Raw genomic sequence first — 97422 nt, 5'->3', positions numbered from 1 at the left:
GCAGCGAAAGCGACCTGATTGACACCCTGAATCCTGGCGATCAGGGGTTGCTTAACAAATAGACGAAGACAGATGTGTGGGCACTTGTTGAGGTGATAGCTACGACTATTATCAGACACAAGTGACTCATTGATTCATTACGAATTCTTGATTTTCGAGTGTCTGAGCCGAGATTTGGTGGTTGTCGTGGGGTTATCCACGCAAACCGCCCCTCTTGCTCCTGATCTTTTTGAGGGAGGGGGTAGAGGTAAAAGATTAAACTGAAGAGTTTGATCATGGCTCAGATTGAACGCTGGCGGCAGGCCTAACACATGCAAGTCGAGCGCGAAAGCCCTTCGGGGTGAGTAGAGCGGCGGACGGGTGAGTAACGCGTAGGAATCTACCTGGTAGTGGGGGACAACATGGGGAAACTCATGCTAATACCGCATACGCCCTACGGGGGAAAGCGGGGGACCTTCGGGCCTCGCGCTATCAGATGAGCCTGCGTTGGATTAGCTAGTTGGTGAGGTAAGGGCTCACCAAGGCGACGATCCATAGCTGGTCTGAGAGGATGATCAGCCACACCGGGACTGAGACACGGCCCGGACTCCTACGGGAGGCAGCAGTGGGGAATATTGCGCAATGGGCGAAAGCCTGACGCAGCCATGCCGCGTGTGTGAAGAAGGCCTTCGGGTTGTAAAGCACTTTCACTTGGGAAGAAAGGTTGCGTGTTAATAGCGCGTAACTGTGACATTACCTTGAGAAGAAGCACCGGCTAACTCCGTGCCAGCAGCCGCGGTAATACGGAGGGTGCGAGCGTTAATCGGAATTACTGGGCGTAAAGCGCGCGTAGGCGGTTTGTTAAGTCGGATGTGAAAGCCCCGGGCTCAACCTGGGAACTGCACCCGATACTGGCCGACTAGAGTACGAGAGAGGGAGGTAGAATTCCACGTGTAGCGGTGAAATGCGTAGATATGTGGAGGAATACCGGTGGCGAAGGCGGCCTCCTGGCTCGATACTGACGCTGAGGTGCGAAAGCGTGGGGAGCAAACAGGATTAGATACCCTGGTAGTCCACGCCGTAAACGATGTCTACTAGCCGTTGGGGAACTTGAGTCCTTGGTGGCGCAGCTAACGCACTAAGTAGACCGCCTGGGGAGTACGGCCGCAAGGTTAAAACTCAAATGAATTGACGGGGGCCCGCACAAGCGGTGGAGCATGTGGTTTAATTCGATGCAACGCGAAGAACCTTACCAGGCCTTGACATCCTTGGAAGTTGGCGGAGACGCCTTCGTGCCTTCGGGAGCCAAGTGACAGGTGCTGCATGGCTGTCGTCAGCTCGTGTCGTGAGATGTTGGGTTAAGTCCCGTAACGAGCGCAACCCCTGTCCCTAGTTGCTAGCAGGTTAAGCTGAGAACTCTAGGGAGACTGACGGTGACAAACCGTAGGAAGGTGGGGACGACGTCAAGTCATCATGGCCCTTACGGCCTGGGCTACACACGTGCTACAATGGAACGCACAGAGGGCAGCAAACCCGCGAGGGGGAGCGAATCCCACAAAACGTTTCGTAGTCCGGATTGGAGTCTGCAACTCGACTCCATGAAGTCGGAATCGCTAGTAATCGTGAATCAGAATGTCACGGTGAATACGTTCCCGGGCCTTGTACACACCGCCCGTCACACCATGGGAGTGGGTTGCTCCAGAAGTGGTTAGCCTAACCTTCGGGAGGGCGATCACCACGGAGTGATTCATGACTGGGGTGAAGTCGTAACAAGGTAGCCCTAGGGGAACCTGGGGCTGGATCACCTCCTTAAACGATAGTGGCGTTACTTCTTCAAGTGTTCACACATTTGTCTTCGTCTTTTCTGGATTCTGCAAAAGATTCACGGTGCTGGTTTGCACTTCATGTTGCAGGCAGTTGCCGCGAACCCTGATCGGGGTACGCATCATAGGCCTGTAGCTCAGTTGGTTAGAGCGCACCCCTGATAAGGGTGAGGTCGGCAGTTCAAATCTGCCCAGGCCTACCACTTAACACGGGGCTATAGCTCAGCTGGGAGAGCGCTTGATTTGCATTCAAGAGGTCTGCGGTTCGATCCCGCATAGCTCCACCACTTTTGCTGAATCGAGGTCAGTAACAAGCGCATAGTTCAGTGTGCTTTTTACTGGTTTCACACCAGATTTGTTCTTTAACAAGGTAAATCAAGCTGAGTCTCTGGATTGTAACCTGAGACTGTGATCGAAAGATGACGGTTGAAGGAGCAGTCCAAAGATATGAAGTTCCGATGGCGGGTTTCAATTCCCCGTCATCGAACGAGTTGTAATACAACACTGTGACTTAAGCGTCACAACATCCGGCGGGCAGATACTTTGATCGGTATCTGTCTCAAGTACCCGACCTATGCTTAAGGGGGGCGGGGAACAGTCTGCTTCGCCCCTCATGATGAGGGGTGCGTCGACAAATCGTCTGGAACGATTTAGACGATGAATCGACGGAACAGATAACTTCGGTTATATGGTCAAGTGACTAAGCGTATACGGTGGATGCCTTGGCAGTCAGAGGCGATGAAGGACGTAGGAGCCTGCGAAAAGTCTCGGGGAGGTGGCAACCAACCTTTGATCCGGGAATGTCCGAATGGGGAAACCCACCCAATGTAAGTTGGGTATCGTTAAGTGAATACATAGCTTAACGAGGCGAACGCGGGGAACTGAAACATCTAAGTACCCGTAGGAAGAGAAATCAATTGAGATTCCCTCAGTAGCGGCGAGCGAACGGGGACTAGCCTGCAAGTGATAGCAGTGGAATTAGTGGAACGGTCTGGAAAGTCCGGCGATAGAGGGTGATAGCCCCGTACACGAAAATTCTGTTGTGGTACTGAGCTTGCGACAAGTAGGTCGGGACACGTGATATCTTGACTGAAGACGGGGGGACCATCCTCCAAGGCTAAATACTACTGACTGACCGATAGTGAACCAGTACCGTGAGGGAAAGGCGAAAAGAACCCCGGAGAGGGGAGTGAAATAGAACCTGAAACCGTATACGTACAAGCAGTGGGAGCAGGCTAGTCCTGTGACTGCGTACCTTTTGTATAATGGGTCAGCGACTTATTGTCTGTAGCAAGCTTAACCGACTAGGGGAGGCGTAGGGAAACCGAGTCTTAATAGGGCGTCGAGTTGCAGGCAATAGACCCGAAACCGGGCGATCTATCCATGGCCAGGCTGAAGGTTGGGTAACACTAACTGGAGGGCCGAACCCACAAATGTTGAAAAATTTGGGGATGAGCTGTGGATCGGAGTGAAAGGCTAATCAAGCCCGGAGATAGCTGGTTCTCCTCGAAATCTATTTAGGTAGAGCGTCGTGTCTTACCCTGGGGGGTAGAGCACTGTTTGGGCTAGGGGGTCATCCCGACTTACCAACCCCATGCAAACTCCGAATACCCAGGAGTACAATCACGGCAGACAGACGGCGGGTGCTAACGTCCGTCGTCGAGAGGGCAACAACCCAGACCGCCAGCTAAGGTCCCCAATACCAGTTAAGTGGGAAACGATGTGGGAAGGCTTAGACAGCTAGGAGGTTGGCTTAGAAGCAGCCACCCTTTAAAGAAAGCGTAATAGCTCACTAGTCGAGTCGGCCTGCGCGGAAGATGTAACGGGGCTAAACTGGTAACCGAAGCTGCGGATGCGTGCTTGCACGCATGGTAGAGGAGCGTTCTGTAAGTGGTTGAAGGTGTGCCGGGAGGCATGCTGGACATATCAGAAGTGCGAATGCTGACATGAGTAACGATAAGGGGGGTGAAAAACCTCCCCGCCGGAAGATCAAGGTTTCCTGCGCAACGCTAATCGGCGCAGGGTGAGTCGGCCCCTAAGGCGAGGGCGAAAGCCGTAGTCGATGGGAAACGGGTTAATATTCCCGTACTTCTTCATATTGCGATGGGGGGACGGAGCAGGCTAGGCCATCAGGGCGTTGGTTGTCCCTGTTTAAGGTTGTAGGCTGAGGACTTAGGCAAATCCGGGTCCTTAAGGTCGAGAACTGATGACGAGTGTTATCGAAAGGTAACGCGAAGTGGTTGATGCCATACTTCCAGGAAAAGCCTCTAAGCTTCAGATATGAAGGAACCGTACTGTAAACCGACACAGGTGATCAGGTAGAGAATACCAAGGCGCTTGAGAGAACTCGGGTGAAGGAACTAGGCAAAATGGTACCGTAACTTCGGGAGAAGGTACGCCGGTTTTGGTGATGGGACTTGCTCCCTGAGCTGAGGCTGGCCGAAGTGACCAGGTGGCTGCGACTGTTTATTAAAAACATAGCACTCTGCAAACACGAAAGTGGACGTATAGGGTGTGACGCCTGCCCGGTGCCGGAAGGTTAATTGATGGGGTTAGGACTTGTCCGAAGCTCTTGATCGAAGCCCCGGTAAACGGCGGCCGTAACTATAACGGTCCTAAGGTAGCGAAATTCCTTGTCGGGTAAGTTCCGACCTGCACGAATGGCGTAACGATGGCCACACTGTCTCCACCCGAGACTCAGTGAAATTGAAATCGCTGTTAAGATGCAGTGTACCCGCGGCTAGACGGAAAGACCCCGTGAACCTTTACTACAGCTTTGCACTGGACTTTGACCTTACTTGTGTAGGATAGCTGGGAGGCTTTGAAGCAGTGGCGCCAGCCATTGTGGAGCCGACCTTGAAATACCAGCCTGGTAATGTTGAGGTTCTAACTCAGGCCCATGATCTGGGCCGAGGACAGTGTATGGTGGGTAGTTTGACTGGGGCGGTCTCCTCCCAAAGAGTAACGGAGGAGCACGAAGGTGCGCTAATCATGGTCGGAAATCATGAGGTTAGTGTAAAGGCACAAGCGCGCTTGACTGCGAGTCTGACAAGACGAGCAGGTACGAAAGTAGGTCTTAGTGATCCGGTGGTTCTGAATGGAAGGGCCATCGCTCAACGGATAAAAGGTACTCCGGGGATAACAGGCTGATACCGCCCAAGAGTTCACATCGACGGCGGTGTTTGGCACCTCGATGTCGGCTCATCACATCCTGGGGCTGAAGCCGGTCCCAAGGGTATGGCTGTTCGCCATTTAAAGTGGTACGCGAGCTGGGTTTAGAACGTCGTGAGACAGTTCGGTCCCTATCTGCCGTGGGCGTTGGAGAATTGAGAAGAGCTGCTCCTAGTACGAGAGGACCGGAGTGGACGAACCTCTGGTGTTCGGGTTGTGTCGCCAGACGCATTGCCCGGTAGCTATGTTCGGACAGGATAACCGCTGAAAGCATCTAAGCGGGAAGCCCCCTTCAAGATAAGTTCTCCCTGACCCCTTGAGGGTCCTAAAGGGCCGTTGAAGACTACAACGTTGATAGGCTGGGTGTGGAAGCGCTGTAAGGCGTTGAGCTAACCAGTACTAATTGCCCGTGAGGCTTGACCATATAATCCAAGTGATCTGGTGCACGCAGTCGAAGGTGCACGCCATGCAGACATGCGGGATGTTGTGACAAGTCCAGTGTTTGACTGATGTGAAAGCATCAGAGCGACTCAACTTCACAAAGCTTGATTTACCGCCTTATTGACGATGAGTAGGCCGCGCAGGCGCGCATAAGACCGAAACCCGTCAGCCAGTTATGCCTGGCGACAATAGAGCATTGGAACCACCTGACCCCATTCCGAACTCAGTAGTGAAACGATGCATCGCCGATGGTAGTGTGGGGCTTCCCCATGTGAGAGTAGGTCATCGCCAGGCTTTAATCCCAACCCCGAGGTGCGAATGTGCCTCGGGGTTTTTTATGGGCGCGAGGTGGGGCGTTACACAGGCGCTGACCCACGGTCACACCCGATACAGCGGGGTGGGCACTCGCCAGGCTTTAATCCCAACCCCGAGGTGCGTAAGTGCCTCGGGGTTCTTTATGGGCGCTATAAAAGGGCGTTACTCCTTGTTCGATTGGCCCGTTATCATTGCCAGGGCCCTTTATCGGTTACTGCTTCGAATAATGGATGTGACAAGACTGCCGCACTTTCTGCTGTTTCGTATGGTCGCGCCGCTGTCGCTCTGGGCGATAGGCATTCACAGTGGGGCAGATACTGGGCCGGAGGCTGCTGCCCCCAGCCGTTATGAGCAGATTGTTCAAGCTCTCGGTGGCGCGCAGGAGGAAGAGCGGCGCTTGTTTGCCAGCCTCGCCCTGCAGGGCCTGGTGGAGGTTTACTATGCCGAGGCGGATCTAGCTCGGCGGGAGGCGGCCGAGGACAAGGCAACGCGTGCCCGCCAGGCCTGGGCGTTTTCGGTGGAGCGCTATACGGAGACGCTGCTGCAACTGGAGGCCCGGCTGGCCGGGGCACAGAGCGCGGTGGCCGTCAAAATTCTGCCGGGCATTGCCGGTGACGTGCCGATGCTGGTGATCGATGGCGAACGGGTCATGCTGAGTCATCCGCGCAAAGCCGAACAGCCGGTGTACGAGCACCAACTGTTGAATGCCTTCTGCCAGCAGGTGGATTGCAGCCAGTGGCAGCCGCTCGGGGCGCCAGTCGCCCCATTGCCGGCAGAACCACCACCGGTGGTGGTGGAATGGAATTTTTCACCGGCCGGCTTGCGCTGCAGCTACCGCGAAGTCACCCTGCTGTTTGCTGGAAAATCGCCGGCCCAGCAGGCTCGATCGTTGTGCGAGCAACTTTTCTCTGAGCTTGCCTCGCTTGAGGAAGAGTTACGCTGGCAAATCTGGCGGGGTGTCAGTGTCGATTGGCAGCAGTTGGCGATTCGCCCGAGGGTCGGCGAGGCGGGCCATAGTGTCATAGTCAATGCGCGCGGGGATGTTCTGTTGATGCGCTTACCCATACTGGCCGCCAACAGAAACCTGCTAACCGCGCTGTTGGCGTGGTTGCAGGGCGTCGTGGATGGTGAAGCACTACCGCCGCTGGAGCTGCGCGCCGAAGATTACGGTATCCGGCTGGCGCGATAGGTCGCGTTTACAGGGCCAGACCCAGCCCCTAGAATCACGGGCTTTTGCGGTTTGCCAGCGAGTAGTGACCATGAGCGATGATTCCGGGATTTCCTATTCTTTCCAGATGAATACCCCGCCCGGCCAGCCCGCACCCGCCGCAGAGGCGCAGGCAGGCGGAGGTGACGCCCGCAATGGCACCGGTGATGGCAATGACGGCGCAGCGTTATACGCAGCCGACGACATCGAGACCCTGAGTGTTGCCGGGGGAACGCTGCTGATCGGCAAGTCGACCGGCGCCCAGCTTTTCAGCCAGCCCGAAGTGGCGACCGTATTGCAGTACTGCACTGTGTTTCGCACGCTCAGGGATCATGCCAAAACGCTGGTGGCCGCCTTTCCCCAGCTGGGTGGCAACGTTGACGATGCCCTGCGGGTGCTTGGGCTGGTGCGCGATGCGGGCCTGATGGTGTCGGCCAATGCACTGTGTGAGCGGGTGAACAAGGAGAGCGCGCAGCAGGACCTCGACCGCAGCAAGGCATTCATCATCACCTGCGATCGCCCGGAAGCCGTGCAGCGCTTGCTGGAATCCCTGTTGCACAAGGCCAAGCTGGCGACGCAAAAGCAGCTTTACCTGATTGATGATTCGCGCCAGGTGGACAATGCCCGCGCCAATGCCGAAGCAGTTGAGCGCTTCAACCTGCAAAGTCCTGCGTCCATGCAGTACTTCGGCCCAGAACAGCAGGCTGAGTTGATTGCCCAGCTTGGCAAGGCGCTGCCAGATGACAGCGAGGCGGTGCGCTTTCTGTTCTCGCCACAGCCCTGGCAGGGGCAGAAGACCTACGGCCGGGCGCGAAACCTCTGCCTGCTGTTGTCTGTGGGCGAGCGGTGCATTGTGATGGATGACGATGTGCTGTGCATGGCCCTGGCGCGCGAGGGTAGCGAACCGGGCATGGCTGTTGCCGACGGTATGCGGGAGGCGGAATTCTATGCCGGGATGGTCGACTGGCAACAGCGCTTTACTCCGCAGGATTTTGACCCGCTGGTTGGGCACGGGCGTTTCCTTGGGCTGTCTGCGGCGCAGCTGGTCCGTGCGCTGGGTGGGCCGTTACAGCCAGAGCAATTGGCCGGCGCCAGTCTGGCGCTGTTTCGCGACCTGCACGCCGATGCGCCAGTGCTTGTGACCCAGTCGGGTACGGTGGGCGACCCAGGTACGGTCAACAATGCCTGGGTTGCCAACCTCGGCGCCAGCAGCGTGCGCAGTATGCTGGCAAGGCCGGGAGGCCTTGCCGAGGCACTGGCTACCCGCCATTGCTGGCTGGGGCAGGCGCGCACTACGGTGTCCAAGCGCGCGGTCATGTCCCAGGTAACGGGGCTGGATAATCGCGCTGCGCTGCCGCCGTATTTTCCCGCCCTGCGGGGAGAGGATCAGCTGTTCGGTGCCATGCTGGATTTTCTCATTCCGGATTCGCTGGTGGTGGAGTACGCCTGGGCGGTGCCGCATCTGCCGGTTGAAGAGCGCCGCGGCAACCCGGAGGGTGACAGTGTGGTGCCGCGTGGTGGTCTGCAGTTGCTTGGCGCCTACCTTGCCGCGATCAAGCCGCAGGACGCAGGTGTAAGCTACGAGACCCGCCTGCAACTACTGGCCGCGCGACTGGATACGCTGGCGCAACTGTCCACCGCGAGCCTGGTGGCGCAATTGCGGGCAAGCCTGACCCGGGCTCAGGGCTTTGCCTTGCAGACTATCAATGATCGGCTTGCCGAGACTGGTGCACTGGATTCGGCGTGGACGGCTTATCTCGAGAAGAATGCAAAGGCGTGCATCCAGGCGCTGCAGCATTCGGCTCAATTGACCGACCTGCCCGATGTGGTGCCAGGAACCCCGGAAGAAACGGTGGCCACTACCATCCGCCAGCGCGCGGCCGGTTTTGCCGCAGCGCTCAGGGCCTGGCCGCGCATCAGGGCGGCGGCCCACCTGCAGGTTAACTGATGCCGCCGGCTCGCCAGGGTTGTCAGTTGGGGCGCTTCGTATGACACTGGCTGTTACATGCTAAAGCCAAGTGACGGTCAGGGCTGACCCGGGACATGATCAGTGTAGAAAAAGTATACGTAGCCGACCTGCAGCTGGGGATGTATGTTTCTGCCCTTGATCGCCCCTGGCTGGATTCGCCCTTTTCCATGCAGGGCTTCCGGATTGATACGGAAGCGGAGCTGCGCCAGATCGGCGAGCTTTGCCAGTACGTGTATGTCGATCACAAAAAAAGTGACGGCAGCCGCCAGCTGCTGCACCAGCGCAACCTGGCCGAGCGCAATCGCAAACCGGCCCGTGAACTGTTCGCCAACCGCCGCATAACCCCCTACGAAGACAAGGCTGCCTGGGACGAGGAATTCCCGCGCGCCCGCGCGGCTATCCGTGAGCTATCCGAGGGCATTGAGAGCGTCTTTGAAAGCGTCAGTAAGGGCGGCTCTTTGGATATCGTGCGTGTTCGCAAGTCGGTTGAGCCGGTGATTGACAGCATTACCCGCAACCCGGATGCGTGCATCTGGTTGGCTCGTATCAAACAGCAGGATCAATACACCTACCAACACTCCCTCGGTGCTTCTATTTGGGCCGTCGCCCTGGGGCGGCAGTTGGGTTTGCCGCGCTCCGATTTGCGCTCGCTGGCCATCGGCGGCTTGCTGTTCGATGTGGGTAAGTTGCGTGTGGACCCTCAGCTGCTGCGAGCAGACAGGCCGCTGAGTGACGACGAGTTCATGCAGGTGAAAGGCCATGTCGAACTGGGGTTGGCCATGGTGCAGGAAACGGGGCTCATGAACCGCGATGTGCTGGACATGGTGGCCCACCACCACGAGCGCCATGACGGCTCGGGCTATCCCCAGGGCCTCGGCGGCGATGAGATTCCTGTTTTTGCCCGCATTGCCGCTATCGTTGACTGCTACGATGCCATTACCAGTCACCGCAGTTATGCCCGGGCCACGTCGCCGGCCGCCGCCATCAAAATGCTCTATGAATGGCGGGATATCGATTTTCAGGCGGAACTGGTGGAGGAGTTCATACAGGCCGTTGGCATCTATCCGGCCGGTTCGCTGGTGGAGTTGTCTTCCGGGGAGGTTGCCGTGGTGGTGTCGGAATATCGCACCCGGCGGCTTCGGCCCCAGGTGATGGTCATTCTCGGGCGCGATAAGCAGCCTGTGGCCAGCCCGCAACTGATTGATCTGCTCAAGCAGAGCCACACCACCGGTGGCGAAGCGCTGGAAATTGTCGGTAGCCTTGAGCCAGAGGCCTACGGTATCGACATGACCGGCATCCAGCTCTAGGGTCGTGGTCACCCCACCGCCCGTTGCCCGCCCGGCCTTTGTCGCCAAACTCGCGAGTGAGATTGACTGCGCCCGGCAGCAGGGCGAATGCCTCGGGCTGCTGCTGATAGATTTGCAGAACCTGTCGCGGATCAATCATGTGGCCGGGTATGACGAGGGTGACCGCCTGCTTTGCCGGACCTACTCGGAATTGCAGGCCATCAGCAAATTGCCGGATAACGTATTCCGGGTGGCTGGACATGGTTTTGCGTTCATTCTTCCTGCCCTGCACAACCCCGGGTTTCTGGCACTGGCTGTCCATCGTGTGCAGCAGGTATTGATTGCGTCGCTGCGCGACGAAGACGCCGGCGACCCGGTGCAGCTGCGCATCGGGATGGCCGTGGCTGGGCCAACAAAGTACGCCTGGGATGACCTGCTGGTGACGGCGGAGAAGAACCTGCACCACGCCCGCCAGGCTGGTGCTGTTGTCATGGAAGGCCTGCTGGAAGCGCCCGAGACGGTGCCGGCCACGCCGGCGCTGGAGCGCCATTTTGCCGAGGCCCTGCACAACAATGCCTTCGACCTGCACTTCCAGCCGAAAATTGCACTGGGTAGCGGCGCGATAAGCGGCGCCGAGGCCCTGCTGCGCTGGCATGTGGATGGGCAGGGCCCTGTCCCGCCCGACCAGGTGATTTTGCTCGCTGAAGCGGAAGGCAAATTATACGAAGTGAGCAAATGGGTCATTCACCGTGCCCTGCGCCAGCTCAGCCAGTGGGGAGATCGCTATCGCCACGGTGTGGCCATTAACTTACCGGCGCGTTTGGTCAACCACCCGGACCTGGTCAATACCCTGCGCGATGCGCTGCGCATTTGGGGTATCCGGCCTTCGCGGCTAACGCTGGAAATCACCGAAGATGCGGTGATCGAGGACAAAGACGCGGGCTTCCAGGTGCTGAATGAGCTAAGCGAGCTGGGGGTTAGCCTGTCTATTGATGATTTCGGCACGGGCTATTCATCCCTGTCCTACTTCCAGCACATTCCTGCGGATGAGCTGAAGATTGACCGCTCTTTTGTCAGCCGCATGCAGTCGCAAGCGCGGGAGCGGGAACTGGTGCGTATTATTATCGAGATCGCCCACCTGTTTGGTTTGCAGGTGGTGGCAGAAGGGGTGGAAGACGCGGCAACCCTGGCGCTGCTGGCCGAGCTGGCCTGCGACAGTGTGCAGGGGTTTTATTTTGCCCGGCCCATGCCTGCGGCGGAGTTTCTGGACTGGTTGCAACAGCGGGGCGACCCGGCGCCGCCCCGCTGAGGCAACCGGCGTTGCTCAGCGCCCCTTGCGGGCGTTGGCAAAGGCGGCGGCAAAAGCATTGTTGGCCGCCGGCTTGTCGTTGCGGGGTGGGCGTGCATTGCCGCCGCGACCGCCGCCACCCCGGCGCGGTTCGCCGCGCGAGGTACCGGCCTGCTCGCCGGCCTTGTCGCTCATGCGCATGCTGAGGCCGATGCGCTTGCGCGCCTCGTCCACTTCCATGACCTTCACTTTCACAATGTCGCCGGCCTTGACCACATCCCGCGGGTCTTTCACGAACTTTTCCGCCAGGGCGGAGATGTGAACCAGGCCGTCCTGGTGCACGCCGATATCAACGAAGGCGCCGAAGTTGGTCACGTTGGTCACTGTACCTTCCAGCACCATGTCCGGGCGCAGGTCGGAAATTTTTTCCACGCCGTCCTGGAAGGTTGCCATGCGGAACTCAGGGCGCGGGTCGCGGCCGGGTTTGTCCAGTTCGCTGATAATGTCCACCACGGTGGGCAGCCCTACTGTGTCGCTGGTGTAGTCAGCGGCCTTCAGGCTGCGCAGGAAGCGGCTGTCGCCGATGATGCCGGCCACCTCGCGTTGGCAGCGCTCGGCAATGGCCTCCACCACACCGTAAGATTCCGGGTGCACGGCGGAGGCGTCCAGCGGGTTGTCGCCGCCACTGATGCGCAAAAAGCCTGCGGCCTGCTCAAAGGTTTTGTCGCCGAAACGCGCCACCTTTAACAGTGCCTTGCGATTGGCAAAGCTGCCGGCCTCGTCGCGCAGGGCCACGATGTTACTGGCGATGCTCTGGTTGAGCCCCGACACGCGGGTGAGCAGCGGGACGGACGCCGTGTTCACATCAACGCCCACGGCGTTCACACAGTCTTCCACCACTGCGTCCAGCTGCCGGGCCAATTGCACCTGGCTGACATCGTGCTGGTATTGCCCCACGCCGATCGATTTGGGTTCGATCTTCACCAGCTCCGCCAGTGGGTCCTGCAGGCGGCGCGCAATGCTCACCGCGCCGCGAATGGTCACGTCCAGGTCGGGGAATTCCCGGGCCGCGAACTCCGAGGCCGAGTAGATGGAAGCGCCGGCTTCGTTCACGATGACCTTGCTGGTGGTCAGGGCCGGGTGCTGGCGCAGCAGGTCGCCGACGAACTTGTCGGTCTCGCGGCTGGCGGTGCCGTTGCCGATGGCAATCAGCTCAACGTTGTATTTCTGGATCAGCTGCAGCAGCTTGGCGGCGGATTCGGTTGTGCGGTTCTGCGGCGGGTTGGGAAAGATGGCGCAGTGGTCCAGCAGCTTGCCGTTGGCGTCCACCACGGCCACTTTCACCCCGGTGCGCAGCCCCGGGTCGAGGCCGATGGTAGCCTTGGCACCGGCCGGCGCGGCCAGCAGCAGGTCTTTGAGGTTCTTGGCGAACACCTCGATGGCCTCGGCCTCGGCGCGTTCGCGCAACTGCCCCAGCAGATCGGTTTGCAGGTGGGTGAGCAGCTTTACCCGCCAGGCCCAGCGCACGGTGTCCAGCAGCCAGCGGTCGGCCGCGCGGCCCTGGTCGGCAATCTGCCAGTGTTCGGCAATCATCGCTTCGCAGGGGTGGGCGTCGGAGGGCTTTTCGTCGGCGTGCATCATCAGGCTCAGGTGCAGAAAGCCTTCGTTGCGGCCGCGGAACATGGCCAGGGCGCGGTGGGAGGGCACCTTCGCCAGCGCTTCGGTGTGCTCAAAGTAATCGCGGAATTTGGCCGCTTCCTGCTCTTTGCCGTCCGCCAGGCGAGAGGCAAGCTGCACGTTGTCGGCCAGAAAGCTGCGCACCCGGGCCAGCAGGTCGGCGTCCTCGGCGAAGCGCTCCATCAGAATCTGGCGAGCGCCATCCAGTGCCGCCTTGGCATCGGTAACGGCGGCATCGGCGTTCAGGTAGGCGGCAGCCTCGGCTTCCGGGTCCAGGGTCGGGTCGGCCAGCAGGGCCTCGGCCAGCGGCTCAAGGCCCGCTTCCCGGGCAATCTGGGCCTTGGTGCGGCGCTTGGGTTTGTAGGGGAGGTAGAGATCCTCCAGGCGGTTCTTGGTATCCGCGGCGAGGATGGATGTTTTCAGTTCCGGCGATAGCTTGCCCTGCTCTTCAATGGAGTTGAGGATGGCCTGGCGCCGGTCCTCCATGTCCCGCAAATAGTGCAGGCGGTCTTCCAACTGGCGCATCTGAGTATCGTCCAGGCCGCCAGTGACCTCTTTGCGGTAGCGGGCGATGAAGGGCACGGTGGCGCCTTCGTCCAGCAGGGTAACGGCGGCGGTGACCTGTTGCTCGCGCACGGCGAGCTCTTGCGCAATGCGCTGGGAAATGGCTGTAGTCATGACGTTCTGGATCAAGCTATGTGGAGGGACAACCCCCGCATTATGCGGGAGCCGCGGGGGGAAAACGATCTGGAAATTTGTCGTTGGATGTGGCTGCCAGTGGCGGACGCTGTTACCTCAGGTGCGAAAACGGCGTACGGCGCTCAGCAATTGGCGACAGGTGATCTGGCCCACCAGCTTGCCGTTTTCCACCACCGGCCGGCGGCGCTTGTTTTTCATCAGCATGTCCTGGGCGACGTCGACGATATCCTCGTCGGGGTGGGCCACCACCAGGTTGTCGCTGGCCATGTAGTCCTTCACTTCGCCGACGCCGCCGTCGTTGTAGACGGCACTCAGGGCGGCCCGCAGGCAGTCCAGCTCGGAGAGGATGCCGACGAGGTTGCCCTGGTCGTCCACCACGCAGACGCCGGAGATCTTGTTGTCGATAATCACCTGCATGGCGTCGAAGATGTTGTCTGTTGCTTTCACCTTGACCGGGTTGGTCAGGATGTAATCGCGCAGATTCACGGATTGCAGCATGGCGGGCTCCTCGTGCGGCAGTCGCCGAAAATGGCGAACCTGTCTTGCAGTATAGATTGTGGTTGTCGCTCGGCTAGCGCTTTGCGCCGGGCTACACTGTATCGAGCCGCCTTACCCGGAGCGCTGCCTTGAAAACCCTGCACCTATTGCGCCATGCCAAGTCGTCCTGGCGCAACCCGGCACTCAGAGACTGGGAGCGCCCCCTCAACCGACGCGGCCAGCGCGATGCGCCGCGCATGGGCAGCGCACTGGCGGGTGAACTCAGGCCCCAGCCGGTGTATTGCAGCCCGGCGCTGCGCGCCCGGCTGACCCTGGAGGGCATCTGTGCCGGCTGGCCTGCGCTGGCGGGGCAGCCCCATCAGATTTGCGAGTCGCTCTACACCTTTAACTACCGCGATTTAATGGAATGGCTGCCGACGGTGCCGGCCCAGCAGGCGTCGCTGTTCTTGATTGGCCACAACCCGGCCTTCACCGACCTGGCCAACCACCTGGCGGCGCAGCCGGTGCTCGACAACCTGCCCACCGCGGGCTATCTCCGCCTGGCCCTGCCGATAGATAACTGGGGGGAACTGGCCCGGGCACCGGCAAGGGTGGAAGCCCGGCTTTTCCCGCGGGAGCTGGATCTGTAACCCGCGTTAGCCTTCTGGCTGTGGGGTCAGGGCCGGTTGCTGGCGCAGCAGCGCGGCCAGGTGGGCGGTGGCGGGGCCGACCCGCTCCGGGTCGGCATAGGTGAGGTAGAGCTCAACGTAGCGCAGGGCGCCCTGTTGCAGGGGCAGTTCCACCAGCTCCCCCGCCGCCAGGGCCGCGTCCACGCGCGAGCGCGGTAGCCAGGCAAAACCCATGCCGCGGCGAATCATGTCCACCGAGGTGGCGATGTGGCTGACCGTCCAGCGCTGTTCCGCCCCCAGCCAACCGGAATCCACCCGTTGGCCTAGCGCCGAGTCGCGCACCACAATCTGCCGCTGCCCCGCCAGATCCTGCAGGTTGAGGGGGCGCGCCACCTGTAACAGGGCGTGGCTGGGAGCGGCCACGGCAACGAACTCGGCACGCATCAACGCTTCGCCCAGAAAGCCTTCTGGCACACGCCCGGCAATCAGCAGGTCGACCTGGGCGCTCACCAGCATTTCCGGGCCGCCGGAGAGCACGGTTTCATACAGCTGCACCCGGGTGTTGGGGAACTCCCCGGCCAGGTCGTGCAGCGCGCAGGCCAGTTGTTCGTAGGGGAACACCTCGTCCACGGCAATGCGAATTTCCGCCTCGGTGCCCTGGGCCAGGCTGCCGGCCAGGGTTTCCAGCTGGCCGGCCTGCTCCAGCAGCTGGGCGGCCCGGCGCAGCATCAACTCGCCGGCGGGGGTGAGCTGGGCCTTGCGGCCCACCACTTCCAGCAGGGGCAGGCCGAGCTGGTCCTGCAGCTTGTGCACCGCGTGGTTGATGGTGGACTGGCTCTTGTGGATGGCGCTGGCGGCCTGGGCGAAGCCGCCGTGCTCGACCACCGCCTGCAGCATGCGCCATTGTTCCAGGGTGGTGCGATTCATGGTGCGGCCTCGTTCGTATTAATCGAAAAGATGTGCCGAAATTATGCGATTTATGTTCTATAAAAACGAGCGTAATCTGCCGCCAATACGATGGAGGACAGCGCCATGAACGCTCGACAAGTGATAGAAATTCGCCCCGCCCACCCCAGCCGAGACGGTGATGGCGTGGCCATCCAGCGCATTGCCGGCATGGGGCACGCCGGGATGGACCCCATCCTGATGGTGGATGAGTTGCGCTCCAACTACCGGGAGGACTTTGCCGGCGGCTTTCCCCCGCACCCTCATCGCGGTATGCAAACACTCACTTACATGAAGGCCGGCGGCATTGTTCACCAGGACAGCCAGGGCAATCGCGGCGAGATTCGCGGTGGTGGCGCCCAGTGGATGTCGGCGGGGCGCGGCATCATCCATTCGGAAATGCCCACCCAGGACACGCGGGGCCTGCATGGCTTCCAGCTCTGGGTGAACCTGCCGGCGGCGGAGAAAATGTCGCCGCCGCGCTACCGCGATGTGCCGGCAGCTGAGCTGGCCACCCTGGATGGCGGGCACTTCAGCGCCACGGCGGTGGCCGGTGACTGGCAGCTGGATGGCGCCGCACTGCGTGGCCCCCTGCATGAACTGGCCGAGCGGGCCGGGGTGCTGGATGTGCACCTGCAGCCGGATGGCACGCTTGGTGTGGCCGCCGAGGCTGGGCACACCCTGCTGGCCTACCTCTACCAGGGCAGCCTGGCGGTGCGCGGCCAGAGGGTGGGCCCCCAACAACTGCTGGTGACCGGCCCCGGGGATGGCTGGACCCTGCAGGCCGGCCCCGAGGGCGCCGAGTTCCTGCTGCTGGCCGGGCCGCCACTGGGTGAGCCGGTGGCCCACTACGGGCCGTTTGTGATGAATACCCAGGCACAGATCGAGCAGGCCATTCGCGACTATCAGGCCGGCGAGTTCGCCTGAGCCAGCGGCGGCCCGCGGCTGCGTTCGGGGCCGGACAGTGGTAGGCTTGCGCCTGTTAATTCTGTCCCCGGAGCCCCGTTCATGCCGCGAGCCGCGCTGCTTTCCCTGACCTTGCTTTTTGCCGCCTGTAGTGCCGCTCCGCCGCCCCCTCCCACCGCCCCCGCCGACAGCCTGACGGGGCAGTGCAGCGAGCCCCGCCCGCAGGTGTGCACCATGGAGTACGACCCGGTGTGCGGTGAACTGCGAGGCGGTGGCCGTACGGATTATTCCTCGCCCTGCAATGCCTGCGCCCACGACGAGGTAGTGAGCTACCTGAAGGGCGCCTGCGCCCAGGCCAGCGCGGCAACCCCGGCCGCTTCCGGCTGATCATTGCACATTCAATAACAAGAGCCGCGTTATGAGCCTGACCAATCGCATTCTTATCGCCATGGTGGCCGGCATTCTGTTCGGCTCGCTGCTGGATTTGATTCTCGGCAGTTCCGGCATTTCCGCCGGCTTCCACAACATCATCCAAACCTACGTGGTGGACGGTGTGCTGGAACTGGTGGGGCGGGTGTTTATCGCCTCCCTCAAGCTGCTGGTGGTGCCGCTGGTACTGGTGTCGCTGATTTGCGGATCCAGCTCGCTTGGTGACAGCGCCCGCATGGGGCCGATTGCCGCCAAGACCATGATCTTCTACCTGGTCACCACGGCCATTGCCATCAGCACCGCTTTGCTGGTGGCGGTGCTGGTGGGGCCGGGCACCCACGTTTCGTTGCCGGGCAGCGCGGAGTTTGAAGTCACCGCGCCGCCGCCGCTGATTGATGTGCTGGCCAACATTGTGCCGTCCAACCCGGTGGCGGCGATGGCCGAAGGCAACATGCTGCAGATCATCGTCTTCGCCCTGCTGTTTGGCTACGCCATTTCCCACGCCGGCGAGGCGGGGCGCCGGATGGCGGATTTCTTCCGCGACCTGGAAGAGGTGGTCATGCGCATGGTGGGCATTCTCATGGAGCTGGCGCCCTATGGGGTGTTTGCCCTGCTGGCCAGCCTGTTCTCGGACATGGGCATCAGTGCCATTGTCGACCTGGGGGCTTACTTCCTGACGGTGCTGGTGGTGCTGATCTTCCACGCCGTGGTGGTTTACAGCCTGCTGCTCAAATCCCTCACCGGCCTGCCGCCGCGCATCATGATGCAGAAGATGCGCTCGGTGTGGGCCTTTGCCTTCAGCACCGCGTCTTCCGGCGCCACCCTGCCGGTTACCCTGCGCACGGTGGAGCGCCGCCTGGGCGTGCACAATTCGGTTGCCGGCTTTACCGTGCCGCTGGGCGCCACCATCAACATGGATGGCACCGCCATCATGCAGGGGGTGGCCACGGTGTTTATCGCCCAGGTGTACGGTGTTGATCTTTCCCTCACCGCCTACCTCACCGTTATCCTCACCGCCACGCTGGCCTCCATCGGCACTGCGGCGGTGCCCGGCGTGGGCCTGATTACCCTGGCCATGGTGCTCGACCAGGCGGGCCTGCCAGTGGAGGGCATTGCCCTGATCATCGGCGTCGACCGCCTGCTGGACATGATCCGCACCGCGGTGAATGTGACCGGGGATGCAACGGTGGCGGTGATCGTCGGCAAGAGCGAGAACCACCTGGACGAGCGTGTCTACCTGAACCCGAAGGCGGACATCGAAGAGCAATCACAGGGTGCCTGAACCGCTACTGCGGCCTGGGTGCACCAACAGAAAGTCAGAATTTATGTCGATCAAAGTGACTATCGTGCCGGTGACGGCCTACCAGCAGAACTGCTCCATCCTCAAATGCGAGGCCACCGGCAAGGCGGCCATTGTCGACCCGGGCGGGGATGTGGAGCGCATACTCGCCGCGGTTGATTCCCTGGGCGCCACGGTGGAAAAAATTCTGCTGACCCACGGCCACATGGATCACTGCGCTGCATCGGATGTGCTGCGCCAGCAACTCGGCGTGCCGATTGAAGGCCCGCAGAAAGAAGATGACTTCTGGATTGCCAAGCTGCCCGAGTGGTGCCAGATGTCGGGCTTTCCCCACGCGGATGCCTTTGTGCCGGACCGCTGGCTGGACGATGGCGACACCGTCACCGTGGGCGAACAGACCCTGCAGGTGTTCCACTGCCCCGGGCACACGCCGGGCCATGTGGTGTTCCTGCACGATGGCCAGCGCCTGGCCTGGGTGGGGGATGTGCTGTTCCAGGGGTCCATCGGCCGCACCGACTTCCCCCGGGGCAATCACGAGGACTTGATTAGCGCCATTCGCGGCAAGCTGTTCCCCCTGGGCGATGACATCACCTTCATTCCCGGCCACGGGCCCACCTCGACCTTTGGCCAGGAGCGCCAGAGCAACCCCTTCGTGGCGGATTCCCGCTATGGCTGATGCGCCGCAGGCCGATGGCCGGGAAGCGCTGCTGCGGCGCGAATACCACGGCCAGACAGCCCGTATCCGTTGGCACGACCTGCAAACCTACTACGCCCACGGCAGTGTCATCCGCGTTGCGCCGGGGCTGGATCTGGTGGAAGTGGCGGTGCAATTGGGGCTGGATAACACCGCCCAGTTCGAGGCCTGGATCGACACCGCTCAAGTGGCGCCGGTCAGCGACGACGAAGCCCTTGGCTGGTACCAGGCCGACGCCCTGTTGTGGGCGGTGGTTGCCGCGCCCTGGGTGCTGGTGCAGGACAGGCCAGGCGGCGACAGCGCTACCCGGCACTGACCTGCCGGTTTTACAGCCTCAGGGCGTACCCGGCTGGATGACTTTGATCCAGTCCCCGGTGCGCGGTTCGCCACGCGGGTAAAACCCGTTCAGCAGGCGCAGCTGCGCCTCGGCATCGGGAATGCGGATGCTGCTGGCGATACTGGCGAAGGTGGCGCCCCGGGGCACCTGCACATAGCGCACGTACATTGGCGTGCCGCTCTGGCGCTCCCGGTCCAGCAGGGGGCGGAAGCTCTCGATCATCTCCAGCAGGGTCTTGTCCATGGCGGCGAAATCGCCCGCCGCGCCCTCGAAGCGGTAGTTCAGCCCTTTGTAGTCGATCACCGCCAGCCGTTTGGATGTGCCGCCGCTGGAAGCCACCGCGGCATAGCCAGTCAGCCCCGCCTGTTCCAGCACCCGGCCGTCACTCAGGTCGCCGCTGGCGCTGCTGCGCAGGGCCTGTTCCGGCGTCTGGCTGGCATCGCGCCGGGCAATGGTGATGGCCAGGTTGGCCGCGCCCTGGGGCGCCGTGGCCACAATGGCGGAGGAGCCGGTGCTCACCGTCCAGCCCGGTGGGTGGGCAAAGGTGAAGGCCAGCTTGTTGTGGTAGTAGCGGTTTTCCTCCTTCTGGCCCTGGATGGAGGGGCCGAACACCAACCCGTCCATGTGCTGCTTGAACTCCCCGGGCACGATGGGGTCGGGGGAGCGCGCGTCGTCGTCCAGTTCGCCGGCGGTGCGGATGACGGTTTGCAGGCGCTGGTCGTTGCGCGGGTGGGTGGCGTACAGGCCGTGATAGGTGCCGGAGGGTTTGCCGGCGGTGCGCGCCTTCACCCGCTGGTACTGCTCCTGGTCCTTCAGCACGCCGATGACTTCCAGCAGCTCCTGGGCATCGTAGCCGGCCTTGTGCATGTACTTGGCACCCAGGCCATCGGCTTCCAGTTCGTGCTCGCGGCCATAGCCGCTCAGCAGCTCCTGGCCGTACATGGTGGAGGCGTCCGCCAAATCGCCGCTGCCGGTGAGGATGTAGGCGGTGGTGGCGATCACCTGGTTGGTAATGCGCCCGCTTTTCTGCCGGCCGTGGTGGTTGGCGGTAACGTGGGCAATCTCGTGGGACAGCACACCGGCCAGTTCCGCCTCGTTGTCCAGGTAGGCCAGCAGGCCGCGGTTAACGTAGATATAGCCGCCGGGGGTGGCAAAGGCGTTGATGTCGGGGCTGTCGATGACGGTGAAGATAAAGGTGTCATTCGGTTGGTCGCTGTTGGCCACCAGGCGCTGGCCAATGCGATCGACATAGGCCTGCACTTCCGGGTCGTCGTAGGCGGCGCCCTCTTCCATCATCTTGGCGTACAGCTCGTCGCTCTCGTCGTCGATGGTGACCTGGCGCCCGCCAGCGGTGACCACCACGCCGGAGCCGCCGGAGGATGCGCTGCTGGCGCAACCGGTGAGCTGCAGTGTTGCACCAAGGCCGAGCAGAGGGCCGAGCAGAAAGACGAGGGCATTGTGCAGTTTCATAGGCGCTAGTGCTCGCTGGACAGGAATTTCAGCAACTGGTCGCCCACGCTGTCGCAGGCGGTGCCCTGCACCGGGGCAATGATGGGAATGGGCACCACCACCGCCGGCATGTAGGACTGGCCGCTGGCCGTGGCGTTGATGCGACCCACCTCGGCGCGGTTGGTGAAGTCCCAGATGGTGGCTTCGTAGTTGGAGTCGTTGCCCCAGGTGCCAAAGCCGAAGCAGCCGGCGCCCCCAGGGCCAATGCCGCAGGTCATGGAGCCGGCGGAGTCGGTGCGGACGGTGCTGCCGTCGATCCAGATCATGTAGTGGGTGCGCAGCTCGGCCAGCCTTTGCGCCACCGGCGCCTGCTGCATGAGCTTTTCCAAGTCTTCGGGGTAGAGGGGCGCGGTGCGCGGTTCAAACCAGGGGTACAGGGCGTTGATAAAATCCAGCTCGCCCACCACGGTGATCGCCTTGTCGCGGGCGGCAATGTGGTCGCCCACGCATTCGATGAAGTCCGGCTCGGTCTCGTAGTCGCTGGCGTGGCGCCGGCCGAGGATCACCACGCTGGCATCGCCAATGCCGTGCACCGGCTCGTTGAAAACCATTTCATCCACGGTGGCGGTCACGCAGCCGGTGAGCGGCAGGGCGAGAATCAGCAGGCTTGCGCGCAGGGTCTTGGCTAACATCACAGGGAGCCCTCCGCGGCAGGTGCCGGCTGGGTGCCGGCAACGCCGGCCGGTGGCGCCTGGCGCTGGGCCAGCCAGTCCTGCACCTGGGGCACCCGGGTGAAGTTGGTGGCGAAGTTGGCGCCGGCATCGCGCAGGGCTACCACCGCCGCCAGGTTCACCGCCGCCTCGTCGCTTTGCAGGAAGGCGGTGGGGGTTTTGCCGTAGGCGGTCATTGTCCATTCGGCCAAAGGCTTGCCGCCGGGGCCCACCAGCTCGAAGCGGTAGCGCATCCAAATTTCGTAAACCTTCACATTGGTGTGGGTGGGAATGGCGTACTGCAGCTCGTCCACATGGGGGATCAGCACCGCATCCACCGCCTGGTTCATCTGCCCCGGCTCGGGCTTGCCCTTCATGTGTACCACGCTGGTGAACATGCCGGGCAGCACGGTGTCCCACATCTGGGTCTGGGCTTCGCCGGTTTTGACAATCCACCCGGACTCTGCACGGCCCTTGGCCTCGTCAAAGAACTCGTGGGTGCGAAAGCCCTCGTCGTACCACACGCCGATATTCAGCGGCAGCTTGTTCATCAGCGGGGTGGGGAACTGGCCCTTCACCGCCACCTCGTTGGGGCCGCAGGCCGCCAGCAGCGCGCAACACAGCAGCAGCGCCAGGCTCCGGGGCAGGGCTCGCCAGCGTGGGATGGTTTGCCCCTCAGGGCCGGAAGTCATTGAGCCCGACAAAGGTGCCTCCGTTGCGGTAGGTCAGTTCTCGCATAAGTGTAGCAAAGCGGATGCCGGTCGTTTGCAGGTGGGGCGGGCGAATAAACTGCACCGGGAAACCCACCGCGTGAATGCGCACCCGGCGCCGGCCGTCGGCGCTTTCGCTGTTCAAACGGTCCACGGTGCCCACCACCTGGGCGATGGACTCGCCGGTGAATTCGTCGCCGAACACGTAGATGCTGATTTTCTTGTTGGGGTCGTAGAAGGTGCGAATGGCCTGGGTAATGCCCTCCACCGGGCTGGAGTTGCTGAACACATTCCAGTTGCGCAGGTTCTGCATGATCACCTTGCGCCGCCCGGGGGTGTCGGGAATCCACTGGCCGCGATAGCGGCTGAACATGTAGTTGCCCATGTCGTTCAGGATTTGTATGCCCTTCACTTCCGGGTAGATGCTGAGGGTTGCCTCCAGCTCGGCCAGCATACGATCCCAGCTGTAGGAGAACATGGAGCCGGAGGTGTCGATGATGAAGATGATGTACTCGCTGTCTACCGGGATGCCACCGATGAGGTTGTTCTGCGATTGGTGCTGGCGACCCAGCAGGCGTTCCATTTCCGCGGTGAGGGACTGGCGGGCGTCAGCCAGTTCGCCGGCGATCACCGAGTTGCTGTTGTCCTGCACCTGAATGCTGTCGTAGCGGGCCTTGGCGCTGGCCAGCTGGCCGCGCAGGATGGCGATTTTGTCCTCGTAGCTGGACAGCTGCTCATGCTTGGCGTTGAGGTCGCGGTTGAGCACGATAGTTTCGCCGCGAATCTCAAACAGCTGTTCCTGCAGCGCGGCCATCTTGCCCTCAAGGTTGACGGTTGAGGCCTCGATGATTTGCGGCTGCACGGTCTTGGTAATCATCAGCAGCAGGATCACCGCGCCAAAACCACAGCAGATCACGTCCAGGAAGGACATGGAAAACTCTTCAGGGGGGCGTCGTCGTGCCATCAGGGCCAGTCCTTCGAGGGGCTCATAAAGGAGCCTTTGGTGGCCTGGGCGAGCTGCCAGAATTCCGAGGCGGCCATCGGGTCCCCTTCCATGGGCGCCAGGATGATATTCACCGGTACGTTGCGCGGCAGTTGCTTGATGGCCTGGCGGTACAGCTCCAGGCGCTGTTTGCCACTCACCTTGCTGCCCCGGGGGGTGGTGGCGCCCTGGGTGGGCAGGCCGTCGGTGATCAGGAAGATATTGTCGGGCGCGGGCGACAGCGCGTTCAGCGCGGCGAAGGCGTTGAACAGGCTGGTGCCGCCGCTGGGGGTGAGCTTGCGCAGCTCGCCGGACACCGATTCCAGCTGTTTCTGGTTGGCCACCTCCAGCCACTTGCCGTCGGTGCCGGGCAGGGCGGCTTTGGCCTCGGTGTTGAAGGTAATCACCTGGTAGTAGCTGCTGGCCGGCAGCTGGGCGCTGAGCCAGTCGACGGTGTTGAGGGCGCGGCTCCACTTGTCTGCCTTGCGCTGGATGGACGGGTCCATATTGCGCAGGCGAATGATGTTCACCAGGCGGTCGGCCAGCATGCTGGAGGACACATCCACCAGCACCGCGATGTACTTGCCACCCAGGTTGAGGCCGGTGAGGTACTGGCGGTTGCCCTCGCCGGTGAAGCTGCGGGCGCTGCGGCCGCTGTTTTCCCGCGCCGCCTCCTGCAGCTTTTTGACTTCTTCTTCCAGCGAGCGGATTTCCGCCTTGATCTGCTCGATGTCCTCGCGCTCGGTAAAGCCCTCGTCCCGCAGCCCGGCAATCAGGGCTTCGTACTCGTCGATCTGCTCGTTGATGCGGCTGGCCCGGCCCTGGGCCTCCACCATCTGCAGGTCGATATCGGACAGGGTATTGCGCAGGCGCACCAGGCCCTCCTCGCCGTCGGCGATGTCCTCCTCCAGTAGATTGACCTCGGACAGCAGGTCCCGGTTCAACTCCTCCGACTGCACCTCAATGGAGTGGTCGATGATCAGAAACACCAGCACCACCGCCCCAAAGCCACAGGACATGATGTCCAGAAAGCTCAGGCTGAAGGTGGTAAAGCCGCGTTTCTTCCGGGCCATGGCTCAAACGACCTCGATCAACACCCCGGCGAGGGTGCCGGCCACGGCCAGGGTGTCGCCGCACTTCAGGGCCTGGCCGGGGGTGTAGGGCAGGCCGTTGACGGTGGCGCCGGCGCCACGCAGCTGCCATTCGCCGCGGGCAACATAGAGCTCGCCGCCGTTGTCCAGCGGGGTGCCCTCGGGGTCAAGGGGGCGCGCGCGAAAGCCCTGCAGCAGGTGGCTGGGGCCGCTGGCCGGGGCGGGCGCCGGGCTGCGGCTGGTTGGCGCGGGTGCGGGCTCTGGGGTGACTGCGGCGACAGGTGCAGCACTTGCCGCCGCCGGGGCGGGCTCCGCCGGCACTTGTGGCGCACTGCAGGGCAGGGCGCTGACCAGCGACAGGGGCCCCTGGCGCTGCACAATGTGGTCCTCCAGCTCACGGCACACGCCGGGCAGGCGGTTGCGCGCCAGCACCTGCAGGCCCGGCAGGTGCCGGGCGGCGCCGGGCAGCAGCGTTGCCAGCGGGTCGGCCAGCAGGGTAACGGCATCGCCGCCGGTTAATTCGGTAACCCGGCCAAACAGGCGCTGGCCGGCTTCTTCCAGCGCCGCCGCCTGCACCCGGGTGTTGTAGCCGGCGATGGACAGGCTGGCTTCGCCGCGCTCATGCAGCGCCTGCAGGGCCGAGGGCAGGGCGTCGTAGAGGTCCTGCTCGGTGCCGGCTTTGCGCCGGGGATCGAAGCGGGTCTGGCGGATAAAGTGGGTGGCGATGATCTCCACCAGGCGCTCCTGCAGCGGCAGCAGGCCGCAGCCGGGTAGCGGCTGACTGCGCAGGACCCGGCGGCTGCCGTGGCTGTCTTCAAGTTCGCTCAGCAGGGCCTGGTGCAGCTGGAACTCCAGGTGAAACAGGCGCCCGGTGGTGGTCTCGGGTTGGGTCAGGGCCACACTGCGGTTCACCAGCCCCACCGCCTCGAAAGGGCACTGCTGGATAATCCCGAGCAGCAGCGACAGCTGTTCCCGCTCCAGGTTGCCGGGCACTGCCAGCAGCACGTCTTCGGGTTCGCCGGCTTCTTTGTGCAGGGCCAGCAGGTGGGCGTGTACCAGGTCGGCGCTGTGCCGGGCCGGGCCCAGGGCCGGTTGCAGGGGCTGGGTGTTCAGCTGGCTCCAGTAGCGGGTGGAGACATCCCGCGGGCGCAGCCGGGCGGCGGCCCGGGCGGCATTGCCAAAGCGGTATTCACTGCCTTCAAGCAGGGCGTAGCCAGGGCTCTGCAGGTGACGCTCGCCGTGCCACAACTGCAGGTTGGCGTCGTTCAGGTCGAGGATGGCAACGCTCATCAGTGGGCTACCAGGTGGCGCAGCAGGCGCTTGTCTGCGTAGCGCTGGGCGTCCAGCACCAGGCGCTCCTGTGACAGCTGCAACTGGTGCAGGCAGAACATGATGACGATGGACAACACCAGGGCCACAAAGGTGCTGTTGAAGGCCACGCCCAGGCTCACGGTGACGCCGGAGATGTCGCCCTCCACCGCCTTGTAGGCCTGGCCGAGGGCGTCGCCGATACCGCGCACGGTGCCGATAAACCCGATGGAGGGAATGGCCCAGGCGATATAGCGCACCATGGACAGCTCCGAGTCGAGGCGATCCGACTCCACCTCGCACTGCTCCTTGATGGTGTCGGACACGGCCTGGATGCTGCCGGTGGTGGCAAAGCGCTGCAGGGCGGCCAGCAGGGTGCGCGGCAGCAGGAAGTCCTGCTCCCTGTCTGGCAGGGCCTCCAGCGCCCGGCTGTACTCGCGGGCGTCTTCGGGCAGCACGCTGGTGCCCTCGGGCACCTCCAGCAGGGCACGGTCCATGATCTGCTGTTCCTGCAGGGTGCGGCGGCCCTTGTAGGCCATGATGGCCAGGGCCCAGATCAGCAGGATGAAACAGGCCTCCTGCTCAAAGTCGCGGATCACCACCGCAAAGCTACGCTCGGGCACAAAGTCCTCGCCCGCTGCCTGCAGGGCCATCTCCTCGCGGATCTGCGCATCGGCGGTGGGGCGAATGGCGCCCACGTAGACGGCGTGCACCACGATGATCGCAATGAGCAGGGCGAAGATCTGGAAGATAAACTCGGATGACATTCGGGTTTTCATGCACTGTCCTATTGATAGCGTCTACCTTCACGACACTAAATGTCGACCGGGAAGGAGACCGAGAGATCCTCGGAAATCTGCTCCGATGCCTGGTAGTCGAAGGGGGAATTGTCCCGCGGGGGCGGGCTGTCGGGCTTATCGGGAGCGTCGGGCTTGTCGGTCGCATCGGCAGGCGCCGGTGCGCCGGCGGCTGGCGCGGACGGGTTGGGCTCGCTGTCGCCGGCCGGCGCCTGGGCCAGGCCCGGGCCGCTTACCAGTAACAGCAAACACAGCAGTGCCTGGGGGAATGTCATGCCCTTACTCCGCGTAACGCGCAATGCGAAATCCTACGTCATCGCGTGCGGCTTGCCCATAATCGCGGTAGGACAAACGCAGTTCGGCCAGTTTGCTGAGTGACCAGCTGGCCCCGCGAATCACAAAGTTATCGCCGCTCTGGGCGCCGAGGGGGTCGGTTTCGCGCCCGGCGTTGGCCGGCGGGATGGTGTACACATCGTGCACCCACTCCGCCACATTGCCGCCCATATCGTACAGGCCCTTGCTGTTGGGTTTGAAGGACGCCACCGGCGCGCTGACCACGTAGCCATCGGTGTAGCCGTTGAGAATACGGCCGGTCACATAGGCCGAGGTGTTGTCGGCGTAGTTCTCCACCGGCTCGGTGGGGGGGAAGGTCTCGCCCCAGGGAAACTTGAGCAGGCTCTCGCCCTCGGCGCGGGCCGCCCAGGCCCACTCCGTCTCGCTCGGCAGGCGGTAACCCAGTGCGTTGGGGTTAAAGCCGGTGACGATGCCCTGCTCCTGCCGGTAGAAGGGTTCCAGGCCCTCCTTGCGGCTCAGCCAGTTGCAGAACTGGGCTGCCTGCTGCCAGCTGACGGCGGCCACGGGCTGGTGCTCGCGGTTCAGGCTGTTGCCTTCCACCTGGCCGGAATTATGGTTGGCCTGGAACTGGCGGAACTGGGCATTGGTGACCTCGGTGGTCTGCAGGTAGAACATGCGCTGCAGGGCCACCGGGCGCAGCACCTCGTTGGCGCGTCGGCCGGACTCCCGCCGGGAGGCGCCCAGGGTGAATTCCTTGAGGGGCGAATCGCCGGGGATGAACAGCTTCAGGGTCTGGCCCAGGGCGGTGGTGATTTGTGGTGTGAGCTTGGCCAGCTTGGCGGCCTCCTGGGTTTGCAGGGCAAATTCCAGCTGCTGTTCGATACCGCTGCGGGGGGTGACCCGCCGGACCACCGTGGCGTAGCCCGGCAGGCTCACTTCAATGCGGTGCTCGAAGGCCGGCAGGCTGAGGGTCTGGCTGCCCTGGCCCACCACCTTGCCGTTCACCTTGACCGTGGCCTCCGGCGGGCTCACCGCCAGGCGCAGTTCGCCCAGCTGGGCGCTGAGGCGCACATGGCGCTCGTCCTGCTCGCCGGCGGCCAGGGTCAGGCTTTCGCTGTGGCGGCGATAGCCGGGCCGGGACAGCTGGATGCGCTGGGCAACCCCGGGCGCCAGCTCCAGCGTCAGCGGGGTCTGCCCCTGGTATTCGCCCTCCAGGGTGACATTGGCGCCGCTCGGGCTGCTGCTCAGTTGCAGCACGCCGGCGGCGGGGGTGAGGGTGATGTTGCCAAGGTCCTGGGGCTGGCCGGCGACAACCTCCAGCGTCTGCTGCCAGGTGGCAAAGCCCGCCAGGCTGAGGCCAAGGCGCTGCTCGCCCTGCAGTACCTCAACCACTGCCGGGGTGGTGGCCACCGCCTCGCCGTCCACCAGCACGGTGGCGCCGGCGGGGTTGCTGGCAAGGCTGATCTCGGCCCAGGCCGGCAGCAGCTGGGCCTGCACCTGCTGGCGCTGCTCGCGGCCGGTGACGTCAATCTCGCGCTCCCAGCTCTGGTAGCGCGGGGCCTCCAGGCGCAGGGTGTGGGGGCCGGCGGCCACTTCCAGGTTGTTCAGTGGCGCATTGCCCAGGGCCTCGCCATCCAGCAGCACGCGGGCGCCGGCCGGCTCGGCGCTGATGTCCAGGCGGCCCGGCAGGGGTGTCAGGGTCAGTAGCACCTGCTGGCTGTCATCGTCAGTGACCTCCAGGCGGGTTTGCAGTGGTGCATAACCCGTGGCGCTGGCGCTCAGGGGGTAGCTGCCGGGGCGAATCAGCACCCGCTCGCCAAAGGGCAGGTGCAGGCCGTCGATGTCGATGCGGGCGTCGAGGCTGGCATGGGAGCTGGCATCGGAGCTGGCATCGGAGCTGGCATCCGTGCCCGCCGCGCCCTTTGCGTCCACGCTGATCAGCACCGAGCGGGCGCTCAGCAAAAAGGCCATCAGCAGGGCGAACAGCAGCCCCAGGCCCAGCAGCAGCCAGCGCAGGGGGTGGTGCCGGCGCTGTGGGCCGGGGGCACCGGGGCTCAACGGTTCAAAGGCTGCCGGGGTAATGGCGCCGTCCCGGGCGCCGCTGGTGTCAGACATTCAGATGGGTTCCGTGCAGGCAATGAGCACCGGGTCGGGCTGGGTGTCTGCGCTGATGGTGAAGGTGCGGCGCACGTCGCGGTAGCCGTTGCGCGTGCCGACGGCGGTGTAGGTGCCGGGGCGCAGCGCCAATTCGCGCTCGGCAAACTGGCCCAGCCGGGCCACCCGGTAAACGGTGACGGTGGTCTGCTGGTCCGAGCGCAGGGTGACCGATACCGGCGCATTGGCGCTGGCCAGCCGTTGTTCGATGGTGGCGATCTGCTGGCTGAGCAGCGGCCCCTTTGACGGCAGGTCGCGGGCCTTGGCCAGTTGTTTGGCGGTGGCCTCGGCGACGGTGGGGTCCGCCAGGCGCTCGGGCTTGGCGATAATGTCCTCAAGCGCTGTTTGCAGCTCGGCCCGGGGTTTGGCACGGGCCAGGCCCTGCTGGGCGAACACCACGCTGGCGTCTATTTCCAGCGCCTGCTGGTAGCTCTCTACGGCGGCCTGCCAGTCCTCGGCCTGCTCCTGGTTCTGGCCCTGGCTTTTCAGTCCGGCCAGGCGCCCGGCGGTTTCGCTGCTGCGCAGTTCGGCCAGTGCGCTGTCCACCTCGCCGGCATCCGGGCGCAGGCTGCGGGCCTGTTTGAAGGCCTCGCGGGCGGCGCCGAAGCGCCCGGCGTCAAGGGCGGCATAACCCTCGCTCATGGCGCGGTTGAAGCGTTGCTCGGTGTAACGGGTTTGCACCCGGGCCAGTTCCGCGCCAGCGCGCTGGTGCTCGGGGTCCAGTTTGACGGCCCCCTGCAGCTGCTCGGTGGCGCTGGCCAGGTCGTCACTGGCCTCGGCTTCTGCCGCGGCATCCAGCGCCGCCATAACCTGGGGCAGGGTTTCGGCGCGCGCCTTGAGCGCGGCCAGTTCGGGGCTTTCGGGGGCCAGCAATTCGGCCCGCGCCAGGTGGGTGGCCAGGGCCTGGGTGTCGCCGGCCTCTATGGCCTTACGCGCCAGGGCGAGCTGTTCTTCCAGCCGCCGGGGCAGGCTGTCGGCAATGGCCTGCAGGGCGTCCAGTGCGCCCTGGTAACGCTCGCTGGCGGCGCTGTAGTTGCGCTCGCGGTACAGCGCGTCACCCTCGCTTGCCAGGGCCGTGGCGGCGGCAAAGTCCTGCGCTGCCCACTGCTGCACACCCTGTTCCTGCAGCGCGCGCTGCTGCTCCAGCAGTGCGGCCAGAATATCTTGGGCCTGTTTGCGCAGCTGCGCCTGCTGGGCATCGGCCCAGGGGCTGCTATCGTCGGCGGCCGGCGCCTCCCGGGGCCGGGTGGTTGATGGCTGCCCGGGGTTTTCTGCGCGGCTTTCGCCGCCGGCGCTGGCGGGTGCGTCCGGCGCTGTTTGCGGCGGGGGCAGAAAGAAGACCACACCCAGTGCAGCCAGCACCAGCACCAGCAGGGCGGGCACCACCCAGCGCGGGCGACCCGCTTCGACGGCGGGCCGGCTGGGTGGGGGGCTTGATTGCCGGGCGGCCGGCTCGAAGGGGGTCGGGGTGAGTTGGTCCTGGTCTGAAGACATGCCTGCTGGGTGTCGCGCCTGTAGGTTACTGCCGGCAGGTCAGGGCGTGTCGCTACGCGCAGCCTGCGAGTTGGCGGCGTTGGGGAGGGCCTCCAGGGCACCGATTTCCGCGCGGTAGATATCCGCCAGGATTTCGCGCCACTGGGCGTACTGATCCTCCACATTGCCGCTGAGCATGATAGTGCGATCTTCCAGTTCTATCACCTGCGGCGTGATTTCCGCCTCCAGCGACATGCCCAGTTCTTCCAGCGCCTCGACGTGAATCTGCGCCTCGTTGCGTTTTTCCAGCCCGCTTTTGAGCAGGTAGCCGCCGCCGATAATGGCCACATTGCCGGCGGCCCGGGTGGAGCCGTCGCCGCCCCCGGCGGCGGCGATGCCCGCCGCCACCGCCACCGCGCCGGCAATCAGCCGGCGGGTACTCTCGGCTTTCAGCTCCTGCATGGCGATCGCTTCTTCGTAGCTCAGTTTGCGCCATTCCTGATAGGGCGCCTGCATCTGGCCGGAAAAACTGCCGTAGTAGGCCTGCATGGTATCCACGAACATGTTGTCGCGCTCGCGAATGCTGTGGATGCGCTCCAGCATCGGGTCGTCGCGGGCCGGCAGGCGCAGCACTTTGTAGTAGCCCTTGTCGGTTTCTTCCAGATAGCTGTCGAAGGCGTCCGGGGAAAAGGTGCGGGCAAAGCGCAGTTCGGTGACCAGCCGGATGTGCTCCAGCTCGGCCATTTTCAGTTTTTGCTGATGCTGCAGCAGGTCGTTGGCAATGCTGTGGTAGATGGCCTGGAAGGGGTCGTACTGCACCCGGGTGGTGCTGTCGTAGGCATAGCGGCTGGCATTGCCGCTGTAGACCTTGTCCAGCCAGCGCCGGTTGCGGGAGTCGCGGGCGGTGATGTGCAGCTGCAATTCCTCGCCGTCGGATTTGAGGATCTTGCCCTCTACGCGCAGGTCGGTGATCTGGGCGGCGCTGGGCACCACCCGCACGGCGCCCCAGGCGCCGCTGTTCTGCATGGCTTCGGACAGCAGGCGTGGCATGTAGCGGGCCTCGGCCTTGCGCACCTCGGGGTAGACCTGTTCGTCCTCTTCGTAGTTGTCCAGGCCCGGGTCGAAGATGGCAATGCCCACGTCCAGCAGCAGGCTCTCCGGCAGGGGCTGGACCGGGGTTTTGAGCGGCGGCACGGAGGTGCTTTTTACGGTCTGGCTGACGCAGCCGGCCAGGGCTGCCGCCAGCACCACCAGGCCAAGGCCGCGCAGCAGCGGGGTCACGGGGAGATGCCTTTGTACTTGCGGTACTCGTCCCACAGCGCTTCGCGCACTTTCGGGTCGGGCTCGCGCATGGCTGCCTCGCGCAGCTGGCGGGCCACCACGTCGTCGTCATCGCCGCTGGGGATGTCCGCCGGGGGTGGGTACTTGGCGGTGTTCTGGGGAACCTGGCCACCGCCGCGGGAGGCGCCGCCCATGCCGCCGCCAGTGCTGTAGCCACCGGCATCGGCCATGTCGCCGCCGTAGGGGCTGTTCCCGCCGCTGCCACCGCCAGCCTGTTCTGGCTGGGCCGGGGCGGGTGCGGGGTTGTCGCGCTCAGCCTGGCGCTGGGCGGTCTGCTCTTCGAGAATCATGGCATCGAATTCGCCAGTGCCCTGTTCCAGGCGGGCGTCGAGAATGGCCACCTGCTCGGCGGGGGTGAGAGGGCCGCTGCCGCCCATGCCCCCGGGCAGGCCCGGATAGGCGCCGGCGGCGCCGCTGCTGCCACTGCCACTTTTGCTGCCGCTGCTATTGCCGCTGCCACTTTGCCCGCCCTGCTGGCTACCGCTCTGGCTGCCCTGCTGGCCGCCCGGTGGCTGGCCGGCATCCGCCATCACATCCTCAAAACCCGGCAGGCCGCCTTGCTGGGTGGGCTCGTCGCGTAGGTCGGGCAGGGCCTGGCCGCCGCCGTCGCCACCGGTGTCGAAGCCGGGTTCGCCACCCGTGCTGGCACCGCCCGGCTGGCCCGTGCTGGCGGTGGCATCGCCATTGCCGCTGTTGCCCGGCATGCCGGCTCCCGGCATCTGGCCGCTGCTGCCACTGGCGCCAGACTGAGCACCGCGGGAGGCCGCGCTGCCCCGGCTGCCGGCCGGCGAGCTGGCGCCCCCGGCGGGTGACGACGCCCCGCCTGGCGAGCTGGCGCCGGCACTTTGCGAACCGCTGGCGCCAGCGCTGGAAGGAGCGCCTGACGAAGAACTGGATGAACTCGACGAACTCGAGCTGGAAGAACTGCTCGGGCTCGGCATGGAGGGCGGCTGGGGCATGGTCGGGTTGCTGGAGCTGGGACAGCCAGCCAGCAGCAGGCAGGCCGCTGTCACGGCTGCTGCGAGCACCCCCCGGCGCCAGTGCCCGGGTGGCTTACCAGTTATTGCTGTCATAGGCCCACACGATATGTTCTGTTGCCACCGGCTCCCCGGCTTCAAAGCGCGGCCGGAACTGGGTCTTGCGCAGCTGCCGCATCAGGCGGTTGACCTTGGCGTCGTTGTCCTCGTAGTCGTCCAGCCGCTCGAGGTCTATCAGGCGCCCGTTCTCGGTCACGCTGAAGCTGAGCAAGGCGTTGCCCTGCTCCTGTGCCACGGTGGGTGGCAAACCCTCAACCCCCTCCAGCGCGGGCAGGGCCACCGGGGCGCCAAACAGCTGCTGCTGGAGTAATTGGGCATCGCTGCTGGCGGCAAGTTCCGCAAAGGCCTGGCGATAATTCGCCAGCGCTTCCTCGTCCTGGCCGTGCCACATCATCCAGTCCGCCAGGCGCAGGTAGGCGTTGGCGGCCACCGCCGCATTGCCGGGCTGCACGGTGGTTTCGATATCCTGAATGGCGCGAATGACCGACAGGCCCTTTTTGTAACTCTGGGCGCGGTAGGCGTTAAAGCGGCTCTGCCCCTGGCGCTCGGCAAAGTCGTATTCTGAGCTGAAGCCGGAGCTGCCCTCGCCCTGGTAGTCGGAGATCAGGTACTGGGCCCGCAGCATGCCATAGAGCGGCGACAGCAACGAGGCCGAGTGCTCGCCCTCGCGCTTGATGATGTCGTTCAGGGCCAGGCGGTAGAGATCCCACATGTTCATCAGGCGGTTGAAGCCGTGCTCACCCAGCCGCAGCTCATAGGCCTGCTGTTGCCAGCCGGCCTGCTGCATCAGCGCATTGGCGCGGCGCGGGCCGCTGGACAGGCTGCGCAGTTGCACCCGGTACAGGTACACCTGGCGTTCGTCGGCGGCGGCAAAATCACCAAGGGCCAGGTGGCTGCGGATTTCCGATTGCAGCAGGGGGATCTGCTCGGCCCCGTAGAGCCCGTCGTTGATGCGCGATAGATGCACCCCGCGCTTGAAGATGGCAATGGCCTCGGCGTGCTCCCCACTCTGCTGCAGGGCACTGCCCAGGCTCATCAGGTGCTCCGACACATTGGGGCTGTAGGCGCCCTCGTTGCGTTCAATGTCGGCGATAACATTCCGGTAGGACTGTATATCGAGCCGGTCCTGTTCGCGGGTCAGCTCGTCCAGCGAACTGCCGGGCTCGGTGAGATCGGCAGGCTCGGTTGAATCGCCAGGCAGCGCAGCGGGGGGTGTCACGGCGGCGTTGCCGGCGGGTTGGTTGGGGTCCATCGCGTTGTGGTCGGCGCTGGACTGTAATTGCTCGGCTACTTCTTCGGGTGTGTCGCCGGCAAGGCTTGCCGGGCTCGCCATACAAAGCAGCCCCGCTGCCAGTAAAAGGCGGCGCAGTTGCGCCCCGGGCAGGCCGGGGAGAGGCATTGGCTTATTGGTCACCGGCGCAGTTCCGTCTCGAGCCTGTTTACCAGTATATACACTGTAGCCAGACCCACACAAAAATCGCCAGCGAGGCGGCGGGCACGGTGCCTGTTAGACTGTGCGCCATTTCAACAACAGTAGAGGACAGGCAGTGGGACAGTTTGCGCGCGAGACTGCGGTGGAAAAAGTCAGCGAAGGACGCTGGCGCGGAGCGTTGTTCGAGGGCTGGCGCATTGGCGCGGTACCCAATGGCGGTTATGTGCTGGCGCTGGCCGGGCGCGCCCTGTCCGAGGCGCTGTCGGAAGGCTCGGCGCATGGCGACCCGCTGGCCGTCAACGCCTTTTATCTCGCCCCCACTACCCTTGGGCCCATCGACTGCACTGTTGAAGTGCTGCGCCAGGGCGGCAGCACCACCCACGCCAGCGCGCGGCTCTACCAGCAGGGCGAACTGAAGGTGGTGGTGACGGCAGCCTACACCGACCTGACGCGCCTCAGCGGCCCCAACTGGCAACAGACACCGGCGCCGGATTACCCCGCCTTTGCTGACTGCCCGGTGCGCGGCGGCCCGAAGCTGGAGTTTCGCCAGCGGATTGATTTGCGCCTGGCTGAGGGGGGCGATGTGTTTCTCAACCAACAGCCCGGCGGCGGTGGCGTTTTTGGCGGCTGGGTGGCCCATGCCGACGGCGCCGACCCTGACCCCATTGGCCTGCTGATGTTTGCCGATGCCTTTCCGCCGCCGGCCCTGGATTTGGTGGGGCTGATGGGTTGGGTGCCCACGGTGGAGCTGACCGTGCAGCTGCGGGCGCGCCCGGCGCCAGGGCCGATCAAGGCCCGGTTGCGCTCGCGCTACCTCACCGAAGGGGTGATTGAGGAAGACGGTGAATACTGGGACAGCAGCGACCGGCTCGTGGCCCTGTCGCGGCAGACGGCCAAGGTGCGCCTGCCCAAATAACAGCCCGGACCGACGCTAGTAGCCCGCCACGTGGCCGCCCGGGCGGCGGCTGTCGGTGGCGCCGTACAAATGGCCGTTCTCCAGCATGATGGACTGGGTGCGCCCCAGGGTGCGGTCGCTGGTTTCCACCGTGTGACCCATGCCCTTGAGTAGTTCAATCGTGTCCGGGCTGACACCCTGTTCCACCCGCAGTACGTCGGGCAGCCACTGGTGGTGGATGCGGGCGCCGGCCGCGGCGGCGGCGATGTTCATGTCAAACACCATGGCGTTCAGCAGGGTTTGCAGCACGGTGGTGATGATCACACTGCCGCCGGGGCTGCCGGTGGCCAGCCAGGGCTTGCCGTCGCGCAGCACCAGGGTCGGGCTCATGGAAGACAGTGGGCGCTTGCCGCCCTCGATGCGGTTGGACTCGCCCTCCACCAGTCCGTAGGCGTTGGCGCTGCCAGGGGCGGCGGCGAAGTCCGCCATTTCGTTGTTCAGCAGCATGCCGGTGCCCGGCACCGCAATGTGGGAGCCAAAGCTGAAGTTGAGGGTGTAGGTATTGCTGACCACATTACCGCTGGCATCCGCCACGGTGTAGTGGGTGGTGTCCTTGCTCTCGGGCTGCATGGCCGCTCCCGGGCGGATCGCGCTGGCGGGGGTGGCTCGCTGGGGGTTGATGCTGGCGCGCTGGCGCGCGGCGTAGTCCTTGCTGGTGAGCTGCGCCTGCGGCACGTCGACAAAATCGGTATCCCCCAGGTACTGGCTGCGGTCGGCGTAGGCGAGCTTCATGCTTTCCGTCAGGTAGTGCAGGTAGGCGGCGCTGTTGTGGCCGGCCTCGGCCAGCGGCAGGCCTTCGAGGATGTTCAGCATCTGGATGATGTGAATGCCGCCAGAGGAGGGCGGCGGGGTGGACACCACCTCAAAGTCGTGGAAGGTGCCGCGCACCGGCTCGCGCTCCACCGCGCGGTAGGCCGCCAGGTCCTGGCGGGTGATCAGGCCGTCGCCGCGTTCCATTTCCGCCACGATGCGCTCGGCCACCTCGCCGTCGTAAAAACCCTTGTTGCCGTGCCTGGCGATCTGCTTCAGGGTCCAGGCCAAATCTGGCTGGCGCCAGGTGTCGCCAATGGCGTAGGCGCTGCCGTCGGCCTTGAAGAACAGGCGGTTGGCCTCCGGGTTTTGCCGCAGGCGCTCGGCGCGGGCGTTGATTTCAAAATTGAGGGCGAAGGACACGGTCAGGCCCTGTTCCGCCAGGGCGATGGCCGGGGCCAGCACCTGTTCCTGGCTCATGCTGCCGTAGTGCTCCAGGGCATAGAGCAGGCCCGCCACCGTGCCCGGCACGCCGGCGGACTGGTGGCTGAAGTACATGCGCATGCGGTCCACCTGGCCTTTATCGTCCAGGTAGAGGTCGCGGCCGGCGGCTGCCGGGGCGGTTTCGCGGTAGTCGATCAGGGTCTGGCGTTTTTCATCGGCCAGGTGAATCAGCATAAAACCGCCGCCGCCGAGGTTGCCGGCCCGGGGGTAGCTCACCGCCAGCGCAAAGCCGGTGGCCACCGCCGCATCCACCGCGTTGCCACCCTGCTGCAGAATCTGCTTGCCGATTTCGCTGGCCAGCACCTCCGGCCCCGCCACCATGCCGTGCTCGGCCACCACCGGCAGGAAGCGGCTGCGGTAGTCGATGATAGGTAGTTGCGCATCGGCGGCCTGGCGGGCCTGCACGGCGGGCTGCAGCAGGGCAGTAAAGCTGATAAACACCAGCAGGGTGGTGCGAAGTGCGCGGATCACGGTGTTCTCCCCGGAAAAAATCAGGCAAAACTTTAACTGTTTTGCCGCCCAGCGCATACTTTTTCCCCTTTTAGCGGCGGGAGTGCGTGCCATGGAACCACTGCGGGCAGAGGTTGAGCGACGCTGGCAGGCCCTGTTTGCGGCATTGCTGGCCGGGCAGGATGCGCCCCCCGGGCAGCGCCTGCGGCTGGAGGGCCTGATGGAGGCCATCGCCCTGCTGGAGCCGGGTTGCGAGCACGCCCTGCAGGACGCCATGGATGCGAAGTACCGCGCCGTGTTCGGGCGCGGGCTGGCCGAGGATTTTGGCGACCAGTGGCGAGATTTTTATCCCTTCCCGCAAATTCCCGCGGTGATGCAGCGGGCGCCGGTGTGGCCCAGCACCGCCGACTGAGCGTATCCACCGCAAGCCAACCGACAACACAAGGAACCCCAACGTGACAACACCCCCCCTGCGCGGCCTGTGGCTGGGCCTTGCCCTGCTGGCGGCTGGCTGTGCCACCGAAGTGCCGGCGCCGCGCGTTGACTACAGCGCCAGTTACGATTTCAGCCTGCTACACCGCCTGGCCCTGCAGCCGCCGGGTGACGGACAGGCGGCAGGCCTGGCCCCCGAGCGGGTGGCCGCCATCAACCAGGCCCTGGCGGCAGCGGTGGTGGAAAAGGGCATTACCGTGGTGGAGCAGGCCGACAACGCCGATGCCCTGCTGCGCTGGCACCTGGCCGGCAGCGACCCCGCGGCCAATGCCGCCTACGACAGCATGAGCCTGTACAGCTGCTGGCGCTGCGGCACCGCGGTGGCGGATGTGGGCATGCCGGCCTGGCAGCCGGGCACCCTGGTGGTGGATGTGCTTGAGCGGCGCGAGGGCCGTCCGCTGTGGCGCGCTACCGTGGACACCCGGCTCACGCCTGGCGGCAGTGCGCTGACCGACGAGGAGCGCCGCGAGGCGGCGCGCACGGTGCTGGCGAACTTTCCACCGCTTCCCTGAGGCCACCGCTATCTTGAGGCTGCGTTCAGCGCGCCTCGCGCCACATAAACCAGACCTGCGGGCCGCCGTTGGGCAGTGCCGCCTCGGCGCGGGTGTCAAAGCCGTGGCGCTGGTACAGGGGCAGGTTGCGCGGGTTGGAACACTCCAGATAAGCGGGCATGTGCTGGCCATCGCACACCCGCAGGCCGGCTTTGAGCAGGGCGGCGCCCACGCCCTGGCCCTGGTCGCGCTGCCGGGCGCCGATGAACTGCAGGTGAAAGTGGGGCTCGGCCGGCTTGTGGCGGGCAAACAGGCCCGCCTGCTGCTGCAGGCGCCGCAGCGGGCCGGGGCCCATGCGCCACAGGCAGCGCGCCACCAGCTTGAGCAGGGCGACCCCCGGGGGCAACTCAAAGGGCACGTTGGGCGGCAGCCACAGGGCCGCGCCGCGGCCTTCGCATTCCAGTTGTACCAATCCCCTTGGCAGGCCACTACCGTGCAGGATGAGGCGGAACAGATCCGGGTAAATGCTGCTGTCGGGGAAGATCCAGTTGAGGATGGGATCGTGCTCGAAGGCGTCGCTGAGGGTTGCCACCAGCGTATCGAGGTGGGCCTCGGAGCCACTGTCGATGACCGGCATGCCGGCGTCCGGTGCCGCTTTACCTTCCATTGTCGCGCCCCTACCATGTCTGCCCCGCAAGCCTAACAGGAGGCCCCATGCGTTACGAGGACTTCAGGCGCGAGTACCTGGCCGGTGGCTTAAGCCGCGAGATGCTCAACGACTGCCCCATCCGCCAGTTTGAACAGTGGCTGGAACAGACCGTGGGCAGCGAGCTGCAGGATCCCACCGCCATGGTGCTGTCCACCATCGACGACGCGGGCCGACCCTGGCAGCGTATTGTGTTGATGAAGGGCGTATCCACCGCGGGCTTTGTGTTCTACACCAACTTCACCAGCAACAAGGCCCGGGATATCGCCGGCAACCCGCAGGTGTCGCTGTTGTTTCCCTGGAACGTGCTGGACCGGCAGGTGATTGTGGGCGGCCGCGCCGAGAAAATGAGCGTGGCGGAATCGGCGCGCTACTTTCTCTCTCGCCCCCGGGAGAGCCAGCTGGCGGCCTGGGCCTCGGCCCAGAGCCGGCCCATTTCCAAGCGCGCCCTGCTGGAAGCCCAGGTGCAGAAAATGCGCGATCGGTTCGGTCGCGGCGAAATCCCCATGCCCGACTTCTGGGGCGGCTACCGCGTGGTGCCCGAGCGCATCGAATTCTGGCAGGGCGGTGCCCACCGCCTGCACGACCGCTTCCGCTACACCCGCCAGGACGACAGTGGCTGGGGGATTGAGCAGTTACAGCCTTGATCCAGTAAACAGCCCTGAGCTGACAGAAAGCCTTGAGCTGACAGAAAGCCCTGAACCAAACCCAAGCCCCGGCGTTCAAACAACGCGGGCAACGACAAAGGAGCAAACGATGATTCAAGCAAGCGATCTGGCCGGTACCTGGCAGCTGGAGTCCTGGACCATCGGCTATTCCAATAGCGACAAACTGAGTAACCCCTTCGGCGAAGACCCCCAGGGTCTGCTGCTGTACACGGCGGATGGCTGGATGAGTGCCTCGGTCTGCCGGCCGGACCGCGCCCGGCTGCCCGAGGGCGAAAGCCCGCGCACCCTGCCGGATGCGGCCAAGGCCGAGGCCTACGCCAGCTACTTCCACTATGCCGGGCGCTACCGGGTGCAGGACGGCGATGTGATTCACTACGTCAGCCAGAGCCTGAACCCCAACTTCCCCGGCAGCGAGCAGCTGCGCCACGCGGAACTGGACGGCCAGACCCTGGTGCTGAGCGGCAAGGACCAGGTGGGCGAGGTGACCCGCTTTCACTCCCTGGTGTGGCACCGGGTGGCCCAGGCGGACAGCGCGGTGCCGGCGATCGATAGCGACTTTGGCAGCGACTAGGGCGGCGACTAGGGCGGCGACTAGGACAGTGACTAGGGTGGCAGGCCGGCTGCGTCGGCACTAACCCCTATTCACTTCAGCCCACCCGGCGCTGGGCGAAGTAGCGGGGCTGGCTGTTAAGGCCCAGCAGGCGTCGGCGGATCATGTCCAGGCCGGCGGCGGCCAGCATAGTCTGGAACAGGGTGCGCTCCACCGGCCAGTACAGTTGCAGGGCCTCGATATTGCCTTGCTCGCCCCAGGCCAGCCACACGGTGCCCACCGGCTTGTCGGGGCTGCCGCCGCCGGGGCCGGCGATGCCGCTGACGGCAATGGCGTAGTCGGCACCGGCCCGCGCCAGCGCCCCCTCGGCCATTTGCCGCACCACCGCTTCGCTCACCGCCCCGTGCTCGCGCAGGGTATCTTCGCGCACCCCCAACACCGCCGTTTTGATGGCGTTGTCATAAGTGACGAAACCGGCGTGGAAGGCGTCCGACGAGCCGGCAATGCGGGTCAGCATGCTGGCGATCAAGCCGCCGGTGCAGGATTCGGCGGTGGCCAGGGTCTTGCCCCGCGCGCGCAGTAAATCCAGCACCGCCCCGGCCAGCTGGGTGTCCCCCTCGCCAATGATGTGATCGCCAAACAGCGCCTGCAGTTGGGCGTGGCAGCGGTCGCGGGCGGGTAGGGCGGCGCCGCTGGCCACACTGAGCTTGATTTCCATTTGCGGGGCGCCGGCGCGAAAGCCCAGCTCCACCTCTGCCGGCCAGTTGGGGCAGGCATCGGCAATCATCTGCTGGGCCGAGGATTCGCCCAGGCCAAAGGTCTGCAGGCGCAGTACGTTGTGCTCACTGGCGCCGCCGCTGGCCCCGGCCAGCTCGGCGACGATGGTATCCAGCATGCGGGTCAGCTCGCTGGGCACCCCCGGGGTGCAAATGATGCGGCAGCGCCCCACGGTCAGTGCAAAACCCACCGCGCTGCCCACCGGGTTGGGCACCAGTTCGCAGCCGGCGGGCAGCATGGCCTGCTTGCGGTTGGCGGCGTTCAAGGGCAGGTTGCGCCTGGCGCACCACTGTTCGAGATGGGCGATGGCGCCGGGGTGTTCTTCCAGTGCAACGCCGGCCACCGCGGCCAGTATTTCCGCCGTGAGGTCATCCACCGTGGGGCCGAGCCCGCCGTTGACGATCACCAGGTCGGCCTCTTCTGCCATGGCCGCCAGCTCCCGCACCAGCAGGGCGCGGTCATCGCCCACGGTCACCTTGCGCCGCACCGGAATGCCAACTTCCCCTAGGCGGCGGGCAATCAGGGCGGAGTTGGAGTCCACCGTGTCGCCGCTCATGATTTCGTTGCCGGTCAGCAGCAGTTGCACGCAGGGGGTTGGGTTTGCCATGGCAGTCACGCGTTCGGTATTCGGGGGGCACAGCATATCCCACAATGCGCGGCGCGGCGCAAAGTGCTACCTTGCCGTCAAAGTCACGCAGCGGGCCAAAGGGGAGGGTGCCATGCGCATGCGGTATTGCCCCGAATGTGGCGGGGCGCTGGTGCCCCGCACGGTGGCGGGGCAGCCGCGCAACCACCAGTTTTGCCCGGCCTGCGGCGAGCCGCGCTGCGAATCGCCGATGGTGGTGGTCACCTGTTTTGTGGCCAGCGGCAAGCGCCTGTTGTGGATTCGCCGCGCCCTGGCGCCCAAGGCCGGCCTGTGGGCCATTCCCGGCGGCTATCTGGAAGGGGGGGAAACCCTGGCCGAGGGCGCCGCGCGGGAGCTGCGCGAGGAAACCGGCGTGGTGATACCGCCCCAGCGCCTGCAGCTGTACATGACCGGCACCCTGACCTTCATCAACCAGATCTACGTGGGCTTTCGCGCCACGGTCGACAGCGACTTCACCCTGCCGGGCGTGGAGTCGCTGGACTGCGCCTTCTTCTCCCGCGACGAATGCCCCTGGCAGGAGGTGGCCTACCCCGAGGTGAACAACGCCGTGGAGCAGGCCTACCGCGACCTGGACGCCGGGCGCTTTTCCGTGTGGCACGCCGAGATGACCGGCAAACACTATTCACTGGTGCCGGTGGATACCCGTTAAGGCTTTTGCCGCGAAGAGGCGTTGCTGAAGCGGCGCGTCAGAAACCGCCGTGCTCCTTCAGGTGGGCCGCCTCGTCGTCGGTAGTGGCCCGCCCCAGAACGGCGTTGCGGTGGGGAAAGCGGCCAAAGCGGGCAATCACGTCCCGGTGGGCCTGTGCGTAGCGGCGAAAGCCGGCAAAGTCGGGATGGCCGGTGACGGCTTCCAGCTCTTCAAACAGCGCCACGCACTCCTCCTGGGCGTCCAGGTTTTCGGCGTGCTCCAGCGGCAGGAACACAAACACCTGGTAAATGGCCGGCAGGCGCTGGTGGTGGCCGGCGGCAATAAAGGCCTGGGCCAGCGCCAGGGCCTGGGGGTCGCCGCTGTAGGCGCGGGCGTCGTTGCGGTACAGGTTGCGCGGGAACTGATCCAGCAACAGCAGCAGGGCCACCAGGCCCCGGTCGTGCTCGGCCCAGGCATTCAGCTGCCCCGCCAGGGCCTGCTCTACCAGCGCGCCGTAGCGGGCGCGGATGTAGTCGTCGGTGTCCGCATCCTTGCGGAACCAGAGCCCGTGACGGTCTTCCTTCGGCATGCCGGCGTCGGTCAATTCGCCGAACCAGAAGTCGATGACGTCGTCGATATCTCCGGTCATGGTCGTCTCCTTTGGCTACCCCGTGGCGGATCACGATTGTGGTATGGTGCCGCCTTCCTCTCCTTCCCCCAGCATAGTGGAATATTTTCATGGCACTACAACCCGAGGTGGAACTGACCACCGACGAGCAGAAAGTGAGTTACGGCTTTGGCCTGCAGTTTGGCGACCAGCTGCGCCGCAACCAGTTCGAGGGGATGGACCTGCAGGCAGTGATGGCCGGCATGCAGCACTGGTTTAACGCCCAGCAGGCCCTGCTGTCGGACGCCGAGCTCAACCCCAGTTACCAGGCGGTGCAGGACAAGCAAAAAGCGGCTGCCGCCGAACTGGCCAGCAAGCGCAGCGAGCTGGCCCGCCAGTTCCTTGAGGCCAACGCCGCCCGTGACGAGGTGGCCACCACCGCCAGCGGGCTGCAGTACGAAGTGCTCGAAGCCGGCCCCGGCGGCGCATCGCCCGGCCCGGGCGACGAGGTGGTTGTGCACTACCACGGCACCTTTGTCGATGGCACCGTGTTTGACAGCTCCGTGGAGCGCGGCGAGCCCGCCGAGTTCGGGGTCAACCAGGTCATCCCCGGCTGGACCGAGGCCCTGCAGCTGATGAGCGTGGGCGACAAGTGGCGTATCGCCTGCCCGCCGGCCCTGGCCTATGGAGAGCAGGGCGCCGGCGGCACTATTCCGCCGAATACCGCGCTGGTGTTTGAGGTGCACCTGATCGCGGTCAAGGACTGACACCACACCTGCCCGGGAGGCTTCCATGAGTGCCAACATCACCCTGCCACGCGTTCTGCGCATTGGCGCCGGCGCCAGCGGCGAGCTGGCGGCGGTGCTGGCCGAGCTGGGCTACCAGCGGCCGCTGCTGGTGACCGACCCCTTCATGATGGCCCAGGGCTTTGGCGAGCGCCTGATGGCGCCGCTGACCGAGGCCGGCGTGGCCTGGGGCCTGTTTGGCGAGTGCGTGCCCGACCCCACCACCGGCAGCGTGGCGGCGGGCCTGGCCGCCTGGCAGGCGGGTGACTACGACTGCCTGGTCGCCCTTGGCGGCGGCAGTTCCCTGGATACCGCCAAGGCGGTGGCGGTGCTGGCCCGCCACGGTGGCCATATGCGCGACTACAAGGTGCCGGCGGCGGTGCACAGCGCCGCGCCGGTGATTGCCGTGCCCACCACCGCCGGCACCGGTTCCGAGGTGACCCGGGCGGCGGTGATTACCGACACTGACACCGACGAAAAGATGCTCTGCATGGGCCTTGGCCTGGTACCCGTGGCGGCCCTGGTGGACTATGAACTGACCCTGTCCATGCCGCGGCGCCTCACCGCCGATACCGGGCTGGACAGCCTCTGCCACGCATTGGAGGCCTACGTCAGCCGCAAGGCCAACCCCTTTACCGACGGCGTTGCCCTGTCGGCCCTGCGCACCATCAGTGAGCACATCCGCACCGCCTGCGCCGAGCCGGACAACCGCCCGGCCCGGGAGGCCATGATGCTGGCGGCCACCTGGGGCGGCATGGCCTTTGCCAATGCCTCGGTGACCCTGATTCACGGCATGAGCCGCCCCATCGGCGCCCACTTCCATGTGCCCCACGGCCTGTCCAACGCCATGCTGCTGCCGGCGGTGACCGCCTGGTCGCTGCCCGGCAACCCGGCGCGCTACGCCGAGGCGGCCCGGGTGATGGGCATGGCCAGCGGTGCTGATGGCGACGACCTGGCCCTCGATAAACTGGTGGCGGGCCTGCAGCAGTTGAACGCCGACCTTGAAGTACCCGGGCCGGCGGCCTGGGGCATCGACGCCGCGCGCTGGCAGGCCCTGCTGCCGACCATGGCGGAGCAGGCCCTGGCCTCCGGCTCTCCCGGCAACAACCCGCGCCTGCCGCAGGCGCAGGACATTGTCGAGCTGTACCAGCAGGTGTGGGACGCCTGAGGCAAATTCCGCGCCGCGCTTACATTGCCAACAGCCATTGATTACACTCGGGCCTTCTTTTTTTGCTGAGTCCGAGTGGTTTTTCGCTTTATGAGACGCGTTGTATTCAACCAGAAAGGGGGTGTGGGCAAGACCAGCATCACCTGTAACCTCGCCGCCATTTCCGCCCAGCAGGGTTACCGCACCCTGGTGCTGGACCTGGACGTGCAGGGCAACACCACCCACTACCTGGTGGGCGAAATCGACGCCGAGGCCTTTCCGGCGGAGGCCCAGGGCGTGGCGGGGCTGTTCAAGCAGACCGTGGGGCCGCGCAAAATGCGCAACAACCCCGATTCCTTCGTGTGGGAAACCCCCTGGGAAAACCTCTACCTGATGCCCTCCAGCCCGGTGCTCACCCAGATGGAGAAAGAGCTGGAATCGCGCTACAAAATCTACAAACTGCGCGACGCCCTGGACAAACTCGACAGCGAGTATGACCGCATCTATATCGATACCCCGCCCAACTTCAACTTCTATTCCAAGTCGGCCCTGATTGCCGCCGATGCCGTGCTGGTGCCCTTCGACTGCGACAGCTTCGCCCGCCAGAGCCTGTACGCCCTGATGGAGAACATTGCCGAGCTGCAGGAAGACCACAACCCCGAGCTGGAGGTGGAGGGTATTGTCATCAACCAGTTCAACAGCCAGGCGCGGCTCCCCGGGGAGCTGGTGGCCGAGCTGGAAGACGAGGGCTACCCGGTACTGTCCACCTACCTGACCAGCTCGGTGAAAATGCGCGAGTCCCACCGGGAGCACCGCCCCCTGATCGACCTGGCCCCCAGCCACAAGCTGACCCAGCAGTACCTGCAGCTGCACGAAGAGCTGGAGGACGCCCTGTCGCGGGCGGCTTGAGGGTGCGCCTGCAGTCTGTACTGGCGTTCGCGCTTTTCCCTGCGCTGGTGACCGCAGCCCTGCTGGTGCCGGCGGCGGTGAGCGCGGCGCAAGACACCGTGCTCACCGTGGCCGAAACCCCCAGCCGGGCGCGCGCCGCGGATGGCACGTATATCAGCTGGGCCGAACACCTCATCGACAGCGAAGACATCAACGGCGGCCTGCCCATCCGGGGCGGCGATGGCCTGAAAATGGCCGATATCGACGGCGACGGCTTTGCCGACGTGGTGTCGGTACACGAAGACTCCAACCATCTGCGCATCGCCTTCGGCAGCGCCGACCCCGATCGCTGGACCCTGGTGACCCTGGGCGAGGGGGCCATTGCCGCGGCGGCGGAAGATGTCGCCATTGGCGACATCAACGGTGACGGCCGCCTGGATCTGTTCTTTGCCTGCGAAGAAGGCCACCTGGTGTACTACCAAAACCCCGGCGAGGGCGTCCGCAGCGGGCGCTGGCCGCATGTGATCCCCGCGCCCACCCGGGGGCGCGGCTCCTGGCTGCGGGTGTTCCTCGCCGATGTGGATCGCGATGGCCAGCTGGATGTGCTGGCGGCCAACAAGGGCGGCAGCGACGTGATCGACCCGCAGGCCGGCGAACCCCTGGAGGGCACCACCTCCCTGCTCACCCTGCACGGCGACCCGCTGGCGGCAGACAGCTGGCGGGAGCAGGTGCTGCTGCGCGAAGGTGTGCCGAATATTGCCCTACCGGTGGACATCGACAGCGACGGCGACGCCGATGTGCTGGCTGCCTCGCGGCTGGAAAACCGGCTGTTCCTGGTGGAAAACCTGGGGCCCGGGGCTAAAACCAAGGCCGGTGCCAACAAAGCGACCAATGCGCTCGCCACCCGCGTGCACGAGATCAGCATCGCCGCCGGCTTTGCCACGGCGGCGGACTGGTCTGCGGGCAGCAGCGCCTTCCATGCCGCCGTCAGCGACTTGAACGGCGATGGCCGGCAGGACCTGGTGCTGGTGGTCATGGAGTCCGTGGCTGGCAAGGTGGCAGCCATGAAACTGGGCTGGCTGGCCCAGCCCGCCACCCTGGATGCGCCCTGGCGCTACCACCGGATCGGCGACTTCCTGCCGGACTGGCTCACCGGTTACGCCCTGGCGGATATCGACGGAGATGGTGACCTCGATGTGATGGTCGGCGGTTATTCCGGGGTGAACGTGCTTGCCGGGGCCTATTCCGGAGCCTCCCGCGACTACGACGACCCCCGCGTCACCCCCAGCGATTCCACCGGCCGGCTGGCCTGGTTCGAGAACCCGGGCGCCACAGACGGCGCCGGCGACTGGCCGCGGCATGATATTGCGCGCCGGGTGCGCGGCATGTACGACGAGTTTCTGCCCCGTGACATGGACGGTGACGGCGACCTGGATTTTGTGGCCACCCGCGGCAATGCCGGCAGCTTCGATGGGGTGTTCTGGCTGGAGCAGCGCCGCAGCGCGCAGGCCGAGCCGGCCTTTGCCCCGGCCCGGCAACAGGAGAGCCGCCACCTGCCACTGCCGCCTGCCGACTGGCGCGCGCACTACGACCCGCGCTCTACCCGGGTTGCACCGAACAAGCGGGCTGCCGCTCACTAACTAAGGATGGCGCAGTTTTGCCCGGTTTGGCCCGGCCCGGTTTGGCCTGACGTGGCCCGGCCCGATAGGGTCTGGCCTGATCAGGCTTGCTGCAGGGCCTGTTTTATCGGTCTCCCAGGCCCCTGATAGGTAAATCCTATAACAACTCCCTGTAGATTGTTTTCAGTCAATCAATAATCATTATCGTTTGCATTATTGATAAGCTCCAGGGGTAAAAACAACATGACATCTGCCACCTTCCAGCGCGGCGCACTGGCTGCCGCTATTTCGCTGACACTGGCGCCAGCCGCCATCGCCGACAAAAAGCCCGCCATGGAGGAAATGGTCGTTACCGCCTCCGGCTACGAACAAAAGCTGACCGACGCGCCCGCGAGCATTTCGGTGATCTCCCAGCAGGAGATTCTGTCGCGCCCCCACGTCAATCTGCTGGACATGCTCAAGTACCAGGAGGGCATCGACATTGGCACCACCCGCGACAAAACCGGCCAGGGCAGCGTCAGCATGCGCGGCCTCACCGGCGAGTACACCCTCTACCTGATCGACGGCAAGCGCCAGAACAACCACGGCGACATCTACCCCAACAACTTCGGCGGCAATGCCTTTGGCCACATGCCCCCGGCGGAGGCCATTGAGCGCATCGAGATTATCCGCGGCCCGGCCTCCACCCTCTACGGCGCCGACGCCCTGGGCGGGGTGATCAACATCATCACCAAGAAGGTGTCCGATGAGTGGTACGGCTCCAGCAGCATCAGCGGCACGATGCAGGAGAACGACGACTTCGGCAACGACATGCAGGTGGACTTCAGCGCCACTGGCCCGCTGATCGAAGGCGTGCTGGGCCTGGGCGTGCGCGGCAGCTACTACGAAACCGAGGCCTCCTCACCCGAGCTTGATCCCATCCGCGACCCCAATGGCGACATTCATGTGCGCAGCGTCGGCTTTGGCGGCGGCGGCCGCACCGTGGAGAGCGAGACCAAGGAATACGGTTTCACCCTCACCTGGACGCCGGGCGATCGCAATACCCTGCGCCTGGACTACGACAAGTCCAACCAGGTGTACGACAACACCCCCTTCACCAACCCGCAAACCGGCGAACTGAGCTATCCGCTGGGCACCAAGGACAATATCGAAGCCCTGTGGCAGGAGCGCCGTGGGCAGCTCAACCCCCGCGCCGGCTACGCGGCGGATCAGGAGTTCAGCCGCGAGTGGTGGTCCATCAGCCACGAGGGCAACTGGAACTTCGGCACCAGCACCGTGAGCCTGGCCTACGTGGACACCAAGAACGAAGGCCGCACCCTGCCGCTGACCGTTGACGAGCGCCTGCTGCTGGCACAGATGTACTACGGCACCGGCGCCTACGCCGGCATGGAAGAACAGGCGCGCAAGGACCTGGCCGAGGCCACCTTCCTGCCGCGCCCCGCCCGCCCGCTGGACAGCAGCCAGTACACCCTGGATGCACGCCTGGATATTCCGCTGCAGGCCTTCGGCAGCCACATGCTGGTGATTGGTGGGCAGGTGATTGACGGCGAGCTGGAAGACGGCGTGTTCGGCATGGAGAGCAACAGCCCCGGCGCGGTGCAGGAACAGAAAATGTACTCCCTGTTCGTCGAAGACAGCTGGAGCCCCATCACCCCGCTCACGGTCACCGCCGGCGTGCGCTACGACGAGCACGACGTGTTCGGCAGCCAGGTATCGCCGCGCCTGTACGGCGTATACAGCCTGAGCCCCACCTGGACCGTCAAGGGCGGGGTGGCCACCGGCTACAAAACGCCCCAGACCACCGACCTCTACGACGGCATCACCGGCTTTGGCGGCCAGGGCACCTCGCCCTTCGCCGGCAACCCCGAGCTGGAGCCGGAAACCAGCGTGAACAGTGAAGTGGCCCTGTACTGGGACGGTGAAGACGGCCACAAATTCAACATCACCTACTTCAACACCAGCTTCGAGGACAAAATCGCCCGCGGCGACACCGTGCTGAGCTGCGAGGCCACCGGCGGTGTGCGCCCCTGCGTGAACCTGGGTGCCTACGACCAGCTCGGTTACAGCACCTACAGCCAGAAGATCAACATCGACGAGGTTGACCTGCAGGGTGTGGAAGTGGCCGGCCGCTACCTGATCAGCGAGCGCTGGACCCTGAACGCCAACTACACCTGGACCGACAGCGAACAGCAAAGCGGCCCCGAGGAAGGCAGGCCCCTGACCAACACCGCCGAGCACATGGCCAATGTGACCCTGGACTGGCAGGTGCTCGACAGCCTGACCCTGACCCTGCAGGGCGAGCTGCGCTCCGACCGCTACCGCGGCTGGAACGAGTTGCTGGACAAGGCCCAGTACTATGAAAACTACGACTTGTGGAACCTGGGCATCCGTTACGCCATCACCGACAACATTGCCCTCACCGGCCGCGTCAACAACCTGCTGGATGAAGACTTCACCACCTACAGCACAGACTTTGTCGACATCAACGGCGACGGACTCTATGACGCCGACTCCGACGAAGTGATCTTCACCGACCACTACAACGTGATGGCCGCGGGTCGCAACTACTGGTTGAGCCTGCAGGTATCCTTCTGATCATCCGCTAGCACAGGGCGCCCGCTCATCGGGCGCCCCTCACACGCAAAAGGGCGGCCCGCCGTGCGGTGCCGCCCTTTTGGGTATCGCCGGAGCGTCTCAGCTGTCCGGCAGCATTGCCCCCGCCATGCCCACGGCATCCACGTACTCTTCCAGCAGGCGCTGCATCACCTGGCGGCAGGATTCCACCTGGTTGATCTGGCCGATCACCTGTCCGCAGGGATTGAAGGCCACTTTCTGGCACTCGCCCTTGTCGGCGTAAACAGAGGTGCGACGGATGCCGTCGGAGGTCACTAGCCCCTGCAGCGGCATGCCCAGGGGTTCGGGGGTGTCTTCCCGGGCCCATGCCTCGGTCCATTCGTTTTTCAGCATGCGGCAGGATTTGCCGGTCCAGGAGCGGGAGCGCACGGTGTCTTCGCTGGTGGCGTCCAGCAGCGACTGCTTCTGCGCCGGCTGGGTGTGGGCTTCTTCCACGGTGAGCCAGAGGGAGCCGGTCCACACCCCGGCGGCGCCCATGGCCAGGGCGGCGGCAATCTGCCGGCCGTTGCCGATGCCGCCGGCGGCGAGCATGGGCAAATCGCCAATGGCATCGACAATCTGCGGCCACAGCACCACCGACCCCACATCGCCGGTGTGGCCGCCACCTTCACCGCCTTGGGCAACCACAAAGTCCAGGCCCGCGTTCTTGTGGGCCACGGCCTGCTTGACCTTGCCGCACAGGGCGCCGATCAGGCGGCCGGAGTCCTGCACCTGTTTGATTTTGTCCGCCGGCGGGGTACCCAGGGCGTTGGCGATCAGTTTGCACTTGGGTCGGGTCAGGGCTTCCTGCAGCAGGGGGGTGGCGCTGGCCTCGGTCCAGCCCAGCAGGCCCATGCTGGTGCTGCCGTCGGGCCACTCGGGCACGCCGTGATCGGCCAGCAGTTTCTGGGCGAAGTCGATGTGTTCCTTCGGCACCATCTCCCACAGCTTTTTCTCCAGTTCCTCGGCACTCATGTCGCCCATGCCTTCGTACTTCTGGGGAATGACGATGTCCACGCCGTAGGGCTTGTCGCCGATGTGCTCGTCAATCCAGTCCAGTTCTTCTTTTAATTGCTCCGGGGTGAAGCCGACGGCGCCCAGTACGCCAATGCCGCCGGCCTTGCTCACCGCCACCACCACGTCGCGGCAGTGGGTGAAGGCGAAGATGGGGTAGTCGATGCCGAGTTTTGCACACAGGGGGTTGGCCATGGTGTTGCTCCAGAGATGACTTTTATCGGCCCAGTATTGGCGCCCCGGTAGCCGCCGGCAATGTTGGCAAAGTGCCAGGCAAACTGGCGCAATGGTTCAGGCGCGGAGAGCGTGCGGGCGGCTATAACCATATACCCGATCGTTATTTGTCTCTGCTGTTTTGATTCATTAAAGTTTCGCGTCTCATACACCCACAAGGCCCATTCCGCTTTGCAACTGAACATCGACAGCGCCAATGCCGAACTGCGCAATGCCTCTCCCGAGGCCATTGTGCGCTGGGCGCTTGCCCAGGGTGGGCGCACGATTGCCACCACCAGTATGGGGCGTAACGCGGCGGTAATGCTGCACCTGGTGAGCCAGGTGGACCCTTCGGTGCCCACCATCTGGGTGGACACCGGCTACAACCTGCGCGACACCTATGTGGTGGCGGAGCGCTTGATTCGCGACCTCAAACTGAACATCCACGTCTACTCGCCGCAGATGACCTCGGAGCGCCGCAACGCCATCATGGGTGGCATTCCCACGGTGGACGAGGAAGCGCGCCACGCGGAGTTCACCCGCCAGGTGAAGCTGGAGCCCTTCGACCGCGCCCTGGCCGACTTCCAGCCGGACTTCTGGCTGACCGGCATTCGCCGGGAAGAGACCGAACACCGCAAGACCCTGGATGTTGTGTCGCACGATGCCCGGGGCATTGTGAAGGTGGCGCCGATTTTCTACTGGTCCGACGCGCAGGTGGACGCCTACATGGCGCAGCACGGGCTGCCGACCTGCAAGCATTATTTTGACCCCACCAAGGTGATGGATGGCCGGGAGTGCGGGCTGCACACCGCGGCCTGAGCCATGCTCCCCCTCGACGAAGCCCGGCTCCAGCTAACCGGCCTGCTGTCCGGCGAGCCCGATGTCATTGCCAACGCCGCCAACTTCTCGGCCTTTCTCTACGAGCAGCTGGACGATATCAACTGGCTTGGCTTTTACTTCCTGCGCGGTGATGAACTGGTGCTGGGGCCCTTCCAGGGGCGCCCGGCCTGCCTGCGCATCCCGGTGGGCAAGGGCGTGTGCGGCACGGCGGTCGCCCAGGGTGTCACCCAGGTGGTGGCGGATGTACACGCCTTTCCCGGACATATCGCCTGCGACGTGCGCTCGCGCTCGGAGGTGGTGGTGCCCCTGTGGCAGGGGGATACCTGCACCGGGGTGCTGGACATCGACAGCCCCACACACAACCGCTTTTCGGCGGCGGACGTGGCCTATGTGGAGGCACTGGCCGCCCTGTTCTGCGAGCTGCAATACGGCTGAGGGCTAAAGCCCTGCGCTGCGGCGAGTACGCCCGCCGTTCACCTTCCCTCCGGCGATCCCCCCCCGGGCTATACTCTTTCTACGCGCTGTTTTTACACGCTGTACGCTTGGCGATGCAGCGCGTGGGAGGACGCCATGGCGAAACCTGTGCCCGGCACAGGATGTTGGCGCTGGTGCGGCAACCGGCGTGTGTGCCTGCTGCGTCCTTTGTTCGGCTTTTCCCTGCTGTTTTGCTTCGCCCTGCTGTGCGCCTGTGCCCACCGGCCCTCTCTGCGCGCGGCGGTGGCGGCGCTGCCGCCACTGCAGGCCGATGGGCAGGTGGTGACGCTGGCCGAGGCTGCAGCGTTGCAGAGTCCGGGCCTGCTTGTGCTTGATGATGACATGCGCGACTTTGTGGCGCGCTATGCCCCGCGCTCCGCCGGGCCGCGCCAGCGGCTGCTTAACCTGCATTCGGCCATCAAGGGCAGCGGAACCCTCGGCATGCGCTACGACGCCTTCTCCGACGGTAGCGCGCAGCAGGTGTTCCATCGCGGCACGGCCAATTGCCTGAGCTATGCCCACCTGTTTGTCGCCCTGGCCCGGGAGGCCGGCCTGGATGCCCGTTACCAGTGGCTGGAGGTGCGTCCCCAATGGACGCGCGTCGGCGAGCGGGTGGCCCTGCGCCTGCATGTGAACGTGCTGGTGCGCCTGCCCAATGGCGAGCAGTACATGGTGGATATCGACCCCCTGCCTTCCCCGGACATTGCCGGCAGCCGCACTCTGACAGACGCCCAGGCCCTGGCCCTGTACCACAACAACCTGGCCATGGACGCCCTGGCCGCGGGGGAGCTGGCGGCGGCCTGGCAACAGAGTGTGAAGGCCCTGCAGGTCAGCCCCGATACTGGCCAGCTGTGGGTGAATGTGGGGGCGATCTACCGGGCGGCGGGGCAGTACGGGGCGGCGGAGCGCAGTTACTTTCACGCGCTGCAACAGGATGCCGGCGATCGCTCGGCGATGAACAACCTGCTGGTGCTCTACCAGCATCAGGGGCGGGAAGCAGAGCGGGCCTACTGGGCCGAGCGTGTGGCCCGCTACCGCGAAGCCAACCCCTACTACCACGCCTGGCTGGGCGACCAGGCCGGCGAGGCCGGGGACTGGGACGCCGCCCTGGCCCACTATCAGCGTGCCCTGCGGCTGCGCAAAGACGACGCGCGGCTGCTGTATGCCCTTGGCATCATCCAGCATCGGCGTGGTGACTACGCGGCCGCCACCGCCTATATCGCCCGCGCCATTGATGAAGCCACCCTGCGCGGCGACATTGACGACTACCGGTTGCAGCTGGAGCGCATCCGGCGGGAGGCGGTGGCGGCGCGCTAGCTAACCTGCGGGCAGATCGACCCGGATGTAGGCGCGGCGATCAAAACGGCCGGTGAGCCGGGCGAACACATCGCCAATGCGCATTTGCAGGCCGTACTTGCGGCGCAGGGCAGCCAGCGCGGTGGCGCACTCCTCGGGGGTGTCCAGCACAACGGCGGTAACGTCCAGCCACTCGCCGGTCAGCTTGCCGGTGGCGGTGCAGCGGGCGATGCGCGCCTCGCTGAAATTGCGCAGGCGCTTGACCTTGCCGGCATCGCCGGCGGAAAACAAATAGTAGCTGTCGCCCTGGGGGGCAAACCACACCGGGGTGGGGACAAAGTCGCCGGAGCGCTTGCGGGTGGCAAGGCTGATGTAGTTGCCGGCTTCGATGGCATCGCGTGAATCGCCCATAAGTACTCCTGTTGAGCGGCCTGTCGTGCCGCGAATGTGCCGCGAATGTGCCCAATAGCCACGATGTGCATGGCGTACCGCTAGCTAAGAATGCGAGGTAACAGTACCAGCCAATTGCACCGAGCGGCGGCAGAACCGCCTTGGCCCGGCCGCTGTGTTGAGCCCCGGGCGGTTTAGCGGCTACCCTGATTCTCTGACACAATCTCACCGTCGACAAATAATAGAAGGAGCGGGGAATGGCAGCGTTGGGTTTTTCATCCACCACCGACGAGGTGCTGGCGGGGGCTGACCTCAGTGGCAGGCTGGCCATGATCACCGGTGCATCATCCGGCCTTGGCATGGAGACCGCCCGGGCCCTGGCGAGCCGGGGGGCCACGGTGGTGCTGCTGGCCCGCGACCGCACCAAGCTGGATAAGGCCGTGGCGGCGCTGGAGCAGCAGGATCTGCCGGGCCAGCTGGACAGCGCCCTGCTGGATTTGGCCGACCTCGACAAGGTGCGCAACGCCGCCGCCACCCTGCTGGACCTGTATCCCCGGGTTGACCTGTTGATCAACAACGCCGGGGTGATGGCCTGCCCCCTGCAGCGCACCGCCCAGGGCTTTGAGATGCAGTTTGGTACCAACCATGTGGGGCACTTCCTGTTTACCTGCCTGATGGCGCCGGCGCTGCAGGCATCGGCCGCCGCCGGTGGCGAGCCGCGGGTGGTCAACCTCAGCTCCGCCGGCCACCGCTTTGGCGCCTTTCATTTTGACGACCCCAACTACCAGCAGCGCGACTACGAAAAATGGCAGGCCTACGGCGAATCCAAGACCGCCAACGTGCTGTTCAGTGTGGCGCTGGATGAGCGCCTTGCGCCCCACGGCGTGCGGGTGTTTGCCGTGCACCCGGGCATGATCATGACCGAGCTTGGCCGCCACCTGGACGAGGCCGACATCGAGGCCATCCGCTCCCGCGCTGCCAGCGCCTCGGGCGGCCAGGCGGATAGCCCGCGCAGTCTGTTCAAAACCATTCCACAGGGCGCGGCCACCTCGGTTTACGCGGCCACCGCGCCAGCGCTGGCGGGCGACGGCGGGCGCTACCTGGAGGATTGCCATATTGCAGAAGTTGCGAGCCAGGACGGCGCCGGCGGGGTAGAATCCTACGCCACCGACCCGGCACTGGCGCAGCGCCTGTGGCGCCTGTCAGAGCAGCTGGTCGGCCAAACCTTCAGCTTTGACTGAGCATAACGGGAGCGGGAATACGGGATGAAAACACGGGGAATTCACTGGCGCTCGGCCTGCGCGCTGATGCTGGGCATGCTGTTGGGCGCGGGCCTGGCCCAGGCCGATGACCGCACGGAAATCGAGTCCAAGAGCAAAATTGCCCTCGACAAGCTGCGCCAGCACGCCAGGGAAATCGACAAGCTGATCGACCGCGCCAGCGGCGTGCTGGTGTTTCCGGATGTGGTGGAGATGGGCTTTGGCGAGCGCGGCCGCTACGGCGAGGGCGCCCTGCTGATCAAGGGCGAGCCGGTGGCCTACTACGCCTCGGCGGGCGGCCCCCACGACATGACCAGCGAAGGCGGCCGCAAGGTTGAGTTGCTGCTGTTCATGGATCAGCAGGCCCTGATCGACTTCCGCAATACCATCAACTGGAAGATCGGTGTCAGCGAGGGAGTCACCAAGGTGCGGGTGGACGACCGCGGGCGGCTGGAAACCACCAGTAATGCACCGCCGGTACTGGGCATGAGCTTCAACGATGCCGGCGTGCTCGGCAACCTGGACCTGAACGGCACCACCATCAACCGCATTGCCCGGTGACTGGCGCGCCCTGACGGGCGCCCCTGGCCGGGCGCCCCAATCAAAGGCCACTCTCGCAAAGGCCGCTCGCTGGCGGCACTGGCGCGGTTTCGGTATCCTCCGCGCCTGTTAAGCCCCCGCTGGAGAGTCCCATGTCACAGATAGTTTCCGTTGCCGCCGCACTGCGTGGCGAGGCCGCCGTTGGCACCACGGTGGAGGTGCGCGGCTGGCTGCGCAGCAAGCGCGATTCCAAGGCGGGCATCTCCTTCCTGGCGGTGCACGACGGCTCCTGCTTCGACCCCATCCAGGCGGTGGTGCCCAACACGCTCGACAACTACACCTCTGAGGTGCTGAAGCTCTCCACCGGCTGCGCCGTGAGTGTGATCGGCGAGCTGGTGGAATCCCAGGGCAAGGGCCAGAGCGTGGAGATCCAGGCCAGCGCCGTGAGCGTGCAGGGCTGGGTGGACGATGCCGAGTCCTATCCCATTGCCAAAAAGCGCCACACCTTTGAATACCTGCGCACCCAGGCCCACCTGCGCCCGCGCACCAACACCTTCGGCGCCATCACCCGGGTGCGCACCACCCTGGCCAACGCCATTCACAACTACTTCTACGAGCGCGGCTTCCATTGGATCAACACCCCCATCATCACCGGCAGCGACTGCGAGGGGGCCGGCGAGCTGTTCCGGGTCAGCACCCTGGATGCAATCAACCTGCCCCGGGGCGCCGACGGCCAGCCGGACTACAGCCAGGACTTTTTTGGCGGTGACGCCTTTCTCACCGTGTCCGGCCAGTTGGAGGTGGAATCCTACTGCCTGGCCATGAGCAAGGTGTATACCTTCGGCCCCACCTTCCGCGCCGAAAACTCCAATACCAGCCGCCACCTGGCGGAGTTCTGGATGGTGGAGCCGGAAATCGCCTTTGCCAACCTGAGCGACAACGCCAACCTTGCCGAGGACCTGCTGCAGTACCTGTTCAAGCGGGTGCTGGAGGAGCGCGAGGACGACATGGCCTTCTTCCAGCAGCGCATCGACAACACCGTGATCGAGCGCCTGCGCAGCGTGATCGACAACCGCTTCGAGCGCATGGAATACAGCGAGGCCATCCGCATCCTGGAAAACTGTGGCGAATCCTTCGAATTTCCGGTGAGCTGGGGCGTGGACCTGGCCTCGGAGCACGAGCGCTTCCTGGCCGAGAAACACGTGGGCCGCCCGGTGGTGCTGATGAACTACCCGAAGGATATCAAGGCCTTTTACATGCGCCTGAACGACGACGACAAAACCGTGGCGGCCATGGATGTGCTGGCCCCCGGTATTGGCGAAATCATCGGCGGCAGCCAGCGCGAAGAGCGCCTTGATGTGCTGGATTCACGCATGGATGAGCACCTGCGCGAAGAACTGTGGTGGTACCGCGACCTGCGCCGCTACGGTACCGTGCCCCACGCCGGTTTTGGCCTGGGCTTCGAGCGCCTGCTCAACTACGTGACGGGCATGGAAAACGTGCGCGACGCCATCCCCTTCCCGCGCACGCCGGGCAACGCCGCGTTCTGAGGTGCTGCACAAAATTTAAGCAAGCCTGTGAATATTGCCTAAAATTTATCCAGAAGGGTGGCCCCGCTGGGCCATACTGACATAAAAGGATAATCAGCGGCCCGTGTTACGGGGCGCGGGGAACGGTAAGCATGGCACAGGACAGTCTGCGCCGCGGTGGCGGTGCGCCGCCCGGCGAACTCAGCGAAATCGTGATTGTGGATACCTTCACGCGCCTGATCTTTGGCGACGATGGGAGCGCCTACAGCCCCGCCGAACTGGGGGTGATCGACACCCTGCGCCGGGTAGAGCCGGATGTGGCGGAAGATGACCTGCAGGCCATGGGCGAATTTTTGCGGGCGCTGGGGGTGAGCGAAATGATTAGCCTGGTGGGTCGGGTGCAACAGTGCGCCGGCCCCTTCTCGCCCCTGCCCCTCAAAGGGCGCAACGTCGCGCCATTGCGCGCCTGCTAAAGGCGCAGCGACTGGCCCCGCAGGGCCATCAGGCCCCGGCGGGGTCTTTTTCCTTCTTCTCTTTCGGCGGCTTCAGGCCGCAACCTTCCACCAGTGAGAACAGGCTCAGGAAGCCCGCTTCCGGATCGGCGCCGGTGAAGTGCACTTCCACCGATTGTTCCAGTTGGAAGCGGCGGGTGGTGCTGGTGAGGCTGGCGGTCCACTTGTCGTAGCTGAACTTTTCCGGGTCCTTGCGCAGGTCCACAAAACCTTCCAGGCCGTTGTCGTCCAGGCGCACGCTGAAGCCGCTGCTGTTGATGTGGGCCACGGTGCCGCGGAAGCTGCGCCCGGGTTCGGCGTCCACCAGCCTTTGCAGGTAGCGGCTGGCCAGCCAGCGCTCTGCCTCGGTGGTGGCGCTGCGGGCGTTTTGCAGTTTTTCACGCAGGCGTGCCAGGTCTTGCGGGTCTGTGCTGGCGGGGTCATCGCCACCCAGCAGGCCCTTGATCTGCAGGTGCACCAGGAAGTCCATGTACTTGCGCAGGGGCGAGGTGCAATTGGTGTAGGCGTCCAGCGCCATGCCCATGTGCAGGCCAGGCTCGGTGCTGAGCTCGGCCCGGGTCAGCAGGCGGTTGACCATGCCGCGCAGGGGCAGGCTGCTGCCACTGGCGCCCAGGGCGCGCATGATGGTGCGATAGCCGGATTTGGTGGCCGGGTCCAGCTCGGCCACTTCCGGGGCGTGCATGGCGAGGAACTTGCGGGTTTCGTCCAGGCGGTCGCTGCGAAAGCCGGCGTGGCGCACGAAGGGGCCGGGGGCGCCGCGCTCGGCCAGGAAGTGGGCGGCGCAGCGGTTGGTGGCCACCATGCACTCCTCCACCAGTTTCTGCGACAGCAGCTTTTCGTAGGGCTCGATATGGTCGATCTGCTTGTTGTCGTCCAGCACCCAGCGGAACTCCTGGCGGTCTTCCATCACCAGTTCCAGGGTCTCCCGGCGGGCGCGCAGGGCCCGGTACACCTGGTACAGGGCCTCCAGCGGGCTGGCGTGGCTCATCAGCTCGTCGGCCTGGCCGTTGAGGTAGCGATCCACCGCGTAGTAGGACAGCTTGGCCCGGGAGCGGATGGTGGCCACCATGAATTCGGCCTCGCCCACTTCGCCGCTGTCGCTGACCGCGATGCGACACACCAGGGCCGGGCGGTCGACGCCCTCGGACAGGGCGCAGGTATCCTGCGACAGGGCCTCCGGCAGCATCGGCACAATGTCGCCGTGGAAGTACACCGAGGTGCCGCGGGCGGCCACGTCCCGGTGCAGTTGGGAGCCGGGCGCAATGTAGGCCGTGGGGTCGGCAATGGCCACGTAGAGGGTCCAGCCATCGGCGCTGACCTCGGCGTACAGGGCGTCGTCGATATCCTGGGTCTTGGCGGCGTCGATGGAGATGAACTCCAGGGCCGTCAGGTCCCGGCGGCCCTCGCTGGCCAGGGGGTTGGCGGCCTCCAGGCAGGTTTCCAGGTCCTTCTTGGCGCTCTGGCTCCAGTCGGTGGCCAGGCCGTACTTGGCCATGCAGTAGAGGTTCTCGACCCCCGGAGTGTCGTCATTGCCGAGCACGGTGAGAATCTTGGCCTGGGGTTTGCCGTCTCGAATCGGGTGGCGCAGGATGGCGCAGCGCACGTAGTCTCCCTCCTTGACGCCGTTGCGGGCGTGGGGGGGGATGAACAGCCAGCGCTTGAGCTGGGGCAGGTCGGGCTGCACAAAAAAGGCCTTGCCCTTGCGCACGCAGCGGCCGGTGAACTCGGCCAGCGGGCTGTCCAGGAGCTTTTCGATGTCGGCGACGGTCTTGTTGTCTTTGGCCGGGCGGATGCAGACCTGCACCCGATCCTCGGGAAAGGCCTTGAGCATCTCGTCGGGGGGGATGAAGATTTCCCGGCCGTCCTCCAGGACAGCAAAGCCGTAGCGGGCCTGGGTGCCCTTGACCACCGCCTCGGCCCGCTCTTTCTCGGCCTCCATCTGCGTTTTGAGGCCCTTCAGCTGGGCGAGCGAGTCCTGATTGAGCATTGCGAATAAAGCGTCTTACAAAGTGGGTGCACAAGCGCGCTATCCTAGCGGAAAAGGGGCCCCCTGTCAGTGACTGCGATCGGCACCCGGCAATTGCCCGGCGCCGGCGTTGACAGTGGCGCGCGACGGGTTTAATAATCGGGGTAACGTCGCTGCACAGTATCCGGGAAGCGCCTTTTGAAGAATTTCCGGACCCCGGCCGGCCGCCGCACCCGAACCGGCCCGGAGTCGCCCCCACAGCGCCAACCACTGTCACCTGAGTTTTTCCTGCTCGGGCGGCCCTCGGCCCAAGGCCTGGCTTTCACTCATCGCCACTTGCGCCGCCCCGGCAACGCCCTCTACCCCTCCCGTAAACCCCCACACCGGCATCGGTCGCCGGCCTCCACCGCACCCACTTCAGGCCCTTTCTGTATGAGGAATCCTTCATGGACTCAGGCTCCACCCTGCGCGTAGAAAAATCGAACCTGAAACCCGTCATCAAGAAGACCTACGTTCTGGATACGAACGTCCTGCTGCACGACCCCACGGCCATCGCCGCCTTTAATGAACACCACGTGGTGATCCCCATGACGGTGCTGGAGGAGCTGGATCACATCAAGGATCGCCGCGACAAGACTGTGAGTCGCGAGGCCCGCATCGCCATCCAGATGATCGACAAGGTGGTGGATGCCGCCACCCCACAGGAGATCCAGGCCGGAGTGGAGGTGCCCGGCAGTTCGATGGAAGGCCTGCTCGGCACCCTGGCCATCTACCCCGACCAGCTGCTGACCGACAGCACCGAAATCCCCTTTCTCGACGCCACCCAGGACCAGGCCAACGACAACCGCATCATCAATGTCGCCCTGCGCCTGCAGGCCGAGCGACCGAGCGAATTCGTGTGCCTGGTCACCAAGGACATCAACATGCGCATCAAGGCCAAGGGCTCGGGCCTGCTGCACGTGGAAGACTACCGGCGCGACCGGGTGCTGGATGACATCGACCTGTTGGCCAAGGGCTACGAGCACCTGGAGGGGGACTTCTGGGCGGGTATTTCCGAAGTGGACACCCTGCGCGAAGGCGACTGCACCCTGCACCGGGTACCGCGCAAATCGCTGCCGGCGGCCTACCCCAACATGTTCCTGTTCGACGACAACGACTTCATGGCCTTTGTGAAGCGCATCGACAGCGACTACGTGTACCTGCGCTGCGACAGTCGCGACAACCTCATGCACCGCCGTTTCTGGGGCCTGGCCCCGCGCAACCTGGAACAGGCCATGGCCATGGCCCTGCTGGAGGACGACAACGTCGATATGACGGTGATGACCGGCCCGGCGGGCTCCGGCAAGACCCTGCTGGCGCTGGCCTATGGCCTGCACGCCATCCTTGAGCAGAAGCGCTACAACAAGCTCATCGTGGCGCGCTCCACACCGCCGATTGCCGAGGACATCGGCTTTCTGCCGGGTACCGAGGAGGAAAAAATGGCCCCCTGGCTGGCGGCCTTCGATGACAACCTGGAAATCCTCCACGGCGCCGACGAATCCTGTCACGGCAGCATCGATTACGTGAAAGAGCGGGCCAATATCCAGTTCAAGTCGCTCAACTTCATGCGCGGGCGCTCCTTCAACAACGCCTACATCATCATCGACGAGAGCCAGGGGCTCACCCAGTTCCAGCTGAAGAGCGTGATCAGCCGGGTGGGGGCAGACTCCAAGATTGTGGTGCTGGGCAATCTGGCCCAGATCGACAACAAGTACATCTCGCCGCTGACCTCTGGCCTTACCTACCTGGTGGAGAAGAGCAAGGCCTACCCCCACGCCGGCATCATGCACGTCAATGGCATCGTGCGTTCGCGGCTGGCGGCCTTTGCCGAGGAGAACCTCTAGCCGTCGGCCCCCTGGCGCGGCCCGGGTGCTACACTAGCGCCCGCGGCCGTGGCCGCCCAATAACAACCATCTGTACAAGGACGCCCCACGCGCCATGGATTCCCTGTTTATTGCCCTGCAGCACATTGTTCCCCAGCATCTGTTGTCGCGCTTCACCGGCTGGCTGGCGGAGCGGCGCTCGCCCCTGTGGCTGAAGAACTGGGTCATTCGCCGTTTCATCGCCCATTTTGGCGTGGACATGAGCGAGGCCGCCGAGCCCGACCCCACGCGCTACGGTAATTTCAACGCGTTTTTTACCCGGGCCCTGCGCGATGGTGTGCGCCCCATCGACGACGCACCGTTGGTGTGTCCGGCGGACGGCGCCATCAGCCAGTTGGGCACTATCAACGAACACAGCATCTTTCAGGCCAAGGGCCGTCATTACTCCACCTGGGCCTTGCTCGGCGGGGATGCCGCGCGGGTGGCCCAGTTTCGCAACGGGCGCTTTGCCACCATCTATCTTTCGCCCCGTGACTATCATCGCGTACACATGCCGGTGGCGGGGCGCCTGACTTCCAGCTGTTACATTCCAGGTGACCTGTACTCCGTCAACAATGTAACGGCGGAGAATGTCGATCGGTTGTTTGCCCGTAACGAGCGCCTGGTGTGCTACTTCGATACCCAATACGGGCCGGTGGCGATGGTGCTGGTGGGGGCCATGATCGTGGCGGGTATCGAAACCGTGTGGTCCGGCCAGGTGGCACCGCCCCCGCGACAGATGGTGCAGGCCAACTACCAGGCAGCGCCGGACGCGGTGGAGCTGGCCAAGGGGCAGGAAATGGGACGCTTCAAGCTGGGCTCGACAGTGATCCTGCTGCTGCCGGAAGGTGCGCCCGACTGGCTCAATCACTTCACCGCCGGCACCCCGACCCGGCTCGGCGAGGCGCTGGCGCAATAGCTTGCGCTAGCGGTCCGGTTCCAGGCTGGCAATAATCCTGCGGTAACTCTCCAGTCGCGCCGGGCTGATGCTGCCGGCCTGTGCCGCATCGAGAATGGCGCAACCCGGTTCCTGCTGGTGCTGGCAGTCCCGGAAGCGGCAGTGGCCCAGGTGGGGGCGAAATTCGCGAAACCCCTGCTCCACCTGGCCCCGCTCCATGTGCCACAGGCCGAATTCGCGGATGCCGGGGGAGTCGATCAGGCTGCCGCCGCAGGGCAGGTGAAACAGCTGGGCGGTGGTGGTGGTGTGGGTGCCTTTGTGGGTCAGCTCCGACAGGGCGCCCACGCGCAGGTCGAGTCCGGGCAGCAGGTTGTTCACCAGGGATGACTTCCCCACACCGGACTGGCCGACGAAAATGCTGGTGCGCTGGCTCAGCGCCGCCTGCAGGGCGTCGGTGCCGCCGGCGCGGGCGCTGACCCGCAACAGCGGGTAACCCAGGCGGGCATAGGGAGCCAGCAGGGTGTCGAGCTGGCCCGCCAGTGCGGCATCAGCGTCCAGCAAATCCACCTTGTTCAGCACCAGCACCGGCTCAATGCCCACCACTTCGCTGGCCACCAGGTAGCGGTCGATCAGGTTGGCGTGGGGCTCCGGCCGGGCGGCAATTACCACAAAAATGCGGTCGATATTGGCGGCCACCGGCTTCAACTGGCCAAAGTTGTCTGGCCTTAGCAGTTCGCTTTCGCGTTCCAGTTGGGCGACGACAACCCCGGTGGGGTCGCCCTCGCACCAGATGACCCGGTCGCCGGTCACCAGGCTGCCAAGGTTGGCGCGCAGGTGGCAGCGACGGCGCTCGCCAGCGGCGGATTCCACTTCCACCTGGGTACCGAAGTGGGCCACCACCAGGCCTTGCTGCTCGGTGCCCAGGCTCCCGCCCTGCAGGCTGTCCTCGGCGCTGGCATCGCGGCGCTTGGCCCTCTCGGCCCGTTCCTGCTGGATTTTATTGACTCGCCAGGCCTGGCGCCGGGTGAGTTTGCGTTTGCTCATGGCGGCATTATTGGCGGCTGGCCGGGGCCGCGCAAATAGTATTCGCTTGGTGTTTTGTTAAACTGGCGCCAAAGTCAGGGGAGTCAGGTATGCAGAATCCCTCCAACCTGATCTGGATCGACCTGGAGATGACCGGCCTTGATCCCGATCGCGATGCAGTAATTGAAATCGCCACCATTGTTACCGACAGCGACCTCAACACCCTGGCCGAGGGGCCAGTGTTGGCGCTGCAGCAGAGTGAAGAACGCCTTGCGGGCATGGATGAGTGGAACACCACCCACCACAATGCCTCGGGGCTGGTGGCGCGGGTGCGCGCCAGCCAGATCGACGAAGCGGGGGCCTGCCGGCAGACCATCGACTTCCTGCGCCAGTGGGTGCCGGCCGGTGCTTCGCCCATGTGCGGCAACAGTATCTGCCAGGATCGGCGCTTTCTGGCCCGGCACATGCCGGAGCTGGAGCGCTATTTTCACTACCGCAACCTGGATGTGAGTACGGTGAAGATCCTGGCCCAGCGCTGGCGGCCGGAACTGAGTGCGGGTTTCAGCAAAAGCGGGGCCCATCTCGCCCTTGATGACATCCGCGAATCCATTGAGGAACTGCGGTATTATCGCCAGCACTTTCTACGCACGGAGGCTTGAAGAAAGTGGTCTTATCGACAATGATTGGGCGCTGGTGGCCTCTGTCCACGGGATGAAGTGCCATGGCTAGTGGCGTCAATTCATTTTTCAGGGAACTCAAGCGGCGCAAGGTTCTGCGAACCTGTGTGCTCTATGTGCTTTTGTGCTGGGGCGCCCTGCAGGTGGGCGATATTCTGTTCCCTGCCCTTGGCCTGGACGATGAGCTGGCCTCGCGCTACCTGCTGGTGGGGGCCGTACTCGGTTTTCCCCTGACCTTCACCCTGGCCTGGTTTTTCCAGATCACGCCCCAGGGCATTGTCAAAACCCCGTCTTTTGTAGAGCGGCGGGTGCTCTCCAATATCAAGCCCATCAACGATCGCCGCAGCAAGGCGGTATCCACCTATTTCCGCCGCGGCGAAGACCACCCCGAATTTCACTGGGTGCTGTCTGCAGAAACTGGCCCGCTGGCCGGCCTGAGTTTTGGGGTAACCCGGCCCATCACCATGGGGCGCGCGCTGGACTGCGACGTGGCGGTGGTCAGCCCCCATGTGTCGCGCACCCACGCCCGCCTCGATGTCGAGTCCGACCTTTTGTACATCGAAGATCTCGGTTCGTCCAACGGCACGGTGGTAAACGGCAAAACCGTGCAGGGGCGGCACCGTCTGCATCACGAGGACGAGGTACGCTTCCACGATATTATCTTCCGTGTAGAGGAGCGGTTCTGCGGCTCGCGCTCCGAGCACGACGCCATGAGCATGACCACCTTCATCGACAGCACTCGCTCCGGCACTGAAACGGGCAAGGGCTCCAACCGCTAGTTCAGCGCCTGGCCGTGGCGGGCCAGGGCCCACTCCACATGTTCGCGCACCAGCGCCGACGGGTGCTGGCGCCGCTGCGCCAGGGCGCTGAGCAGGGCCGGGCTGGTGGGCGCGTTGCCCAGCGCCACCGCCAGATTGCGCAGCCAGCGCTCGTGCCCGATGCGGCGCAGGGCAGAGCCCTCGGTGCGGGCGAGGTAGGTGCTCTCGTCCCACAAAAACAGCGTGACCAGCTCCGGCGCCTCCAGGCCGTGGCGCGGGCGGAAGTCATCCTCGCCGCTGACCTGTGCGAATTTGTTCCAGGGGCACACCAGCTGGCAGTCGTCGCAGCCGAAAATGCGGTTGCCCAGCAACGGGCGCAAAGCCTCGTCGATCGGGCCGTCGTGCTCGATGGTGAGGTAGGAAATACAGCGCCGGGCATCCAGCTGGAAGGGGCCAACAAAGGCCTGGGTGGGGCAGATGTCCAGGCAGGCGGTGCAGCTGCCGCAGTGCTTGCTGGTCTGGGGGGCGGTGGTGGGTAGTGGCAGGTCGGTGTAAATCTCGCCGAGGAAGAACCAGGAGCCTGCCTTGTCATTGATCAGCATGGTGTTTTTGGCGATCCAGCCAAGGCCGGCCCGCTCGGCGATGGCGCGCTCCAGCACCGGGGCGCTGTCGACAAAGGCGCGGTAGTGCCCGCCGCCGGCCTGCGCTTGGATGCGCCTGGCCAGTTGGGCCAGCCGTTTGCGGATCAGCTTGTGGTAGTCGCGCCCCAGGGTATAGCGGGAAATATAGGCCTGTTGAGGGTTGTCGAGCACCGCCAGGGGCTGGGTGTCGGTTTGGTGGTAGTCCATGCGCACGCTGATCACCCGGCAGGTATCCGGCACCAGCTGCTCCGGCCGGCTGCGTTTTTCGCCGTGGCGCGCCATGTAGTCCATGCTGCCGTGATAGCCCGCGTCCAGCCATTTCTGCAGGTAGGCGCGGTGCTCGCCCAGATCCACATCCGTAACGCCCAGCTGCTGGAAGCCAAGCTCCTGCGCCCAATCCCGCAGGCACTGCAATAGATCGCCCTGCTCACTCGCGGTCAGCGCGGGGGGGGCGTTTGGCGGGCTGGATGGATGCATCGGGCTGTGACGAAAAGAGGCTGGCGCCTATACTGGCGGCTCGCGGGCCAAGGCCGGCCATTCTACCAGAGGGGGGCTTTGCCTCGCACAGCGCCGCCAGTCTTGGCGCGGTTTTTAGCGCGACACAAGCATCGCCAGCCCAAACTATTTTACAAGCGCCACAGAGAGCCATGTTCGACTACAGCAACCTGCAGGGACTTTACAGCGCGGCGCAAACCCGCGCGCTGGACCGCCACGCCATCGAAAAAGGCGGTATCGCCGGCCACATCCTCATGGCCCGGGCCGCGGCAGCGGCCTGGGCGGCCTTGTTGCAGCACTGGCCGCAGCCGGGGCCGGTGCAGGTGGCTTGCGGCACCGGCAACAATGGCGGCGACGGCTACCTGCTGGCTGACATTGCCCACAAACGCGGTTACCCGGTGCAGGTCTGGCAGGTGGGTGACCCGGCCCGCATCCGCGGTGACGCCCTGCGCGCCCGCGAGCAAGCCCTGGCCAACGGCGTGCCCATCGCACCTTTTACCCCCGGCTGCCTGGCGGCGAACGTACAACCAAACGCACAGCAAAACGCACAGGCGGGAGTGGTGGTGGATGCCCTGCTTGGCACCGGCCTTGGCGGTGAGGTGAGGCCCGTCCAGCGCGAGGCCATCGACGCGATGAATGCGGTTGGCCTGCCGCTGCTGGCCCTGGATATCCCCTCCGGCCTGTGCGCGGATAGTGGGCGAGTACTGGGAGCGGCTGTGCGGGCCCAGGCTACGGTGACCTTCATCGTGGCCAAGCGGGGCCTGCACACCGGCGCGGGCCCCGCCCACTGTGGGGCCATTTCCCTGGCGGCGCTCGATGTGCCGGCGGCAAGCCTGGCCGCCCACCCCGCCGATTGCCAGCGTCTGGCGCTTCACAGCCTGTTGCGGCAGTGGCCGGCACGACCGGCCCATGCCCACAAGGGGGATTGCGGCCGGGTGCTGGTTGTCGGGGGAGACCTGGGCATGGGCGGTGCCATCCTGCTGGCCGCCGAGGCCGCCCTGCGCTGCGGCGCCGGCCTGGTGAGTGTGGCCACCCGCGAACAACACCTGGCGCCCCTGCTGGCCCGGCGCCCGGAAGCCATGGCCCGCGCCGTGCGCGGCCGCCAGGACCTGGCGCCGATGCTGGCGGCGGCCGACGTGATAGCCCTGGGCCCGGGCCTGGGTCAGTCCAGCTGGTCCGAACAGCTGTTTCAGGCGGCCTGCGGTCAGGCGGCCTGCGGTCAGGCGGCCGGCGATCGTGCGGACGGTAATGATACTGGCGGCGCTACTCTGGTGGTGGATGCCGATGCCCTCAATCTGCTGGCGCGCGGTGTGGGTGGTGTGTGCCCGCCGCGCCGCCGCTGGGTGCTCACGCCGCACCCGGGGGAGGCGGCCCGCCTGCTGGCGACGGACACCGCCGCCATCCAGGCGGATCGCTTTGCCGCGGTGCGCGCCCTGCAGGCCCGCTTCGGCGGGGTCGTGGTGCTCAAGGGCAAGGGCAGCCTGATCTGCGACGGCGAGCGCCTGCTGCTTAGCGACTACGGCAACCCCGGCATGGCCAGTGGCGGCATGGGCGATGTGCTGAGCGGGGTGATCGCCGCGCTGTTGGCCCAGGGGCTGGCGCCGGTGGATGCGGCGGCGCTGGGGGTGTGCCTGCACGGCGCCGCGGCCGACAGTGCCGCTGCGGCGGGGCAGCGCGGCCTGCTGGCCAGCGACCTGCTGGCGCCAATGCGGGAGCTGCTGGGATGAGCGACGCCAACTGGCAGGTCGGCGCTGCCGACGAAGTGGCCATGGTGCGGCTTGGCGCCGCGCTGGCGGAGGCGGTCGAGCCGGGGCTGGTGGTGTACCTGGAGGGCGACCTCGGCATGGGCAAAACCACCTTCAGTCGCGGCCTTATCCAGGGCCTTGGCCACAGCGGGGCTGTCAAAAGTCCGACCTATACCCTGGTGGAACCCTACCAGTTGGCCCGACTGCCGGCCTACCACTTCGACCTCTACCGCCTGGGCGACCCGGAAGAACTGGAGTTCATGGGGGTGAGGGATTATTTCGCGGGCGACGCCCTGTGCCTGGTGGAGTGGCCCGCACGGGGCAGGGGTGTTTTGCCCCCGGCAGATATTGGGATTACCATAAGTCCAGCGGATTCGGGCCGCCGGCTTGATGTGCGCGCCAACACGGCATTGGGGAATGCTGTGCTGACGCGCTGGCGACAGGTCGCCTGAGTCCAACAACGACAAAGTCTGGGAGTGATATGGGCAGGGCGTGCTGGGTCTTTGTGACCCTGTGGTGGCTGGCGGCTACCTCGGCCTGGGCGGCGGAGGTACACGACGTGCGTCTGTGGCGCGCGCCGGATCACACCCGCATTGTGTTCGACCTGACCGGCCCCGCCGAGCACAAGCTCATCACCCTGGATAACCCTTCCCGCATTGTGCTGGACATCAGCGACGTGGCCCTGAAGGCCAGCATGGCGGGCCTGAAGCTCGATGACACCCCCATCGGCAACATTCGCTCCGGCATTCGCGAGGGTGATGACCTGCGGGTCGTGTTCGATATGAATGCCGGGGTCAAGCCGCGCAGTTTTGCCCTCAAAGCCAATGCGCAGGCGGGCGATCGCCTGGTGCTGGATTTGTACGACCTGCAGGCGGCCAGTGCCAGCCAGCCGCCGCCAGTGACCCGCCAGGTGGATGCCGGCGGCCGCCGCGACCTGATTGTGGCCATCGACGCCGGCCACGGCGGCGAGGACCCGGGAGCCCTCGGCCCCAATCGCCTGCGCGAAAAAGACGTGGTGCTGGCGATTTCGAAGGAGCTGTATGCCCTGTTCGAGCGCGAGCCCGGCTTCAAGCCTACCCTGATCCGCAGCGGTGATTACTATGTCAGCCTGGCCGGGCGCCGGGAACTGGCGCGCAAGCGCCAGGCCGACCTGTTCGTCTCCATTCATGCCGATGCCTTCACCAAGCCCCAGGCCAACGGTGCCTCGGTGTACGCCCTGTCCACCAAGGGCGCCACCAGTACCGCCGCCCGCTACCTGGCCCAGCGCGAGAACGCGGCGGACCTGATCGGCGGCGTGAACCTGTCGGACAAGGACGATGTGCTGGCCGGGGTGCTGGCCGACTTGTCCATGACCTCCACCCTCGATACCAGCCTGAAAATGGGTGGCTCGGTGCTCGGGCGCATGGACGCCATCGCCCGCCTGCACAAGCGCAGCGTGGAACAGGCGGGCTTTGCCGTGCTGAAGTCCCCCGACATCCCCTCCATCCTGGTGGAGACCGGTTTTATCTCCAACCCCGCCGAGGCCCGGCGCCTCAGCACCCGCAGCTACCAGCAGCAGATGGCGCGAGCCATTCACGCCGGCATCCGCGACTGGTTCAGCCAGCACCCGCCGGCGGGCACCCTGCTGGCCTGGCAGCGCCAGCAGGGCGGGCAGCAGTACACCATCGCCCGGGGTGATACACTGTCGGACATCGCCCAGCGCTTTAACGTTTCGGTCACCGACTTAAAGAGCGCCAATGGCATGTCCGACACCCGCATCATGGTCGGACAGACGCTGAAAATTCCGACTAGCTGACGTCCCGCATGGCCCGAATACATCGCCTCAGCCCGAGGCTCGCCAACCAGATCGCCGCCGGTGAAGTGGTGGAGCGCCCGGCTTCTGTGGTCAAGGAAGTGCTGGAGAATGCCGTCGATGCCGGCGCCACCCGCATCGAGGTGGATGTGGAAGAAGGCGGCGTCAAACTGATCCGCATTCGCGACAACGGCCAGGGCATGGAGCCGGACGATCTGCCCCTGGCCTTGGCCCGCCACGCCACCAGCAAGATTCACTCGCTGGAAGACCTGGAGCGGGTCGGCAGCCTCGGTTTTCGCGGCGAGGCCCTGGCCAGTATCGGTTCGGTATCCCGCCTGACCCTGACCTCCAACCACCGGGACGATTCCAGCGAAGGCTGCAGCGCCCTCTGCGAGGGGCGCGACATGGAAGTGGCGGTCAAGCCCGCGCCGCATCCCCGGGGCACCACGGTGGAAGTGCGCGATCTGTTCTTCAACACGCCCGCCCGGCGCAAGTTCCTGCGCACAGAAAAGACCGAATTCAACCACTTGGAAGAGGTGGTCAAGCGCCTGGCGCTGTCGCGCTTTGATGTCGGCTTCAGCCTGCGTCACAACGGCCGCGGCATTCACAGCCTGCGGCCGGCGGATTCCACCGCCGAACGCCAGCGGCGGGTGGCCTCGGTGTGCGGCCCCGCCTTTATGGAGCAGGCGGTTTATGTGGAGCACGAGCGCGGCGGCCTGCGCCTGTGGGGCTGGGTGGGCCTGCCGACCTTCTCGCGCAGCCAGGCGGATTTGCAGTACTTCTTCGTCAACGGCCGGGTGATTCGCGACAAGCTGGTGGCCCACGCCGTCAAGCAGGCCTACCGCGATGTGCTCTACCACGGGCGCCACCCGGCCTTCGTGCTCTACCTGGAGCTGGACCCGGCCCTGGTGGACGTGAATGTGCACCCCACCAAGCACGAGGTGCGGTTTCGCGATGGCCGCGAGGTGCACAATTTTATCTTCTCCAGCCTGCACAAGGCGCTGGCGGATGTGCGTCCGGGGCAGGGCGGGAGCGACCCGGTGTCGGCCCTGGGCGCCGGCGAAACCGTCGACTTGCAGACCGGCGAAATCCGCGCCCAGAGCGCCCTGGCCTGGGGTGGGCCGGCGCCTGCCCCGGCGTTGTCAGAGGGGCGCGCCATGCCCGTGGGTGGGTACCAGGGCTACAGCAGCGCCCCCGCCTCGCCGGTGCGCGCCGCCGAGCAGATGCGGGCCTATGGCCAGCTGCACCCGGCCAATGCGCCACTGCCCGAGGCAGAGGCTGAGGACGTGCCGCCGCTGGGTTATGCCCTGGCCCAGCTCAAGGGCATCTACATTCTGGCGGAAAACGCCAGCGGCCTGGTGCTGGTGGACATGCACGCTGCCCACGAGCGCATCACCTACGAGCGCCTGAAGCTGGCACGGGACGCCGAGGGCATCCGCAGCCAGCCGCTGCTGGTGCCCCAGGCGGTGGCCGTCAGCAGCCGCGAGGTGGCCCTGGCCCTGGAAAACAGCGAGCTGTTTGCGCGCCTGGGTATGCAGGTGGATGGCGCCGGCGAGGAGAGCCTGCTGATTCGCCAGATCCCGGTGGCCCTGCGCGACTCCAACGTCGAGCAGCTGCTGCGCGACGTGCTGTCGGACTTGGCGGAGTACGGCAGTTCCGACCGTATCGAAGCCCACATGGACGAAATTCTCTCCACCATGGCCTGCCACGGCTCGGTGCGCGCCAACCGGCGCCTGACCCTCCCCGAAATGAACGCCCTGCTGCGCGACATGGAAGAGACCGAGCGCGCCGGCCAGTGCAACCACGGCCGCCCCACCTGGACCCAGCTCGGCCTGGACGAGCTGGACCGATTGTTCCTGCGCGGCCGCTGAGCCGGTGAGCACGCCCGTGGCCGCGCCGCGCCCGCTGCTGATCTGCCTGATGGGCCCCACCGCCTCCGGCAAGACCGACCTGGCCATCGACCTGGCCCGGGTGCTGGGTTGTGAACTGGTGAGCGTGGATTCCGCCCTGGTGTACCGGGGCCTCGACATTGGCAGCGCCAAGCCCGATTACCCCCATCACCTGATGGACATCCGCGAGCCCAGCCAGCCCTACTCGGCGGCGGACTTCGCAGCGGATGCCGAGCGGGTGGTGAACGGGATTATCCAGCGCGGCAAAACTCCCCTGCTGGTGGGGGGCACCATGCTGTACTTCCGGGCATTTCTTGAAGGGCTGGCGGCGATGCCGGCGGCCGATGCCGCGATTCGCGCGGCCATTGAAGCCCAGGCGGCGCAGCAGGGCTGGCCCGTGCTGCACCGGGAACTGGCAGCAGTGGACCCACAGGCGGCCGCGCGCATTCACCCCAACCATTCCCAGCGCCTGTGCCGGGCGCTGGAAGTCTATCGCGCCAGCGGCGTGCCCATCAGCGAATGGCAGCGCCGTCAGGGCGAGGGCGGCGGCGCGGCCCAGCGCTACCGCCTGTGCCAGCTGGCCATCTGCCCGCGGGAGCGGGCGGTGCTGCACCAGCGCATCGCCCTGCGCTTCGAGCAGATGATGGCGGCGGGCTTTCTGGACGAAGTGCGCGCCCTGCACCGGCGGCCAGAGCTGCACCCGGAGCTGCCGGCCATCCGCGCGGTGGGTTACCGCCAGCTCTGGCACTACCTGGACGGCGAATGCAGTCTGGATGACGCGGTGGCGCGCGGCATTGCCGCCACCCGCCAGCTGGCCAAGCGCCAGCTCACCTGGCTGCGCAAGTGGCCGGGGCTCAACTGGCTGGAAACCGACGCCGCCGGGAACGTTCTGCCGGCGCCGCGGTCACACTCTGCGGTGGAACAGTGTGTGGAAGATTTGTTACAGCAGGCCTTGAATTTTATTGGCCGTGCCCCACATCACTAGCACTGGACTGATCTATACTGTTTCACAAGGCGTGTACAACCCGATCCGGGCTGTCAGCGCCGCTGGAAGGCCCGATGTCATCCCCGGTGGGGGGCCACTGACGCCACTGGATTGAACAAGAGGCCGTTGTTCATTTGGGCTCGCGTTGAGCCAACTTAGGAGAAGAGTTATGTCAAAAGGGCACACTCTACAAGACCCTTACCTGAATATTCTGCGTAAGGAGCGCGTACCGGTTTCGATCTACCTGGTCAACGGCATCAAGCTGCAGGGCCAGATCGAATCCTTCGACCAGTTTGTGGTGCTGCTGAAGAACACTGTCAGCCAGATGGTGTACAAGCATGCCATTTCCACCGTTGTCCCTTCCCGCGTGGTGCGTCTGCCAATGCAGAACCCGCCTGAGGAAGAGGGTGGTAACTAAGCACCTTCACCTGCGGGTGGCCCTGCCACCCGCGTCCCTGAAGTGACCTGCCGAGGTCCCATTGTTCTTTGACCGACCCGAATCGGGCGAGCGGGCCGTGCTCGTTCACCTGAACCTGGCCAGCGAAGCCGAGCGGGAGGACCCCCGCGAGTTCGAGGAACTGGTGCTGTCCGCCGGCGGTGACCCGGCGGCGTTTGTGATGGGTGGGCGCGATGCGCCGCACGCACGTACCTTCGTGGGCAAGGGAAAACTGGCCGAAATCGCCGCCGAAGTGGCCGCCCATGAGGCCGAGGTGGTGATGTTCAACCACGCCCTGAGTCCCAGCCAGGAGCGCAACCTCGAACGCGAGCTCAAATGCCGGGTGCTGGATCGCACCGGGCTGATTCTCGATATCTTCGCCCAGCGCGCCCGCACCCACGAGGGCAAGCTGCAGGTGGAGCTTGCCCAACTGCAGCATATGAGTACCCGCCTGGTGCGGGGCTGGACCCACCTGGAACGGCAGAAGGGCGGTATCGGCCTGCGCGGCCCGGGTGAAACCCAGCTGGAGACAGACCGCCGCCTGCTGCGGGCCCGCATCAAGTCCATCACCGCGCGCCTGGAAAAGGTGCAGCGCCAGCGTGACCAGGGGCGCCGCTCCCGGCGCCGGGCAGAAATTCCCACCGTATCGCTGGTGGGCTATACCAACGCCGGCAAGTCCACCCTGTTCAATCGCCTGACCGCGTCGGAGGTGTACGCCGCCGACCAGCTGTTCGCCACCCTCGACCCCACCCTGCGCCGGTTGCAGCTGGAGAACGTGGGCCCGGTGGTGCTGGCCGATACCGTGGGCTTTATCTCCCACCTGCCCCACAACCTGGTGGAGGCCTTCAAGGCCACCCTGGAAGAAACCCGCAGCGCCGACCTGCTGCTGCATGTGATCGACGCCGCCAGCGAAGAGCGCGAGGACAACATCCACCAGGTGCTGGAAGTGCTGGATGAGATCGATGCCGGGGATATTCCCCGCCTGCAGATTTTTAACAAACTGGATCTGCTGGAGCAGCCCGCGCGTATCGATCGCAATGAGGATGGCCGCCCCGAGCGGGTCTGGCTCAGCGCGGTGACCGGCGAAGGCTGCGACCTGCTGTTGCAGGCGGTGGCGGAACTGGTGGGCGAGGACATGGTGCAGGAAGCGCTGGACCTGACGCCGGACCAGGGCGGCCTGCGCGCCGCGCTGTATCGCCTGGGGGCGGTGCAGTCGGAAGACTACGGGGACGACGGCGTGGCCCACCTGCAGGTGCGCCTGCCCCGGGCGGACTGGAACCGGCTGATGAAAAAAGGCCCGGAACCGCTGTTCTGAAGCACCTGCGGGGTGCTGCGGGCGACTGCCCGGCCCCGCGAATAATGTTAGACTGCGAGCACTTTCACACTAGGAGACAGGTATGTCCTGGAACGAGCCGGGCGGCGGCAACAACAAGCCCAGGGACCCCTGGGGCGGTGGCGATCAGGGGCCACCCGATCTGGACGAGGCACTGAAGAAATTACAGGACAAGCTGGGCGGCATCTTCGGCGGCCGTCGCGGAGGCAGCACCGGCGGTGGTTCCGGTGGTGGCCTGTCCGGCTCCCTGCTGCTGGTACTGGCGGCCGGCGCCCTGCTGGTGTGGGCCCTGATGGGCTTTTACCAGGTGGACGAGCAGGAGCGCGCCGTGGTGCTGCGCTTTGGTAAATACCATGTCACCGCCCAGCCCGGCCTGCGCTGGAACCCGCCGCTGGTCGACGAGGTGGTGAAGGTGAACACCACCAAGGTTCGCTCCGTCAGCTTCCGCGAAACCATGCTCACCAAGGACGAGAACATCGTCGAGGTGAGAATGTCGGTGCAGTACGTGATTGATGACCCGAACAAGTTTGTGCTCAAGGTGCGGTCGCCGGAGAACTCCCTCCAGCACGCCGCCCAGAGTGCGGTGCGGCATGTGGTGGGCGATACCCGCATGGACCTGGTGCTCACCGAGGGCCGGGCGCAGATCGCCACCGAGGTGCGCACCCGCCTGCAGAACTATCTGGACCAGTATGAAACCGGCATTCGTGTATCCAAGGTCAACGTGGACGAGTCCAAGCCGCCGAGCCAGGTGCAGGCGGCGTTTGACGACGTGATCAAGGCCCGCGAGGACGAAGAGCGCCTGAAGAACGAGGCCCAGGCCTACGCCAACGGCATCGTGCCGGAGGCGCGCGGCCGCGCCCAGCGCCAGATCGAGGAGGCCAGCGCCTACAAGGAGCAGGTGATCGCCAATGCCGAGGGTGAGGCCCAGCGCTTCAGCAAACTGCTGACCGAGTACAAGAAGGCGCCCCAGGTAACCCGCGAACGCTTGTACCTGGATGCGGTGCAGGGCGTGTATGCCAACGCCAATAAAGTGATGGTCGACGTAGAGGGCGGCAACAACGTGATGTACCTGCCCCTGGACAAACTGGCGGAGAAATCCGCCAGCAGCGGCGGCACCGCACGCCGCCTGCAGATCGACAGCAACACAATGCGCGAACTGGTGGATGCCGTGGCCGAGCAACTGGAACGCAGCGAAGCCAGTTCCACCAGCCGCAGGGGAGCCCGCTAAGATGTCTGGACGTAATGTGACTTTGATCCTGCTGGCCGTGATCGTGCTGTTTGTGGTCAGCAACTCCGTGTTCGTTATCCGCGAAACCGAGCGCGCGGTGATGCTGCAGTTCGGTGAAGTGGTCAACCCGAATATCGAGCCCGGCCTGCACTGGAAGATTCCCTTCGTCAACAACGTGCGCAAGTTCGATGGCCGCGTGCTGACCGTGGACTCCCAGCCCGAGCGCTTCTTCACCCAGGAGAAGAAGGCGGTGATTGTGGATTCCTACGCCAAGTTCCGGGTGGCCGATACTGCCAAGTTCTACACCGCCACCAACGGTGAGGAAACCCGGGCCATGGGCCTGTTGTCCCAGCGCATCAACGACGGCCTGCGCAACCAGGTGGCCGTGCGCACCATCCAGGAGGTGGTGTCCGGCGAGCGCGACCAGCTGATGGAGAACATCACCAACAAGCTCAACGAGGTCGCCCTGACCGAACTGGGTGTGGAAGTGGTGGACGTGCGGGTGAAACAGATCGACCTGCCGCCGGATGTGTCCGAGTCGGTGTACCGCCGCATGAACGCCGAGCGTGAAAAAGAGGCCCGCGAGCACCGCTCCCAGGGCCAGGAACTGGCCGAGGGTATCAAGGCCGCCGCAGACCGCGAAGTGACTGTGATTGAGGCCAACGCCTACCGGGACGCCGAGCAGATTCGCGGTGAGGGCGACGCCCAGGCCACCGCCATCTATGCAGACGCTTTCAACGAAGACCCGGAATTCTACGCTTTTACCCGCAGCCTGCGGGCCTATGGCGAAGCCTTCCAGGGCGGCGGTGACATGCTGCTGCTGCAACCGGACAGTGAGTTCTTCCGCTACCTGAAGGACCCGAAGGGCGGGCAGTAATACCCAAATAATCACGGGTGCCTGCGCCGGCGCCTGTGGTACCATCCCGCAACCGTGAGCTCTGGTGATTCTTCCAATCACCGGGCCTCGCGGTTTTTTTATGACCAGGACCCCCCAAACATGGATTTCTGGCAAGTACTCCCGGTCGCCCTGGCACTGGTGCTGATCATTGAAGGTGTGTTGCCCTTCCTGAGCCCGGCCAGCTGGCGCGAGATGCTGGCCACCGTGGGGCGCCTGGACGACCGTACAATTCGCAAGATCGGCCTCGGCAGCATGCTGGCGGGGCTGCTGTTACTGTATTGGGTGAACGGATGACAAGCGTGGATCGCTGGCAACTGCCCGACGGCGTGGAGGAGGTACTGCCCCGACAGGCGGCCGCCGCCGAGCGCCTGCGCCGGCAGTTGCTGGACCTCTACCGCAGCTGGGGCTACCAGCTGGTGATACCGCCGCTGGTGGAGTTTACGGATTCCCTGCTGATTGGCCTCGGTGCCGATCTGGATCTGCTCACCTTCAAGATGACCGACCAACTCAGTGGGCGCACCCTGGGTGTGCGCGCTGACATGACGCCGCAGGTGGCGCGCATCGACGCCCACAGCCTGGCTCAGAGCGGCGTGACCCGCCTGTGCTATGCCGGCTCCACCCTGCACACCCGCGCCCGCACCCCCACCGGTTCGCGCTCGCCCATTCAGCTGGGTGCCGAGCTGTACGGTGACGACAGCCTGGCGGCGGATGTGGAAATCATTCGCCTGATGCTTGCCACCCTGGCGTCCGCCGGCCTCTGCGACATCACCCTCGACCTTGGCCATGTGGGCGTATACGGCGCAGTGCTGGATGCCGCCGGCCTTGAGGCAGAGCAGGAAGCGGCGGTGTTTGACGCCCTGCAGCGCAAGTCGCTGCCGGATTTGCAACTGGCGCTGGCGCAGGCCGATGCGGCGACCCGCGACCTGATTGTCAGCCTGGTGGACTTGCACGGCGACGAATCCGTTCTGGAGCGCGCCCGCGAGCTGTTCAGCGAGCGTGCCCCCCAGGCCCTGGTGGCCATCGACGCCCTGCAGGACGTGGCCACCGATATCGCACGCAACCGCCCCGATGTAGCCATTTACTTCGACCTGGCGGAACTGCGTGGTTACCACTATCACACCGGCATGGTGTTTGCCGCCTACGTGCCCGGCCACGGCCAGGCGCTGGCCAACGGCGGGCGCTACAATGATGTCGGCAAGGTGTTCGGGCGGGCCCGTCCGGCCACCGGCTTTGCCACCGATTTGAAGGCGCTGATGGCGCTGCTGCCCACCGAGGAGACCGGGCAGGGTGCCATCAGCATGCCTGACAGTGACGACCCGGCCCTGCTGGACCGGGTGGCGGCCCTGCGCTCAGCGGGGGAGGTGGTGATCAACTGCCTTTCCGGCGCGCCCGACCCCCGTTGCGACCGCGAACTGGCGGAGCGCGACGGGCAGTGGCAGGTGCAGGCTTTGAATACCGACCAAGCAACGAGTTAATACCGCATGAGCAAGAACGTAGTGGTTCTCGGCACCCAGTGGGGTGACGAGGGCAAGGGCAAGATAGTCGACCTGCTGACCGACCAGGCCAGCGCCGTAGTGCGTTTCCAGGGCGGCCACAACGCCGGCCATACCCTGGTGATCGACGGCAAGAAAACCGTCCTGCACCTGATTCCGTCCGGCATCCTGCGGGAGAATGTGCAGTGCCTGATCGGTAACGGCGTGGTGCTGGCCCCCGACGCCCTGCTGAAGGAAATCGGCGACCTGGAAGCCAAGGGCGTACCGGTGCGCGAACGCCTGCGTATTTCCCCCGCCTGTCCGCTGATCCTGCCCTACCACGTGGCGCTGGACCAGGCCCGCGAGGCGCGTCGCGGTGAGGAGAAAATCGGCACCACCGGGCGCGGCATTGGCCCCGCCTATGAAGACAAGGCCGCCCGCCGTGGCCTGCGCCTGGGCGACTTGCAGGACGAGGCGCGCTTTGCCCGCAAGCTGCGCGAGGTGATGGACTTCCACAACTTCCAGCTGGAGCACTACTACAAGGTAGAGCCGCTGGATGTGGACAAAGTGCTGGTCGAGACCCTGGCCATGGGCGAGCAATTGCTGCCGATGATGGCCGACGTGACCGCCATCCTGCACGAGTATCGCAAAACCAGCGCGCGCATCATGTTCGAGGGCGCCCAGGGCTCCCTGCTGGACATCGACCACGGCACCTACCCCTTTGTGACCAGTTCCAACACCACCGCTGGCGGCACCGCGACCGGCTCCGGCTTTGGCCCGCTGTACCTGGATTACGTGCTGGGCATCACCAAGGCCTACACCACCCGGGTGGGTTCTGGCCCCTTCCCCACCGAGCTGTTTGATGAAACGGGCGCCCGCCTGGCCGAGCGCGGCCACGAATTTGGCGCCACTACCGGCCGCCCGCGCCGCTGTGGCTGGTTTGACGCCGTGGCCCTGCGCAACGCGGTCAACATCAACTCGGTGTCCGGCCTGTGCCTGACCAAGCTCGACGTGCTGGACGGGCTGGAGAGCATCCAGATCTGTGTCGGCTACGCCGACGAAGACGGCAACGCCGTGCCCAACCCGGTGGATTCCGACGATTACGAGGGGCTGGTGCCGGTGTACGAGGTGGTGCCCGGCTGGCAGGAGTCGACCCTGGGGGCCAAATCCCTGGCGGAGCTGCCCCAGGCAGCGGTGGATTACATCCACAAGATCGAGGAAGTGGTGGGTGCGCCCATCGATATTATTTCCACTGGCCCTGACCGGGTGGAAACCATCGTACTGCGCCACCCCTTTGGTGCAGACAAAGCTTGACGTTGCTGGCGGCCGTCTGGAATGTGACGATTGTCTGAAAAAGCCGCTGAGCCGGGTGCAGGGCTGCACCCGGCCTTTATAATGGTGCCATGCACCGATTTTTCCCCCTTCGCCTACCCGCCATCCTGCTGCCAGCGCTAGTGCTGGCCCTGCTGGCCGTTGGCGGCGCTGTGGCCAGTGTGCCAGCCAGCTCGCAGGACCCGGCCGGCGGCGCCGTGGTGCTGAGCCCCGAGCAGGCCTTTGCCGGGCAGAAACTCAAGAACGGCTGGCGCTTTGCCGTTGGCGACAACGTCGCCTGGGCCGCCCCGGGTTTTGACGACAGCGCCTGGGAATCCGTGACGCTGCCCCACCGCTGGGTGCCCGAGAACAGCGAAGAGGGCTGGTCCTGGTACCGTCTTCGCATGCGCTTTGCGCCGCTGCCGACAGCGCAGCAGTGGTCACTGGGGCTGGAGTTCGGCTCGGTCATGAGTGCCTACGAGCTCTACGCCGGCGGTCAATTGGTGGGGGGCGTGGGGCGCCTGCCACCAGCACCAGACCCGGTTATCGACTACGACCGCCCCCGCATCTTCTCCCTACCATTTTCTGCCGTGGACGCCAACGGCGAACTGGTGCTGGCCCTGCGGGTATGGGGCGGCGACGTGGCGGTGAGCGACAGCTGGGGGGTTGGCCCTTACCGCGGGCACTTCCGCCTGGCGCGCCAGGACCGCCTGTTGTTGGATGCGGTGATCGACCAGATGCCGGGCCTGATCGTCAGCATCATCTGCGTCGTGTTCGGCTTCTACCACCTCTACATTTACTACCGCAACCGCCATCTGGACAGCTTCCTCTGGTTTGGCCTGGCGGCGGTGGTGATTGGCATCTACGGGCTGTCCCTGAACCAGTGGCGCTACTTTTTCGGCTGGGAATTTGCGGTCTACAAAAAACTCGAATTTGCCGCCATCTACCTGGTGCCGCCACTGTCGCTGCAGGGGGTCTGGTCGCTGCTGGATCGCCCTATTGGCCGCTGGCTGCGGGTGTACCAGCTCAGTTTCCTGTTACCGGCTGTGTTGTTTGTGGCCATGCCCGGCCTGGAGATTCACTGGCGCACGCTCACCGCCTGGCAATTGTGGACCCTGCCGGCCCTTGGCCTGACCGCCTGGCGCATTCTGCGCAGCATGCTGGAGGGCCACGACGAGGCGCGTACCATTGCACTGGGGGCCATGCTGTTTATTGGCACCTGCCTGCACGACATTGGGGTGGACCTGCTGCACCTCAGCAACCCGCGCCTGCTGCCCTGGGGTTTCCTGATCTTTGTGATGTCCATGGCGGTGTCGCTGGCCAACCGCATGACCGCCGCCCTTGGGCAACTGGAGCAGGAGGTGGCGGAGCGCACCGAGGCGCTGGAAGCGGCCAATCGCCGCCTCACCGAGGCGGCCCGGGTTGACCCCCTCACGGGCCTCTATAACCGGCGCGGCTTTATTGCCGAGGCGGAGGTGGAAATCCAGCGCATGTTCCGCACCGGTCGCGGTTTCAGCCTGATTCTGGCCGATGTCGACCACTTCAAGTCGGTGAACGACCGCTACGGCCACGCCAGTGGCGACATGATCCTGATGCGGGTGGCAAGCCTGCTGCGGGAGGGGATTCGCGACGCCGATAGGGTGGCCCGCTGGGGTGGGGAGGAGTTTATCCTGCTGTTGCCGGAAACCGGCGCTGATGGTGCAGCGCTGCTGGCCGAGAAGCTGCGCGAGCGACTGGCGGATAACCTTTTTGAAGCCGAGGGGCACCGCCTGCGCATCAGCATGACCTTCGGTGTGTCCGAATTCCGCCGTGGCGAAAGCCTGGAGCAGTGCGTGGCTAGGGCCGATGCCGCCCTCTACCAGGGTAAGAGCGAAGGGCGCAACCGGGTGGTGCTGGACAGCCAGCAGGCCGCGCCCTGAGGGGCTCATCAGTGCAGCAGGGATTCACCGCGTTCGCGGCGTAGCTTGTATTCACTGAAACTGAAGCCGGTCCAGCGCCGAAAGGCGCGGTAGAAGCTGTTCACTTCCAGGTAGCCCAGCTCGTCCGCCAGGCACTTGCCCGGCAGCCAGGTGTCCTTCAGGCGCTGCTCGCAGCGGTACTGCCGCGCCCTGTCCAGCAAAAACTGGTAGTGGGTGTGGTCGGCCCGCAGGCGCCGGCGCAGGGTGGTGCAGCTCATGCCCAGCTGCTGGGCGACGCTCTCTGCCCGCAGGCGCGCCAGGTCGCCTTCCAGCAGGATATCGAGCACCTGGTCGGTGGTGCGTGACAGGGGAAACTTGGGGGGCTTGTCCGCAGCCGGGCCCACGCCCAGGCAGCCGCGGCGATTAGCGGTAGTGAGATCCATAGCCAAACGTCCTTGTTCGGATTATTAGATTGGTTAATTCGGGCGCGCAGCCATCCGTGGCCGCGGGCCTGATTTTAGCATAGCAGCCGTTGCCGCTCCTGCCACTGGGGCCGGGGTGCCTGGCCGAATTTGGTGGATTGTTCAGGGGGTGGCGCTTTGCCAGACGTGGTCATCCGGCACCGGGCAGTCCATGACCGCGGCCACGCTGTGGATGATTTCGCGCTCGGCGCCGGTGACCTCGCCATCGGCCCCCGCCACCCGCGCCATGGCCTTGAGAATGCGCGGCTTCAGCAGGGGGTAGCAGTCCGCCAGGGTGGTTACCGCCCGGCTGAAATCCGCCACTGAACTGTGTTCCTCGTCGAGCAGGCTCAGATCGGGCAGGGCCAGCTCCCAGGCCGCGTCTTTCACGGCCTGCTGCGGGTCGGTGCCGGCCTCACGCGCCAGCACCGACAGCACAATGGCCAGTTCCCCTTTAACCCGCGACAGGCGGGCGTGGCGGGGGCGGCTCGGCTTGACCCGCAGGAACTCCGGGTCCAGGTAGTGGCGCAGCAGTTGGAACAGGCACCATTCAAACAGTTCGGTGCGGCGGTCGGCGCGAATCAGGGCCAGCAGGCTGCGCTTGTAGGCGCGGTACTGGCCGGCGGAGATGCTCTTCAGGGCCGGCAGGCACAGTTCCACCAGCGGCAGGCGCTGGCAGGGGGCAAGGGCCGCCACCCCGGGCGCCAGGGTGTTCACCAGTTCCACCAGTCCCTGGATGTCGGCCTCGGCCACCTGCGCCATCTGGTGCTGGCGTACGGTTTCGTCGTCGCTGACCAGCAGTGCCAGGGTCAGGGCCTGGGCTCCCACCGGGTTGTGGGCCTGCTGCACAAAGGCCGCTGGCAGGGCCTGTCGCTTTGCCGAGGCGCTCGCCGGCGGCGCGTCAGGGCGGGTGTCCGAAAGGGCATCTGAATGCGTGTCTGGAACGGCATCGGCCCCACTGCCGGCCGCAGCATCGATATCATCCAGCGTGGCGCCGGCGAGGGCCGCGGCCACCAGTGCCGCCCGGCCAACGCCCACCTGGCCGCTGCCGGGGCGGCTGGGCTCACCCGGGTAGTGCTGGATGGGCCGCTCGATATAGCGGCCGTCCCAGTGGGGGTCGATCTTGCGAATGCGCTGTTCCAGCGGCGGGTGGGTGGCGAACAGTTGCCACAGGGAGTGCTCAATCTGGCCGAAGAAAATGTGCGACATCTCCGCCGCCCGCGCGGCGTGTACCAGCGTTCCAGGCAGGTAGCCGCCAATCACCTTGAGGGCATCGCCAATGCCCTGGGGGTGGCGGGTGTATTGCACCGCGCAGGCGTCGGCCAGGAACTCCTTCTGGCGGCTGATGGCGGCCTTGATAAAGCCCGCCGCCAGTCCGCCCACCCAGCCCAGCACCAACAGCGCCAGGCCGAGCACAGGCAGCGCCGCGCCGCCTTCGCCACGCCGGGCGCTGAGGCCGGTGCGGGCGCGGTTGGATGAGCGCAGCAGCACATGGCCGACATCGCCGACAAAGGTGATGCCCTTGAGCATGGCGGCCAGGCGAATGTTGAGGCGCATGTCGCCGTTCAGGATGTGGCTGAACTCGTGGGCGATAACGCCCTGCAACTCGTCGCGCTTGAGGTGTTCCAGGGCGCCGCGGGTGACCGCCACTACCGCATCGGCCGGGGTAATGCCGGCGGCAAAAGCGTTGATGCCGCGCTCGCCGTTCAGCACATACACCGCCGGCACCGGCATGTTGGCCGCCAGTGCCATTTCCTCCACCACATTCAGGCAGCGCCGCTCCAGCTGGTCGCGGCTCTGTGGCAGCAGGCGGCTGCCGCCCATGGCTTCGGCCACCACTTTGCCGCCGGTGGACAGCTGCAGCCACTTCAGCATCACCACAAAGGCCACCGTGGCGCAAATGCCAAGGGCAATGCCGCCAAAACGGGCCCAGCTGACGTAATCCCAGAAACCCGCCACGCCGCTGCGGCTGCCGGCGTAGACGTTGTAGTCCTGGGAGAACCAGAGAAAGGCCGCCACCACCCCATTGGTGAGCAACACCAGCAGCAGTACGGCGATCAAAAACAGCAGTAGCAACAGGCGCGCGTTGCGCCGGGCGATATCCTGTTGCTGGAAAAAATCCATGTGGGTTCAGTGCGCCGCGCCCGCCGGCGCGGGTTCAGAAGCTGACTTTGGGGGCGGCCTGGATTTGCGCCGAATCGTCGAATTCCAGCAGCTGGGCGTCGGTGGGGTGGCCGAATTTGCCGGCAAAGAACACCGGGGGAAAGCTCTGGCGGAAGGTGTTGTAGGCCATCACCGCGTCGTTGTAGCCCTGGCGGGCAAAGGCAACGCGGTTCTCCGTGTTGGTCAGTTCCTCGGACAGCTGCTGCATGTTCTCCGAGGCCTTGAGGTCCGGGTAGGCTTCCATGGTGACATTAAGCTTGCCCAGCGCGCCCTGCAAGGCGTTCTCGGCGCTGGCCAGTTTGTGCATGGCCTCGCCGCCCACGTTGCCGTCGCTCACCGCCTTGAGGATGGCGGCGGCATCGTTGCGGGCGGTGGTCACCGCCTCCAGGGTTTCGCGCTCATGGCTGAGGTAGGCCCGGGCGGTTTCCACCAGATTGGGGATCAGGTCGTAGCGCCGCTTGAGCTGCACCTCAATCTGTGAAAAGGCGTTCAGATAGCGGTTTTTCAGCGTTACCAGGCGGTTGTAGATGCTGATGATGTAAATCACCAGCCCCAGCAGCACCAGCCAGAAGACGATTGTGCCGATTTCCATGTCGCTCTCTCCCCTGAGTTTTCCCGAGTGTAGCCGAGACCGGTGTCGCTACAAAGCGGCCCTCACGCGGCGCTGACCGAAACCGGGATGCCGTTCACAGCGGCGTTGCCGGACAGGGCGTCCAGGGCCAGCTCGTCGGTGACATCGTTGCAGCTCACGCCGGCGTGGCGGCTGGCGGTGCCAAGGCGCATGCCCGGGCGGTGGTGGCCAAAGCCGTGGGGCAGGCTCACTACGCCCGGCATCATGTCGTTGCTGGCTTCCACCGTTACCCGCACCTCGCCGGCGCGGGAGCGCAGGGTGACTTCCATGCCATCGGACAGGGTGCGCTCGGCCATGTCGTCGGGGTGCATCAGCAGGGTGCAGCGGCCGGGGCCTTTCACCAGGCGATGGTAGTTGTGCATCCAGGAGTTGTTGGAGCGCAGGTGGCGCCGGCCAATGAGGCGCAGGCCGGCCTCGCCGGGGTCGGCAAACTCCGCCTGCAGCCGGACCAGGTCGGCCAGTGGCTGGGCGGTGGCGCAGTCGATGGTCTGCTGCGCCGTGCGCAGGCGCTGTGGCAGCTGCGATTGCAGCGGCCCCAGGTCAACCCCGGAGGGCTGCTGGCGCAGGCGTTCCAGGTTCAGCTGCAATTCGTGCTGCTCGCCGTAGGGGCCGAGTTTGAGGCCCGCGTCGATGATGACATCCGGCGCGGGGGCGTCGCGGTGGTCCTGCTCCAGCAGGGCGGCCACGCGCGCTGCCAGGGCGTTGAAGATCTCCCAGTCGTGCAGGCTGCCCTCGGGTTTGGCAAACACCGCCTCGCTGAAGCGCGCGGTGTTGCGCATGGCGTTGACGTGGAAGGCGAGGTCGTAGTGGTCGTGCTCCAGCGGGGAGGTGGGGGGCAGGATGATGTCGGCGTGCCGGGTGGTCTCGTTGATGTAGGGGTCCAGCGACACCATGAATTCGAGCTGTTCCAGCGCCGCGTCCAACTGGCGGCCGTTGGGGGTGGACAGCACCGGGTTGCCGGCCCCGGTGAACAGGGCGCGTATCTGCCCTTCGCCGGGGGTGGTGATTTCCTCGGCCAGGGTGGAAGCGGGCAGCTCCCGGTCGAACTCCGGCAGGTGCCGCACACGGCTGTGGTGGCGGCCAAAGCCGCCGGGGCTGACGCTCTGCATCTGGTCCACGGCCGGCAGGGTGAACAGGGAGCCGCCGGGCTTGTCCAGGTTGCCGGTGGCGATGTTGATGAGCTGGATCAGCCACTGGCACAGGGTGCCGTAACGCTGGGTGGAAACCCCCATGCGGCCGTAGCAGATGGCGGCGCCGGCGCGGGCAAAATCCCGCGCCATGGCGCGGATGGTGTCGGCGGCAATGCCGCAGTGGGCGGCGGCGAACTCGGGCGTAAAGGCATCCAGCGCACCCGCCACGGCATCCAGCCCTTTAACGAACGGGGCCAGGTGGCCGGGGTTGGCCAGGTTCTCGCTGAACAGGGTGTGCAGCAGGGCGGCCAGCAGCAGGGCATCGGTGCCGGGGGTAATGAAGTGGTGCTCGCTGGCCAGCGCTGCGGTTTCGGTGCGACGCGGGTCGATCACCACCAGCTTGCCGCCGCGCTGTTTAAAGTCGCTGATACGGCGGCGAATGTCCGGCACGGTCCAGATGCTGCCGTTGGACGCCACCGGGTTGGCGCCGAGCATCAGGAAGTAGTCGCTGCGGTCGATATCCGGAATGGGGAACATCAGCTTGTGGCCAAACAGCCACAGGGCCACCAGGTGATGGGGCAATTGATCCACCGATGTGGCGGAGAAGCGGTTGTCGGTGCGAAAGTGCCGAAACAGCTGGCCCTGGTGGGTCATCATGCCGTGGTTGTGCACCGTCGGGTTGCCCATGTAGATGCCAAGGGCGTTTACGCCGTGCGCCCGGGTGATGCGCACCAGCCCTTCGGCGGCACTGTCCAGCGCTTCCTCCCAGCCGATGGCCTGCCAGGTGGAGCTGCCGTTGGCGCCCGGCACTTTCTTTACCGGGCCGCGCAGCCGGTCAGGGTCTTCGTGGATGTCCTTCAGGGCGATGGCTTTGGGGCAGATATGGCCGCGGCTGAGAGGGTCGTCCGGGTCGCCCTTGATACTGACGATGTCCTCGCCGCGGGTTTCTATCAGCAATCCGCAGATGGCTTCGCAGAGGTGACAGGCGCGGTGGTGCAGGCGGGTTTCGGCCGATGGCGGGGTGTCGGTGGTCAGTGGCATGGCGGCAGTCCTGAGTTTGATTATGGTTTGTCTGGAGTGTAGCGCCTGGTGCGCAGCGCTTGAAGCGAGCCAGGCAGCCATCCTCCTGCGGCTATAGCCGCGCCTGCGGCTTTGCGCTACTCTCGGGGCATCTTCCCACAGTGCGGTACCGGTGGCCTGCGGTCATCCCTCCGCTGTATTGGACTCAGGGGGTGAAGCAGAAGATGAATAATCACTGGTCTTCCTATCAGCCGGGGGCGTTCTACGACGAACTGATTACCGATCGCGGCTCCCCCCGCACTGCCGCTCGCGGCGCCGTGCAACTGTTCCAGGAGCTGGATGCCGAGGAAATGGCGGCCCGGCGCGAAGCGGCGGAACTGGCCATTCGCGAGATGGGCATTTCCTTCACGGTGTACACCGAAGGCGGCAATATCGACCGCGCCTGGCCCTTCGACATCATTCCCCGGGTTATTTCCGCCAAGCAGTGGAAAAAAGTCAGCCGCGGGCTGATCCAGCGCAGCCGCGCCCTGAACTGCTTTATCGACGACATCTACAACAAGCAGCGCATTCTGGCCGATGGCCTGGTGCCGGCGGACATCGTGCTGGAGTCCAGCAACTACAAGCCCCAGTGCCGGGGCATGTCGCCGCGCTACGGAGTGTGGGCGCATATCTGCGGCTCCGACCTGGTGCGCAATGTAGACGGCAAGTTCTATGTGCTGGAGGACAACCTGCGGGTGCCCTCGGGCGTGTCCTACATGGTGGAGAACCGCGAAATCACCAAGCGCGTGCTGCCGGAGCTGTTCGAGAACTACAGCATTCTGCCGGTGGACGATTATCCATCCCAGCTGTACCGCACGCTGGCCTCCCTGTCGCCGCGCGATCGCAAGCGCCCGTGCATCGTGGTGCTGACGCCGGGTATTTATAATTCAGCCTATTTCGAGCACGCCTTCCTCGCCCACGGCATGGGCGCGGAATTGGTGGAAGGGCCAGACCTGATGGTGGGCGACGACGAATGCGTGTACATGCGGACCGTGGACGGCCCGGTGCGGGTGGATGTGATCTACCGCCGCATCGACGAAGACTTTATGGACCCGGAGGCCTTCCGCGAGGATTCGGTGCTGGGTATTTCCGGGCTGATGCGCGCCTGGAAGGCGGGCAAGGTGGCCATCGCCAACGCGCCGGGCAGCGGCGTGGCGGACGACAAAGTGGTGTACGCCTATGTGCCGGAGATGATCCGTTACTACCTTGGCGAAAAGCCCCTGATCGACAGCGTGCCCACCTACCTGTGCATGGACGAGAAAGACCGCGACTATGTGCTGAACAACCTCGACAAACTGGTGGTGAAGCCGGCCAATGAGTCCGGCGGCTACGGCATTATGGTTGGCCCCCACGCCAGCGCCGCCACCCGGCGCAAGTTTGCCGGCCTGATCGAGAAAAACCCACGCAACTATATCGCCCAGCCGACCCTGTCCCTGTCCACCGCGCCCACCTACTGCGACGACACTATCGAACCCCGCCACCTGGATTTGCGGCCCTTCATTTTGCAGGGCAAGAACAGCTGGGTGACGCCCGGCGGGCTGACCCGGGTGGCGCTGGTGAAGGGCTCGCTGGTGGTGAACTCGTCCCAGGGCGGCGGCAGCAAGGATACCTGGATTGTGGAGGGCAAAGTATGACCATGCTGTCTCGGGTGGCAGACCGCCTGTACTGGAAAGCCCGTTATCTGGAGCGCGCCGAAGACACCGCGCGGCTGGTCAGCAGCTATCACCTGCTGATCATGGACATTCCCAGTGGCGCCGAGCTGGGCTGGGATGTGCTGCTGCGCATCCTCGACGCCGAGCCCTGGTTTTACAGCCGCTACCGGGTGGCCAACGAAGCCAATATCGTCAAGTTCCTGGTGGCGGACACCGACAACCCCAGCAGCGTTGCCGCCTCGGTGCGCAGCGCCCGGGAAAACGTGCGCACCACCCGCGATGTGCTGCCGGAGGAAACCTGGGAGCAGGTCAACGAACTGCACCTGTTTGTGAAAGAGGCGGCCGACAAGTCCGTGGGGCGGCGTAATCGCCAGGCATTCCTCGACGAGGTGGTCAGCCGCTGCCAGATGATCAACGGCATGCTGCAGACCACCCTGAGCCGCGACCACGCCTACCGCTTCACTCGCCTTGGCCACTTGCTGGAGCGCTCCGACATGACCACCCGGGTGGTGGATGTGGGGGTGATGGAACTGATGGAGCGCGACAGCCGCTTTGCCGCCATCGACCCGCTGGTGTGGAGCTCGCTGTTGCAGTCGCTGTCTGGCCTGGGTGCCTACCGGCGCATGGTGGGGCCGCTGCTGGATGGGGCCTCGGTGGCGGAGTTTGTGCTGAAGGAGGCGGACCACCCGCGCTCGGTGGCCTTCTGCCTGCGCGGGATTCGCGAGTCCCTGCGCCCCCTGTCCAACAACGAGGCGGCCATGCGCCAGCTGGAACGGGCGCGGCGCAAGCTGGGCCGTTTCCATGCCGATACCATGAGCCCCGACGACATACACCGCTATATTGATGACTTTCAGGGGCTGATCAACCAGCTGCACGACACCATCAGCGATACCTGGTTCCAGCCGGAGGCCCGCTAGCCGGGGCAGGGCGATGAAGCGCTTGTTCTGCCGCTGTGGCAACCAGGTTTTTTTTGACAGCCAGCAGTGCCTGCACTGTGGCGCGCGCCTCGGCTTTGACAGCGACCAACTGATTATGCGCGCCCTGACCTGCGGCGATGGCGATAGCGGCCGCCTTGGCGAGCACTGCGAAACCGTGGACGGCGAGCCCTTTCGCCACTGCGGTAACCGCGTGGACTTTGATGTTTGCAACTGGCTGGTGCCACAGCACAGCGACCAGCGGCTGTGCTTTGCCTGCCAGTTCAACCGCACCGTGCCCAACCAGTCCCTGCCCGGCAACCAGCAGCGCTGGCGGGTGTTGGAGGAGGGTAAAAAGCGCCTGTTCTTTACCCTGATGCGGCTGGGGCTGCCCCTGGTCAGCGGCTGGCGCGACCCCGGCGGGTTGCTGCTGGACTTTGTCGAGGACGGCCGCAGCCGCGAGGAATACGCCGAAACCTTTGCCAGCACCGGCTACCTGGGCGGGGTGATCACCATCAATACCCTGGAAGCCGATAGCGTGGCCCGGGCGGCGGCCCGCGAGCAGCTCAACGAACGCTACCGCACCGTGCTCGGACACCTGCGGCACGAATCCGGGCATTACTACTGGGCCCATCTGAACCCGGATGCCGCCTTGCGCAGCGAATTTACCGATCTGTTCGGTGACGAGCGGGAAGACTACGCCAGCGCCCTGTCGCGCCACTATGCCCAAGGCCCGCCCCCTAACTGGCGCGAGCGCTACATCAGCGCCTACGCCAGCGCTCACCCCTCAGAAGACTGGGCAGAAACCTGGGGGCACTACCTGCACATCTACGACGCCCTGGAAACGGCCGCGGCCCACGATGTGATTCCCTGGGGGCCGGACGCCCTGGACATGGACGGGCGCATCGCCCAGTGGCGCGAGTTGAGCCTGGCGCTGAACGAACTCAACCGCAGCGTCGGCCACGGCGACGCCTATCCCTTTGTGATCAACAGCGAGGTAGAGCGCAAACTGGCTTTTGCCGACCGGGTCATTGCCCGTTTGCAAACACCTCAGTGAGCGGCGGCAGGTTGTTGAATGCCTGACGGATATTGTCGTCCCAGGACTGGCGCAGCTGGGTCAGGTAGGGGTGGTGCTCCTCCAGCTTGAAGTACTGCGTCTGGGGTTGCAGGCTGTCGGCGCGGTAGAACAGGCACTCGATGGGCGGCCCCACTGTGGCATTGGAGCGGATGGTGGAGTCCAGCGACACCAGGGCGCAGCGCATGGCGGTTTCGTAGGGCGTGTCGTTGCGGATGATGCGATCAAGAATCGGCTTGCCGTACTTGGTTTCGCCAATCTGCAGGTAGGGGTGCTGCTCCGAGGCCGTGATGTGGTTGCCCTCGGGGTAGATCATGTACAGCTCTGGCGGGCGGCCCTTGATCTGCCCGCCGAGGATAAACGTCGCCCCGGCATTGAAGCCGGCCCCCGGGCCGCCCTCGCCACTGTACTTGGCCTGCTCGCTGACGCTGATTTTGCCCACGTAGTGGGCAACGTCCGCCAGGTACTTTGCCTTCAGGATGTTGAAGGCGGCGTCTTCTTCCAGATCCCGCTGGATCTGCGCCACCACCGCCTGGCTGGTGGCCAGGTTGCCGGCGCTGAGCAGAATCAGTGAGCGGTCGTAGGGCACCGAGAAGCGGTGCATCTTGCTGTAGGTACTGACGCGATCGGCGCCGGCGTTGGTGCGGGAGTCAGAGCAGAATACCAGGCCCTCATCGAGGGCAATGGCCAGGCAGTAAGTCATCGGTGGAAGCGGGCCGGACGGCCAGTTTGCAATTCAGGAGCAGCGAAGGATACTGACTCCCCGTGAAGAATACTACTACTCAGAACCGGCCCCCCGGCCCACCCACTCCCGGCCCCGTGGCGGCCCTGCTGTGGCGGTTTGCCGCCCTGCTGGCGCTGCTGCTGGGCGCGGTGGGCATTGTGCTGCCGGGCCTGCCCACCGTGCCGTTCTGGCTGCTGGCGGCCTGGTGCGCCAGCCGGGGCTGGCCGGCGGTGGAGCGCTGGCTGCTGGCCCACCCGCGCCACGGCCCCAGCATTCGCGCCTGGCGCGAGCGGGGCGCGGTGCCGCGCCGCGCCAAGTGGTCCGCCACCCTCATGATGGCCCTGAGCAGCGCGCTGATTGTGTACCTGCCGTTGACACCCTGGGTGCAGGTGGTTGCGCCGGCCACCATGCTGGCGGTGGCCATCTGGTTGTGGCGCCGCCCGGAAGACGGCGGCCTGGCCTGATTGCTGCCCTAGAACGCAAACCGCCCCTGCCGTGGCGGCGCTTCGGTGACGCTGGCGGGGGCTGGAGCGGGGGCGCGCTCGGCATGGGCGGGCTCCAGGGTGGACAGCGTCAGCCCCAGCAGGCGCGCGCCCCGGGGCAGCGGCAACTGCGCACCCAATAATGCCTGGCCGATGGCCGCCAGGGCATCGCGGCTGGCGACCGGTGCTTCCAGCGAGCGCGCCCGGGTGATCTGGCGGAAGTCATTGAACTTGAGCTTCAGCGTGACGGTGCGCCCCCGGCTGCCGTGCCGATGCGCCCGCTCCCATACCGTGCTGGCAATGGCCTCCAGTGCGTTGCGCAGGGCCGCCTCGTCCTGCAGGTCTTCACCGTAGGTGCGCTCGGCGCCGATGGATTTGCGAATGCGGTCGGGTTTGACCGGGCGGTGGTCGATGCCCCGGCTGGCGCGGTAGAGATACTCCGCCGACTTGCCAAAATGCTGTTGTAAAAAATCCAGCGCGCAGTCGCGCAAATCCGCCCCGCTGTGAATGCCAAGCCGCGCCATTTTCTCGGCCGTTTTTGGGCCCACACCGTAAAAGCGCCGGGCCGGCAGGGCGGCGACAAAGGCGGGGCCCTGTTCCGGGCGCACCACACACTGGCCATTGGGTTTGTTCTGGTCCGAGGCGATTTTAGCCAGGAACTTGTTGTAGCTGATGCCGGCACTGGCGGTGAGCCCGGTGTCGGCAAGAATCTGCCGGCGTATCGCCAGGGCAATGCCGGTGGCACTGCCGATGGCCAGGCGGTCTTCGCTCACATCGAGATAGGCCTCGTCCAGCGACAGGGGCTCGATCAGGTCGGTGTAGCGGCGGAAGATGGCGTGTATCTGCTGCGACACGGCCCGGTAGACCTCAAAGCGGGGTTTTACAAAGACCAGCGTCGGGCAGCGTCGCCGGGCGGTGACCGAGGGCATGGCCGAGCGCACACCAAACTGCCGCGCCTCGTAACTGGCCGCTGCCACCACCCCGCGCGCCGACGAACCGCCCACCGCCACCGGCTTGCCGCGCAGGTCGGGGTTGTCGCGCTGTTCCACGCTGGCGAAGAAGGCATCCATATCAATGTGGATGATCTTGCGTAGCGGCGCGTTGTCGCTGGGGTCGTCGTGCATGGCGCGAATACTAGAACCCCCGGAGCGCTGTGTCAGCAGGGGGGCGCCCAGTGCGAAGGTATAGTGCAAATTGGGCCATTGAGGCAGCGCGCTGGCAACCAGAGAATGGCGCCACTGTAACAACGTGCCACTTTAGCAACGTGCCTCTATAGCAACGTGCCACTATAACAACGCGCTGGAGCCCCACCATGAAGTCCAACCATCGCTGCCCCGCTTTTTTGAGATTGTCGCAATCACTGTCCCTGGCCGCGCTGCTGGCGGGCAACGCTGGATTGGCTTCGGCCGCAGCGGTGCTGGAAGAGGTGGTGGTTACCGCCGAGCGGCGCGAGGAAAACCTGCAGGAAACCCCCATCGCCGTGACTGCCTTCAACGAGCAGACCCTGCTTGATCTTGGCATCCACGACCTGAAAGGGGTGGGCGACTTTGTGCCCAATGTGCGGGTGGTGGCTCTCAATTCCACGGCGGTGTCCGCGGCGGCGACCATTCGCGGCCTGGCATCCGCCGAACCATCGCTGGCGCAGGACCCAAAGGTGGGCTTTTACCTGGACGGCGTCTACCTGTCCAAAAATACCGGCTCGGTGTTCGATGTGGTCGACCTGGAGCGGGTGGAAGTACTGCGCGGGCCCCAGGGCACCCTGTACGGCAAAAACACCACCGGGGGCGCCATTAACCTGATCAGCAAGAAGCCCTCCGGTGAGCTGGGCTTCAAGCAGCAGTTGACCGGCGGCGATCGCGGTCGCTTCCGCAGTTCCAGCGTGCTGGATTTACCCGCATGGCAGGGGTTGTCGGCCAAGCTCGGCTATGTGGTGATCCAGCACGACGGCTTTATCGAAAACACCGGCAGCAGCCGGCCGCAGCGGCTGGGCGAGGTGGATAACGAAGCCTGGCGACTGGCCCTGCGCTGGCAGCCCGGCGATGACTTTACCGCGGACTTCAGCTATCAGCAGGCCAGCACCAAAGCGGCGCCCCAGGCCGGTCAGCTCACCGCCGTTGAGTCCAGCTATCTCGACCTGCCGGTGGTTACTTCGTTCTCACCATTTACCGTGGTGCCACCGGCGGACAACCCCTTCAGGCAAGCACTGGCATCAGGGGCGGTGAGCGAGGACCGGCTGGGCCAGCTGGCGCTGGATAACCAGGGCTACGAGCGCTACGACATTGTGGACGCGGCCCTGCACCTGTCCTGGCAACTGGGTGCCGTGGAACTGCGCTCTATCACCGGCTACCACGACCTGGATGGCGACCTGATTGGCAACGATCAGGACGGCGGAACCTGGTCGGTGCCCTTTGGCCACTTTGCGCTGCCACAGTATCAGGGCAACCGCAAGGCGCACACCGCCTGGTCACAGGAACTGCAGCTCATCGCCAGCAGCGCCGATGAGCGCTGGCAGTCGGTGAGCGGCCTCTATTACTTTGCCGAGGAGGCCGAGGAACTGCACAACCGCTGGGACTTGCTCATCTACCTGCCGGGGGGCGCCCTGCCGGGTTTTGACGGCGGCGTGCTGGTAAACCAGAACGCCCTGCTGGGGCCGCCACCAACCGGACTTGGGGAAGAGTACAGCGTGGACAACACCTCCTGGGCCGCGTATTCCCAGGTGACATGGACGCCGCCGGTGCTGGATGACCGTCTGGGGTTGACCCTGGGGCTGCGCTATACCGAGGATGAAAAAGAGGCGGTGATTCTCGATGCCACGCCCCACTGGGAGCAAAGCGCGAGCTGGAGCAACTGGAACCCGACCGCCACGGTGACCTATCGCTTCAGCGATGACATCAACGGCTACGCCAAGGTGGCCACGGGCTATAACGCCGGCAGTCACCCGGTGCGTGCGGGCAACGAGGAGGCTTTTGCCCTCACCGCCGATGAGGAAAACCTCATTGACTACGAGGTGGGTCTGAAAAGCGAATGGCTGCAGCGCCGCCTGCGGGTGAACGTTGCGGCCTTCCTTTACGACTACGACGACTTGCAGGTGAACGACTTTGTATCCGGCGCCACGGTGCTGCTGAATGCCGGCCAGGCGACCATCCAGGGGCTGGAGCTGGAATCCACCCTGCAGGTTAGCGATGCGCTGGTGCTGGGACTGGACTACGGTTACCTGACCTTTGATTACGACGAGTTTGTGGTGGGTGGGCAGGATATTGCCGACAGCGCGCGAGCGCCCTTCGCGCCGGAGCACACCGCCCACGCCTGGGCCCAGTGGCGCCTGCCCTTCAGTGGGCCCGGTGCCCTGCGCCTGCGCCTGGATGCCACCTACACCGACGAATACATCTTCAGCCCCACCCTGTATCGCAATGGCACCGCCGATGAGCGCACCCTGGTGGACGCGCGCCTGTCCTGGTCGGATATTCCCCTGGCCGGTGGCGCCCTGGCGCTGGCGGTGTGGGGGCGCAATGTCACCAACGAGGCCTACCGGGAATTTGGCACCGATTTTGGCACCCTCGGCTTTACCACCAATGTCTACGGCGACCTGGCAACCTGGGGCGTGGACCTGATTTTTGAATACTGATGCCTGTAGCGCCTGAACCCTGCCAAGGAGAGCCCATGACACCGACGCCGTCCGCCCTGCCCCCGGGGGCCGAAGACTGGTTGCGCCAGCGCCTCAACGCGCGGGAGCTGCACTTGAAGCGCCTGGTGGTGAGGCGCGAAGCCTGGCAGGCAGACGTGCTTACCCACGCCGGTGCCAGTGAACGTTACTTTCTGCGCATTGATCGTGCCGCGCTGGCCGGTGCACCCGGGCGCCGGGGCCTCAAGCGGGAAAGCGGGTTGATCCGCTATCTCTGCGAGCAGACCGACATTCCCACCCAGGGCATTGTCGACTGGAACGATGACTTCTGCCTGGCCATCCAGACCTTCGAGCCGGGGCGGGCTGATCTGGATGCCGCCGATGCTGATGAGCAGGACACCGTGCTGCGAGCGTTCATGGGCCACCTGGCCAACCTGCATCGCCTTGATGTGGCGCAGCTGGCACTGCCCGGCTTTGAGCTGCCGGCAAGTGCCGAAGAGCATTCGCTACTGGAACTGGCGGCGGTGGAGCCGCCCCAGGGCCTGCCCGGCCCACCGGATAGTTCCACTGTGCTCGGCGCGTTCTGCCGCCACTGGTTGCGCCGGCATGTTCCGCACAGTGTGCAGCGCACCTGCCTGTTGCAGGGCGACACCGGTGCGGGGAACTTCATGTTTGAGGCCGGGCGCGTCACGGCCATTGTCGACTGGGAATGGGCCCACTACGGCGACCCGCTGGAAGACCTGGGTAACGTCTGGCTGCGGGATTTTTTCACCCCCTCGGCGGGCGGCGACCTGACCCCCTACTTCAGGGCCTACGCCCAACAGGCCGGCGTAACGCTCGATCGCAGCAAAATTATCTACTACCTGGCTCACCAGTTGGGTCGCTCGGTGATCTCGCTGCCGGGGCTGGTGCGCCGGCCTGCCTGGAACACGCCGGTGGCGATGAATCTCGGTTACCAGGCGGTTTGCGACCTGCTGCTGTGCGAAGCCTTCGGCCTGTACCACGGCCTGCGTGTTGATGCCGATACGCCAGTGGTGGCAGAGGATGCCGGGCACGATGAGTTATACGCCGTGCTGGCCAAGCAGCTGGAGCGGGGCATAGCGCCCGCGGTTGAAGGCGATTACGCGGCGGCCATGACGGCGGGCGCCGTGCAGATTGTGCAGTACCTCGCCCGGCGCCATCGTTTGGGGGCAGACGCCGACCACCTGGAGCTGGCGGGCATCAACCAGTTGCTGGAGACGCAGCATCGCCAGCTCGGCGCGGCGCGCCAGGCGCTGCTGGATCAACTGGCAGCGGCGCCGGAGTCCCTCGACGAAGCGGCGATGATCCAGCACTGCTGGGGGGTGGCCCAACGCAACATGGCCCTGATGGCGCCGCTGGTCACGCGCTGGCAGCACTGCCGCCTGGCGGCGGTAAACCTGTAGTTCAGTAACCGCCCCGCTGGGGCGTGGCCAGCGAGCGCACCTCGCGGATCAACTGCGCCTGGGAGTGTATCTGTAACTTGCTGAACACGGATTTCAGGTGGTTGCGGGCGGTGTTGAGCGAAATACCCAGATTGCGCGCAGCCAGCTTCAGGCCAATGGAGCGCGCCAGCTCTTCCACCAGCTCCCGTTCGCGGGGGGTAAGGTCGGCGTAGGGGCCCTGCTCAAAACGCCGCGCACTGCAGCGTTCGCTGAACAACTGGCTCCAGCGTTGCCAGCGCTGTTCGCGCTCTTCCAGCCAGCGCTGCACGGTGTTGGCAAATTGCTCCACCGTGCGCTGGTGGGCGGGATCAAACCCCGCCCCTGCTGTTGCCGGCACCACCAGGCACAGCACCAGCATCAATGCGCCGCTTTCGGCGCTGTACACGCGCTGGTGATACCAGTCGCAGGGCAGTCGGCCGCCCTGGTCGGTGTGGGCGCTGTAGTGTGCCTGCAGCTCAACGTCGCCGGGCGCGGCGTTCATCAACTGGGAACAGTAATCCGCTGCCACCGCAAAATCCTGCGGCGACATAAATACCTCAAAGGGCAGCCGCCCCAGAACGTCCTCTCGCCGAAAGCCCAGCAGTCGCTGTGCGCCCGGGCTCCAGTACACCATTTCCAGGGTGGGGTTGGTGGCCATCAGCGCACAGTGCTCCAGCGCATCGGCATCAAGGTCAAAATCCAGGTCTGGAATCAGCATGCTCGTGCGGCCCTCTTGTGATTAGGGTTGCAGGCCAGTGGTTTATCTTCGGGAATACGCGGCCATTGGCAAAGCGGATGCCACTGAAAAGTTAAACCATGGCCGGTTTGCCGTGCATGTGCTGAAGTTTGCGGCTTGGCGCTCGGAGTGGGTGCAGCTACTCCACCGCCGCCCGCACAATAAAGTCCAGCAGCGGATATTCGCGGTTGAGGTAGTCGCTGCCGCCGGCTTCCAGTGGCCCCTGCTGGCCGCCGCGCAGGCCGCCGCCGGCGTTCTCGCCGTACAGGCCGTAGAGGGCATCCACCACATC

84 protein-coding genes, 2 tRNA genes and 3 rRNA genes (1 of these 89 running past the window's edge) are annotated in these 97422 nt (G+C 65.0%); 56 read left to right on the top strand and 33 right to left on the bottom strand.

The window, feature by feature from the left end:
• The first annotated feature begins 257 nt into the window (after window positions 1-257).
• From DDZ17_RS12405 to DDZ17_RS12365, 9 genes are all read left to right on the top strand, one after another.
• Window positions 258-1791, top strand: a 16S ribosomal RNA gene (locus DDZ17_RS12405).
• A 137-nt stretch (window positions 1792-1928) separates the two neighbouring features.
• Window positions 1929-2005: transfer RNA gene (locus DDZ17_RS12400), tRNA-Ile, on the top strand.
• 8 nt (window positions 2006-2013) lie between these two features.
• Window positions 2014-2089: transfer RNA gene (locus DDZ17_RS12395), tRNA-Ala, on the top strand.
• A 403-nt stretch (window positions 2090-2492) separates the two neighbouring features.
• Window positions 2493-5397 (top strand): 23S ribosomal RNA (locus DDZ17_RS12390).
• A gap of 195 nt (window positions 5398-5592) precedes the next feature.
• Window positions 5593-5708: ribosomal RNA gene (gene rrf / locus DDZ17_RS12385) — 5S ribosomal RNA — on the top strand.
• The 16S, 23S and 5S rRNA genes sit together here with 2 tRNA genes alongside, the layout of an rRNA operon.
• Before the next feature lie 163 nt (window positions 5709-5871).
• The gene (locus DDZ17_RS12380; protein ID WP_157976611.1) at window positions 5872-6918 is read left to right on the top strand and encodes a hypothetical protein; all 1047 of its coding nucleotides are present in this window, start codon (window positions 5872-5874) and stop codon (window positions 6916-6918) included.
• Window positions 6919-6988: 70 nt separating this feature from the next.
• Window positions 6989-8884, top strand: a complete 1896-nt coding sequence (locus DDZ17_RS12375; RefSeq protein WP_157976610.1) for a hypothetical protein — start codon at window positions 6989-6991, stop codon at window positions 8882-8884.
• 95 nt (window positions 8885-8979) lie between these two features.
• Window positions 8980-10212: a cyclic di-GMP phosphodiesterase gene (locus DDZ17_RS12370; protein WP_116367230.1), complete on the top strand. Its 1233-nt coding sequence runs from the start codon at window positions 8980-8982 to the stop codon at window positions 10210-10212.
• A gap of 4 nt (window positions 10213-10216) precedes the next feature.
• Window positions 10217-11500, top strand: coding sequence for a putative bifunctional diguanylate cyclase/phosphodiesterase (locus DDZ17_RS12365; protein WP_116367229.1), 1284 nt, complete (start codon window positions 10217-10219; stop codon window positions 11498-11500).
• Window positions 11501-11515: 15 nt separating this feature from the next.
• Here DDZ17_RS12365 and DDZ17_RS12360 read toward each other — a convergent pair whose 3' ends face one another.
• Both DDZ17_RS12360 and DDZ17_RS12355 read right to left on the bottom strand, forming a co-directional pair.
• The gene (locus DDZ17_RS12360; protein ID WP_116367228.1) at window positions 11516-13834 is read right to left on the bottom strand and encodes a Tex family protein; all 2319 of its coding nucleotides are present in this window, start codon (window positions 13832-13834) and stop codon (window positions 11516-11518) included.
• Between the two features lie 117 nt (window positions 13835-13951).
• Window positions 13952-14353, bottom strand: coding sequence for a CBS domain-containing protein (locus tag DDZ17_RS12355; protein ID WP_116367227.1), 402 nt, complete (start codon window positions 14351-14353; stop codon window positions 13952-13954).
• A 128-nt stretch (window positions 14354-14481) separates the two neighbouring features.
• Between DDZ17_RS12355 and DDZ17_RS12350 the strand changes: the two genes are divergently transcribed.
• On the top strand, window positions 14482-14982 hold the full coding sequence (locus DDZ17_RS12350) for a SixA phosphatase family protein (protein ID WP_116367226.1): 501 nt from the start codon (window positions 14482-14484) through the stop codon (window positions 14980-14982).
• 6 nt (window positions 14983-14988) lie between these two features.
• Here DDZ17_RS12350 and DDZ17_RS12345 read toward each other — a convergent pair whose 3' ends face one another.
• Complete coding sequence (locus DDZ17_RS12345; protein ID WP_116367225.1) at window positions 14989-15888, bottom strand: LysR family transcriptional regulator; 900 nt, start codon at window positions 15886-15888, stop codon at window positions 14989-14991.
• Window positions 15889-15993: 105 nt separating this feature from the next.
• On the opposite strand from DDZ17_RS12345, the gene DDZ17_RS12340 reads away from it, so the two are divergent.
• The 5 genes from DDZ17_RS12340 (at window position 15994) to DDZ17_RS12320 (ending at window position 19551) form a co-directional block, all read left to right on the top strand.
• Entirely contained in the window at window positions 15994-16833 is an 840-nt protein-coding gene (locus DDZ17_RS12340; protein ID WP_116367282.1) for a pirin family protein, read from the top strand.
• A gap of 81 nt (window positions 16834-16914) precedes the next feature.
• Complete coding sequence (locus tag DDZ17_RS12335) at window positions 16915-17199, top strand: Kazal-type serine protease inhibitor family protein (RefSeq protein WP_116367224.1); 285 nt, start codon at window positions 16915-16917, stop codon at window positions 17197-17199.
• Window positions 17200-17230: 31 nt separating this feature from the next.
• Window positions 17231-18523: a dicarboxylate/amino acid:cation symporter gene (locus DDZ17_RS12330; protein ID WP_116367223.1), complete on the top strand. Its 1293-nt coding sequence runs from the start codon at window positions 17231-17233 to the stop codon at window positions 18521-18523.
• A 43-nt stretch (window positions 18524-18566) separates the two neighbouring features.
• Window positions 18567-19217, top strand: coding sequence for an MBL fold metallo-hydrolase (locus tag DDZ17_RS12325; protein WP_116367222.1), 651 nt, complete (start codon window positions 18567-18569; stop codon window positions 19215-19217).
• Window positions 19210-19551: a DUF2288 domain-containing protein gene (locus DDZ17_RS12320; protein ID WP_116367221.1), complete on the top strand. Its 342-nt coding sequence runs from the start codon at window positions 19210-19212 to the stop codon at window positions 19549-19551. The genes DDZ17_RS12325 and DDZ17_RS12320 overlap by 8 nt, the downstream gene beginning before the upstream one ends.
• Before the next feature lie 18 nt (window positions 19552-19569).
• Here the strand turns inward: DDZ17_RS12320 and DDZ17_RS12315 are convergent, their stop codons facing one another.
• From DDZ17_RS12315 to DDZ17_RS12255, 13 genes are all read right to left on the bottom strand, one after another.
• The gene (locus DDZ17_RS12315) at window positions 19570-21042 is read right to left on the bottom strand and encodes a M48 family metalloprotease (RefSeq protein ID WP_116367220.1); all 1473 of its coding nucleotides are present in this window, start codon (window positions 21040-21042) and stop codon (window positions 19570-19572) included.
• 5 nt (window positions 21043-21047) lie between these two features.
• Window positions 21048-21713 (bottom strand): hypothetical protein, encoded by a 666-nt coding sequence (locus tag DDZ17_RS12310; protein ID WP_116367219.1) that lies wholly within the window; start codon window positions 21711-21713, stop codon window positions 21048-21050.
• On the bottom strand, window positions 21713-22423 hold the full coding sequence (locus DDZ17_RS12305) for a hypothetical protein (protein ID WP_193940591.1): 711 nt from the start codon (window positions 22421-22423) through the stop codon (window positions 21713-21715). Before DDZ17_RS12305 ends, DDZ17_RS12310 begins: the two co-directional genes overlap by 1 nt.
• Window positions 22407-23405 carry a VWA domain-containing protein gene (locus tag DDZ17_RS12300; protein ID WP_116367218.1) on the bottom strand — a complete coding sequence of 333 codons (999 nt, stop codon included), beginning with the start codon at window positions 23403-23405 and terminating at the stop codon, window positions 22407-22409. Before DDZ17_RS12300 ends, DDZ17_RS12305 begins: the two co-directional genes overlap by 17 nt.
• Window positions 23405-24496, bottom strand: a complete 1092-nt coding sequence (locus DDZ17_RS12295; RefSeq protein ID WP_116367217.1) for a vWA domain-containing protein — start codon at window positions 24494-24496, stop codon at window positions 23405-23407. Before DDZ17_RS12295 ends, DDZ17_RS12300 begins: the two co-directional genes overlap by 1 nt.
• A 3-nt stretch (window positions 24497-24499) precedes the next feature.
• Window positions 24500-25804 carry a hypothetical protein gene (locus tag DDZ17_RS12290; RefSeq protein ID WP_116367216.1) on the bottom strand — a complete coding sequence of 435 codons (1305 nt, stop codon included), beginning with the start codon at window positions 25802-25804 and terminating at the stop codon, window positions 24500-24502.
• Window positions 25804-26601, bottom strand: a complete 798-nt coding sequence (locus tag DDZ17_RS12285) for a MotA/TolQ/ExbB proton channel family protein (protein ID WP_116367215.1) — start codon at window positions 26599-26601, stop codon at window positions 25804-25806. The genes DDZ17_RS12290 and DDZ17_RS12285 overlap by 1 nt, the downstream gene beginning before the upstream one ends.
• 35 nt (window positions 26602-26636) lie before the next feature.
• Window positions 26637-26894 carry a hypothetical protein gene (locus tag DDZ17_RS12280; protein WP_116367214.1) on the bottom strand — a complete coding sequence of 86 codons (258 nt, stop codon included), beginning with the start codon at window positions 26892-26894 and terminating at the stop codon, window positions 26637-26639.
• Between the two features lie 4 nt (window positions 26895-26898).
• The gene (locus DDZ17_RS12275; RefSeq protein ID WP_116367213.1) at window positions 26899-29028 is read right to left on the bottom strand and encodes a PEGA domain-containing protein; all 2130 of its coding nucleotides are present in this window, start codon (window positions 29026-29028) and stop codon (window positions 26899-26901) included.
• The gene (locus DDZ17_RS12270; protein WP_116367212.1) at window positions 29029-30561 is read right to left on the bottom strand and encodes a tetratricopeptide repeat protein; all 1533 of its coding nucleotides are present in this window, start codon (window positions 30559-30561) and stop codon (window positions 29029-29031) included.
• Between the two features lie 39 nt (window positions 30562-30600).
• Window positions 30601-31821: a hypothetical protein gene (locus tag DDZ17_RS12265; protein WP_116367211.1), complete on the bottom strand. Its 1221-nt coding sequence runs from the start codon at window positions 31819-31821 to the stop codon at window positions 30601-30603.
• A complete protein-coding gene (locus DDZ17_RS12260; RefSeq protein WP_157976609.1) occupies window positions 31818-32585 on the bottom strand; it encodes a hypothetical protein in 768 nt (255 codons plus the stop codon). Before DDZ17_RS12260 ends, DDZ17_RS12265 begins: the two co-directional genes overlap by 4 nt.
• A gap of 349 nt (window positions 32586-32934) precedes the next feature.
• Window positions 32935-34251, bottom strand: coding sequence for an energy transducer TonB (locus DDZ17_RS12255; protein WP_116367209.1), 1317 nt, complete (start codon window positions 34249-34251; stop codon window positions 32935-32937).
• A gap of 214 nt (window positions 34252-34465) precedes the next feature.
• Here DDZ17_RS12255 and DDZ17_RS12250 point away from each other — a divergent pair, with 214 nt between their 5' ends.
• Entirely contained in the window at window positions 34466-35266 is an 801-nt protein-coding gene (locus DDZ17_RS12250) for a thioesterase family protein (RefSeq protein ID WP_116367208.1), read from the top strand.
• Between the two features lie 15 nt (window positions 35267-35281).
• Here the strand turns inward: DDZ17_RS12250 and ggt are convergent, their stop codons facing one another.
• The gene (gene ggt, locus DDZ17_RS12245) at window positions 35282-37030 is read right to left on the bottom strand and encodes a gamma-glutamyltransferase (protein ID WP_241505867.1); all 1749 of its coding nucleotides are present in this window, start codon (window positions 37028-37030) and stop codon (window positions 35282-35284) included.
• A 91-nt stretch (window positions 37031-37121) separates the two neighbouring features.
• Here ggt and DDZ17_RS12240 point away from each other — a divergent pair, with 91 nt between their 5' ends.
• Both DDZ17_RS12240 and DDZ17_RS12235 read left to right on the top strand, forming a co-directional pair.
• On the top strand, window positions 37122-37421 hold the full coding sequence (locus tag DDZ17_RS12240) for a hypothetical protein (protein ID WP_116367206.1): 300 nt from the start codon (window positions 37122-37124) through the stop codon (window positions 37419-37421).
• 43 nt (window positions 37422-37464) lie between these two features.
• Entirely contained in the window at window positions 37465-38013 is a 549-nt protein-coding gene (locus DDZ17_RS12235; RefSeq protein ID WP_157976608.1) for a DUF4136 domain-containing protein, read from the top strand.
• Between the two features lie 25 nt (window positions 38014-38038).
• Here DDZ17_RS12235 and DDZ17_RS12230 read toward each other — a convergent pair whose 3' ends face one another.
• Window positions 38039-38659: a GNAT family N-acetyltransferase gene (locus DDZ17_RS12230; RefSeq protein ID WP_157976607.1), complete on the bottom strand. Its 621-nt coding sequence runs from the start codon at window positions 38657-38659 to the stop codon at window positions 38039-38041.
• A gap of 47 nt (window positions 38660-38706) precedes the next feature.
• Here DDZ17_RS12230 and pdxH point away from each other — a divergent pair, with 47 nt between their 5' ends.
• Window positions 38707-39345: a pyridoxamine 5'-phosphate oxidase gene (gene pdxH, locus DDZ17_RS12225; protein ID WP_116367203.1), complete on the top strand. Its 639-nt coding sequence runs from the start codon at window positions 38707-38709 to the stop codon at window positions 39343-39345.
• 109 nt (window positions 39346-39454) lie between these two features.
• Complete coding sequence (locus DDZ17_RS12220) at window positions 39455-39937, top strand: lipocalin-like domain-containing protein (RefSeq protein WP_116367202.1); 483 nt, start codon at window positions 39455-39457, stop codon at window positions 39935-39937.
• Between the two features lie 76 nt (window positions 39938-40013).
• Here DDZ17_RS12220 and DDZ17_RS12215 read toward each other — a convergent pair whose 3' ends face one another.
• Window positions 40014-41300, bottom strand: a complete 1287-nt coding sequence (locus DDZ17_RS12215; RefSeq protein WP_116367281.1) for a CinA family nicotinamide mononucleotide deamidase-related protein — start codon at window positions 41298-41300, stop codon at window positions 40014-40016.
• Window positions 41301-41412: 112 nt separating this feature from the next.
• On the opposite strand from DDZ17_RS12215, the gene DDZ17_RS22430 reads away from it, so the two are divergent.
• Window positions 41413-41988 carry an NUDIX domain-containing protein gene (locus DDZ17_RS22430; protein WP_277749315.1) on the top strand — a complete coding sequence of 192 codons (576 nt, stop codon included), beginning with the start codon at window positions 41413-41415 and terminating at the stop codon, window positions 41986-41988.
• Between the two features lie 37 nt (window positions 41989-42025).
• Here the strand turns inward: DDZ17_RS22430 and DDZ17_RS12205 are convergent, their stop codons facing one another.
• Entirely contained in the window at window positions 42026-42616 is a 591-nt protein-coding gene (locus DDZ17_RS12205) for a DUF924 family protein (protein WP_116367201.1), read from the bottom strand.
• Window positions 42617-42705: 89 nt separating this feature from the next.
• Between DDZ17_RS12205 and DDZ17_RS12200 the strand changes: the two genes are divergently transcribed.
• The 5 genes from DDZ17_RS12200 (at window position 42706) to DDZ17_RS12180 (ending at window position 49608) form a co-directional block, all read left to right on the top strand.
• Entirely contained in the window at window positions 42706-43341 is a 636-nt protein-coding gene (locus DDZ17_RS12200) for a BamJ family beta-barrel-assembly machinery protein (RefSeq protein ID WP_116367200.1), read from the top strand.
• 25 nt (window positions 43342-43366) lie between these two features.
• Window positions 43367-44527: an iron-containing alcohol dehydrogenase gene (locus DDZ17_RS12195; protein ID WP_116367199.1), complete on the top strand. Its 1161-nt coding sequence runs from the start codon at window positions 43367-43369 to the stop codon at window positions 44525-44527.
• A 90-nt stretch (window positions 44528-44617) separates the two neighbouring features.
• Entirely contained in the window at window positions 44618-45415 is a 798-nt protein-coding gene (locus DDZ17_RS12190; RefSeq protein WP_116367279.1) for a ParA family protein, read from the top strand.
• A gap of 2 nt (window positions 45416-45417) precedes the next feature.
• On the top strand, window positions 45418-47034 hold the full coding sequence (locus DDZ17_RS12185; RefSeq protein WP_241505866.1) for an FG-GAP repeat domain-containing protein: 1617 nt from the start codon (window positions 45418-45420) through the stop codon (window positions 47032-47034).
• A gap of 222 nt (window positions 47035-47256) precedes the next feature.
• Complete coding sequence (locus DDZ17_RS12180; protein ID WP_116367196.1) at window positions 47257-49608, top strand: TonB-dependent receptor domain-containing protein; 2352 nt, start codon at window positions 47257-47259, stop codon at window positions 49606-49608.
• A gap of 99 nt (window positions 49609-49707) precedes the next feature.
• Here DDZ17_RS12180 and DDZ17_RS12175 read toward each other — a convergent pair whose 3' ends face one another.
• Window positions 49708-50835 (bottom strand): nitronate monooxygenase, encoded by a 1128-nt coding sequence (locus DDZ17_RS12175; protein WP_116367193.1) that lies wholly within the window; start codon window positions 50833-50835, stop codon window positions 49708-49710.
• 60 nt (window positions 50836-50895) lie between these two features.
• Between DDZ17_RS12175 and DDZ17_RS12170 the strand changes: the two genes are divergently transcribed.
• From DDZ17_RS12170 to DDZ17_RS12160, 3 genes are all read left to right on the top strand, one after another.
• On the top strand, window positions 50896-51672 hold the full coding sequence (locus DDZ17_RS12170) for a phosphoadenylyl-sulfate reductase (protein WP_116367191.1): 777 nt from the start codon (window positions 50896-50898) through the stop codon (window positions 51670-51672).
• 3 nt (window positions 51673-51675) lie between these two features.
• Window positions 51676-52128 (top strand): GAF domain-containing protein, encoded by a 453-nt coding sequence (locus DDZ17_RS12165; protein ID WP_116367189.1) that lies wholly within the window; start codon window positions 51676-51678, stop codon window positions 52126-52128.
• Between the two features lie 135 nt (window positions 52129-52263).
• Window positions 52264-53484: a transglutaminase-like domain-containing protein gene (locus tag DDZ17_RS12160; protein WP_116367187.1), complete on the top strand. Its 1221-nt coding sequence runs from the start codon at window positions 52264-52266 to the stop codon at window positions 53482-53484.
• Here DDZ17_RS12160 and DDZ17_RS12155 read toward each other — a convergent pair whose 3' ends face one another.
• A complete protein-coding gene (locus tag DDZ17_RS12155; RefSeq protein WP_116367185.1) occupies window positions 53485-53874 on the bottom strand; it encodes a PPOX class F420-dependent oxidoreductase in 390 nt (129 codons plus the stop codon).
• Window positions 53875-54110: 236 nt separating this feature from the next.
• Here DDZ17_RS12155 and DDZ17_RS12150 point away from each other — a divergent pair, with 236 nt between their 5' ends.
• From DDZ17_RS12150 to DDZ17_RS12135, 4 genes are all read left to right on the top strand, one after another.
• The gene (locus DDZ17_RS12150) at window positions 54111-55094 is read left to right on the top strand and encodes an SDR family NAD(P)-dependent oxidoreductase (protein ID WP_116367183.1); all 984 of its coding nucleotides are present in this window, start codon (window positions 54111-54113) and stop codon (window positions 55092-55094) included.
• 24 nt (window positions 55095-55118) lie between these two features.
• Entirely contained in the window at window positions 55119-55673 is a 555-nt protein-coding gene (locus tag DDZ17_RS12145) for a lipid-binding SYLF domain-containing protein (protein WP_116367181.1), read from the top strand.
• Between the two features lie 131 nt (window positions 55674-55804).
• The gene (gene asnS, locus DDZ17_RS12140; protein WP_116367179.1) at window positions 55805-57202 is read left to right on the top strand and encodes an asparagine--tRNA ligase; all 1398 of its coding nucleotides are present in this window, start codon (window positions 55805-55807) and stop codon (window positions 57200-57202) included.
• Window positions 57203-57333: 131 nt separating this feature from the next.
• The gene (locus DDZ17_RS12135) at window positions 57334-57654 is read left to right on the top strand and encodes a hypothetical protein (protein ID WP_116367177.1); all 321 of its coding nucleotides are present in this window, start codon (window positions 57334-57336) and stop codon (window positions 57652-57654) included.
• A gap of 28 nt (window positions 57655-57682) precedes the next feature.
• Here the strand turns inward: DDZ17_RS12135 and DDZ17_RS12130 are convergent, their stop codons facing one another.
• On the bottom strand, window positions 57683-59680 hold the full coding sequence (locus tag DDZ17_RS12130; protein WP_116367175.1) for a ribonuclease R family protein: 1998 nt from the start codon (window positions 59678-59680) through the stop codon (window positions 57683-57685).
• Between the two features lie 425 nt (window positions 59681-60105).
• Between DDZ17_RS12130 and DDZ17_RS12125 the strand changes: the two genes are divergently transcribed.
• A complete protein-coding gene (locus DDZ17_RS12125) occupies window positions 60106-61542 on the top strand; it encodes a PhoH family protein (protein WP_116367173.1) in 1437 nt (478 codons plus the stop codon).
• 94 nt (window positions 61543-61636) lie between these two features.
• Window positions 61637-62479 carry an archaetidylserine decarboxylase gene (gene asd / locus DDZ17_RS12120; RefSeq protein ID WP_116367171.1) on the top strand — a complete coding sequence of 281 codons (843 nt, stop codon included), beginning with the start codon at window positions 61637-61639 and terminating at the stop codon, window positions 62477-62479.
• A 6-nt stretch (window positions 62480-62485) separates the two neighbouring features.
• Here asd and rsgA read toward each other — a convergent pair whose 3' ends face one another.
• On the bottom strand, window positions 62486-63502 hold the full coding sequence (rsgA, locus tag DDZ17_RS12115) for a small ribosomal subunit biogenesis GTPase RsgA (protein ID WP_116367169.1): 1017 nt from the start codon (window positions 63500-63502) through the stop codon (window positions 62486-62488).
• Between the two features lie 89 nt (window positions 63503-63591).
• On the opposite strand from rsgA, the gene orn reads away from it, so the two are divergent.
• Both orn and DDZ17_RS12105 read left to right on the top strand, forming a co-directional pair.
• Window positions 63592-64140, top strand: a complete 549-nt coding sequence (orn, locus tag DDZ17_RS12110; protein ID WP_116367167.1) for an oligoribonuclease — start codon at window positions 63592-63594, stop codon at window positions 64138-64140.
• 62 nt (window positions 64141-64202) lie between these two features.
• Window positions 64203-64937 (top strand): FHA domain-containing protein, encoded by a 735-nt coding sequence (locus DDZ17_RS12105; protein ID WP_116367165.1) that lies wholly within the window; start codon window positions 64203-64205, stop codon window positions 64935-64937.
• On the opposite strand, the gene queG is transcribed toward DDZ17_RS12105, so the two are convergent.
• Window positions 64934-66034 (bottom strand): tRNA epoxyqueuosine(34) reductase QueG, encoded by a 1101-nt coding sequence (gene queG / locus DDZ17_RS12100; RefSeq protein WP_116367163.1) that lies wholly within the window; start codon window positions 66032-66034, stop codon window positions 64934-64936. The two genes, DDZ17_RS12105 and queG, sit on opposite strands and share 4 nt — an antisense overlap.
• Before the next feature lie 170 nt (window positions 66035-66204).
• Here queG and DDZ17_RS12095 point away from each other — a divergent pair, with 170 nt between their 5' ends.
• From DDZ17_RS12095 to DDZ17_RS12035, 13 genes are all read left to right on the top strand, one after another.
• Complete coding sequence (locus DDZ17_RS12095; RefSeq protein WP_116367161.1) at window positions 66205-67779, top strand: NAD(P)H-hydrate dehydratase; 1575 nt, start codon at window positions 66205-66207, stop codon at window positions 67777-67779.
• Window positions 67776-68249 (top strand): tRNA (adenosine(37)-N6)-threonylcarbamoyltransferase complex ATPase subunit type 1 TsaE, encoded by a 474-nt coding sequence (gene tsaE / locus DDZ17_RS12090; protein ID WP_116367159.1) that lies wholly within the window; start codon window positions 67776-67778, stop codon window positions 68247-68249. Before DDZ17_RS12095 ends, tsaE begins: the two co-directional genes overlap by 4 nt.
• Window positions 68250-68278: 29 nt before the next feature.
• On the top strand, window positions 68279-69592 hold the full coding sequence (locus tag DDZ17_RS12085) for an N-acetylmuramoyl-L-alanine amidase (protein ID WP_116367157.1): 1314 nt from the start codon (window positions 68279-68281) through the stop codon (window positions 69590-69592).
• 8 nt (window positions 69593-69600) lie between these two features.
• Window positions 69601-71460 (top strand): DNA mismatch repair endonuclease MutL, encoded by a 1860-nt coding sequence (mutL, locus tag DDZ17_RS12080; protein WP_116367155.1) that lies wholly within the window; start codon window positions 69601-69603, stop codon window positions 71458-71460.
• 49 nt (window positions 71461-71509) lie between these two features.
• Entirely contained in the window at window positions 71510-72463 is a 954-nt protein-coding gene (miaA, locus tag DDZ17_RS12075) for a tRNA (adenosine(37)-N6)-dimethylallyltransferase MiaA (protein ID WP_116367278.1), read from the top strand.
• Window positions 72464-72632: 169 nt separating this feature from the next.
• Window positions 72633-72881, top strand: coding sequence for an RNA chaperone Hfq (gene hfq, locus DDZ17_RS12070; RefSeq protein ID WP_116367153.1), 249 nt, complete (start codon window positions 72633-72635; stop codon window positions 72879-72881).
• 61 nt (window positions 72882-72942) lie between these two features.
• Entirely contained in the window at window positions 72943-74214 is a 1272-nt protein-coding gene (hflX, locus tag DDZ17_RS12065) for a ribosome rescue GTPase HflX (RefSeq protein ID WP_116367151.1), read from the top strand.
• 82 nt (window positions 74215-74296) lie between these two features.
• A complete protein-coding gene (gene hflK, locus DDZ17_RS12060) occupies window positions 74297-75460 on the top strand; it encodes an FtsH protease activity modulator HflK (protein WP_116367149.1) in 1164 nt (387 codons plus the stop codon).
• A 1-nt stretch (window position 75461) separates the two neighbouring features.
• Entirely contained in the window at window positions 75462-76337 is an 876-nt protein-coding gene (hflC, locus tag DDZ17_RS12055; protein WP_116367147.1) for a protease modulator HflC, read from the top strand.
• Window positions 76338-76457: 120 nt separating this feature from the next.
• On the top strand, window positions 76458-76652 hold the full coding sequence (locus DDZ17_RS12050; RefSeq protein ID WP_116367145.1) for a DUF2065 domain-containing protein: 195 nt from the start codon (window positions 76458-76460) through the stop codon (window positions 76650-76652).
• Entirely contained in the window at window positions 76649-77833 is a 1185-nt protein-coding gene (locus tag DDZ17_RS12045) for an ATP phosphoribosyltransferase regulatory subunit (protein WP_116367143.1), read from the top strand. Before DDZ17_RS12050 ends, DDZ17_RS12045 begins: the two co-directional genes overlap by 4 nt.
• Window positions 77834-77839: 6 nt before the next feature.
• Window positions 77840-79144, top strand: a complete 1305-nt coding sequence (locus DDZ17_RS12040) for an adenylosuccinate synthase (protein WP_116367141.1) — start codon at window positions 77840-77842, stop codon at window positions 79142-79144.
• A gap of 89 nt (window positions 79145-79233) precedes the next feature.
• Window positions 79234-81060: a sensor domain-containing diguanylate cyclase gene (locus DDZ17_RS12035; RefSeq protein WP_116367139.1), complete on the top strand. Its 1827-nt coding sequence runs from the start codon at window positions 79234-79236 to the stop codon at window positions 81058-81060.
• Window positions 81061-81068: 8 nt separating this feature from the next.
• On the opposite strand, the gene DDZ17_RS12030 is transcribed toward DDZ17_RS12035, so the two are convergent.
• The 4 genes from DDZ17_RS12030 to DDZ17_RS12015 all read right to left on the bottom strand — a co-directional run bounded on the left by DDZ17_RS12030 (window position 81069) and on the right by DDZ17_RS12015 (window position 86465).
• On the bottom strand, window positions 81069-81482 hold the full coding sequence (locus tag DDZ17_RS12030; RefSeq protein WP_116367137.1) for a helix-turn-helix domain-containing protein: 414 nt from the start codon (window positions 81480-81482) through the stop codon (window positions 81069-81071).
• Between the two features lie 141 nt (window positions 81483-81623).
• Window positions 81624-83624, bottom strand: a complete 2001-nt coding sequence (locus DDZ17_RS12025; RefSeq protein WP_116367135.1) for a M48 family metallopeptidase — start codon at window positions 83622-83624, stop codon at window positions 81624-81626.
• Between the two features lie 34 nt (window positions 83625-83658).
• On the bottom strand, window positions 83659-84255 hold the full coding sequence (locus DDZ17_RS12020; RefSeq protein ID WP_116367133.1) for a LemA family protein: 597 nt from the start codon (window positions 84253-84255) through the stop codon (window positions 83659-83661).
• A gap of 62 nt (window positions 84256-84317) precedes the next feature.
• The gene (locus DDZ17_RS12015; RefSeq protein WP_116367131.1) at window positions 84318-86465 is read right to left on the bottom strand and encodes a molybdopterin oxidoreductase family protein; all 2148 of its coding nucleotides are present in this window, start codon (window positions 86463-86465) and stop codon (window positions 84318-84320) included.
• A gap of 203 nt (window positions 86466-86668) precedes the next feature.
• Between DDZ17_RS12015 and DDZ17_RS12010 the strand changes: the two genes are divergently transcribed.
• Genes DDZ17_RS12010 through DDZ17_RS12000 form a run of 3 tightly spaced genes read left to right on the top strand, consistent with a single transcriptional unit; the run spans window position 86669 to window position 90106 of the window.
• On the top strand, window positions 86669-88117 hold the full coding sequence (locus DDZ17_RS12010; protein ID WP_116367129.1) for a circularly permuted type 2 ATP-grasp protein: 1449 nt from the start codon (window positions 86669-86671) through the stop codon (window positions 88115-88117).
• Entirely contained in the window at window positions 88114-89052 is a 939-nt protein-coding gene (locus DDZ17_RS12005; protein WP_116367127.1) for an alpha-E domain-containing protein, read from the top strand. The genes DDZ17_RS12010 and DDZ17_RS12005 overlap by 4 nt, the downstream gene beginning before the upstream one ends.
• A 13-nt stretch (window positions 89053-89065) precedes the next feature.
• On the top strand, window positions 89066-90106 hold the full coding sequence (locus tag DDZ17_RS12000) for a zinc-binding metallopeptidase family protein (RefSeq protein WP_116367125.1): 1041 nt from the start codon (window positions 89066-89068) through the stop codon (window positions 90104-90106).
• Here the strand turns inward: DDZ17_RS12000 and DDZ17_RS11995 are convergent.
• Complete coding sequence (locus tag DDZ17_RS11995) at window positions 90078-90827, bottom strand: proteasome-type protease (protein WP_116367123.1); 750 nt, start codon at window positions 90825-90827, stop codon at window positions 90078-90080. The genes DDZ17_RS12000 and DDZ17_RS11995 overlap by 29 nt on opposite strands.
• 62 nt (window positions 90828-90889) lie before the next feature.
• Between DDZ17_RS11995 and DDZ17_RS11990 the strand changes: the two genes are divergently transcribed.
• Window positions 90890-91312, top strand: coding sequence for a YbaN family protein (locus DDZ17_RS11990; RefSeq protein ID WP_241505865.1), 423 nt, complete (start codon window positions 90890-90892; stop codon window positions 91310-91312).
• Window positions 91313-91320: 8 nt separating this feature from the next.
• Here DDZ17_RS11990 and dinB read toward each other — a convergent pair whose 3' ends face one another.
• A complete protein-coding gene (gene dinB, locus DDZ17_RS11985) occupies window positions 91321-92454 on the bottom strand; it encodes a DNA polymerase IV (protein ID WP_116367276.1) in 1134 nt (377 codons plus the stop codon).
• Window positions 92455-92642: 188 nt separating this feature from the next.
• Here dinB and DDZ17_RS11980 point away from each other — a divergent pair, with 188 nt between their 5' ends.
• Window positions 92643-94955 carry a TonB-dependent receptor gene (locus DDZ17_RS11980; protein ID WP_116367121.1) on the top strand — a complete coding sequence of 771 codons (2313 nt, stop codon included), beginning with the start codon at window positions 92643-92645 and terminating at the stop codon, window positions 94953-94955.
• A gap of 35 nt (window positions 94956-94990) precedes the next feature.
• A complete protein-coding gene (locus DDZ17_RS11975; RefSeq protein ID WP_157976605.1) occupies window positions 94991-96376 on the top strand; it encodes a phosphotransferase in 1386 nt (461 codons plus the stop codon).
• A 1-nt stretch (window position 96377) separates the two neighbouring features.
• Here the strand turns inward: DDZ17_RS11975 and DDZ17_RS11970 are convergent, their stop codons facing one another.
• Together DDZ17_RS11970 and DDZ17_RS11965 are read right to left on the bottom strand one after the other, a co-directional pair.
• Window positions 96378-97112: a LuxR family transcriptional regulator gene (locus DDZ17_RS11970; RefSeq protein WP_116367117.1), complete on the bottom strand. Its 735-nt coding sequence runs from the start codon at window positions 97110-97112 to the stop codon at window positions 96378-96380.
• Window positions 97113-97269: 157 nt separating this feature from the next.
• Window positions 97270-97422, bottom strand: the final stretch of a protein-coding gene (locus tag DDZ17_RS11965; RefSeq protein WP_116367115.1) for an alpha/beta fold hydrolase. The gene runs 1563 nt beyond the window's last position; 153 of the gene's 1716 nt are visible here — the last part of the coding sequence; the start codon falls outside the window, past its right edge; its stop codon occupies window positions 97270-97272.

The organism is Parahaliea mediterranea (assembly GCF_003402235.1).
GTDB lineage: Bacteria > Pseudomonadota > Gammaproteobacteria > Pseudomonadales > Halieaceae > Parahaliea > Parahaliea mediterranea.
This window is presented reverse-complemented; position numbering and strand designations above follow the sequence as displayed.

Bases quoted from the DNA above. Each gene is read 5' to 3' on its own strand.
- DDZ17_RS12380 (WP_157976611.1), top strand. From the start codon at position 5,872: ATGGGCGCTATAAAAGGGCGTTACTCCTTGTTCGATTGGCCCGTTATC.
- DDZ17_RS12375 (WP_157976610.1), top strand. From the start codon at position 6,989: ATGAGCGATGATTCCGGGATTTCCTATTCTTTCCAGATGAATACCCCG.
- DDZ17_RS12370 (WP_116367230.1), top strand. From the start codon at position 8,980: ATGATCAGTGTAGAAAAAGTATACGTAGCCGACCTGCAGCTGGGGATG.
- DDZ17_RS12360 (WP_116367228.1), bottom strand. From the start codon at position 13,834: ATGACTACAGCCATTTCCCAGCGCATTGCGCAAGAGCTCGCCGTGCGC.
- DDZ17_RS12355 (WP_116367227.1), bottom strand. From the start codon at position 14,353: ATGCTGCAATCCGTGAATCTGCGCGATTACATCCTGACCAACCCGGTC.
- DDZ17_RS12345 (WP_116367225.1), bottom strand. From the start codon at position 15,888: ATGAATCGCACCACCCTGGAACAATGGCGCATGCTGCAGGCGGTGGTC.
- DDZ17_RS12340 (WP_116367282.1), top strand. From the start codon at position 15,994: ATGAACGCTCGACAAGTGATAGAAATTCGCCCCGCCCACCCCAGCCGA.
- DDZ17_RS12335 (WP_116367224.1), top strand. From the start codon at position 16,915: ATGCCGCGAGCCGCGCTGCTTTCCCTGACCTTGCTTTTTGCCGCCTGT.
- DDZ17_RS12330 (WP_116367223.1), top strand. From the start codon at position 17,231: ATGAGCCTGACCAATCGCATTCTTATCGCCATGGTGGCCGGCATTCTG.
- DDZ17_RS12325 (WP_116367222.1), top strand. From the start codon at position 18,567: ATGTCGATCAAAGTGACTATCGTGCCGGTGACGGCCTACCAGCAGAAC.
- DDZ17_RS12320 (WP_116367221.1), top strand. From the start codon at position 19,210: ATGGCTGATGCGCCGCAGGCCGATGGCCGGGAAGCGCTGCTGCGGCGC.
- DDZ17_RS12315 (WP_116367220.1), bottom strand. From the start codon at position 21,042: ATGAAACTGCACAATGCCCTCGTCTTTCTGCTCGGCCCTCTGCTCGGC.
- DDZ17_RS12310 (WP_116367219.1), bottom strand. From the start codon at position 21,713: ATGTTAGCCAAGACCCTGCGCGCAAGCCTGCTGATTCTCGCCCTGCCG.
- DDZ17_RS12305 (WP_193940591.1), bottom strand. From the start codon at position 22,423: ATGACTTCCGGCCCTGAGGGGCAAACCATCCCACGCTGGCGAGCCCTG.
- DDZ17_RS12300 (WP_116367218.1), bottom strand. From the start codon at position 23,405: ATGGCACGACGACGCCCCCCTGAAGAGTTTTCCATGTCCTTCCTGGAC.
- DDZ17_RS12295 (WP_116367217.1), bottom strand. From the start codon at position 24,496: ATGGCCCGGAAGAAACGCGGCTTTACCACCTTCAGCCTGAGCTTTCTG.
- DDZ17_RS12290 (WP_116367216.1), bottom strand. From the start codon at position 25,804: ATGAGCGTTGCCATCCTCGACCTGAACGACGCCAACCTGCAGTTGTGG.
- DDZ17_RS12285 (WP_116367215.1), bottom strand. From the start codon at position 26,601: ATGAAAACCCGAATGTCATCCGAGTTTATCTTCCAGATCTTCGCCCTG.
- DDZ17_RS12280 (WP_116367214.1), bottom strand. From the start codon at position 26,894: ATGACATTCCCCCAGGCACTGCTGTGTTTGCTGTTACTGGTAAGCGGC.
- DDZ17_RS12275 (WP_116367213.1), bottom strand. From the start codon at position 29,028: ATGTCTGACACCAGCGGCGCCCGGGACGGCGCCATTACCCCGGCAGCC.
- DDZ17_RS12270 (WP_116367212.1), bottom strand. From the start codon at position 30,561: ATGTCTTCAGACCAGGACCAACTCACCCCGACCCCCTTCGAGCCGGCC.
- DDZ17_RS12260 (WP_157976609.1), bottom strand. From the start codon at position 32,585: ATGCCGGGCAACAGCGGCAATGGCGATGCCACCGCCAGCACGGGCCAG.
- DDZ17_RS12255 (WP_116367209.1), bottom strand. From the start codon at position 34,251: ATGGCGAGCCCGGCAAGCCTTGCCGGCGACACACCCGAAGAAGTAGCC.
- DDZ17_RS12240 (WP_116367206.1), top strand. From the start codon at position 37,122: ATGGAACCACTGCGGGCAGAGGTTGAGCGACGCTGGCAGGCCCTGTTT.
- DDZ17_RS12230 (WP_157976607.1), bottom strand. From the start codon at position 38,659: ATGGAAGGTAAAGCGGCACCGGACGCCGGCATGCCGGTCATCGACAGT.
- pdxH (WP_116367203.1), top strand. From the start codon at position 38,707: ATGCGTTACGAGGACTTCAGGCGCGAGTACCTGGCCGGTGGCTTAAGC.
- DDZ17_RS12220 (WP_116367202.1), top strand. From the start codon at position 39,455: ATGATTCAAGCAAGCGATCTGGCCGGTACCTGGCAGCTGGAGTCCTGG.
- DDZ17_RS12215 (WP_116367281.1), bottom strand. From the start codon at position 41,300: ATGGCAAACCCAACCCCCTGCGTGCAACTGCTGCTGACCGGCAACGAA.
- DDZ17_RS22430 (WP_277749315.1), top strand. From the start codon at position 41,413: ATGCGCATGCGGTATTGCCCCGAATGTGGCGGGGCGCTGGTGCCCCGC.
- DDZ17_RS12205 (WP_116367201.1), bottom strand. From the start codon at position 42,616: ATGACCGGAGATATCGACGACGTCATCGACTTCTGGTTCGGCGAATTG.
- DDZ17_RS12200 (WP_116367200.1), top strand. From the start codon at position 42,706: ATGGCACTACAACCCGAGGTGGAACTGACCACCGACGAGCAGAAAGTG.
- DDZ17_RS12195 (WP_116367199.1), top strand. From the start codon at position 43,367: ATGAGTGCCAACATCACCCTGCCACGCGTTCTGCGCATTGGCGCCGGC.
- DDZ17_RS12190 (WP_116367279.1), top strand. From the start codon at position 44,618: ATGAGACGCGTTGTATTCAACCAGAAAGGGGGTGTGGGCAAGACCAGC.
- DDZ17_RS12180 (WP_116367196.1), top strand. From the start codon at position 47,257: ATGACATCTGCCACCTTCCAGCGCGGCGCACTGGCTGCCGCTATTTCG.
- DDZ17_RS12175 (WP_116367193.1), bottom strand. From the start codon at position 50,835: ATGGCCAACCCCCTGTGTGCAAAACTCGGCATCGACTACCCCATCTTC.
- DDZ17_RS12170 (WP_116367191.1), top strand. From the start codon at position 50,896: ATGTTGGCAAAGTGCCAGGCAAACTGGCGCAATGGTTCAGGCGCGGAG.
- DDZ17_RS12165 (WP_116367189.1), top strand. From the start codon at position 51,676: ATGCTCCCCCTCGACGAAGCCCGGCTCCAGCTAACCGGCCTGCTGTCC.
- DDZ17_RS12160 (WP_116367187.1), top strand. From the start codon at position 52,264: ATGGCGAAACCTGTGCCCGGCACAGGATGTTGGCGCTGGTGCGGCAAC.
- DDZ17_RS12155 (WP_116367185.1), bottom strand. From the start codon at position 53,874: ATGGGCGATTCACGCGATGCCATCGAAGCCGGCAACTACATCAGCCTT.
- DDZ17_RS12150 (WP_116367183.1), top strand. From the start codon at position 54,111: ATGGCAGCGTTGGGTTTTTCATCCACCACCGACGAGGTGCTGGCGGGG.
- DDZ17_RS12145 (WP_116367181.1), top strand. From the start codon at position 55,119: ATGAAAACACGGGGAATTCACTGGCGCTCGGCCTGCGCGCTGATGCTG.
- asnS (WP_116367179.1), top strand. From the start codon at position 55,805: ATGTCACAGATAGTTTCCGTTGCCGCCGCACTGCGTGGCGAGGCCGCC.
- DDZ17_RS12135 (WP_116367177.1), top strand. From the start codon at position 57,334: ATGGCACAGGACAGTCTGCGCCGCGGTGGCGGTGCGCCGCCCGGCGAA.
- DDZ17_RS12130 (WP_116367175.1), bottom strand. From the start codon at position 59,680: ATGCTCAATCAGGACTCGCTCGCCCAGCTGAAGGGCCTCAAAACGCAG.
- DDZ17_RS12125 (WP_116367173.1), top strand. From the start codon at position 60,106: ATGGACTCAGGCTCCACCCTGCGCGTAGAAAAATCGAACCTGAAACCC.
- asd (WP_116367171.1), top strand. From the start codon at position 61,637: ATGGATTCCCTGTTTATTGCCCTGCAGCACATTGTTCCCCAGCATCTG.
- rsgA (WP_116367169.1), bottom strand. From the start codon at position 63,502: ATGAGCAAACGCAAACTCACCCGGCGCCAGGCCTGGCGAGTCAATAAA.
- orn (WP_116367167.1), top strand. From the start codon at position 63,592: ATGCAGAATCCCTCCAACCTGATCTGGATCGACCTGGAGATGACCGGC.
- DDZ17_RS12105 (WP_116367165.1), top strand. From the start codon at position 64,203: ATGGCTAGTGGCGTCAATTCATTTTTCAGGGAACTCAAGCGGCGCAAG.
- queG (WP_116367163.1), bottom strand. From the start codon at position 66,034: ATGCATCCATCCAGCCCGCCAAACGCCCCCCCCGCGCTGACCGCGAGT.
- DDZ17_RS12095 (WP_116367161.1), top strand. From the start codon at position 66,205: ATGTTCGACTACAGCAACCTGCAGGGACTTTACAGCGCGGCGCAAACC.
- tsaE (WP_116367159.1), top strand. From the start codon at position 67,776: ATGAGCGACGCCAACTGGCAGGTCGGCGCTGCCGACGAAGTGGCCATG.
- DDZ17_RS12085 (WP_116367157.1), top strand. From the start codon at position 68,279: ATGGGCAGGGCGTGCTGGGTCTTTGTGACCCTGTGGTGGCTGGCGGCT.
- mutL (WP_116367155.1), top strand. From the start codon at position 69,601: ATGGCCCGAATACATCGCCTCAGCCCGAGGCTCGCCAACCAGATCGCC.
- miaA (WP_116367278.1), top strand. From the start codon at position 71,510: ATGGGCCCCACCGCCTCCGGCAAGACCGACCTGGCCATCGACCTGGCC.
- hfq (WP_116367153.1), top strand. From the start codon at position 72,633: ATGTCAAAAGGGCACACTCTACAAGACCCTTACCTGAATATTCTGCGT.
- hflK (WP_116367149.1), top strand. From the start codon at position 74,297: ATGTCCTGGAACGAGCCGGGCGGCGGCAACAACAAGCCCAGGGACCCC.
- hflC (WP_116367147.1), top strand. From the start codon at position 75,462: ATGTCTGGACGTAATGTGACTTTGATCCTGCTGGCCGTGATCGTGCTG.
- DDZ17_RS12050 (WP_116367145.1), top strand. From the start codon at position 76,458: ATGGATTTCTGGCAAGTACTCCCGGTCGCCCTGGCACTGGTGCTGATC.
- DDZ17_RS12045 (WP_116367143.1), top strand. From the start codon at position 76,649: ATGACAAGCGTGGATCGCTGGCAACTGCCCGACGGCGTGGAGGAGGTA.
- DDZ17_RS12040 (WP_116367141.1), top strand. From the start codon at position 77,840: ATGAGCAAGAACGTAGTGGTTCTCGGCACCCAGTGGGGTGACGAGGGC.
- DDZ17_RS12035 (WP_116367139.1), top strand. From the start codon at position 79,234: ATGCACCGATTTTTCCCCCTTCGCCTACCCGCCATCCTGCTGCCAGCG.
- DDZ17_RS12030 (WP_116367137.1), bottom strand. From the start codon at position 81,482: ATGGATCTCACTACCGCTAATCGCCGCGGCTGCCTGGGCGTGGGCCCG.
- DDZ17_RS12025 (WP_116367135.1), bottom strand. From the start codon at position 83,624: ATGGATTTTTTCCAGCAACAGGATATCGCCCGGCGCAACGCGCGCCTG.
- DDZ17_RS12020 (WP_116367133.1), bottom strand. From the start codon at position 84,255: ATGGAAATCGGCACAATCGTCTTCTGGCTGGTGCTGCTGGGGCTGGTG.
- DDZ17_RS12015 (WP_116367131.1), bottom strand. From the start codon at position 86,465: ATGCCACTGACCACCGACACCCCGCCATCGGCCGAAACCCGCCTGCAC.
- DDZ17_RS12010 (WP_116367129.1), top strand. From the start codon at position 86,669: ATGAATAATCACTGGTCTTCCTATCAGCCGGGGGCGTTCTACGACGAA.
- DDZ17_RS12005 (WP_116367127.1), top strand. From the start codon at position 88,114: ATGACCATGCTGTCTCGGGTGGCAGACCGCCTGTACTGGAAAGCCCGT.
- DDZ17_RS12000 (WP_116367125.1), top strand. From the start codon at position 89,066: ATGAAGCGCTTGTTCTGCCGCTGTGGCAACCAGGTTTTTTTTGACAGC.
- DDZ17_RS11995 (WP_116367123.1), bottom strand. From the start codon at position 90,827: ATGACTTACTGCCTGGCCATTGCCCTCGATGAGGGCCTGGTATTCTGC.
- dinB (WP_116367276.1), bottom strand. From the start codon at position 92,454: ATGCACGACGACCCCAGCGACAACGCGCCGCTACGCAAGATCATCCAC.
- DDZ17_RS11980 (WP_116367121.1), top strand. From the start codon at position 92,643: ATGAAGTCCAACCATCGCTGCCCCGCTTTTTTGAGATTGTCGCAATCA.
- DDZ17_RS11975 (WP_157976605.1), top strand. From the start codon at position 94,991: ATGACACCGACGCCGTCCGCCCTGCCCCCGGGGGCCGAAGACTGGTTG.
- DDZ17_RS11970 (WP_116367117.1), bottom strand. From the start codon at position 97,112: ATGCTGATTCCAGACCTGGATTTTGACCTTGATGCCGATGCGCTGGAG.